Below are 104,262 nucleotides of genomic sequence, written 5' to 3' on the forward strand. Positions count from 1 at the left end.
CTTTGCCTTCCCGCTTACGGCATCGGCCCAAAAATCGGAACCGATTTTTGGAAAGCACGATGCCTAGGCCCAACAGTTAGAGCGTCCTTTGTGCGTCCGGACGGACGCACGGCGCTCTAAGGGGGATAAACAGATGAACTTTTCACGCTTTTTCGTCGACCGCCCGGTCTTCGCTGGCGTTCTGTCGGTCCTGATCTTCGTTGCCGGTCTGATCGGCATGACAGGTTTGCCGATCTCGGAATATCCGGAAGTCGTGCCGCCACAGATTGTGGTTCGCGCACAATATCCGGGCGCCAACCCAGCCGTTATTTCCGAAACCGTCGCCACGCCGCTTGAAGAACAGATCAACGGCGTCGAAGGCATGCTTTATATGCAGAGCCAGGCGACCGCCGACGGCGTCATGACGCTGACCGTCACATTTGCGCTCGGCACCGATCCCGATCAGGCCCAGCAGCTGGTGCAGAACCGTATTTCGCAGGCCGAACCGCGCCTGCCGGAAGAAGTGCGTACCCTTGGCGTCACAACCGCCAAAAGCTCGCCCGACCTGACGCTGGTCGTTCACCTTATCTCGCCCGATGGGCGATATGACGTGAACTATCTGCGCAACTACGCCGTTCTGAAAGTCAAGGACCGTATCGCCCGTATTCCGGGTGTCGGTCAGGTGCAGATATTCGGCGGCGGCGATTATTCGATGCGCGTCTGGATTGACCCGCAGAAAGCAGCCGAACGCGGACTTTCTGCAAGTGACATCGCCACTGCCATCCGCCAGCAGAACGTTCAGGCTGCGGCCGGTGTCATCGGCGCATCACCGTCCGTTTCGGGCCTCGACCTTCAGCTATCCGTCAATGCGCAAGGCCGTCTCCAGTCACCGGAAGAATTTGCCAACATCGTCGTGAAATCGGGCAGCGAAGGTGAAATCACCCGGCTGGGCGACGTTGCCCGTGTCGAAATGGGCGCCGCCGATTATTCCCTGCGCTCGCTGCTCGACAACAAGTCGGCTGTCGGCATGGGTGTATTTCAGGCACCCGGCTCCAATGCGCTTGAAATTTCCGAAAACGTCCATGCCGCCATGGCTGACCTGAAGAAAACCATGCCGGAAGGTGTGGATTTCGACATCGTCTATGACACGACGGCGTTTGTGAAAGCCTCTATCGAGTCTGTCATTCACACCCTGCTCGAAGCCATTGTTCTCGTGGTGATCGTCGTCATCATGTTCCTGCAGACATGGCGCGCCTCCATCATTCCACTGGTTGCCGTTCCCGTCTCCATCGTCGGCACGTTTGCCGTCATGTATGTATTCGGCTTCTCCATCAATGCACTCAGCCTCTTCGGCCTCGTGCTTGCCATCGGCATCGTGGTCGATGACGCCATCGTAGTGGTGGAAAATGTCGAGCGTAACATCGAACAGGGCCTGTCGCCGGTCGAGGCAACCTATCGCGCCATGCAGGAAGTGTCCGGGCCGATCATCGCCATCGCACTGGTGCTGGTTGCGGTCTTCGTGCCGCTTGCCTTCATCACCGGCCTGACCGGTCAGTTCTACCGCCAGTTCGCTCTCACCATCGCGATCTCGACGGTGATTTCCGCCTTCAACTCGCTGACGCTTTCACCTGCTCTTGCAGCTCTGCTGCTACGCGGCCACGATGCGCCGAAGGATCGGCTGACCCGCATCATGGACAGGCTGTTCGGCTGGTTCTTCCGTGGCTTCAACCGTTTCTTTGGTGCAAGTTCAAACGCCTATGGACGCGGCGTTGGCAGCATTCTCTCGCGCAAGTCGCTGGTGATGGGCCTCTATGTCGTGCTGCTCGGCGTCACCTTCGTGCTGTTCCGCGCAGTGCCCGGCGGCTTCGTTCCGGCGCAGGACAAGCAATATCTGATCGGCTTCGCGCAATTGCCGGATGCGGCAACGCTCGACCGTTCGGAAGATGTGATCCGCCGCATGAGCGACATTGCCCTCAAGCATCCGGGCGTGGCCAATGCCATCGCCTTCCCCGGCCTGTCGATCAATGGTTTCACCAACTCGTCGAACTCCGGCATCGTTTTCGTGACGCTGAAGCCGTTCGAAGAACGTAAAACCCCGGAACTTTCGGCCAATGCAATCACGGGAGAACTGAACCAGCAGTTCGGCGCCATTCAGGATGCTTTCATCGCCATGTTCCCGCCGCCGCCCGTTCAGGGTCTCGGCACAACAGGCGGTTTCAAGCTCCAGCTTGAGGATCGCAACGGGCTTGGCTTCAAGGCGCTGGACGATGCGACCAAGGCGTTTCTCGCCAAGGCCTATCAGACACCCGAGCTGGCCGGTCTCTATTCGAGCTACCAGATCAACGTGCCCCAGCTTTATGCCGATCTCGACCGCACGAAGGCACGGCAGCTGGGCGTGGCGGTGACTGACGTGTTCGAAACCCTGCAGATTTATCTGGGTTCGCTCTATGTCAACGACTTCAATGCCTTTGGACGCACCTACAGCGTGCGCATTCAGGCCGATGCGAATTATCGCAGCCACGCCGAGGACATCGGCAAGCTGAAGGTTCGTTCGCAGTCGGGCGAGATGATCCCGCTGTCGGCTCTTCTGAAAGTCGAGCAAACTGTAGGTGCGGAACGCGCCATCCGTTATAACGGCTTCCTTTCCGCCGATATCAACGGCAACCCGGCTCCCGGCTTCTCGTCCGGCCAGGCACAGGCTGCCATCGAACGGATCGCGGAAGAAACCCTGCCTCCGGGCATCGCCTACGAGTGGACCGATCTGACCTACCAGCAGATTCTTGCCGGTAATTCAGGTTTCCTCGTCTTCCCGCTGGCGCTGCTGCTCGTCTATCTGGTGCTGGCTGCGCAATATGAAAGCCTTGCCCTGCCGTTATCGATTATCATGATCGTGCCGATGGGGATCATGGCCGCGCTCACCGGTGTCTGGCTGACAGGAGGTGACAACAACGTCTTCACCCAGATCGGCTTGATAGTCCTTGTGGGGCTATCGGCGAAGAACGCGATCCTGATCGTGGAATTCGCCCGCGAGCTGGAGCTGTCCGGACGAAGCGTCGTGCAGGCGGCGGTCGAGGCAAGCCGGTTGCGTCTGCGCCCGATCCTGATGACCTCGATGGCCTTCATCATGGGCGTGGTGCCTCTGGTGACATCGACAGGTGCGGGTGCGGAAATGCGCTCAGCCATGGGCATCGCGGTCTTTGCAGGCATGATCGGCGTGACGGCCTTCGGCATCTTCATGACGCCGGTGTTCTATGTGCTGATCCGCAAGCTCTCCGGCGAACGCCCGTTGAAACATGCAGGCGCCAAGATCGAAGCCCCGCATCTGGCGCCGGGGGAATAACCCCGGCGTCATTCCTTATGTTTCTAATGAGCGTCTGAATCAAAAAGCGGCAGGCCGAGGCGAAAATGGTAATTTTCGAGTACCGGAGCGCAGCGTACTTAAAGGTACGTGAGCACCGGAACGGAGGCAAATTGCCATTTGCAGACCGGCATGGCGACTTTTGGAACAGACGCTGAGGGCCGGGGCAATCCGGCCCTTCCTTCGTGCAAATTATGGACTGGCATCCGCCGTCGCCCCCAGATCTATCCGTCAATAGATCAAACTCTCTCAACCGCAAGCCCATGCGAAGAGGAGGTTTGCACCTCAGCCGGGCTGGACGGCACGTACCCGCCCGGCCCTCTTTTCCCACGCGACAAGCACAAGGCTGGAGCAAACAATCAACACCGCACCGAATGCGACGTTTGAGGCCGGAACTTCTGCCCAAATCGCATAACCATAGAGGAATGCCCAGATAAGCCCGGTAAATTCAGTTGGTGCGAGCGCCGAGGCTGGTGCATAGCGGAAACCTTCATAAAGAAGATACTGCCCGACCGTTGCGACAAGACCAAGGCCAATCATCAGGATCCACGCTGACACGTCGGGTGTCTTCCACACCCATGGGAAGGAAACCGCGCAAGCGATACCAAACAACAGGCTCGTTGCCCACATCTGGGTCAGGGTTGTTTCAGTTCTGCTGACAAGGCGGATCAGGATGGTGCTCAAAGCCCAACAGAAACCGGCAATCACGCACATGATGGCGGGGATCAGGTTTGGCGAATGGGTTGGGTTGGCGGCGATGAGTACACCCACGAACCCGCCGAAACATGCCACCCAACGTCCAGCTCCGATCTTCTCTTTGAGAATGAAGATCGACAGGAACATCACCATAATCGGCGCTGAGAAGTAGAGCGTCGTCAGTTCCGCAAGGCCGAGATGGCGAGCCGCATTATAAAAGAGCAGCCAGGCAAGCAGCATCAAACCAGCCCGCAGAACAAGCGTATTGCGATATTTGCTTTTAAAGACGGACGGGTGGCCGAGGCGCCAGGCAAGGCTACCGGTGATGATCACAATGACGAGGCTTCGCATGAAAAGAATTTGCGGAACCGCATAATCGGCAACGAGCCATTTGACGATGGCATCTTGCAGAGCGAAGCAGGCATAACCTGCGGAGGCGAGTGCAATCCCGAAGATCGGCTTCGACTCAGCGTTTCCAGAATTCATGATGACCTCACAGTGAAGCGAAGCCGCTATAGCTCACGGCGAGCCACTTGAGAAGGCTTGTTCTGAGGTGCGTCAGGCACAGTCCATCTTGCAAAGGCATAACGCGAGGAGTAAGCAGTTCTCATTCAAACATGCAGCGAGATTATCCGGCAAACTTCAGCGATGGATTTGCGCGCGAGAACGCGTTGAACCAGTGGTCGGAGCACCCCTAGATTATGAATAAAAAAGCGGCTTTAGCCGTGGGCGGCAACGCTGTGCTGGCTGGTATTCTTTTGATGTTGCTCGGCGATTTCATGTTCGCTTTGAACGACGCCATGGGCAAATGGCTTGTAGCCAGTTTCTCGGTCGGTCAGGTTTTGTTGATCCGCTCATTCGGCGCATTCTTTGTGCTCGGCCCGATGTTGTCACGACAACCAGTCAGCGCATTGTTTCAGGTTGAGAAACCTTCGCTGCAACTGGCAAGAGTCGTTTTGGCAACGGCTGACACTGGCCTGTTCTACGCAGCGGTTACATTCCTTCCGCTCGCAGACGTCATGACCTTCTACATGGCCGGACCGATCTATGTGGCAGCCCTCTCCCATTTCCTGCTCGGTGAACGTATCGGTTGGCGACGCTGGCTGGCGGTCTTCATTGGCTTCATCGGTGTCATCATTGCATTGCGCCCGTCTTCGGCAATGCTCTCATGGCCGTCAGTGTTCGGCCTTCTGGGTAGCATTTCTTTCGCTATGACGCTTGTGCTTGGACGCGTGTTGCGTTCCACACCGGACGCGACGCTGGTAACCTGGCAGACTTTGGGCTGTCTCGTCGTTGGCGCGGTCCTTAGCATTGGACATTGGACGCCCTTTACCACAGGCGAGTTGCTGGCTTTGCTCCTGCTCGGAATCGTTGCTTGCCTTGCACATCTGCTGATTACCCGCGCACTCAAACTTGCGCCGGCATCTGTACTGGCACCCTTGCAATATACGCTGTTGCTATGGGCGATCATTTTCGGATGGATGTTCTTCAACGACTTGCCCGATCAGCAAACCCTCTTTGGAGCAGCCATCATCGTGCTGGCCGGACTGTTCATCTTCCACAGAGACAAGGTCAAAAAGGTCACGCCGCTGGTGCCAAATGATGCCAGCCACGGTTAAAGCATTTCCAGCAAAAAGTGCGAAGCGGTTTTGCGTAGGATAATGCACAAAAACAAGTAGTTGCAGCGGCTCCAACGATTCAGTCTTAACTGGAGCTGCTGTCAGTAGACCCATTTGTCAATTCGCAGCTGTATCAACCCGAACCACGACAGACATGCCGGGTGCCAGCAGATCGGCATCCGGTTGGCCGTCATCAATGGCTATACGCACTGACAATCGCTGGGTAATCTTGGTGAAATTACCGGTTGCATTGTCGGATTTGATAACGCTGAATTCCGAACCCGCTGCTGGCGCAAATGCCTCCAAGTGCCCCCTTAATTCGGCATGACGCAGCGCATCAACCGTAAAGGTCACAGGCTGGCCAACCTTCATGCCGTAAAGCTGGGTTTCCTTGAAATTTGCAATGATCCACTTGGTGTTGGGCACGAGCGAGACAAGCTGAGTGCCGGCCGTCACATACTGACCAAGACGAACACCAACTTCGCCCAGCTTGCCATCGCGCGGCGCAATGATCCTGGTGTTCTGAAGATCAATCTTCGCCAGCTCTACCGTGGCTTCCGCACTGGCAATATCCGCATTGAGGCTTTCACGATTAACAATTATGGATTGAAGGTCTTGTTTGGCGACAGCAAGAGTGGCCTCGGCTTCAGCAACTGTTGCCTGCGCCTGAAGCAGCGTGCCATGCGCAGTATCGGCCGAACTTTGTGTCGTTACACCACGGGGCAGCAAGGCTTCAACGCGCTTTGCATTGGCCTGCGCAACTTCCAAAGCAGCGTTAGCGCCTGAAATCTGTGCCTGCCGCGACTGGATTGTCGCTTCTGCAGAACGTTGGCTTTGTTCAGAATTGGCAAGGGCTGCTTTCTTCGTCGCGAGCGATGCCTCTGCCTGATCGAGCTTTTGCTGGTAGCTTCGGCTGTCGATCTCAAACAGAAGCTGTCCCTGCTTCACGACTTCATAGTCGTTCGCATCGACTTTGGTGACATAGCCCGCGACTTGTGGGCTGATGACTGTGACTTGCCCACGAACATAGGCATTATCCGTTGTCTCAACGCTGCGCTTGAATGGTGGCAATTGCCACGCCCACAGAACCATCAGCACGCCAGCAAGACCGATGATAAGCGCTAAGCCACCGCGAGTATATTGCTTCCCGACTGACATTCTCAACAGACCCTAAACTAACTTGCCGTTACTTCTGAGTGGCGGCGGATTTGCATATTTTCAAAAAGCCGATAAGCGATCAGGCATCCGAGCGAGACAATCGCAATGACAGAAATCGCTAGAAATGCATCATTGTAGGAAAGCACCGTTGCCTCGCGTGTGACCTGCTGTCCCAACAGGACCAGCCCTTCGGCCCTGGTCAGTCCCTGATCGGCGAGAACCTTTGAATAGCTGCCTGAAAGCGCCTGAACACGCTGCGCGACGACCGGATTGGACATCACAAGCTGTTCGACCAGATGAGCGGAGTGGTATTTCTCGCGGATCGAAATGAATGTGCTGAACACTGCCGAGCCGATCAGTCCTCCAATATTCTGCGTAAACAGGAAGATGACGATGAAGCTCGTCATGAATGTTGGCCCTTGCTTCATCGCTTTGGTGATGCCAGCCAGCATGGCGGGAGGCAAAAACAGAGCCCCACCAAAAGCAATCAATGCCTGACTGAGATAGGCGTTGTGTGGACGTGTCAGATTGGTCGCGTGACTATCCATGAACGCCCCCACAGCGATGAAGACCAGTGCCAATCCGAAGATGGTCGTGACACGTTCGATATTCATCCACATGCCACAGAACAGGCCTCCCGCAAGTGACGCGGCGAGGATGATGAGATAAAGCCCCTGACTTTGCCCATCCTGTAAGCCAAAAGCTTGAAACAGGCCCACCGCACCTGTCGTCTGTTCAGCAAGCACAATACGAAAGACAAACAGGATCAGCGTGAAGCGCAGAATTTCCGGTGAAAATAGCCAGTGAAGATTCATCAGCGGCTGTTCGCGGTTAATTTCAATCGCGGCAGCGCAGGCAAGTGCGGCGATGGAGATGGCGAGGCAAACGCCGATCCATGGCGCTTCGAACCACCAATAATTTTTGCCCTGAACAAGAATGACGGCCAGAAGGCCGAAGCCGATGGCGATCAATCCATAGGCCACAAAATCCAGCCAATGCAGAACTTTGGCACGCGGAACCTGTGTCATCGGCAACACATATACGACAGCAAAAGCCGCCAGCGACAGGCCTATTTCGACCATATAAAGCTGCTGCCATTGCCCGATATCAAACAGCATCGGCGAAATCACGCGCGCGAATGGCCCAGCAGCCGCTGAGCATGTGAGTGCGAGGCTTAGGCCCCAGGTCATCTTCTTTGCAGGCGGAAAAGCTTCCAGCATATAGAGAAAGCCGATGGTCGAAACGGGCGCTGCGGCAGCACCCGCAATGAAGCGGATCGGAATGGCCGACCAGATATCATAGACCAGCAAATGCAGTAACGATGACACGAGAAAGATTGCGATAGCAATTTCTGCAAAGCGACGAAGCCCAAATTGCGTGCGTATCTTGACCAGCAAAATGGTGAGACTTGCATAGGGCGCCATATAGGCCGCAATAAGCCACGAGGTTTCTGTCAGGGTTGCGCCCAGCGAACCTTGAATCTGCTGCGTATTGGCCGAGATGAAATACATGCTGAGGCCGCGCGTCGACCACATAAGAACAGACGCTGCGATATAAATTGCAGACATATAAACCGGCATATGCGGAACCGCAGGCGTAGGAACCTGCTGTTGGCTCGGCATTGTCGGTTTATCATCACCTCTCTCAGACATAGTGCATCACCTGTCTTTATCAGTGAGCGCCGTTTCAACGGTCTGGCTGATTTCCTGAAAGACAGTGAGCGCTGTTTCGAGGGCTTGCGGGGAGATCCTCTGCAATAATTCTGCACGGATGGCTTGCGTGATGGCCTGAAGCTGTTTGACCTGTGCCTGTGCTTCGTCCGTGAGCTCAATGCGCTTGGCGCGCCGATCCCCTTCTACAGCAGCACGATAGATAAGCCCCTGTTTTTCCAAACCATCGAGAAGCCGAACCACAGATGGATGCTCTATTTCAAGCGCATCTGCCAGTTCGCGCTGGTTCCAGTTTCTTTGCTCCGCAAGAAGCAGAAGCACGCGGGCTCGCGCAAGTGTCAGCCCCCGCTCGCGAACACGGGAGTCAAAAAGATTGCGCATTTTTCGGGCCGCAGTGGAAAGACCCATAGTGAATGCGGCTTCGAGCTCTTGCTTGGTCAGAGACATTGTGTAGCTATCTATAATATGAGTAGCTACATATATAACTCCCAATCAATCAATGATCAATACTGTTCTAATTTTCTGCGCGCTAATGAAAGAACCGTTCGGCCAATCTGATTATTTTTTACGCCTCGGGAATAAAATCGGCTTTCCGATTGTCTTACGTCATATCGCATGTCGCGATTGGAAATTTGTGTGAGGCAAACCATGAAAACCGCAACTTTTATGTCTGTTTTGGCAATTGCAACGGTAGCGGCATCTTCCGTGCTGGCGGCACCCGCAGTCAAGGCAATGGACACCTCCAAAGGACAGGTTCTGGCTGGTTCAAAAGATATGACGCTCTACACTTTTGACAAAGATAGCAAAGGCATGTCCAACTGCTATGATACTTGTGCAACCAATTGGCCGCCCTTCATGGCCGCAAAAGGTGCCAAGGCCTCTGGCGCATATACGCTTGCAAAGCGCAAGGATGGCAGCGAACAATGGGCGAAAGACGGAATGCCGCTTTATTACTTCATAAAGGACAAGAAAGCTGGCGATGTGACTGGAGACGGCGTTAATGGAGTCTGGCACGCCGCAAAGCCATGAGGCTGATTTGAGCCGTCCCGCTCCCGACAGTTTTGAGGGCCAGCTTCTGGCCCTCCTGCCGATCATGCGGCGCTATTCGCGCAGCCTTGCGAAATCGGACGCCGAGGGCGAGGATTTGCTGCAAGACTGCGTGACCAAAGCGCTATCCCGGCGCAACCAATGGCGTGGCCTCAATCTGCGTGGGTGGATACTCACGATCATGACCAATCTTTATCGCAACAGCTACAAAAGCAAAGCGCGCACCCAATACGAAACGCTGGACGCAGCCGAGAACATAAGCGCTGCCACTGCGGACGATGATCCATTCCAGTTGCAGCAGCTTGAAGTGGCAATCAACAGCCTGTCAGAAGATAATCGTGCCGTCTTGATGTTGATTGTTGTCGAGGGATACAGCTATGGCGAGACTGCGGGAATACTCAAAATCCCCGTTGGCACGGTCATGTCGCGCCTGTCACGTGCCCGGCAACGCCTTGGGGAACATATGAACGGCGCGAACGTGGTTACGCTTCGGAGAAACAAATGACAAACCGCAATTCTCCGATAAGTGAAGTCGAACTACATAGCTTCGTGGACGGTCAATTGTCCGATGAAGAAAGAACCCGTATAGCGGCCATCCTTGAGAACGATCCCGAACAGGCAGCACTGGCTGAGGAATGGCGCAAACAGAATGAGGGCATCAGGCAGTTATTTGGCGGTTATGCGCTCGAAAAAAATGGTGATGTTGGGCTGATCCGCTCGTCAACCAGGCAACGCGAACACAAGTATCGCTGGGCTGTCGCAGCGTCCATTCTGGCTGCGTTGGTGATTGGCGGCTTTGGTGGTTTTGCAGGCTCCCGCATTTATGACCAGCCCCGACAAACCGCAACTATTGACGCCCTGCCACAACAGGCCCAAGCCGCATATTTGATTTATGCCAGCGAAGTGCGTCACCCAGTTGAAGTTTTCTCAGAGGAAGAGGCCCATCTGGCAACATGGCTTGGAAAGCGGCTCAATATAGCTGACCTTAAAATCCCCGATCTCAGCACGTTTGGCTTCCAGCTCGTTGGTGGGCGTTTGCTTCCGGTTGATAATAAACCCGGTGCATTCTTCATGTATGAAGATACGGCCGGAAAGCGTCTTTCAGTCATCGTTGGGCGAAACCCGCAAAACCGTGACACGAGCTTTCGCTTTGCATCAAGTGATGGCGTTGAAACCTTCTATTGGATAGACGGCGAACTCGGCTATGCGGTGAGTGGTGAGATATCCCGCGACCAGCTTCGGCAGATCGCAGAGGAGTGTTATCGGCAGTTTCCTGGCTGAAGACATCGCCTAAAGAAGCATTACCAAATATGATGTGATTGCATCCGTCGGGCACCATTCTCAGCAAACAGCTTTGGATTGGTTAAACAATCTAGCCAAATCGATTGATCAGATCATGCTAATCCTGCAACGTCAGGGGGTATTGGGCACGACCTTCTGAATCCCGTCAAATGAGGATTATTCAATGACTGCGAATGCGCTTGTCTGGTTGCGCAACGATCTGCGCCTTGCCGACAATCCTGCCCTTCAAGCCGCTGTTAAACTGGACGGCAAGATCACAGCGCTTTATGTTCATGAAATCAATCCGCATTTGCGTGCGCCCGGCAGCGCTGTACTCTGGTGGCTGGAACAGAGCCTCAGTTCGCTTGAAAAAAGCCTCAATGAACGCAATGTCGAATTGCTTGTGGCACGCGGCGAAGCACTCGATATTATCGAGAAGCTGATTGAGGAAAACAGCTTCGATACTGTTTTCTGGAACCGTCGCTACGCTCCGCAGGAGCGGGATGTCGATGCTATCGTCAAATCCACATTGAAAGACAAGGGACTGACTGTGGAGTCCTTTACAGGCAATCTTCTGACTGAACCCTGGGAAATTAAAACCGGCAGCGGCGGTCCTTATCAGGTCTTTACACCCTATGCCAAAACTCTGCGCCAGCAGGGCGTTAACCGACCGCTATCCTCGTCTGACTGGAAAGCCGAACAATCGACCATCAAGCAAAAGCCCGCACGAGAGGCTTACAAGCAGCCGTTCTGGTCAAAAAAGATGAATGGTTTTTGGGAGATAGGCGAAGCGGCTGCCATCGATCAGTTATATCATTTCTTCGATGAGACTATTCGCAACTATGCTGGTGATCGTGATCGCCCGAATGTCGAAGGCACATCAAAACTTTCGCCGCATCTGCGCTTTGGTGAGATCAGTCCAAGGCAGGCATGGTATGCCACGCTTTCACTGATGGATGAGCATCCAAATACCCAGACCGGCGGTGAGAAGTTTCTCTCCGAACTGATCTGGCGCGATTTTCACTATCACCAGCTCTATTATCGTCCAGACATTGCCGAAAACGATATGCGCGACACTCTGGCCGACATTCAGTGGCAGAGCAATCCGCAAGCGTTTGAAGCCTGGAAAAAGGGCAATACCGGCGTTCCGATGATCGATGCCGGTATGCGTCAGCTCTGGGCTACAGGTTGGATGCACAACCGCGTGCGAATGCTGGTGGCATCGGTCTTGAGCAAAAATATGCAGATCGACTGGCGCGACGGCGAAAAATGGTTCTGGGATACACTGGTGGATGCAGATATCGCCAGCAATCCGGGGAGCTGGCAATGGGTAGCCGGTTGCGGCATGGACGCAGCCCCATATTTCCGCGTTTTCAATCCCGTATTGCAAGGCGACAAGTTCGATACCGGCGGCGGATATGTGCGCGAATGGGTGCCGGAAATCGCCGCATTACCGGATCGTTGGATCCATAAACCCTATGCCGCACCCGTGGACGTATTGCAAAAAGCGGGGATCGTTCTTGGCCAAACCTACCCGCTTCCCGTTTTCAAGGCACCCAAAGCGGGCAAATAAGCCCGCTTAAAATATCTGCATCAACTGACGCGCAGCGAGTTCGCTGCGCTTCAGATCCTTGTAGATATCGCGCTTGGCAGCATGAAACTCGCTGACCAGACCTTTCTGCGGCGCAATCGTTTCAGCAATGGCGCTCATGCTGGCAGCAATCTGAGCGAGGTCCGTTTTCTCGAAGGCGCTCGCACCAGCAATACCCGAACCAAGAAGAACCGGCTCGGCCGAAGACGGCAAGGCTACTTCCAGGCCTGTTGCATCGGCCAATATCCGGCGCATGAGCGGGCTGCGCGCAGCACCGCCACTGACGATTATCGTGCGGATCGGAATGTCTTTGGCTGTCAGTGCATCAAGAATATCCGCTGTGCCATATGCCAGTCCGCAAAGCCCCGCGACGAACAGACGAACCAGATTTTCACGCGATGCATCAAGCTTGATACCCGTTATTGTACCTGTCGCATCGGGATCGGCATCTGGCGCACGATTGCCCAGAAACTCCGGCACGACGTGAAATCCCTTTGCCAGAAGCGCCACCTTTGAAAGCTCGCCCGCGGCATTGATGGCAAGTTGCTCAAGGTAATCGAGGAGCGACAGGCCTTCGGCTGCGGCTTCCTTCTCAGCCTCTGCCTTATAGGGATGCATACCGACCAGATAGTCGGTCGCAGCACCAAATGCCGACTGCCCGCCTTCATTGAGCCAAAGGCCCGGCATCATGGCACCCCAGTAAGGGCCCCAGACACCATCCACAAAGGCTGGATTCTCCGTGACACTCATCGTGCAGGCGGAGGTGCCGATAATCAGTGCCAGCCTTGACCGCATATCGACGGCGCTGTTCTCATTCGCGCTTCCCGCGATTGTGCCAACACCACCCGCATGTGCATCGATAAGCGAAGCACCGACCGCCGTACCAGGAACAAGCCCCAGTTCTTTTGCGGCCTGTTCAGTCAGTCCCTGACCCAACGGGGTGGCGATATCGACAATGTCGGTTCCTATACGGGCAAAACCTTCATCGGCCAGAACACCAAGGCCGATGGTGCGGAAGTAATCTTCATCCCAGCGCTTTTCGTGACCAAGATAGGTCCATTTGCAAACCACAGTGCAAAGCGAGCGTGAATGGCTGCCGGTTGCGCGATAGGTCAGATAATCAGGCAAGTCGAAGAAGAGACCAGCGGCGTTGAAGGTTTCCGGGTTATTTTCCTTCAACCAAAGCAGCTTCGGCGTTTCCATTTCCGGCGAAATGCGCCCACCGACGTATTTCAGTACGGGATGGGCTGTCGCATTGATGCGTTCGGCTTGTTCGCGGGCACGATGATCCATCCAGACGATGATGTTTTGTTCTGCGTCTCCCGCTGGGCTCGCAGATAATGGGTTGCCATTCTTGTCGAGAATGACCAGCGAACAGGTCGCATCAAAGCCGATGCCTTTGACGGATTCCGGGGCAACTTTCGCCTGCTTCATTGCTGCAGCCACTGAGTTGCAAACGGCCTGCCAGATATCCTCCGAGGATTGCTCGACAATATCCGAACCCTGCTTCCACATGCGGATATTTTGCTTGGCACTCGCCAGCAGTTCTCCATCACGTGTAAACAGCCCTGCCCGCGCGCTACCCGTGCCGACATCAACACCCAGAAATACGTCCACCTTATGCCTCCCATGCAGGATCCTGCTTACTGAACTCAGTAAGCGTGAATCATCGTTGGTATAAAGCAGAATTTATCTCAGCGCTTCCAGTTCAGCGATACGGGCCGCACTGTCTTTTTCCAGAATACGTGTCATTTCACGAATGATTGTTTCTGCCAGCACGAAAAGTGCCGTCGATGAGTCCCATGCGGAAGGCACAGTGATGCGACCTGCTAACACATGACGCGCAACGCGCGCGATGGGCGAAAGCCACTGGTCGGTAATCAGGATAACTTCGACGCCCCGCCCCCGAGCTTTCTCAGCAAGCTTCAGCAGACTGTCCTGATAGCGGCGGATATCGAAGACGACCAGAACATCCCTTTTGCCCATATCCAGCAAACGATCCCGCCACACACTTTCCTGTCCGCCAAGATGAAACACATGTGGGCGAATAATCGACATATGCGCCGCCATATATTGCGCGATCGGATCGGTGAACCGTCCGCCAATCAGATAGACATTTCCCCTGGAATTGCTCAGTGCCGAAACCACCTGCCGCAACTGCTTCTCGCCTAAGTGGCGGAAGGTCTCGCGAATATTCTCCAGCGTATGTTCCACTGCCGGATATGCAGCATCCCTGCCCTTTTCGGGATGCTCGTTACGGTGATGCGGCGATTGAAGCTGAGCTGCAAGTTCGTCCTGCAACCGAGCCTGAAAATCGGGGTAATTCTGAAAGCCAAGGCGGTTGACGAACCGCAGGATCGTGGGCGAACTGACACCAGCCTGTGCAGAAAACTCAGCCACAGTTTTAAGCCCCAGCATGGGATAATTCGCGATCAACGTCTGTGCTGCACTGCGCTCACCAGCAGGCATCGTATCAATACGCTCATTTATCAGTTCCGCGACGCTCGTGCTCGTCATTGCGGTATTTTCCATTCTGGCAGCTCTTTTCAAATTCGGGCAAAATTGTGTTTGACAAATTATCATACGGCGTATCAAATAATCCGCAATAGCGCATAATTGTAAAAAACGTAACATAAGTTACAGCGCGGGGAACAAGCAGAATGACGGACGAGCGAGATAATCGCGCGGCTATTGGAGCTATGTCTTTTGAGCCGTATTTTGTCATAAACGAGGGAGGGAAAAGCCCCTATCTCTTCGTTTGCGAGCACGCATCCAATTTCATACCGGACAGCTTCGGCGGACTTGGGCTCGACGGAGAAGCTCTCAACGCGCATATCGCATGGGACCCCGGCGCGGTTGAAGTTGCGAGGCATTTAAGCGCCGCACTCGATGCTCCTCTTGTGGAAGCCGGCCTTTCGCGCCTGCTTATCGATTGCAACCGCCCCCTCGATGCGCGGGATCTTATTCCTGAAATCAGCGAAACAACGGTTGTTCCAGGCAACCACGAACTCGGCTCTGTGGAAAGAACCGCGCGGATTGATCTATCGCACAGACCGTTTCACCGCCGGATCGAAGAGGTCATCAATGCCCGCGCAACGCGCGGTCAGGCATCATGGGTGGTAACCATCCATTCGTTCACCCCGATCTATCGCGGTGTTTCGCGCCCCTGGCAAATTGGCATCATTCACGATCAGGACGACCGGATCGCAACGCCACTGATTGCTGCTTTAAAGCAGGATAAGAACCTTAATGTCGGGGTGAACGAGCCCTATTCACCCGCTGATCGGGTCTATTACACGCTGGAGCGTCATGCACGACCACGCAATACGCCGTGCGCGATGATTGAACTCCGCAACAATGAAATCACAAACAAAGACACGCAGAACGCCTGGGCCGCGCGGCTCGCAACAATCTTTACAGATATTGCGAAGACGCTGGACCCTCAACTTCAACTCACCAGACCGAAGGCCTGAAGGAGCGGGAAATGCCGAAGCCGATCAGACTATTCGTCAAATATGTTGATGCGCTGAATTATTATGTCGGGCGCTTTGCCATGTATCTCTTTTTCGTACTTGGCGCCTGCCTTCTCTATTCAACCTTTTCGCGCGTTGTACTGGGTGTGCCGGTGAACTGGGTACTGGAAATGTCCCAGTTCCTTCTCTCTGCCTATTATCTGCTGGGTGGAGCCTATGCCATGCAGCAGGGGGCGCATGTGCGTATGGATCTGTTCTTTGATCGCCTGAGCCCACGCAGGAAGGCGATCACCGATATGATCACCATTCTCTTCATCATCTTCTATCTGGGAGTGATGGTGATGGGTGGCATCTCATCCACCAATTACGCGATCGTCTATAGCCAGAAGAATTATACGGCCTGGGCACCGGTCTTGTGGCCGATCAAACTCATCATGACAGTGGGCATCTTCCTTCTGCTTCTTCAATGCGTCTCGAATTTCTTCAAGGACTGGGCCTCCTGGCGGGGGAAACCAATCGAAACCATTGCAGGCCCTGCGATTGAGGAAGGCCACCACATATGAGTTCCGAATTCATCACACTTTTCATGTTCGCCACGATGATGGTGCTGCTGATGACAGGTCAGCGCGTCTTCGGTGTGATCGGATTTGTGGGCACAATCGCAGCACTTCTGCTCTGGGGCAAGGGTTCCTTCGAGATGCCCTACAATGCCACATTCGCGGTGTTGAACTGGTATCCGCTCATAACTGTGCCGTTCTTTGTTTTCATGGGCTATATGCTCTCGGAATCCGGCATCGCCAGCAATCTCTACCGCATGTTCCATGTCTGGTTTGGAGGCATTCGCGGTGGCCTGGCCTTGGGAACCATTGGCCTGATGGTCATCATTTCCTGCATGAACGGATTGAGCGTCGCGGGCATGGCAATTGGTGCAACCGTCGCGCTGCCTGAACTTCTCAAGCGCGGCTATAACAAGGTTATGGTGACGGGCGTCATTCAGGCAGGCAGTTCGCTCGGCATTCTGATCCCACCAAGCGTCGTACTGGTGCTTTATGCCATGATTGCACGGCAACCGGTTTTACAGCTCTGGTTGGCGGGTATCGGGCCAGGTCTACTGATGGCTGCCCTCTTTTCTATCTATATTTATATACGCTGTCGCATAAATCCCGAGCTTGGGCCAACCTTGCCCAAGGAAGAACTCGAGCGGATTACATGGGGCGAACGGATCTCGTCGCTTCAGGTCGGGCTGCTTCCGCTTGTCATCTTTGGCACCATGATGGGGCTGTTTCTGACAGGCGTTACAAGCCTCGTTGAAAGCTCGGCTATTGGAGCACTGCTGGCAACTCTGGCAGCGTTGTTCACCAAACGTCTGACGAAAGTTGTTTGGGAAACCACAACGCGTAATACGCTGACGATTACCTGTATGTTCCTCTGGATCATTCTGGCTGCACTTTGCTTCTCGTCGGTCTATGACGGCCTTGGTGCAGTAAAGGCAATCGAGCGTCTCTTGCTTGGCACCTTTGATTTGTCCCCCTGGACAATTCTGGTCCTGATGCTTTTTTCCTTCATCATATTGGGCATGTTCCTTGATGACACCGCCATGCTGGTGATCGTAGCGCCTCTTTATATTCCGTTGGTGAAGAGCCTTGGTTTCAATCCAATTTGGTTTGGCATTCTCTACACCATCACCTGTCAGATCGCGTACATCACACCGCCATTCGGGTACAATCTCTTCATGATGCGGGCGTTGGCACCAAAAGAGGTCACGCTGATGGATATCTACCGATCCATCGTGCCATTCTTCTTCCTCATGGTGCTGACCATCATCATTCTGATGATCTTTCCGCAGATCGCGATGTGGCTGCCCAATTGGTATATGGGCAAATAACGGGTCTAATTACGAGGGTTCAGGGGGAACGCATAAGCATGAACGGTCAAAAGAGCCACTAATGGCCAAACCGTTAAAATAGCAGGGAACTTCAAACACTTAATGGGAGAATGGGCATGAGTGAGAATAACAAGCTTAACAAACGCGACTTTCTCAAAAAGGCCGGACTGACAACGGTGGGGGCCATTGGCGCCACCACACTTGCGACGCCTTATGTACGGGCTCAGAGCCCGATCAAATGGCGTCTGCAGACCTATGCGGGTCCGGCACTCGCAGAACATGTCATCAAGCCGTCTATCGACGCCTTCAACAAGGCTGCAAATGGCGAAATGGTGATCGAACTCTATACCGCCGACCAGCTCGTCCCGCAGGGCGAACTCTTCCGCGCTGTTCAGGCCGGTACAATCGATGCAGCGCAAAGTGACGATGACTCCATGGCCTCGCCAGTCGATGTCGCCGTATTCGGGGCCTATTTCCCGTTTGCGTCGCGCTATAGTCTCGACGTACCTGCACTCTTCAACTGGTACGGTCTCAATGAAATCTGGGAAGAAGCTTATAAGGAAATCCCGGGCGTCACATGGCTCAGCGCCGGTTCATGGGACCCTTGCAACTTTGTGACGACAAAGCCGATCCGCAGCGTTGCGGATCTTAAGGGCCTGCGCGTCTTCACCTTCCCCACCGGCGGTCGCTTCCTGACAAAATTCGGCGTCGTTCCGGTCACATTGCCATGGGAAGATATCGAAGTCGCCATCCAGACCGGCGAGCTTGATGGTGTTGCATGGTGCGGTGCGACGGAGGCATATACGGTTGGTTGGGCAGACATTAACAAATACTACCTCACCAACAACATCAATGGCGCTTGGGCCGGTTCCTATTTCGCGAATACTGAAAAATGGGAAGCCGTGCCGGACCATCTCAAGACGCTGTTCCGCCTTGCTATGGATTCATCGCACTACCATCGCCAGCATTGGTATTGGTGGGGTGAAGCGCATTATCGCACCACCGGCGGCAAGCTCGAACTCACCACCATTCCAGAATCTGAGTGGAAACAGATCGAAGACGCAGCCCTTGAGTTCTGGGACGACGTTGCCAAGCAGAGCGAACGCAATGCCAAGGTGGTCGCGATCCTGAAGAAATATCAGGAAACCATGCGCAATGCGGGCGCGCCTTATCGCTACAGCTAACAATTCAGGGCGTCGCGCAACAATGCGCGGCGCCCATGATTTTTTCCCGTGAGGAGCGAAGCATTAAATGGCCGAACAGTTGACTTTCGATACACTGAAAAAAGCCGTCGCAAATGACGAGATTGATACCGTGCTTGCATGTTTTGTTGACATGCAGGGGCGTCTGATTGGCAAACGCTTCTACGGACCATTCTTTGTGGAATCCGCCCACGATGAAACGCATGGCTGCAACTATCTTCTGGCTGACGACATCGATATGGAACCGGTGCCGGGTTATGAAGCTGCAAGCTGGGACAAGGGCTATGGCGATTTCGTCATAAAGCCCGATCTTTCAACGTTGCGCCTCGCACCATGGCTGGAAAAGACGGCAATTGTTCTCTGCGATGTGCTTGATCATCATGATCACGAAGACCTTGCGCATTCACCGCGCGGCATCCTGAAAAAGCAGCTGGCACGCCTGCATGAGCGTGGTTATCGCGCCTATTTCGCATCAGAACTGGAATTTTACCTCTTTGATGAGACTTACAAAACGGCGCGCGCCAAACACTGGCACGAGATGGAGACCGCCTCTCCCTATGTGCAGGATTATGTGATCCACCTGACCACCAAGGAAGAGCAGGTTCTGCGCGCCATGCGCAATCATCTTGGGGCTGCGGGTATTCCGGTTGAGAACTCCAAGGGCGAATGGGGCCCCGGACAACAGGAACTCAATGTTCGCTATGCCGAAGCGCTGGAAATGGCCGACCGCCATGTCATCATGAAAAATGCCATGAAGGAAATTGCAGAGGCACACGGCAAGTGCATCACTTTCATGGCTAAGTATGATTATTCCAGAGCTGGAAGTTCAAGCCACATCCACAATTCCATCTGGAGCGCCGACGGCAAGGAACCACTATTCTTCGATCCCAAAGCACCCAATACCATGACACCGCTGATGCGCTCCTGGGTGGCGGGGCAGCTCAAATATGCCGTCGATTACACCTATTTTCTGGCACCCTATATCAACTCCTATAAGCGCTTTCAGGCTGGTACATTCGCGCCGACGAAGATTATGTGGAGCCAGGACAACCGCACGGCAGGTTTTAGACTTTGCGGCGAAGGCACCAAAGGCATTCGTATCGAGTGCCGCATCGGCGGTGCTGATCTTAACCCCTATCTGGCTTTTGCCGCGCTTATTGCGGCAGGGCTTAAGGGCATCGACGAAAACCTCGAACTGGAAGATCCCTTCGTGGGTGACGCCTATAGCGCGGTCAAGCTCAAGGAAATTCCTTACACCTTACGCGAAGCAGCAGAGGCTCTCAAAAACTCGGCTTTCCTCAAGGAAGCGCTCGGAGAAAGCGTGGTCAATCACTATGTCCACACCGCTCATTGGGAGCAGATCGAATATGACCGCCGCGTTACCGATTGGGAACTACATCGCGGCTTTGAACGGTATTGACCTGCGGTCACGAAACAGACTGAAATACAGAATGACTTCATACAAAGGAACTGCCCGATGAGCGGCACAGCCAAGATCATCTCCCCAATTGATGGCTCGATTTATGCGGAGCGTCCTTATGCGAGTGACGCCGCGATCAACGCTGCAGTCACTGCAGCACGGCAGGCGCAGGTCAGTTGGGCCGCAACGAGCATCGCAGAACGGGCCAGCTATTGTCGTGCGGCATTAGACGCACTTGCTGCAATGCAGGAGGCAATCATTCCTGAAATTGCCTGGCAGATGGGCCGCCCAACGCGCTATGGCGGTGAAAATGGCGGCGTGCAGGAGCGCGGCCAATATATGATCGACATCGCCGAAGAAGCATTGAAACCTTATGTGCCTGCACAGAAGGATGGTTTCCGCCGTTATGTAAAGCACGTTCCGCTTGGCGTTGTTATGGTCATTGCGCCTTGGAATTATCCTTATCTCACTGCCGTCAACACCATCATCCCTGCATTGATGGCAGGCAATACCGTTCTTCTCAAACACGCCACACAGACATTGCTGACCGGCGAACGTTTTGCGCAGGCTTTTGAGAAGGCGGGGATTCCGAAAGGTGTCTTCCAGAATATTGTTCTGGATCACGCATCGACTGAGAAGCTGCTCGCATCCGGCAGCATCGACCATGTCAATTTCACCGGCTCCGTTGGTGGCGGACGCGCCATCGAGAAAGCTGCGGCAGGCACTTTCATGTCGCTTGGGCTGGAACTTGGCGGAAAAGATCCGGCTTACGTTTTGCCGGACGTCAACCTCGATCATGCCGTCGCCAATCTGGTCGATGGCGCGTTCTTCAATTCCGGCCAGTGCTGCTGCGGCATCGAACGTATTTATGTGCACGAGGCCGTTTATGACCGCTTCGTCGACGGCTTCATCGATCTCACAAAGCAATATGTCGTTGGTAATCCACTGGATAGCGCAACAACGCTTGGGCCGATGGCGCAGGCACGCTTTGCTGATCTCATTCGGGAGCAGAAGGCCGAAGCTTTGCGCAAAGGCGCTAAAGCCCATGTAAACATGACAGTCGGCAATGACGTTTCCGGTTCGCCTTATATTGCGCCGGAAGTGCTCACCCATGTCGATCATCAGATGAGTGTCATGCGTGAAGAAAGCTTCGGCCCCATTGTTGGCATCATGAAAGTGCGCAATGATGAGGAAGCGCTCGCACTGATGAATGACAGTATTTATGGCCTCACCGCTTCACTCTGGACAACCGATACCGATCACGCGGCAGCACTCGGCGACCGTATTGAAACCGGCACTGTATTCATGAACCGTTGCGATTATCTCGACCCCGCACTTGTGTGGACCGGTGTGAAGGATACCGGCAAAGGCGCTGCCCTTTCACCCATTGGTTACGGCAATCTCACGCGGCCAAAATCCTTCCATCTGCGTGAAAAACTCTGACCAATTTGTCTGACGTATTTACCTCACGCAAAACCGCATCACACTTTTGCTGGAAATGCTTTTAATATCTGGAAAGCGATCGACATGACCACTTTGACTGCCAAATGGAATTTTCCGACCACCGTACTTTTCGGGCCGGGCCGTATCAAGGAACTGCCCACTGTCCTGAAAGCAGCGGGTATTGAACGCCCACTCTTTGTTACAGATCCCGGCCTTGCAAAGTTACCAGTCGTCGCTTCCACACTCGCCATTCTTGATGCGGCTGGCGTCAAATATGCGGTTTTTTCCGATGTGAAGCCGAACCCGGTCGAAAGCAATCTTTATGCTGGCGTCAAGGTTTTCAACGAAGGCAAGCATGATGGTGTGATTGCATTTGGCGGAGGTTCGGCGCTTGATCTTGGCAAGCTTATCGCATTTCAGGCAGGCCAGACCCGCGATGTCTGGGATTTTGAAGACATTGGGGACTGGTGGACACGCGCTGACAGCAACGCAATTGCACCGATCATTGCTGTGCCAACAACCGCTGGAACGGGCTCGGACGTTGGTCGCGCTGGCGTTCTGACCAACGAAGCAACGCACACCAAGAAGGTCATTTTCCATCCGAAAATGCTGCCTGTGACCGTCATTGCCGATCCGGAACTCTCAACCGGCATGCCGCCCTTCATCACGGTCGGCACCGGCATGGATGCGCTGGCACATTGTCTGGAAGCTTATTGCGCACCGGGCTTTCATCCGATGGCTGACGGCATTGCTGTTGAAGGCATCCGTCTTGTGTTTGAAAATCTTCCAAAAGCCTATGCCAATGGCGCGGATATCGAAGCACGTGCCAATCTGATGGCTGCGGCCTCCATGGGGGCGACGGCTTTCCAAAAGGGGCTTGGCGCAATCCATTCCCTCTCCCACCCCATCGGCGCGCTTTACGACACACATCATGGTATGACCAATGCCGTCTTCATGCCCTATGTGCTCAAACACAACCGCGCGGCTATCGAAAAGCGCATTGAACGCCTTGCCGATTATCTTGGCATCAAAGGTGGCTTCGACGGCTTTGTCGATGCCATCATGAAGCTGCGCAAAGACCTCGGGGTACCCAATACTTTGCCGGAATTCGTCAAAGGGCTCGAAATGGATGCAGCGCGCAAAGACTTGATCGCCGAAATGGCTATTGTCGATCCAACTGCTGGCGGCAACCCGATTGAGCTTACAAAACAGGGTGCGCTTGATCTGCTGAATGCAGCCCAGACTGGAAAACTCTGACCGGAATCCGGTCAGAGCATTTTCAAATTTATAGCATTTCCAGCAAAAGTGCGAAGCGCCTCCGCAGGGAAATCAGTTCGCCGGACTGATTTCTTTTCCTGCTGCGATGCGTCGGATAATGCGTAAAAACAAACAGTTACAGCGGCTCCAACGATTCAGTCTTAACTGGAACCGCTGTAAGCGTAGTTGCGAATTCGCGGCTACGCTTTTTGTTCGACCAGATCGCGTCGTTCCCTGGCTTCCGCATCAAGCTTTTGCGCTTTCTCAACAGAGAGCACAGATACCGTTGTGATCAGGCAATAAAGCGCAGTAATCACGGCAACTGGCCAGGCGGAATCGTACCAGCTCACCAAAGCTGTTGCGAGCAGCGGCAGCGGGCCAACAAAGAGCGCACCAGTCACTTCTCGTGCAAAAGCAATCGCACTGTAGCGAACTTCTGTTGGGAAAATGTCGCAATAAAACGATGGCTGAACGCCGAACGAAGAACGCGCGCCAATCGCATGGCCGATGATAATCAGCACCACTGCAGTCCAAGGCGTGCCGGCACCCAGAAGCTGGAAATAGACCAGCGAGTAGATTGCGGCAGCAGCAGACCCCATAGCCATGATCGGCACGCGACCAACGCGGTCAGACAGAGCGCCAAATACCACGCACATAACTGCACCGAACGCACTTGAAAGCATCACACCAATAAGGATGATTTCCCGCGGGAAACCGAGCTTCGATGTCGCATAGGCCAATGTGAATGTCTGAAACACATAGGACAGGTTTGGCGCGAAATTTGCACCCATTGCCGCAAGCATTGTTCTTGGATGATCCCGAAGCACTTCGAGCACCGGCAGTTTCGCGTCGCGACGCTCTTCCTTTACCTGCAAAAACTCAGGCGATTCAGGCACTTTCTGGCGAATATAGATGCCGAGGAACAGCACCAGGCCGCTTAACAGGAACGGTACGCGCCAGCCCCAACTCATGAAGGCTTCTTCCGGCAGAAGCGTGAAAAGCGCAAAGACGCCTGCTGCAAGAATTGTCGCCACATCAACAGCTGCGGCAGGAAGACTTGCAAAGAAGCCACGGCGATTACCAGCAATCTCACCCGCCATGACCACAGCGCCCGCATATTCTGCACCAGCACCAAGCCCCTGAACGACGCGAAGAACCAGCAACAGGATCGGTGCCCAGATACCGATTGAATCATAAGTCGGCAGACAACCGATCAATGTGGTGCTGATCCCCATCATCAGAAGGGTAAGCATCAGCACAGGCTTGCGTCCGATGCGGTCGCCCATCCAGCCAAAGACGATGCCGCCCAGCGGACGCACCAGAAAACCGACCGTATAGGTCGCAAAAGACGCAATGATACCGGTTGTCGGATCAAATTGCGGAAAGAACAGATGGTTGAAGATCAGCGCTGCAGCCGTTGCGTAAAGAATGAAGTCATACCATTCAATGACGGTGCCGATGGTGCTGGCAAAAATCGTACTGCCAAGCGCCTTCTGCTTGCTCATAGTTTCGGTTGTCAAAATCCCTCTCCCTCGATTTGACGTATATAAAGCCCCCCGGCCTTTGTTAGCGCCGCTTGAAAACCGGCGCTCTTTTCTCTTTGAACGCCGCTCGCCCCTCCTGCGCATCAGCAGTTGCAAAGCAGATCGTTTGCAGGTCGCGCTCATATTCGATGGCTTTTTCAAGCGGCATCGAGACAGCAGCCTTGAGGTTGAGCTTCGCGGTTTCGGCAGCAATCGGTGCGCGCGATGCGATCACACTCGCGATTTCGCGCGCCCGCGTGAGCAGATCGGCCTGCGGCACGACTTCACTCACTAGCCCCCATCGTTCCGCCTTCTCGGCTGAAATTGGGTCGCCTGTCATAATCATCAATGCTGCATTAGATGCGCCGATGGAGTGCGCCAGATGAGCGGCCATACCACCGCCACCGATCCAGCCAAGCTTGATCTCCGGTGCTGCAAACTGCGCATTATCCGAAGCAATGCGGATATCGCAGGACATCGCCGTTTCCAGCCCACCGCCAAAAGCATAGCCATTGACCGCTGCAATCGACGGTTTGAGAAGCGCGCGGAATGCATCGCAGTAATCCGGGCGATTGCGGAACTGCCACGGCGTCTCATAGGTATCGAGTTCGCGAATATCCGAGCCCGCACAAAATGCGCGCTCTCCCGCACCCGTCAGAATAACGCAACGAATGGTGTTGCTGTCGTTGCATTCAGTAACGGCGGCCACAATCGCATCTGCCATTTCTGGCGTAACGGCGTTGAGTTTTTGCGGACGGTTCAAGGTGATGATGGCAACAGCACCATCCACTTCAAATTTAACGTCTTGGGTCATAGCAATCTACCTTTCACCGGCATTCACGCGCGAAGCGACATAAAGAGACTGAAGCTCATTCAGGACATCGGAGGCCGAGCGCTTTTCATCAAAAGCCGCCCCCAAAAGCGCCGAAGCTTTGCCCTGAAAGGTGATGTAGCCATCATGGCGCGGGCGCACATAAGCCTGCTCGAGCGTATCCGCCGTGTTGCGATAAAAATTGCCCCATCGCCGGTTCACCGGCTCGTCGTGCCAGGCATCACGGCGCGAGGGCTGGCCTTCATGATCCGGAATAAATCCTGATTGCGCTTCACGGCTCATCAGCCACAAAAGATGGGCTTTGAGCGACGAGGTGATATGAGCGCGACGAGAAACACCAATGCCCGTGCCGCCCAGTGTCGAGCCAGGACGTCCATCGGCACGAGCGCGCGGTGCATTGTGAAATGCGATGGCTTGCCCACTCTGCGGGGCCGCATAGTTTACATAGCCATAGACCAGCGGACATAGAGCCACGTCGTCATGCTCGGCCATATGGCCAAGAATGCCGATAGGATTTTTATGTCTAACCGATGCAGGGCTGCGTGCGGCAAGCTCTGCCATCAGATCATAGACCTTCCGTCCGACATTTTCTGAAACGAGAATATCGGGGTCTTTTTCAGCAGGTGGCTCGCCAAAAGCTGCCGCAATGGACAAAAACGACAGGCAAGCATGTGGACCAGCAATGGAAAGCGCTACCTTGCCAGTGTCACGCGACAGACGGGCAACATCATCCCATGTCGTAGGAACATCCTCTACGAGATCAGGTCGCAAAGCCATAACCTGCGTTGCAGCATCAAGCGGCAGTGCCCAGTGCTTGCCCGCAAAGCGGTAGCTCGTCAAAGACGGTCCGATGCTGGCTTTGCCAAGTTCCGCAACGGTCTCAGCGCCAAACACGTCTTCAAGCGAAAGCAGGCAATCGCCAGCAAGCGCTTCGCCGACATGCGGATGATCGAGAACCACGAGATCATAGCGGGCGCAGAGATCAGCAATCGGGTGGGATTCAAAACCTTCAAGCGGTTGTTTTTCCCAATGGATTTCCAGACCCGCATTGATGACATCCGGCAATTTTGATGCCGCCGCCAATGCATTATAGCCGCGCGGATGATCCCAGGTCAGAGCTTTAATCACCTGCATTTCAGATGTGCCCCGACACGATAGCGCCCGATTTCTCAAGTGCTTCAATCTTGTCTGCCGCATATCCGGCTTCAGCCAGCACATCCCGCGTATCCTGCCCGGTTACGGGTGCTCCGCGATCAACCATCGACGGCGTTTTGGAAAAGCGGATCGGGAAGCCCGGCGTCTTTACCTTGCCTTCGGTCGGATGCTCATATTCGACAAAGGTGCCGTTATGCCTGATCTGCTCGTCGTCCACGAGATCGGCATAGCCATAGACAGGCCCGCACCAGATATCGGCTGCGCGCAGAAGCTCCAGCCATTCGGCAGAGGTTTTCGTTTTCAGCTTATCGCGTGTCTTGGCAAAGATTTCATCGCGGCGCGCCCAGGTATCAACCTCATCATTCATGGTGAGGAAACTGTCTTCGCCGATCACTTCACCCAGCGTTTTCAGCTTCGGAAAAGCGACGATGATAAAGCCGTCAGACGTTGCAAAAGCACCGTAAGGCGCACGGATATAGACATGGGCATGTGGCTCTGCCGAACGGGTTTGCGGCTTGCCACCGACGGTGAAAACCGAAAGCTCCTGCATCTGAATGGTGGTGATCGCGTCGAGCATATTGACCTGCACCAACTGCCCCTCACCTGTCCGCTCGCGATGGAGAAGCGCTGCAAGCGCGCCTTCAAAGGCAGTATAAGCTGTGATCGCATCAACGAGATATTGCCCGGCGGCAGTTGGCGGTTCGCCTTCACGGCCTGCGGAAAGCATGGCACCCGACATGCCCTGCAAAACGAGATCCTGTCCCGGACGATGGACATAAGGACCATCTTCGCCATAACCGGAAATCGAAACATAGATCAGCTTCGGATTGATCTTCACCAGCGACTCGTAATCGACGCCAAGGCGCTTTGCGACGCCCGGACGATAGTTTTGCAGAAACACGTCGGCGGTTTTCACAAGGTCAAGAAGCACCTGTTTTCCGTCTGGTGATTTCAGATCGACCGCGAGCGAACGCTTGTTACGGTTTAGCGACAGGAAAGAGACATTAACGCGATTGCCTTCGGCACCGCCCGCCGCCACATGGCGCTGCCATTCGCCTGTCGTCGGCTCAACCTTCACTACGTCGGCGCCAAGATCGCCCAGCCGTTGCGCCGCAAATGGCCCCGCCATCGCAATTGAACAATCCAGCACACGATAGCCTGATAAAACACCCATGGCAGCTCCACTCCCTGCTCAAATCCATTTGGGTCAGAACCTATCCAAAATTTCTGCGTTGTCTATAGTGAGCGCTAACATTTTTATGTTCATATTCTCATAATTCACGCGATAGCTTCACATTATGAATTAGCGCTCACATTTTTCAATTGACGCAATGAAGCATATATGAATAAAGTTTTCGCAAGTGAACGGGAGGTTCACATCGGAGGAGAACACATGATCAGAATTCGCTCAGGCCTTGGTCTGAAGGCACTCACACTCACCATTTTGTCGGCATCTGCGCTGAGTGCGAGTGCGCAAAATCAGGACCGCGCGGCACTACTCGGCACTCTGCCAACCGAAATTCAGGCACTTTATACCGATGTGGTTGAAGTTGGCCCTTCGGCTTATGGTGATTTCAAAGCGCCAGCCAAGCCATGGCGCTGGTGCCATTCGGAATCCTATATGGGCAATCCGTGGCGTGTAACCTTCAATGACGAACTCAAGCGCCTTGTGGATGGTGCTATCGCCGCAGGTGATGTGTCTGAATATGTTGTTTCAGACTCCAATGGCGATGCCACACAGCAGATTTCGCAAATTCGCGCTTTCATCGAGCAGGGTTGCAATGTCATCACGACCATTGCCGGTTCTTCCACCGCGCTCAATGCCGTAATTGACGATGCCTACAAGGCCGGTATTCCGGTCATCACATCCGCCGGTTCAGTCACGACGCCTAATGCCATCAATGTCATGCATAACCAGAACCTCTGGGGCTACCAGATGGGTAAAGGCATTGCAGAAGCGCTGAAAGATGGCGGCACAGTCCTTCAGGTTGAAGGCATTTCCGGTCATCCGCTTGTGCAGCAGGAGAATGCCGGGCTTGAAAAGGCCGTCGAGGAATCCGGCAATATCAAGATTGCCCGTAAAGTGAGCGGTGAATGGACCGGCACGACAACGAAATCCGCAGTGCTTCAGGCACTTGCCACCACGCCGCAGCAGATTGATGCGGTTTGGTCAACAGGCAGTGAGGCACGCTTTATTGCGGAAGCCTTCCAGCAGGCAGGTCGTCCGCTCCCACTGATTGCCGGTTCCATTTCGGGCGATGCGCTCGGCTACTGGAATGCCAATCGGGACACGTTCAAGTTCTATGGCGGCGAAGTATCGCCGCATGTTGCAGCCCAGAACGCTTTCCGCGTCGCATTGCGGGTTCTTGAAGGCCAGAAGCCGCTTGTGAACACGATCATCGCTCCGATGCCGCTTGTGACGCAGGCCGACCTTCCAAATTGGTACAAGGACTGCATGAAGCCGGACTCTGCGGCCATCTTCCCGATCCCACCGCAGGACCCATTCCCGGAAGAACTGCTCAATGGCTATTTCTCGAACGGAAGTGCCACCGCACTTTATGATTTCGCGAAAGTTCCAGCTTCCTGCGCCAAGTAATCACTGCCAGACAAAGCCATTGCCAAAATCAATTGGCAATGGCTTTCGCTTATCGCATGCAGAAAGTCATTTCATTATGCCAGACTCTAAGCATCCCCCGCTGGGCACATCCAGCATACACAGGTTGCTTGCCGAAGCGGGGCTGCCCAACATTACGCACGCTCCGGTCAGGTCATTGCAGGTCGAAAGCCTCGAAAAACGCTATGGTGAAACGGTAGCACTCACAAATGCCAATGTGAATTTCAGCCATGGCGTTCATACGATCCTGGGTGAAAACGGGTCAGGCAAGAGCACCATGCTCAAGATATTGTCAGGCGTGGTCGCGCCCACCCATGGTCGCGTTGTTCTCAACGATAAGCCCGTTACTGCCAAGTCACCTGCCGATATGAAGGCACTGGGCCTTGCCACGGTGTTCCAGGAAGTCCTCATCGCGCCGCATCGTTCGGTGGTTGAGAATATATTTCTCGGATTTGACGGGCTCATTACCCGTAAAGTTAATAAATCGGTGCGCGAGAAGGCCGCAAGTGCAGTTCTGTCAAAAATTGCACGCTTTCCGATCGACCTTCACGCAGCGGCTGGCAGCCTGTCACTCGCGGCACAGCAGCTCGTTGTTATTGCGCGAGCCTTTATCAGTCGCCCTTCGATCCTGCTGCTCGACGAAGCCACGGCAGCGCTCGACTATGCAGACCGCGATCTCGTTTTTGAAACAATCGAAGATTATGCTGCATCCGGCAATATTGTGATCTTCATTTCGCACCGGCTCGAAGAGGTGAACCGTCTTTCCGATGAGGTCACGGTGCTGCGCAGTGGCCATGTTGTCGATACGCTCGACAAGCAGAAAATCAACAGCCAGATCCTTCTGGAACTCATGGCACCGGAGGCTCATCTCCATGTCGAGTGATCAAACGATTCTTACCTATGAAAATCTCGTGCTTGCTCCGGGGCGCAAAGCGCTGTCCGGCACGATCCGCGCAGGCGAGATAACCGGACTTGCAGGTCTTGAAGGCCATGGCCAGGAGCAGTTTCTGCTGGCGCTTGCAGGCTTTAATCAGCCTCGTCATTCGAAGGTGGAAATCGTTACCCGGTCCGGCAAACAGAGTGCCTATAGCAATCATCACAATGCAGCAAAATGCGGCGTGGTTTATTTGCCGCGTGACCGACGCGCGACCGGCATTTTCCCGGTGCTTTCCGTACTCGATAATTTCGGCATGCCTTCCATGCCACGCTTTTCATGGGGTGGCATTCTCAACCGCCGCAAACAGAAGGAAGAGCTGCAGCGCTATACCGATTTTCTGTCGATCCGCTATCCGGCAATGGATGCGCCGATCACGGCACTCAGCGGCGGCAATCAGCAAAAAGTGCTGCTCGCGCGGCTTCTGGCGCTCAAACCGCGTGTGATGCTGCTCAACGATCCGACACGGGGAGTTGATCTCAACACACGCATGAAATTCTATGAAGCCTTCCGTAAACTCGCCCGTGAAGAAGGGATCGCGCTCGTCATCCTGTCGAGCGAAATCGAAGAAATCCTGCAAATCTGCGACAGTGTTTCAGTGTTCCGCGATTTTGAATGCTCGAAAACCATCCGCAAATCCAAAATGTCGATGTCGGGCGTCCTTGCAGCCATGTTCGGGCAGGATGAGGTGGAGCTATGATCTTAACCGACAACAAAAGCGGCTTGCGGCGCATCTTCTGCGGCAATCAGGAAACACGGCTCGCAGCACTTCTGTTCATCATTCTGCTTGTCATCAATATTGTGCTCAACCCGGTGCGCTTTGCGCCGTCAAACTGGGGCTCAGTGCTGGGGCTTGCAGCACCGCTGCTGCTGACCTCGCTTGCAATTACCATACCGTTTCTTGCCGGGCGCGGCTCGATTGACATTTCCGTTGGCCCGCTGGTGGGTTTGATCAATGTCATTCTCGTTCAGATACTAATCACAAAAGGCGGCATATCCTCGCCCTTCATCATTATCCCGGCAGCAATTGCACTCGGAACTCTCGCTGGCGCATTAAATGGCCTTCTGGCAGCGATCATCCGTATTCAGCCAATTGTTGCAACGCTTGGCACCTACTTGATATTTGGCGGGCTGGCACTCACCATCCTGCCTTCCCCATCTGGTTCGGTGCCTGCATGGCTGTCATCTTTGGCGGGTCCATGGTCCATTCTGCCAGTAGGTGCTGCCGTTCTGATATGGATCGGTATCAAACGCCTGCCTTTTTATGAGACGCTTATGGCCGTCGGCAGCGAGGATCGAGCCGCCTACACCGCTGGTGTCAATGTTCCGCTTGTGCGCTTCATCGCCTATGTGCTGGCCGGATTATTCGCAGGACTTGCAGCATTATCACTCACAGCTCTCATTGGCTCGGGTGATCCGATCATCGGCCCCGGCTATACGCTGATTGCCATTGCCGCAGTCGCCCTTGGCGGTGTCAGCCTCGCCGGCGGCGTTGGAGGATTAACCGCAGCATTTCTGGGTGCAGGATGTATTTTCCTGCTGCAAAGCATGTTGACGGCCTTCAACGTCTCGACCTTCGTGCTGCAGGCAGTCTATGGCGCAGTCCTTGTTCTGGCTGTCTGCCTCAACTCCGAAAAAATCAAACTCTATTTCCGACGCAAGGTGGCGCAGTCATGATTAAGGCACTGGCTACAAATCGCGCTCTGGTCGCCTTCATCGGGGTGGTGCTGGTGTTCCTGCTGGGAGCAGCCCTCATCCCGGGCTTTGCCAGCCTTTTCTCCATTCGCGCCATGCTGGTTCTGGCTGCACTGCTTGCGATTGCAGCACTCGGCCAGACACTGGTGATGATCCTTGGTGGCATCGACCTTTCCATTCCGTTTGTCATCGGCTTTGCCAATGTCGTCTTCGCAAGCCTCTACGGCGATGGAATGTCGCCGCTTTTGGCGGGCGTCATCGTGCTGGCATCGGCGGGGCTGATCGGTGCGTTTTCCGGTGCATTATCGGCAGCGCTTTCCATCCATCCACTCATTGTCACGCTCGGTGTCGGAACGATGGTTCAGGCGGGCGTACAAATCTGGACACGCGGATTGCCGACAGGTTCAGCACCCGCTTTCATCAATGATTTCGTGTCACTGGGCGGCAGCATCGGGCCTTTGCCATTCCCTTGGCTGATCCCGTTTACAATTTTGCTGACCCTTGGCACCGTCTTTGTGTTGCGCCGTACGATTTATGGCCGCAAGCTTTATGCGCTGGGTTCAAATATCAAAGCCGCCGAACTGGCACTGATCAGACCGGTTGCAATCTGGGCAATCACCTTTGGTCTTAGTGCCATGTTTGCTGCACTCGCAGGCATTCTTCTGCTCGGCTTCACCGGCTCTTCAAGTGCGACAGTAGGCACGCCCTATCTTTTCCAGACAGTCTCAGCAGTCGTGATCGGCGGAACCGCACTGATCGGCGGGCGCGGCGGTTTTGTCGGAACAGTGGCTGGCGCGATCATGCTGATGGAACTGCGCACGTTTCTCATCGGCATGGGATTTTCGGATGCCATGGTACAGTCGGCGCTCGGCGTACTCATCCTGCTTCTGGTCGCAGCCTATGGCCGTGACCGCCATATCCGCAATCTTATCTGAAGGAGATTCCGTTGGACGAGAGGCTTGCACGGACAATTGACGCTATCAAAGAATCCAGTGCCGATTGGGGCCTGTTCACCAGCCCCGATAGCATCGCCTATGCTTCCGGCCATATCGTTTCCATTGAAGCGGGGCCATCACCCTTTGCGGGTGGACCTGCCATCGCATTCATTGGCAGAAACGGCGAATGCGGCCTTGTCGTCACCAATCTTGAAGCGGAAACGCCAAGCTGGGCAGAAATCGTTCTCACATATGAAGGTTTCTCATACAAAGACCCGACCGACATTTTTGCGAACTATCGCAATGCCGCGCAGGAACTCTTCACTAAATTGGGCTGTAGCGGAACAATTGCGATAGAGCAGAACAGCTTTCCACTATCGTTGCTGCCACTTATCGAAACGCACCGCCATGTGTTGATCGACGATGCCTTCAAGCGCCAGCGCATGGTCAAAACAGCAACCGAGATCGCGCTATTGCGTGAGGCAGCACTGTCCGCTTCCGCCGGGCAACGCGCGTTTATCGAGCACAGCAAGGCAGGCCGCAGCGAACTGGAGATATTCGCCGAAATAAGGCTCGCCATGGAAAGCAGAGCCGGTGAACGCCTGCCGCTTACCGGCGATTTCATATCTGGCAAAACCCGCACATCCGCATTCATGGGCTGGCCAACAAACCGTATTATTGCGACTGGCGACCCGCTCATCTGCGATCTCGCACCGCGCGTCAAAGGCTATTGGGGCGACAGTTGCGCATCGGCAATGCTGGGCAAAACTACTGCCGGATTTGAGAAGCAGTTCAATACTGTCAAGTCAGCGCTTGATCTGACAATTGAAATCATCCGTCCGGGCCTTGGTATCGGCGAACTGGATCAGAAATTGCAGGCGCATATCTCAGCAAATGGCTATGGTTATGCCCACCATTCAGGCCACTCCATTGGTACATCTGTGCATGAATGGCCACGGCTTGTCGGTTACGAAACCGAGAGCTTTAAGAAGGATATGGTGGTGATGGTCGAGCCAACTGCCTTCGATCCGGATATTGGCGGTGTGCGGCTCGAATTCATGCTGCATGTGACTGAAAATGGCTGCGAAGTGCTAACGGACTTCGAGCATCAGATGGCTATTTAGCCACTGGCCCTGATCTTGAGCTCAAAACCAACATCGACAATCGTGTTTGTCGATGTTTCGCCACGCATGGCTTCAAGCAATAGCTCACCCGCCTGCCGTCCGATTTCCGCGGAAGGCACTGCAACGGTCGTCAATGGCGGCAGCAGATGACGCGAAAGTTCAAAGTCACCAAAGCCGGTAATCGCAAGGCGTTGCGGCACCTTGATGCCAATGCGCTGCGTCTCCAAAAGCGCGCCGGAAGCAAGAATATCACTTGAAAACATGACTGCATCGGCTTCCGGATATTGGGCCAGCGCCCGTCGCAGAAGATCGACACCCGAAGCCATGGCAATCGGCATTTCAGTTGCCACCGTGATGCGTGGCTTCTCATCCGGGAACTGTTGCTCCATCGCCGCTTTGAATGCGGCACGGCGTTCGGCAGCACGGCTGTCGCCTTTCCGAACCACACCGGCAAACACGATATAGCGCCGACCCGTGTTGATCAGATGACTGACCATCTCGGTGATCGCCGCCGTATTGGAAAACCCAACCAGCCGGTCGATTGGTTTATCGGTAAAATCCCAGCCCTCAACGACAGGAATTTCCGCACGTTTGAGCAAAGCGACGCTGCGCTTGCTATGGTGTGTGCCTATCAGAAAAACGCCATCCGGTCGCCTACCGAGAAGGCTGCGAATGATTTCTTCCTCGCGCTCCAGTCGGTAATCGGTATTGCCTAAAAATATCTGATAACCGGCCTGATGCAGCACATCGGAAAAATGCTGGATCGTGTCAGCAAAAACAGATGCGGACAGCGTGGGTATGATCGCCGCAACCGTATTGCTTTTATGCGATGCAAGATGGCTTGCCGCGAGATTATGGACGTAGTGCGTCTTCTCGATAGCATCCTGAATGAGCTTCCGCTTCTCAAGCGTTACGGAATCCGGAAAACGCAACGCGCGCGAAACAGTCTGCATGGAAACCCCTGCAGCCGCAGCCACATCTGCCATGGTCACGCCAGAGCCTTTGCGGCGCTGTTTTCGCGGTATTGACACTTCAGCGCTCACAGATAGAACGGCCTGACACAGACGGGAGTGCCAATTTCGATGCGTTTGCCCGTATCGGTCAAATTCCCCGTCTCCTTGTCGATTGCGAAGATCGCAATGCAATCTCCATTCTGGTTTGCGACCAGAAGCCAGTTACCATCCGGTGTCAGCGTAAAATTACGCGGTGTTGCACCACCCGTAAAGCTGTGACCGAGCTCAACCAGGCTGCCATTTTCCTGATCCACACGAAATGCTGTGATCGTGTCATGACCACGGTTCGAACAATAAAGAAAACGACCATCGGGTGAGAGGTGAATATCAGCGCCGTGCGACTCAACATTCGCTGGCACCGTCGGCAGCGTCTGAACAAGGCGCATCTCATCGCCGCGACGCGCAATCAGTGAAACTGTGGAATTCAGTTCATTGGACACATAGACAAACCGGCCATTAGAATGCTGCGCGATATGGCGAGGACCAGCGCCGGGTGCCGTCGCAACACTGCTCAGCCTCTTGAAACTGCCATCACTATCAAGGTGATAGGCAATGACTTCATCAAGGCCAAGATCAGCAGACAGGAACATGCCGCCTTCCGGTGTTTCAACCACGCAATGCGGGTGGCTGCGTTCCTGCCGATCAGCGACAGGTCCAAGTTTACCCTCGTGACGAACGCTATGTGCAACCGGCCCGAGACTACCATCTGGCTTTACCGGCAGCGCAACAAGCGACTCATCCGGCCCGCCTGATCCCATCGCATAATTGGCGACGAGCACAAACTTGCCATCACGTGTCACGGTATTGTGCGCAGTTATGCTGCCTTGGACACTTTGCTTGTTGAGATAAACAAGTTCGCCCTTTTCGGCATCAAAACGATAGGCGCTGACCGTTCCCTCGTGCCAGCTGAACACTTCGGAATTTGCATAGATCACGCCTGTATCTGGCGAGACACTCAGGAATGTCGGATTATCAACGGACGGCGTAGCGCAAATATGCGATGCATCTCCTGTCGTCGTATCGAATGCGTAGATGGAAAGACCTTCGCCACGCGCACCCTGAAAATAAGGGGCCTCGCGGTTAAGCGACCCGACCGCCAGATAAAGCTTCCTCACGCATTCCTCCAATGCAAATTCGTTCCTAATGCATTACCCATCCGCCATCGACATTCAAGGTCTGACCGGTGATAAATCCAGCTTCATCGGAAGCCAGGAACATCAAAGCCGAGGCTATATCCCGCGATGATCCGCGACGCTTAACAGCCTGATGCTCAAGCACGAATTTCGTATAACCTTCCGGGTCGGGATGGATTTTCTCGGCATCTGTTGGAAAAGCACCCGGAGAGATTGCATTGACTGTAATGCCATAGGCACCGAACTCGCGTGCCCAAGCACGCGCAAGCCCGATGAGAGCGCCCTTTGATTGCACATAAGGCGAAAGGAGTGCCCAGCCGCCATAGGCAGTCACGCTGGCGATGTTAATGATGCGACCCCAACCCTTTTCCCGCATATGCGGCAGCGCCACCTGGACGCAAACAATGCCCGCATCGACATTGATGTGCTGCACTTTCTGCATTTCCTCAAGCGTATAGTCTTCAAACGACTTGGATGGATAAATCGCAGCATTGTTGATCACGACATCAAAGCCACCGGCCTCACGACTAATCGCTTTCAATGCGGGGCGGAGTGCCTGCAAATCCGACAGATCGAGCGCGTGGATCGAAAGTCCGCTAAGCCCCTCGTCCTTTGCCTTGCTTTTCAGCTCTTCGATCTTTTTCGGATCATGATCGATAGCCACAACCCGTGCGCCAGCGCGCAGAAAATTGAGCGTAGTTTCAAGACCGAGACCACCGGCAGCACCCGTATAGAGAATGGTTTTCCCTGCAACCGAAAACGGCGATGGTGCGGTCATGAGCGGCCTCCAATAGCAATGTAATTGCCTGACGGCACCGGATATTCCTCAATTGGCTGTTTCGCGATTGCGGCAATGCGTGTTTCTGTTTCCGCGATGCTCGCCGCATCACCCAAAACTCGGAACGTACTGTCGTAACGGCGTTCCTCACCATATTCGAGCCAGATCAATTCACCACGGTCGCGAGCCGCACCATGCCCAAGGACATGATTGGTCGCAGGCTCGATACCAAGTGCATATTGCCCGGCCTGCAGGTTCTGCCACTCATACATGCAGGGGAACTGGTCCTTGCGCGTTGTGACTTCAAAACCGATGCCCAGCTTGTCATTGACCAGCGCGACCGGCACCTCGCCATTGGTGTCTGCACCCATTTCATGCTGCCAGACCTGCTCATGAAACTGCATCTGCGGTGCAGGCAGCGTGCGATAGCCGACGCCCTGTTTTTTGTAGTCTTCTCCGGCATGAGCCGCCCAGACCACATCCCTGACAGGCGCCAGATAACGTGAGCCTTCCGCCAAAACGGGATGCCCGATATTGATGTGATAACAATACATATGCGGCGTGCGATAAAAGCCGCGATTGGTCACGCGATCCGTGAGCTTGATATCGTTTGTACCAGCCTTGATTTCGATGCGGCGCGTCAATTCCAGATGCTCGCCAAAAACGGTTCCCTGCGTGACGACACCCTCGCACCAGAGAAAACATTCGTCGCCTTCCCAGCGCTCACCATAGCCGGTCAGTTTAGCAGGAATGGTGCCGACACGGCCATGAATGGAATGCTTGATCGTCCCTCGCGGCTTGTAATTATAATGGTCCGCCACCTCGTCATACATGAAGAGGATATGGTCGAGACCGCATGTGACCATCAGGCCGGAGAAAGAACGCATCCAGCCAAGGCCGCCTTCCCCCTCATATTCATGCAGTCCCGGATGGCGGAAACCGGACGGTGAGTGCCAGCCGATTGCCATGCCGCGATAGTCGCAATCGGCAATATCCAAAGCACGATCAACCAGAACGGTGAAGCGCAAGCCGGTGCCTGAACGAAACTCCAGCATTCTTATGCCGCGTTCCAATCCATCTTCCAGCACCATCAGGCGAACGCCTGCAAATTGTGCAAACGAACCACTGCAAGCTGCAATATCGCGACGCGATCTCGCCTCACCAAAAAGCTTCACCATTGTCGAACCTTAAATAATCTGGCCTATAGCCAATTCATTCGTAAAGCGGCCAGTGCTCAAACGCTTGTCTACAGCACTGACCGCCCACCCCCACGGTGTTAAAGTCCCTGCGCGCGCAGCTTCCCATCAAGGAACTTCTTCGCGCGCGGCACATCGGCCTCATCGAGATGTTCGATAATCATCGGAATATTCGGATGCTTCTGCGCAAGGCGCTTGAGGTACAGGTCGTAGTTCAGCGAACCAAGACCCGGAGCTGGCAGTTCGATTTCACCAACGCCACGGAAAGTATGGCTTTCAAGCGCATCCGCATCGCCAATGTCGGCGTGCTTTTCTGTCTTGTCATCGCCTGAGCGTTTGACGTCTTTCGCATGACCGATCTTGATCTTGTCGCTCAGTGTATCAAAGACCTGATTGAGGATTTCATCCATCCGGTCGATATTGTGCGTCTCAAAATAATTGGTCGGGTCCATCAGCAGGCCAAGGCCCGGATGATCAACCTGCGCAAACATCTTGACCGTTTCTTCGACCGAACCAACAACGTTGTTCACATAGGTTTCGAGCAGGAACACAGCACCATGATCATAGGCAAACTGTGATAGATCAGCGATGACCTTGCGGCATTCTTCAAAGCCTTCTTCGGTCTTGTTCTTGGGATGATGAACCCAATCAGACTCGGTGTTGTAAGTACCGGTTTCCGAAATCACATAAGGCGTGCCGAGATATTGCGCGTGGCGGATAATCTCTTTGAGATAGCCCACGCGACGCTCGCGCTCTGCCTTGTCCGGATGAATGATGTTCGTATAGCCTGAAATGCATGAAATCGGCAGATTATGATCGCGGAATGTCTCGCGGATTTTGACGCACTTGTCCTTGGTGATCTGACCAGCACTCAGATCGATATCCTTGAAATGCATGTCCAGCTGGACTGTATTGAAATCGAGCGCCCGGATTTTTTTGGCTGTTTCCTCAAGCGAATAAGGAAAATAGCCGCTGAAAATACCCACCTGCATCATGATCGAAACCCTCCCGTTAAGATTATTTGTTAACGCGCATCTTTTCCGAAAACCGCTTCACACTTTTCGGGATGCGCTCGTTTACTTAATTGATATCTCGGACAATCTGACCGTCCGGCCTTCATCAATCGACTTGTAGCCAGCCTCGATGAGCACAACCGTCTTCACATTGTCCGCCACTGACAGTGCTGGCGGTTCACCAGACTGAATGGCGTATTGCAGCTGCTCCATCACACCAATGAAAGCATGCGGGAACCACATGGTTTCCCATTTCGGGCTCACCCATTTGCCGTCTGTCGTCTTTTTGGAGGCATAAGTCAGTGTCGATGGCGAGCCATCGGGCCAGCCAATCGTGCCCTGTGCCACACCATCTGTGCCTTCGACGCGCCACTTGATGTAAATATCGCTGTCAAAGCCCTCTTCGCGCGGTCCGGACCAGACGTCTTCCATCGAAACAGCCATAACGCCGCTTGGGAACATCAGCGTTGAGACAGTGATGCCGTCCTTATGCGCGAATTTCGTGCGTGGGTCAGTGCGTGTCAGCGTGGTGATGGTGTCAGGCTCACCAAACAGAAAGCGCAGCACATCGAGATGATGCACGCTCATGTTAGACAGTGTCAGGCGGTCGTAGTCTTCGAGAAAGCCCTGCCAATGTGGGATCGCGCGCATCTCGATGGTGGCCATGACAGGCGTGCCCAGCTCACCCTTGTCTAGAATTTGCTTCAACACACGCATCGATTGGTCGTAGCGCATGTTCTGATTCACCGAGAGGATTTTGCCAGCCTTTGCGGCCTCATCGCGAAGGGCAATGGCCTCCTCAAGCGTCAGAGCCAGCGGCTTTTGTGCGAGAATGCCTTTGATATGTGGCTGAGCAAGCGCTTTGCGAATAAGCGTGGGCTGTTGATCCGGCGGATAAGCAATATCGAGGATTTCGATTGCTTCATCGGCGATCAGCTCTTCAGGCGTGTCGTGAACCTTGGCGATGCCCCAGCGCCTGGCGACCTCTTCGGCCTTTGCCCTGGTGCGCGAGGCGATTGCCGCGACCGTAAAGCCCGCTTCCTTATAGGCCGCAAGATGGCATTCGGCCATGATCATGCCTGCGCCGATACAGCCGATTTTGAAGTTCCGAACCCGCACCTGCGGATCAGGAACAAAGTCCCGCGCTTCGCTCATTGCATCCTCCCTATATATTTCCAAGCCCACATCCCATCGAAAACCCGACAAGCAGGGCCGTCCTCATCCGAGGAAAATGCCAACCTCCATTGGCAACTTGAGGATTAATGAAGATTCAATGCAGGAGTGTCAACATCATATAAAATCATTTTAAATCATTTAACATCGAAATTGACTAAATTCTTGAACGCTGTCTTAAATTTTGACATTCGTATATAAATTATGATGGTTTTTGATGACATTATATCGCAGTAAAGCCAAATTCATGAGGAAAACACGTATCCGATACACAACAAGCCTTGCATCTTGTGCAAATCGAAATACATCATTTTCCATCATTTTGATGAGGAGTCTGATTTGCGTTCCACGGTGAGCGACATTGCCAGAACAGCAGGCGTTTCCAGCGCCACGGTTGATCGTGTACTGAATAACCGCGAAGGCGTGAAAGAGCGCACACGCGAAATCGTGCTCGAAGCCGCACGCAATCTTGGCTACCTTCCCGGCAGCGCGCCTCGCAACACGCACCTCACCGACCGCATCAAGCTGGATTTCGTTCTACCAGCAGGTACAAACACCTTCATTGCCAATCTGCGCGACCAGATCGTCAGGCAAGCAGCTTTGAGGCCGGAAATAGAGCTTACAATCCATAGCGTCGAAGGTTTCAACCCGGATACGCTTGCGCAGGCTCTGGAAAGCCTCAAGGGAAAGACGCAAGGTATCGGTGTTATTGCACTGGATCACCCAACCGTGCGCGAAGCCATGCGCGCACTCGCCGAATCCGGCGCTCATATCGTCACCATCGCGTCTGACATTCTCCATGTGCCGCGCGTCGGCTATATCGGCATCGATAATCGTGCGGCTGGCCGTCTCGGCGGCTATATTCTCGGTCGTTTTCTTGGCCTGCAGCCCGAAAACAAGATCGCGCTCTTTGCCGGATCGCTTTCCTATCGCGGCCATGAGGAACGCGAAATGGGCTTTCGTCGTGTCATTGCGGAAGAGTTCTCGCACTTGAATATCGTCGAACTCAAAGAGATCGAGGACAGCCGCGAGAAAGCCTACACGGAAACCATGGCTTTGCTGAAGCGCCATCCCAACCTTGCCGGCATCTATAATCTCGGCGCAGGCAATCAGGGTATCGGACAGGCGCTGATGGATTCAGGAAAATCGGATTCGGTTATTTTCATCGGCCATGAACTGACCGAAAGCACCAAACGCCTGCTGCTGAACGGCACGATGGATGCTGTCATTGATCAAAACCCGCGCGTTGAAGCACGCGAAGCACTGGTTACTTTAATGAGCAGCATTAAAGGTGCACCATTCGACCCACAACCACCTCGCGTTCAGGTGATCTTCAGAGAGAACATTCCTGAAAATTAAAGCGCGTCCCGAAAAGTGGAAACCGGTTTTCGGAACACGATGCGCGTAAAAACAAACAGAGCGCATCCCGAAAAAGGTTATTTCGTATAAAGCGCGCGCGAACGCTCAAGATGATGCAGCATCGCAGCTTCCGCACCGTCAGAATTTTTGGCCGCAAGCATGTCGATAATTTCTTCGTGCTCGACCAGCGTGTATTTCTCTTTACCGGTCCAGATCAGCATATGCGTATGATATTCACGCAGCCAGGCAAGCATCGCCTCACTGACGCCAACGAAGATCGGATTGCCTGAAATCTTCGCGATCCGAATATGAAATTCCATATCGGCGGAAATGAATGCATCGGCATCACCCAGCGATTCCCGCTGGCGCTCCACGATGGCGCGAAGGTCCGCAACGTCTTGTTCGCTGGCCTTCTGCGCTGCTTCACGCGCAATCCCGCGTTCGAAAAAAATACGTGCGCTTTTAAGATGCTCCAGCGTATCCAAAGATTGCGCCAGCATGATCTTGGCCGTCGGATCGACCTGCTGGAAAATTGAGCGTGCAGTCAGCTTCAAAACCTTGGCACGCTCACCATGCGAGATGTTGACCAGCCCCATCTTGGCAAGTGACTGCATCGCTTCGCGGATCGCGGGACGTCCAACGCCAAAACGTTCCATCAGAACACGCTCGGATGGCATCTCGTCGCCCGGCGTAAGCTCACCGGAAGTAATCATGTTTTCGAGCCGGTCGAAAACTTCGTCGGATAGTTTGCGGCGAATGATGGGTTCGATTGCTTGGGTCATTGCGTCTCACTGCTCATGAGCTTTTCTCCCTTATGCATCTTCAAACGCGCTGAGGAAAGCCGTTACCCACACTCTCGCGACCGGTTAACAATTTTCCGCTTGCAGATATTGGAATACTCATTATACCAGTTCGCACTCAAACACCATGCGCTTATTCTAGGCGCAACAAAAACCGTGAGTGACGACAATTCCGATGAACATCTGTTTGACCTATCGCATTGAGACCACCGGCAGCATCGAACAGATGGCAGCCAAGATCGCGAGCGATCAGTCGACCGGCACTTTCGTCGCTATTCCAGGAGAAACCGAAGAGTTGAAGGCGCGCGTCGCAGCACGCGTGCTCGAAATTCGCCCGCTTGAAGACGCAACGGTGCCTGCCTGGCCGGAGCTTGAGCCAGGTCACGGGCCGCTCAAGCGCGCCGATGTCGATATTGCTTTTCCGCTTGATGCTATCGGCACCGATTTAGCAGCGCTGATGACAATTGCCGTTGGCGGCGTCTATTCGATCAAGGGCATGACAGGCATCCGCGTTGTCGACATGAAGCTACCGGAAGCCTTCAAAAGCGCGCATCCCGGCCCACAGTTCGGCATCACCGGAAGCCGCCGTCTCACCGGCGTTGAAAAGCGTCCGATCATCGGCACCATCGTCAAGCCAGCACTCGGTCTGCGTCCACATGAGACAGCAGAACTCGTAAGCGAACTCATTGAGTCGGGCGTCGATTTCATCAAGGACGATGAAAAGCTGATGAGCCCGGCCTACTCGCCGCTTAAAGAGCGCATCGCCGCGATCATGCCGCTCATTCTCAATCACGAACAGAAGACCGGCAAAAAGGTGATGTATGCCTTTGGCATCTCCCATGCCGATCCTGACGAGATGATGCGCAATCATGACATGGTGCTAGAGGCTGGCGGCAATTGCGCCGTGGTCAACATCAACTCGGTTGGCTTTGGCGGCATGAGCTTCTTGCGCAAGCGCTCGGGCCTCGTGCTTCACGCCCATCGCAACGGTTGGGACATCCTGACCCGCAACCCGGGCGCCGGCATGGATTTCCGTGTTTATCAGCAGTTCTGGCGGCTGCTCGGCGTCGATCAGTTCCAGATCAACGGTATTCGCGTGAAATATTGGGAGCCGGACGAAAGTTTCGTCAATTCGTTCAAGGCCGTCAGCACGCCCCTGTTTGATCCGTCCGATTGTCCGCTTCCTGTCGCCGGTTCCGGGCAATGGGGTGGACAGGCACCGGAAACCTATGAGCGCACGGGCCGCACGACGGACCTGCTTTATCTGTGCGGCGGCGGCATTGTCAGCCATCCGGGTGGCCCGGCAGCCGGTGTTCGCGCCGTGCAACAGGCATGGGAAGCAGCAGTCGCTGGCATCCCGCTTGAAACCTATGCAACGGACCATCCTGAACTTGCAGCTTCGCTCGCGAAATTCGGGAAAGGTGGCGAGTAATGTCACAGGCTTCCAACGAACTGCTGCTGTCCTACTACGGTGACGATCTCACCGGCTCGACCGATGTTATGGAAGCCATGGCTTCCAACGGCGTCGACACTGTGCTGTTCATGAATGTGCCAGACGAAGCGCTTCTTTCGCGCTTTTCACACTGCAAGGCTATCGGTCTTGCAGGCACCAGCCGCAGCGAAACGCCGGAATGGATGCAGGAAAATCTCACGCCTGCATTCAACTGGCTCAAAAGTCTGAATGCTGCGATTGCGCATTACAAAGTCTGCTCGACATTTGATTCCGCGCCACATGTCGGCAATATCGGCAAGGCCGTGGAAATCGGCAAAGCAACCTTCGATCAGGCCTATGTGCCGTTGATTGTCGGTGCGCCGCAGCTCAAGCGTTACACATCTTTCGGCAATCTCTTTGCCGCCTATCAGGGCGAAACCTATCGTATCGATCGTCATCCGGTCATGAGCTGTCATCCGGTCACACCGATGCATGAAGCCGACCTGCGCGTGCATCTGGCTCAGCAGACCGTGCTTAAAGCTGTTCTTGCTGATCTCGCAACGCTTTCAGCCACAGATGCAGATGATCGCGTAAACGCGATTGTCAAAAATGCGGACGGCATGTTGCTGTTCGACGTCGACAGCCATGAAAGCCAGTTGCAGGCAGGTGAGCAGCTCTGGCGTCTGCGTGCCCGTAAAGGCTGGTTCGTTGCTGGTTCGTCGGGTGTTGAATATGCGCTTCTGGCTGCATGGGCCAAGGCTGGACTGATCGGCGCGAAAAAAGAGTTTCCGCTTCCCGGCAAGGCTGACCGCATCGCGGTCGTTTCAGGAAGCGTCTCACCGACGACAGAACGTCAAATTCGTCACGCGACGGCATCAGGCTTTACCGGCATTGATCTTAACCCGCTCGATCTTCTCGGCGAAAACGGCAATCAGGCAATCGAAGCTGCCATTGCTGACGGCCAGAAGGCGCTCCAGCACGGCAACAGTGTGATCCTCAACACCGCCCTTGGCCCTTCGGCTGACCGAGGCACAGAAATCGACAGAATCGCAGGCAGCCGCCACAAGCTGGCCCGCAGCCTCGGCTTCATCCTCCGCAGCCTTGTCGAGCGCGAAAGGCTTACCCGCGCCGTCATTGCAGGCGGCGACACTTCGAGCCACGCATTGCGTGAATTGCATGTCGATGCACTCACCACGCTTTTGCCGCTTCCACAAACACCGGGGTCGCCGCTTTGCACGGCACACGGCGCTCACGCCGCCACCAACGGCCTCCAGATTGCCCTCAAGGGCGGTCAGGTCGGTTCTGACGGTTATTTCAGTCAGATTCGCGACGGCCTGGCCGCTTGAATCTGGAATACTCATTGACTGGTTATACCAGTTACGCTACCAAAAGTCTGGGAAGGAACTACAATCATGACAGCTATCGCTTTGTTCGGAGCGGGCGGCAAGATGGGCTACCGTCTGGCCAAGAACCTCAAAGGTTCGCGCTTTGACGTACGCCACATCGAAGTCAGCGACGCAGGCAAGGCACGCCTGAAGAACGACCTCGGCATCGACACCATCGATGTTGATGCGGGTCTTGAAGGCGTGGAAGTCGTCATTCTGGCTGTGCCGGATACCATCATCGGTAAAGTTGCTTCATCCATCGTTGACAAGCTGAAGCCGGGCACCATGGTTGTTGCACTCGACGCAGCTGCACCATTTGCCGGCCATCTGCCAGAACGCGCAGATCTCACCTATTTCGTGACCCATCCTTGCCATCCGCCGATCTTCAACGACGAAACGGACATGCAGGCAAAGAAGGATCACTTCGGCGGTCTGTTTGCAAAGCAACACATCGTTTCGGCTCTGATGCAGGGTCCGGAAGAAGCTTATGCACTGGGCGAAGAAATCGCCAAGGTCATCTGGGCACCAGTGATGCGCTCGCATCGCGTAACCGTTGAGCAACTCGCAATTCTCGAGCCCGGTCTTTCGGAAACCGTTGCAGCTTCGCTTCTGGTTGTCATGAAGCAGGCCATGGATGAAACAGTTCGTCGCGGCGTTCCTGAAGAAGCAGCACGCGACTTCCTGCTCGGCCATATGAATGTTCTCGGCGCCGTCATCTTTGGCGAAGTCCAGGGCGTATTCTCCGATGCCTGCAACAAGGCGATCGAATTCGGCATTCCTGCGCTGATGCGCGACGACTGGAAGAACGTTTTCGAACCGGAAGAAATCGCAGAAAGCATCCGTCGCATTACGTGACGTTATCCGGGAGGGCGTAATGCGCCTTCCCCTTTTTACCGCCTCTTGGGAAACGGGGCTTGATTTGGGAGGAAAATATGAAGTTTACACGCAGGACAATTGCGCGCGGTTTTGCGATTGCAGCCGTCTCGGCAACATTGGCGGGCAGCGTAGTCATGCCAGCATGGGCCGCTGATCTGATCGCAATCATCACGCCATCGCACGACAATCCATTCTACAAAGCTGAAGCCGTGGGTGCTGAAGCCAAAGCCAAGGAACTTGGCTACGAAACACTGATCCTTCAGCATGACGACGATCCAACCAAGCAGTCGCAGCTTGTCGATACGGCCATCGGTCGTGGCGCAAAGGCAATCATTCTCGACAATGCTGGCTCGGAAGCATCGATTGCCGCCGTTCAGAAGGCCAAGGATGCCAAAGTCCCTTCATTCCTGATCGACCGTGAAATCAACGCCTCAGGCGTTGCGGTGTCACAGATTGTCTCCAACAATTATCAGGGCGCCCAGCTCGGCGCGGAAGAATTCGTGAAGCTGATGGGCGAAGCTGGCAATTATGTCGAGCTGCTCGGCCGCGAATCCGACCTCAACGCTGGCACCCGCTCCAAGGGTTATCACGACGTCATCGATGAATATCCTGACATGAAGATGGTTGCGCAGCAGTCGGCCAACTGGAGCCAAACCGAAGCCTTCTCCAAAATGCAGAGCATTTTGCAGGCAAATCCTGACATCAAAGGTGTGATTTCCGGCAACGACACCATGGCCATGGGTGCGTGGGCAGCGCTTGAAGCTGCAGGTCGCAAGGACGTCATCGTTGTCGGCTTCGACGGCTCCAACGATGTCCGCGACTCCATCAAGGCCGGTGGCATCAAGGCAACGGTTCTTCAGCCAGCCTATGCTCAGGCACAGATGGCTGTCGTTCAGGCTGACGAATTCATCAAGACCGGTAAGGGCCCTGCTGAAGAAAAGCAGCTGATGGACTGCGTCCTCATCAATCCTGACAACGCAGACAAGCTCGAAACTTTCGCTTTGAAGGACTAACTCCCAAGGCTTGCGACATCGGGAGCGCCGACAAATGTTAGCGCTCCCGAAATGCTCCTAATACCGAGGATAAATTCATGTCAGTGCTGAAGTCAGCTTCCATTATCCTGCTGGCCTGCGGTGTCGCGCTTTCGGGCTGCAAAATCATCAAGACTCCGACAGCAGAAGAAGCCGCAGAAGCACGCGGCGATAATTTCAATCCCGATCGTTCGGTTGCCGACATTTGGGACTCAAAAGTTAAGCCGTTTTTTACCGAGAAAACCGCAACGCTTGATGAAGTGATGCAGGCAGCAAACACAGATGCGGATGCAGCCGGAGCGAAATACGGTCATCGCGAAAAGCAGGGCAATGCCCCCTGGACCTTTGCAGCCAGGCTTGAAGGCACAGTGGTCGCCGCTGAAACAAAGTCACGTGCCGCCTATGTCGATGTCGACAGCAATGGCGATGGCAAGGCCGATGCACGCGTGCAGATCGGGCCGACCGTTCGCGGCAGCGCAATCCGTGACAGCCTGTCCTTTGTGAATTTTAACGAGTTTCGCAATCAGATCGACTGGGCGCAATTTGGCAAGGCGTTCAACACCCGCGTCAACGATGACGTATTGTCCAAGCTGCCACGCGAAGAACTCATTGGCATGAAGGTGAAGGCCGAAGGTGCTTTCCCGTTGCCATCGAAGGGCCAGCTTCCTCTTGTGACGCCTGTTTCCATCTCTCTGGAGAAGTAAGCCATGGAGACGGAATTAAACGAGAAAAACGATATCGTCCTCAAGCTTGAGGATGTTTCGAAGGTCTATTCAGGCATTGTCGCGGTCAAGCGCGCCAATCTTGAATTGCGCCGTGGTTCGGTCAATGTGCTTGTCGGCGAAAACGGTGCGGGTAAATCCACGCTGATGAAAATCATCGCAGGCGTTGAGCGTCCGACCATGGGGAAGATTATTCTCGATGGCGAGGAAGTGTCATTCGACAGCCCTGCCGACGCGCAGAAGCGCGGCATTGCGATGATCTTTCAGGAACTGAACCTGTTTTCAAACATGACGGTGGCCGAGAATATCTTTGCCACACGCGAGATCACACGCGGTTTGCGTGGCATTGATCACAAGGCGCAGGTCGTCAAGGCCAATGAATATCTCGACCGCCTTGACGCAGGCATCAGTGCAACTACGCTCGTCGCCGATCTGCCAATCGGTCAGCAGCAGCTTGTCGAAATCGCCAAGGCTATTTCGCTCGATGCACGCATCGTCATCATGGATGAACCGACATCGGCCCTTTCTGCAGCCGAAGTCGATATTCTGTTCAAGGTGATTGCCGAGTTGAAAAGCCAGGGCGTTGCAATCGTCTATATTTCGCATCGTCTTGAAGAACTGATGCGGATTGGCGATTACATCACGGTTCTGCGCGACGGAAAAATCACCGGCCAGGAAGAGATCAAAAATATCGATACGCAATGGATTGTGCGTTCGATGATCGGCTCCGATGCCAAGGACTTCGCCAAGCCTGTGACCCACAAGATCGGTGCAGAACGGTTTCGCGCTGAAAACATCACCCTGCCGCGTGCGACTGGCGGGCTTGCAGTTGATGACGTCTCCCTGACCGTGCGCGCAGGCGAAGTTCTGGGCATTTACGGCCTTATGGGCGCGGGACGTTCCGAGTTTTTCGAGTGTGTGATGGGCCAGCATGGACACTCCACCGGCCATATCTATATCGATGGCAGGCAAGTGAAGGAACGCGATACGACCCGTCGCATCCGGCGCGGCCTTGCCCTCATACCGGAAGATCGTCAGCGCGAAGGTCTGGTACAGATTTTGTCGATTGCCAGCAATTTGACACTTGCAAGTCTTGATCGTTTGGCTCGCTTCTTCCACATCACGCCCAAGCGTGAAAAGCAGGCCATTCAACAGGCAATCAAAGACCTTTCAATCAAGGCACCAAACCCGGATTTCGAAGTCACTTCAATGTCGGGTGGCAACCAGCAGAAGGTTGTCATCGGCAAGGCGCTGATGACCAATCCGAAAGTTCTTCTGATGGACGAGCCATCGCGCGGCATCGATGTGGGTGCGAAGGCCGATGTCTTCCGCACCATGCGCAGGCTTGCTGCCGAAGGTCTCTCCATTCTTTTTTCAACCTCTGATCTGGAAGAAGTCATGGCGCTCTCCGATCGCATCGCAGTGCTCAGCAATGGGAAGCTGATTGCCATATTCGACCGCGACAAAGCGACGGAAGCCGACATTGTTGCCACATCGGCCAAGGGCCACGGGCACACACATGACAACGACCACAACAAACAAACAAGGGAACTCGCGTCATGACAGCCAACACGACGACGGCCGCCACTGACTCAACCTTTAACAGCGGCTCGGCCCTGCTGACACTGATGAAACTGAGAACCTTCATCGCGCTTTTTGCGGTGTTCATCTTCTTCTCGTTCGCAGCACCGAACTTCCTTTCAGCCGCCAACCTGATCCTGATGTCAAAGCACGTTGCGCTTAACGCATTTCTTGCAATGGGCATGACCTTCGTCATCATCACAGGCGGCATCGACCTTTCGGTCGGCTCCATTGTCGGGCTTTGCGGCATGGTTGCCGGTGGTCTTCTGATCTACGGTATCGATCTAGGCATCGGCTATACGATCTATTTCAACATCATCGAAATCTCGCTGATAACGCTGGCTGTTGGTGTCGCCGTCGGCTTCATAAACGGGCTATTGATAACCAAACTGAATGTTGCGCCCTTCATTGCGACACTCGGCACGCTTTATGTAGCGCGCGGCCTGGCACTTCTGTCCTCGGACGGTCAGACCTTCCCGAACCTCGTGGGCCGCGAAGACTTGGGCACAACCGGCTTCGCATTCCTGGGATCGGGCAGCATTCTCGGTCTTCCGGTATCGATCTGGATTCTGATCGTCGTCGCATTGGCCGCAGCCTATATCGCGCGATACACGCCGCTTGGGCGGCAGATTTTCGCCGTCGGCGGCAACGAACGTGCGGCGCGCATGTCGGGTATCCGCGTCGACCGCGTAAAGATGTTCGTTTACATGTTTTCGGGCTTCTGTGCTGCGATCGCCGGGCTTATCATCTCGTCCGAACTGATGTCGTCGCATCCGGCAACGGGTAACTCGTTCGAGCTGAACGCCATTGCAGCGGCCGTTCTCGGCGGCACTTCAATGTCGGGCGGGCGCGGCACCATTGGCGGCACAATCATCGGTGCATTCGTCATCGGTATTCTCTCCGACGGTCTGGTCATGATGGGCGTATCGTCCTTCTGGCAGATGGTCATCAAGGGCCTTGTCATCATCATTGCCGTGGTGGTTGATCAGGCACAGCGCCGCCTCCAGCAGCGCGTTACACTCATGCAAATGGCAAAAGCGGGTTAAAAATGGCAGAATTGAATGGCGCTCTCATCGGTTGTGGTTTCTTCGCAATCAATCAGATGCATGCATGGAATGATGTTTCAGGTGCCGAGATTGTGGCGATCTGCGACCGCGACCCTGAGCGGCTGAAGATTGTCGGCGATCAGTTCGGCATCGAACGCCGCTACACAGATGCAAATGCGCTATTCGCCAATGGCGGCATCGACTTTGTCGATATCGCCACCACAGTTTCAAGCCATCGTGCTCTGGTGGAACTTGCTGCCGCCCACAAGGTGCCAGCAATCTGCCAGAAGCCCTTTGCCAAGACGCTTGATGATGCAAAGGCCATGGTGAAGGTCTGCGATGAAGCAGGCATCCCGCTCATGGTGCATGAAAACTTCCGCTGGCAGACGCCTATTCAGGCCGTGCGTAAAGCGCTCGATAGCGGCGTCATCGGCACACCATTCTGGGGACGTTTCTCCTTCCGCTCGGGCTTTGACGTTTTTTCCGGCCAGCCTTATCTTGCAGAAGGCGAGCGCTTCATCATCGAAGATTTAGGCATTCATACGCTTGATATTGCGCGCTTCATTCTGGGCGATGTGACCAGCCTTGTTGCTCGCACAAAGCGCGTCAACCCGAAGATCAAAGGTGAAGATGTAGCGACCATTCTCATGGACCATGAAAATGGTGCTGCTTCTATTGTTGACGTAAGCTATGCCACCAAGCTCGAAACCGATCCTTTCCCGGAAACACTCGTTGAAATTGATGGCACCGAAGGCTCTATCCGTCTTTATCAGGGTTATCGCCTTGAAGTGATTACGCCGAACGGCACGACGGTTTCCGATGTTTCGCCAAAACTGCTCTCATGGGCCTCACGTCCATGGCACAATATTCAGGAAAGCGTCTTTGCCATTCAGCAGCATTGGGTGGACAAGCTGGAAACTCGCGAAGAAACCTCGACATCAGGTGCGGATAATCTCAAGACTTTCGCGCTTGTCGAAGCCGCCTATGACAGTGCCGGAAGCGGCAAACGCATCGACATTACGGCGCTGCTCAAATGAGCAGCGTCGATCCCTTCCTGCTCTATGGAACGCGTGAAGCCGAAGCTCGACCGACGCATCTAAAAGCGGGCTTGCTTGGCCTGGATTTAAGCGATGGCAATCTACGAACCATCAAATACGATGGCGTCGAGGTTCTGCGCGCTGTTTCCTATCTGGTGCGGGATCGCGACTGGGGAACCTATAACCCGGAAATCCATAATCTGAATGTCGAGCAAAACGACAGCGGCTTTATCGTCACCTATCAGGCACGTTGCGAAGGCCCGGATGTGACCCAACTCATCATTGATGTTCGCATTCAGGCAGAGATTGGCGGCACGCTCACTTTCGATGCCGTAGCGAATACAACGACAGGCTTTGAAACCAACCGTTGCGGCTTTTGCATCCTGCATCCAATCGTCGGCGTTGCAGGCGCACCTGTGAGCGTCGAGCATGTAGACGGTACACTCAAGAACACCCGCCTGCCCGATCTGATCGAACCGTGGCAGCCTTTCAAGGACATGCGCGCGATCACTCATGAGGCCATGCCCGGCGTTACGGCCGAATGTCGCATGGAAGGCGATACGTTTGAGATGGAAGATCAGCGCAACTGGTCCGATGCATCTTACAAGACCTATGTACGTCCGCTGGCTTTGCCATGGCCTTACCAGATCGAAGCCAAAAAACCCCAGCATCAGCGCATCGTGCTTAATATTCACGACACGCGCAAAGCAGCATCACAAGCGGGCACGATTGCGGAGCCAGTGAGCATCTCGCTTGGTGATGTAAGCGGCAGAATGCCGAGTATCGGCATTATCATCACACCGGAAGAAGCCAAAGCAAGCCTTGCTGCAATTGATCTGTTGCAGGAAATTGGCCCGCAGGATTTGTTGTTTCATTACGATCCGCTGGCAGGGCACAAAGGTTCAGCCTTTGCCGATTTTGCAGCCTTGGCTGCGAAGCATAGTGGGCGCGTTTCGCTCGAAATTGCATTGCCTTGCGAGAAGCCGCTCATTGATGAGACGAAGACCATCGCTTCTGACATGAAGGCGGCTGGTTTTACCCCGGATTCAATCATTGTTTCACCGGCTATAGACCGGCAGTCAACACCGCCCGGCAGCGAATGGCCACCCTGCCCCCCGCTCGAAGATGTCTATGCGGCAGCAAGAGCAGCCTTCCCGAATGCGCGGCTTGGCGGCGGAATGCTGAGCTATTTCACCGAACTTAATCGCAAGCGCGTTCCGGGCGAGCTTATTGATTTCGTCACCCATTGCACCAATCCAATTGTTCATGCCGCTGATGATCTGAGCGTTATGCAAACACTGGAGGCGCTGCCTTTCATTACCCGTTCGGTGCGGGCTATCTACGGCGACAAGCCCTATCGCATCGGGCCGTCGACCATCCCCATGCGCCAGAACCCTTATGGCAGCAGGACGATGGAAAACCCGAATGGCAAGCGGATTGCGATGGCCAATCGCGATCCGCGCCATAATGGGAAGTTCGCGGAAAGCTTCGCATTGGCCTATGCCATATCGGTGCTGAATGCTGGTCTCGACAGCCTTACGCTTTCAGCCCTCACCGGACCTTTCGGACTCATTGCGGGCGATAATGAACCGGTCGCTATCGGTAACAAGCGTCCTTTGTTCAATGCTGTAAAAGTGCTTGCACAGCTTGCCGGGAAAAACTTCAGGCTGTGTCAGTCTTCACGTCCATCGGACGTTTTAGCAATGGCTGTCGAAGAAAAGGTCTGGCTCGTCAATATTACACCACATGAACAGGATGTGGTCATTGCAAGTGGCAAGACAATAACTTTGCCACCTTATGCGTTCAGTTGAGCATGAGCTAAAAAACGGGCCAATGGCCCGTTTTTTCATTTAGACACTCGGATATTGAGCGTCCGTCACATGCTCCATCCAGTCGACGACTTTACCGTCGAGCTGCTCCTGAATGGCAATATGAGTCATCGCATTTTTGGGTGACGCACCATGCCAATGCTTTTCATTTGGCTCAAACCAGACGACATCGCCGGGGCGGATTTCTTCAATCGGGCCACCTTCGCGCTGAACAAGGCCAAGTCCAAAGGTCACAATCAGTGTCTGACCAAGCGGATGTGTATGCCATGCAGTACGAGCACCCGGCTCAAATGTCACTGTTGCAGCTGCAGCACGCCGCGCATCATTGGGCGAAAACAAAGGATCGATGCGAACCTTGCCCGTGAACCAGTCTGCCGGGCCAACACCGGATGGCACAGATCCATTTCTTTTGATTTCCATAGCGTTCTCCTGTCCGAACATAAGATAGCGCCATGACATGGCAAAGAAATAGCAAAACGCCGATCTAGAGCGCATCCCGAAAAGTGTGAAACGGTTTTCGGACAAAGATGCGCGTTAAAACAAATGATTAGAGCGCTAATCTGGTTCAATCAGATCAGCGCTCCAATCACCGGCGTTTATCAATTTGATTTGAATGCGTTAGCGCCGTTTCGCTGGAGTATTTCCGAGCTTCATGCCGTGGCGCTTGCCAAGTTCGGCAATTACCAATTCCAGCTCCTGCGCCTTCCGAGCAGCATCCCAGCCAAACTCCACTGCAAGAATATCGGCAATTGCCACAAGATTGGCACTCGACAGCGCGCCGTCAATCGCCAGCGTCGTGCGCCGCAGAACCACGTCGGAGAGATGCACGACAAGCTCATTGCGCGCAATCCACGCAATTTCCGCTCGACTGACGCTGTCCGTATCGGGCAGAAGTGTAGTACCAACCTTTGCCTCATCCTGAATGATCGGCAAGGCCGTCGTGCCATAACGCTGCAAAAGTGTCTCGACTCGTTCAGCACCAAGCCCGGTTTCTTTGGCGTGTTTCGCCACCCAAGCGGCGCGTGCGCGGTCATCGGCCGGGTAGTCCTTGCCGCCACCGATGGTCAAAGTGCGCGTTGATTTGAGACGCTCGCGGCCAAACCGCTTGAGCACCGTATCTGCCACTTCTTCCGCAAAGCCACGGAACGTGGTCCACTTGCCGCCAACCAGCGAAATGATCGGGAACGGACGGCCTGTATCCGGCTCAATAACCGGTGCGGAATGATCGCGGCTGATCAGCCCCGGTTCCGACGCATTGGACGCAGGCAGCGGACGAATGCCGCTATAGGTGTAAACGATCTGGCTGCGATCGAACTTCAGCTTCGGCAGCAGCGAACGCAGGCTTTCAATGAAATAATCGATTTCCTTGTCTTCCGCGAAAACCTCATCCGGATTGTTTGCCGGAATATCCGTCGAACCGACCAGCGCCAGACCATGATAATCATAGACAAGACAGATACGACCATCATCCGCCTCGAAATAAATCATCCGGCCCTTCAGGCTCTTCACCAGCTCGGGATGATCAATGAGGATATGCGACCCCTTGGTGCCGCCGATCATCTTGGTTTCTTTACCAAGCGCCGCATTGACATGATCGATCCACGGACCAGCCGCATTGATAACGATCTTCGGCTTAACCGAGAAAGTCGCGCCATCCGGCCCTTCAAAGCTTACTGCGCCGTCGTTGGCTGCAACAATTGCCGTGAAATTGGCTGCTGCACTTTTCGGGTTAGCCTTCAGGCCATCACTGATAAGCTCATAAACCAGACGTTCTGGCTTACTCACCCATGCATCATAATAAATGCCACCACCAACGATAGACGGTGTCATATAAGGCATTTCCTTCAAGGCACTCTTCTTGAAGAGAAAATTATGCTTTGGCATCACGCGTTCACGCGCACCAAAATAATCGTAAAGCCCGAGGCCGATTTTGATCAGCACGGCACCACGGCTGCGTGGTGCGGTCGTTGAGCCGAACAGGGTACGAAGCGCTGCGGGAATACCCTTGGTCCACGAGAAAACCGGGATGAAGGTCGGTAGCGGCTGGACATTATGCGGCGCGTTTTTCAGCAGGATATTGCGCTCGACCGTCGATTGCGCCACGAGGCCAAATTCACCGGTTTCGAGATATTTGAGACCGCCGTGAATAAGGCGCGACGGGGCCGCACTCGTGCCGGAGCCAAAATCGCCTTTATCGACGATGAAACAGCTCACGCCCTGCTCACTCAGATCACGATAAAGGCCCGCGCCGTTGATGCCCGCCCCCAGAATGAGCACGTCAACACCATCAGTTTCGAGCTGGCTGATGCGGTTCTTCATATGGGCACTGTTTACGAAATCGTTCATTTCACTGTCTTCGCTGTATTTCAATCTGTAAGCGCGTCAATTTTCGGCCAGATTGGCCCCATCGCAGCGGCAATTTCCCTGAACAGCGCATAACGCTTTTCATATTGCTCGCTGCGTGCGGAATCCGGAACATAAGTTCGGCCAATCGCATCAAGATCGCGCGGGTCGCTGTAAACGTCAGAGAAAACACCTGCACCCTTGCCCGCACAAAGTGCGGCGCCCCATGCTGCCGCTTCATCCGTTTCGGTCACTGTGACCGGCATACCCAAAACATTTGCAAACATCTGCGCGAATGATGGGCTGCGCGAAACGCCACCAGTCAGGCGCGCTGCAGAAATTTCAAAGCCGTCTTTCAGATGGTCGACGTGGATGCGATGATTGAAGGCAATGCCTTCCCAGACTGCGCGCAGCATATCACCACGTTCCTGCCAGCCGCGAAGACCGAAGAACGCACCACTCGCCATGGCACCGTAAGGCGAGCCGAACAGATAAGGATGGAATAGCGCTGTCGAAGGCTTGGCCAGTGCGGCATCAATTTCCGGGCGCAGCATGTCATGGATCGAGCGGCCGGTTTCTTCAGCTTCACGACGTTCCGCCGGGCAGAGCTTATCGAGGAACCAGTCGTAATTTGCGGTGGAAGCAGGCGAAATGGACATGTTGTTCCATTCGCCCGGTGCAATGCCATTGCGGCAGAACCAGCTCTTATCGACGTTGGGCTTGGATGACAGCGTTTCATTGATCGAATAGGTGCCAGCCACGACCGCAACTGTACCAATCTTAAGACCGCCAACACCGAGCGCCGAGGCCGTCACATCATGCAAGCCGCCAACAACGGGCGTTCCAGCAACAAGGCCGGTTCGGCTCGCGCATTCCTGAGAGACCCCTCCAACGATTTCATCCGAGCGCGACATTGGAGGCAACGCATCCCAAAGTGCTTCGAGGCCAAAAAGCTTGAGTGCGTCTTTGGAATAGTCTTGCGTTTTGTAATCAGTGAAAGATGTCGATGCCTCAGTGCGGTCAGTGCCGACTTCGCCCGTCAGGCAGAAGCGCAGCCAGTCCTTGCAGGCAATCACATGACCGATGCGCCCATAGCGTTCCGGCTCGTTTTCCTTGACCCAGGCCAGAATAGCGGAGGGAGCCGAAGCGTGTGGTAACTGACCGGTGATAGCAATCGACTGATCTGCAACAGGGCTGCTCACCCAGCGTTCGGCCACGTCAACGGCACGGCTATCGAGCGACAGAATGCCTTTGCCGAGCGGGTGGCGATCCTTATCGAGCATGTAGATACCGTCGCCGTGCGCGGTTGTGGCAATGGCGAGAATATCAGAGGCAGGGCGTCCGCTTTTTGCGAGTGCTTCGACAATTGCATCCGCAGTCGCATTCCAGAATTCATCCATATCGCGCTCAACATGACGAGCTTTTGGAAAATATTGCGGTACGCGGCGGCGGGCAACGGCAAGCGTCGTTCCATCAACGTCGAATATTACGGCCTTGGTGACGGTCAGTCCGCTATCAATTCCCAACAGAGACGGCATGGATCGTATTTCCTGATATGTATGCGATGAAGTACTGAGGCTTATTCTCTTGTTCCGCCAGAACTGGCGATAACCACATTGATGTTCTGCGACTGCATGCGTTCGATATGTTCATGCGGCGTCTTGTCATCGACAACGACAACATCGAAATCACTCAGCGCGCCGAAATTATGCAGTGCCCGGCGCTCAAACTTTGAGTGATCGACAAGCAGCACGCGCTTTGCAGCGCAATCAAGCATGGCGCGTTTGGTTTCGACCATTTCCGGCGACTGGTGAAACAACAGATCGTCGGTAATGGCAGCAATCGAAATGAACGCCACATCGGCCCGCAGGCGACGGATTTCATGGATCGTCATGCCACCGACAAAGGCATTGCACCAGTTATAAAGCTGTCCACCGAGACCGAGCAGCGTGACATCTTTCATATCGCGCACTTCATTCATCAGGATCAGCGAATTGGTAATGGCAGTCAGCGGCCCCTTGCCCGGAAGATAAGGCACCATCTGGAGAACGGTTGTAGAATCGTCGAAGAAGATGGCCTGGCCCGGCTCTACGAACTGCATTGCCGCTTCGGCAATGCGCTTTTTCTCTTCGGACTGGCGTGCGACGCGATAAAGGTCGCTCGCTTCAATGAGACTTGTCGGTGCTGCGGAAACAACGCCGCGCGCCTTGCGAAACAGACCGCGACTGACGAGTTCGTCAACATCTCTGTGCGCAGTCATCAGGCTGATGCCGAAACGCTCGGTGAGATCCTCGATCCTTACCGATCCTTCGGACATAATCATTTCAGCAATTTGCTGGCGGCGAACCAATTGACGTGCATGCCGACTATCGTTCGGCACCTGCTCCGTCATCAGGTTTTCAATGCTTGCTTTATTGCTTGTAACCATGCCTATCACTCGCCCCCAGCCCGCTCAATTTATTGACCGGTTCCGATTCATAGCATCGGTACGAAAAATTGGATGGGGCACGGAATTGGATCCGCGCCCCATCCACACAGTTCTTACTGTTCGAGAACGAACGGAGCAGTGTACTTGTCAACATTGTCCTTGGTGATCAGGAAGCAATCGAAAAGCTGCTTTTCCTGGTCAACGCCGGTCTTGCCGGTCTTGATGAAGTTGTCGGCCTGCTTGACAGCAGCTTCCGAGAAGATCGCAACTGGCTGCAGAACGGTGTACTGAAGTTCACCAGCCTTGATCGCAGCAACTGCGTCCGGCGAACCGTCGAAACCACCAACCTTGACCTTATCGAGCTTGCCAGCCTTCTTCAGAGCAGCAATTGCACCGAGAGCCATTTCGTCGTTACCGGAGATAACGCCGATGATGTCCGGGTTTGCCTGAAGCAAAGCCTGCATCTTGTCGTGGCCCTGAGTACGGTTCCAGTTGGCAACGTCCTGACCAGCCTTTACGAGGTCTGGGTACTGCGAAAGAACGGTTTCATAGCCGTTCGAACGAGTGGCAGCATTGTTGTCCGATGGCGAACCGAACAGTTCAACATACTTGCCTTCTTCACCAACGCTCTCAACCCACTGCGTTGCACCAAGTGCAGCACCCTGTGCGTTGTTGGAAACGAGCTGCGCCTTGGCAAGGCCTTCCTGGTTGATTTCAGCATTCACGAGGAACACTGGAATGCCGGCTGCGACAGCGCGCTTGACTGCACCGACCGAACCGTCAGCATTTGCCGGGTCGAGAATGATCGCAACCGACTTGTTGGTGATCGCTGTGTCGATCAGGTTGCTTTCGGTGTTGGTGTCGCCCTTGTGACCGCCAACAACAGCCGAATAGCCGAGGCCTTCAGCGGTCTTCTTGGCGATTTCGCCTTCGGTGTACCAGTATGGGTTGGAAGGATCGTTGACCACGATTGAGATCAGACCTTCAGCCCATGCGGTGCTCGCGATAAGCGGCAATGCTGCAGCAGCAGCAAACAGAACGCGCATACCCTTCTTAAACATGTCTCACTCCCGTAAATATTATCGTTGAGTTATGCCGGTTGCCCGGCGTTACCATTTCCAGTGGGCGAGATTTCAAACTGATATCGCCGTCTTGGAACCTTTCGATACCCCCGAAGAACCGGCTCCGCCCGGAACGGTGAGCGGAGCCGTAATTATCAACGCCGGGAATATTGAATGCTGTTGAGCAGAACTGCGAGCACGATAACCGCACCGGTAAATACAGTCTGCCAGTAGGACGATACGCCAATGATCACGAGGCCATCGGAGAGGAAACCGATAACGAAGGCGCCCAGAAGCGTGCCCAGAATTGTACCGCGACCACCCGTCAGTGCTGCACCGCCGATCACAACAGCGGCAATTGCCGTCAGCTCGTAAGTTGTGCCTGCGGTCGGACCAGCCGAAGTCAGCTGCGAGGACAGAACCAGACCAGCGATTGCCGCACAAATGCCCGAAATCACATAGACCGAAATCTGCACGCGCTTGACTGGAACACCGGAAAGTTCGGCTGCACGTTCATTGCCACCCGAAGCATAGAGCCAGCGGCCAAATGCGGTGCGGTTGAGCACGACTGCTACGATGATGGCGAGAACAGCAAGCACGAGAACGCCAATCGGCACACCAAAAAGCGTGTTGAAGCCGAGCCATTCAAAGCCGGTATTGCCGAGTTCCGGACGACCACCGAGATTGTTGTAGGTCAGACCATTGGTCATCAGAAGTGCGACACCACGCGCGCAATAAAGCACACCGAGCGTCGCCACGAAGGCTGGAACACGCAGATAAGCGATCAAAACGCCGTTCACTGCACCAACAAATGCGCCCAGTGCACAGGTGATGAGGACAACCGCCCAAACCGGGAAATAAAGGATGACGCCCAGCTCCGGAATATTGACGCCTTGCATAAGGAAGCCAGCGACAACGCCCGCAAGACCAAGTGTAGAACCGACCGAAAGATCAATACCGCCATTGAGAATAACCAGCAGCATACCAATCGCCAGCAAGCCGAAAATGGCCACATGCGATGACATGATGAGGAAGTTATTGACGGTAAAGTAATAAGGCGAAAGGAACGAGAAGGCTGCGATGATCGCGATCAGCGCAAAAAAAGCACGACCTTCGAGCAGCAAATGCACGATGCTGGTTTTCCGCTTCGCTCCATTCGGAGCCGCTTTTTCTTTTGTAGTCGTGACTGACATTCTATCAGTGCTCCATAACTATTTAATGGCCGACCATAGATTCGCCCGAGGCGGCCATGATCTTTTCCTTGGAGACATCGGAGCCGAATTCGGCCGAGATGCGTCCACGGTGCATAACGATGATACGATGAGCGATGCTGAGGCATTCGCCGACTTCGGATGTCGTATAAACGACTGCAAGCCCGTCCTTGGCCTTTTCGGCCAGTAGCTTGAACACTTCTGCCTTGGCGCCAATATCGATACCGCGGCTTGGTTCATCCAGAAGGATAACCTTCGGCTCAGTCGCCAGCATCTTGCCGATAACGACCTTCTGCTGGTTGCCGCCAGACAGCGAACCGATTGCGGCTTCGCCACCATCCGTCTTGATGTGAACATTCCTGATCGACTGATCGACGATGTTCTTTTCACGCTTCGTCGAGGTGAAAAGGCCTTTCGTCATTTCGCCAATGCTTGCCAGCGAAAGATTGCGGCCAACCGTCATCGTCTGCACAAGACCATCACGCTGACGGTCTTCCGGCACCAGAACCAGACCCTGATCAATGCGCTGAGCAATCGTGAGGCCTGCCACATCCCTGCCTTCAAGCAGAATGCTGCCCGAATTGGCCTTGAGGCGACCTGCAACCGTTTCAAGAAGTTCGGTACGACCTGCACCCATCAGACCGTAAATACAAACGATCTCACCGGCACGCACATTCAGCGACATATTATCGACAAGCGCAAAATCACCGGACTTGTCCTGAACCGTCAGACCTTCCACGGAAAGCGCGACATCTCCCCATTCGTAACCGGTAGGAGGCGAACCAAGATCGAAGTTTTCGCCGACCATGTTGCGAACGATCCATTCCAGATCAATCTCAGCACGCGGTGCATAAGCGGTCATTGCACCATCGCGCAGAACCACGGCATGATCGGTGATCTGCAGGGCTTCTTCGAGATGATGGGAAATGTAAACAATCGCCACGCCACGCGCTGTCAGATCACGGATGACCTTGAACAGCACTTCCACTTCCGAAGCGCTTAGCGCTGAAGTCGGCTCATCCATGATCAGAATACGGGAATTGACCGAAAGCGCACGCGCGATTTCGACAACCTGCTGTTGACCAAGGCGAAGCTCTTCAACCGGGGTCAGCGGATCGATGTCTTCTTCGAGTTCTGCCAGAAGTTCGCGGGTCAGGCGTTCTTCTTCTGCAAAATTGACGCCCGTTGCACCGCGAATTTCGCGTCCCATGAAGATGTTGTCACGCACATTCATATTGGGCGCGAGACTCAGTTCCTGATGGATGATCGAAATACCACGGTCGCGTGCTTCGGTTGAAGAGTTGAACACAACCGGCTCACCATCGAGAACAATCGTGCCAGAAGTCGGCTGGATGACACCCGACAGAACCTTCATCAGTGTCGACTTGCCAGCGCCGTTTTCGCCAAAAAGCGTGGTGACCTGACCGCGACGGATTTCGAAGTTCACGCCCTTGAGCGCATTGATACGCCCATAAGCCTTGGCAACATCATGTGCGGAAAGAACGACTTCGCCGTGCTTGCCTTCAATTGTCTTTCTGTCAGGGCTCATTTTACTTCAAGCCCCACTGGCGTAACCAGCCAGTTCTTCGGATTGACCAGCTTGAAAACGCCAGTCACTGAAACCGTCTTGCCAACGAGATTGTTGACGTCAACACCCTCGAGAACCTGCTTCTTCATCTCATTATTGAGTGCAGAGCCGGCATTCTGGAATTCGATCTGATTCTTGAACTGGCCAAATTCAATTGTGCCGGTCGCATCGCGCAGATCGGTGCCGTTTACCGCCGGACCAGTCTGGACGCGGATTGCCATGCCTTCAGGGAAACCATCGACCTTGATGACATTATAATTCGACTTACGCTCTTCAACAGTGCCAGTGAACTTGACCGGGATAACCGGGTTCACACTACCTACACCATATTTCTTGCCAGCGGCATCCTTGTCGGCAACAAGTGCGGTGCCAACTTCGACCGCTTCCGCGGCGCGCTCTTCAACGCTTGCCTTGACCTTCGGAAACTCAGCAGCACCATAGGCTTCAGGGGAGAAGACCTGCTGGCGCACATCGGCATCAGAACCGATCTTCACGACCTTGGTGTCAAATCCAATCGCACCGACAACCAACACCGCAGCGACCACACTCCAAAGGACTGCACGGTTCAGCCTGGCTGGCTTCTGTGAAACTTGATTAGCTTGTGTACTCATAATCAAACGCCTTCAGCAAATTCTGCCGGATTGTCGTTGTAAAAAAACGGATTACGCGGCTGGATTTACACCGCTACTAGACTGCACCTGCGATAACGCACCGGCTAGCGACGGCTAAACGGATTTTCGCACAGGCGGCCATGGGAGTGAGAAATTTAATCATAACGATCCTCCACATAGTTCCCTGGCTCCGACCCTCCGCGCAGCATGGAAACAGATGCGCCGCGACCATATGCTATGATAGCGGCATGTTATCAACTTCAATAATCATGTTATAAACACCAATATCTGTCAATCAGCTGTTTTTGAAACTCGCCCCGTTTCATACAATTGCGGGCCAAAAACTCACAATACCGCCGGGAAATTCAGTATCAAAAGATAGCCTTCGATGATGGACACTGTGGGACAAGCTTGTTTCCGCAGAACATCGCTCAGGCTAGAAATATCTAAATTATTTCTTTAAAAACAATGATATAATTTCCCAGCACCCTATAGTCAGTGTCATTGTATCGACTAAATCCTATGAGAATGACTGAGGCTGAGGTTCAGGAATCTCGCTACAATCACCTTTTGGTGAAAAAAAATGCTTATCAACGAAAATTTTACAGACAGCTCGATATCGTTATGTTATCTCGATCATACGCAATCGCTCTTTTTCATTAAAACAAGAGCCGCGAGCGACAGAATTATAGTCGCGGGAGGAATCCAAATGTCCCTGAATGAGCACTTTGGGAAAGCGTATTTCAGTCATGCGTGGTAAGGGTGATATAATCATCGGTATCGACGCGGGCACATCCGTCGTCAAGGCAGTGGCGTTCGATCTTAGCGGTCGTCAACTGGAATCGGCGGCTGTCCGCAATACATACGAAACCGGAGAACATGGTGCCGCGACTCAGTCTTTGTCCCAGACATGGGAAGATTGTGTAAGTGCATTGCGCGGCCTGTCAGAAAAAGTCCCTGGCCTGAGCGCTCGCACCGCCGCCATTTCCGTCACCGGTCAGGGTGATGGCACATGGCTTGTCGGACGCGATAATAAGCCGGTCGGCGATGCTTGGATCTGGCTTGATGCCCGCGCTGCCAATACAGTTACGAAGCTTGCTGCAGGCCCGATGAACCGTGCGCGCTTTGAAGCGACCGGCACCGGCCTCAATACCTGCCAGCAAGGTACACAGATGGCGCATATGGACAGTTTCGTACCGGAACTGCTCGATAATGCCGAAGTCGCCCTGCACTGCAAGGACTGGCTTTATCTCAATCTCACCGGCGTCCGCGCCACAGACCCCTCGGAAGCCAGTTTCACATTCGGCAACTTCCGCAACCGTCAGTATGACGATGTGGTTATTGAAGCGCTCGGCCTTAAAAAGCGCCGTGGTCTGTTGCCCGAAATCGTGGACGGCACTCTGACGCAGCATCCGCTATCCCCCGAAGCAGCAACTGCCACAGGTCTTCTGGCTGGAACGCCGGTGAGCCTTGGCTATGTCGATATGGTGATGACGGCGCTTGGCGCTGGCGTTTATTGCGGCACCGCGGATGCGGGCTGCTCGACTATCGGATCGACCGGCGTGCATATGCGCGCAAAGCCTGTTTCCGACATTCACCTGAATGCAGAAGGCACAGGTTACGTTATTGCCCTGCCAATCCCGGGTATCGTCACGCAGGTTCAGACCAATATGGGTGCGACGATCAATATTGACTGGATTTTGCAGATTGCCGCCGATCTCATGTCGACCGCAGACAAAAAAGTCTCGCTGAGCGACCTGATCCCCCGCCTTGATGAATGGTTCAATGCAAGCCGCCCCGGTGCGTTGCTTTATCATCCTTATATCTCCGAGGCTGGAGAACGCGGACCGTTCGTCAACGCTTTTGCGCGTGCAGGCTTTATCGGCCTTTCAAGCCGCGACCGTTTCCCCGAACTGGTGCGCTCGGTCGTTGAAGGGCTCGGCATGGCAACACGCGATTGCTACGCCGCCATGGGCGGAATGCCAGCGGAACTACGCATCACAGGTGGTGCGGCACGTTCGCATGCGCTTCGCAGCACGCTTTCGGCAGCCGTCAATGCGCCGGTTCGTGTTTCCTCGCGTGAAGAAGCAGGTGCTGCAGGTGCTGCAATGATGGCCGCAGTCGCAATTGGCGCTTATCCAAACATGGATGATTGCATCGCCGAATGGGTCGCGCCTTTGCTGGGAGCCGGTGAAGCACCCGACGCCGTGCAGGCACAGCGCTACACGGAACTGTTCGGCGCTTATAAGGACGCCCGACTGGCGCTGGCGCCAATCTGGGACAAACTTGCAGCTGATCGGTAATTCGACAGTCGGCTGAGATGACATATTATTTTGCCGGAATTCCGGCATCCGAAGGAGCATGAAATGGCTGAACCGGAAACCTGCGATCTGTTTGTGATTGGCGGCGGTATCAATGGTGCGGGCGTTGCTCGCGATGCGGCTGGGCGCGGCCTCAAGGTTGTGCTGGCGGAAAAAGACGATCTCGCGGAAGGCACCTCGTCGCGCTCCGGTAAACTTGTGCATGGCGGCTTGCGTTACCTCGAATATTACGAATTCCGTCTTGTGCGCGAAGCTTTGATCGAGCGCGAAGTTCTGTTGAACGCCGCACCGCATATCATCTGGCCGATGCGTTTTGTTCTGCCACACAGCCCGCAGGATCGCCCGGCATGGCTCGTGCGTCTTGGCCTGTTCCTCTACGACCATCTCGGCGGTCGCAAGAAACTACCCGGCACCCGCACGCTTGATCTGAAGCGCGACCCGGAAGGCACGCCGATTCTCGATCAATATACCAAGGGCTTCGAGTATTCCGATTGCTGGGTGGATGACGCTCGCCTCGTCGTTCTGAATGCTGTTGGTGCCGCTGAAAAAGGCGCGACCATTCTGACCCGCACGCCGGTTACATCTGCGCGTCGCGAAAAAGGCGGCTGGATTGTTGAAACCAAAAACCGCGATACCGGCGAAGTGCGCAGCTTCCGCGCGCGTTGCATCGTCAATTGCGCAGGCCCATGGGTGACTGACGTTATCACCAATGTCGCTGGATCAAACTCTTCACGCAATGTGCGTCTGGTCAAGGGCAGCCATATCATCGTGCCAAAGTTCTGGTCGGGTGCGAATGCCTATCTGGTTCAGAACCACGACAAGCGCGTGATCTTCATTAATCCCTATGAAGGCGATAAGGCGCTCATCGGCACCACCGATATCGCTTATGAAGGCCGCGCCGAAGACGTCAGCGCGGATGAGAAAGAAATCGATTACCTGCTCACCGCAGTAAACCGCTATTTCAAAGAAAAGCTGCGTCGCGAAGACGTGCTGCACAGCTTCTCCGGCGTGCGTCCGCTGTTCGATGACGGCAAGGGCAACCCATCGGCTGTTACCCGCGACTATGTTTTCGATCTGGATGAGACCAGCGACGCCCCTCTCCTCAACGTGTTTGGCGGCAAGATCACCACATTCCGCGAGCTCGCAGAACGCGGTATGCATCGTCTCAAGCACATCTTCCCGAGTATGGGCGGAGACTGGACGCATGATGCACCATTGCCGGGCGGCGAAATCGCCAATGCCGACTTTGAGACTTTTGCAAACAGCCTGCGTGACAGCTACCCATGGATGCCACGCAAACTGGCTCTGCATTATGGTCGTCTCTATGGTGCGCGGACCAAAGACGTAGTTGCAGGTGCATCTGATCTTAACGGTCTTGGACAGCATTTCGGCGGCAATCTCTATGAGGCTGAAGTCCGCTATCTCGTGTCGAAAGAATGGGCGAAGACGGCAAATGATATCCTCTATCGCCGCACCAAGCACTATCTGCACCTGACCGAAGCCGAACGGGCCGCATTCATTGCATGGTTCGACAACGCTAAAGTTTCTGCTTGAGGTTATCATGGCCCTTACGCTTTCGCTGAACACCAATCCGCTTGTGAACCGCTTTGCAGAGCCGGATGATCTGATCGAGACCGTTGCGCGCGACCTGCGCCTGCGCGATCTGCAGCTCACGCACGAGTTCATCAATCCGAGCTGGCAGGCTTCCACCATTCGTCGCCTGACGCGCGATATGGACAAGGCTTTGCAGCGTACAGGCGTCCGCGTGACCTCTGGCATGACTGGCCCTTATGGTCGTCTCAACCATTTCGGCCACCCGGATGCGGAAGTGCGCCGCTATTACATCGACTGGTTCAAGACATTTGCCGATATAATCGGCGATCTCGGCGGCAAGTCGGTCGGCACACAGTTTGCGATTTTCACCTATAAGGATTTTGACAATCCTGAACGCCGCGAAGATCTTATCAAGATCGCTATCGACTGCTGGGCAGAAGTTGCCGAACATGCGAGCGGCGCAGGTCTGGAATATGTCTTCTGGGAACCAATGAGCATTGGCCGCGAATTTGGCGACACAATTGCTGAGAGCATCAAGCTTCAGGATCGCCTCACGGCTGCCAATATGGCAATCCCCATGTGGATGATGGCCGACATCGACCATGGCGATGTGACCTCGTCGAACCCGGACGATTTCGATCCGTATGCATGGGCGCGTGCCGTGCCGAAGGTCTCACCGATCATCCACATTAAGCAGAGCCTTATGGATAAGGGTGGTCATCGTCCTTTCACGGCAGCCTTCAATGCAAAAGGCCGTATTCAGCCCGAGCCGCTGCTCAAGGCGTTCGCCGAAGGCGGTGCTGTGGACAATGAAATCTGCCTTGAGCTGTCGTTCAAGGAACGCGAGCCAAACGACCGTGAAGTTATTCCGCAAATTGCGGAAAGTGTGGCCTTCTGGGCACCGCACATTGACACGGGTGCACGCGACTTGAAAATATAACCTCAAGAAAAGAATAAAGAATCGGGAGCAGGCAGCGCGAAAATGGCAGATTCAGACGATTCCTTAGCCCTTCGTGCAGCCTGGCTCCATTTCATTGCTGGTATGACCCAGTCAGCGGTTGCAAAACGGCTCGGAATACCTTCCGTGAAAGCCCACCGCCTCATTGCCAAGGCGGTCGCAGACGGTGCGGTTAAGGTAACAATCGACGGTGATATCACCGAATGCATCAACCTCGAAAACCAGCTCGCCGAACAATATAATCTCGAATATTGCGAGGTAGCACCTGATCTCGGCGAAGAAGCCTTACCGCTCCTATCCCTAGGTAATGCTGGTGCAGAATTTCTGCGCCGCGAAATCGAGCATGGCGATCATGAAGTGATCGGCCTTGGCCATGGCCGCACGCTTTCAGCAGCCGTCAATCACATGCCGCGCGTGGCGGCCAAGGATTTGCAGTTTGTATCGCTGCTCGGTGGTCTGACACGAAATTTCGCTGCCAACCCACATGATGTGATGCATCGCATTGCCGAGAAGACAGGCAGGCCCGCTTATGTGATGCCGGTGCCTTTCTTTGCCAACACGGCTGAAGATCGCGAAGTGCTGCTGGCGCAAAAGGGTGTCACCAGCGTCTTTGAAATGGGGTGCCGCGCGGAGCTGAAAATCGTCGGTATCGGCACAGTCGACGCACACGCGCAGCTCGTCACATCCGGTGTGATCGACCTCTCCGAAATGGAAGAGATCGCGGTGCGCGGTGCCGTCGGTGAAATGCTTGGGCATTTCTTCGATATCAACGGCACGCGGCTTGAAACTGGCCTGACGGCTCGCACCATCGCGGCATCGGTGGAAAATGCCGATATGAGCCGTATCATCGGACTTGCGGGCGGTCTTTCCAAAGCCGACGCTATCCGCGCAGTCCTCAAAAGCGGTCGCCTTTACGGGCTGATCACCGATGAACGCACCGCAAAGGCGCTATTGCAGTAAAAACAGCATCGATCAACAAAATATCACAAAATCACATTTTATATGGATTGTTTTGTGATTTTGTGATTTAAGTTTGTGCAATAAACAAACATGCTCTGGGATCGGAAATTCCGTGAAACGCGACGAACGAAGACAGGCGATCATCAATCTGCTGATTGAAAATCATGCGGTCGATCTCGATGATCTTTCCGAGCGTTTTGCAGTTTCCAAGATGACCATCCATCGCGATCTGGATTCGCTTGAAGAATCCGGTGTGCTGCGCAAAGTGCGTGGTGGCGCGACTATGGATGCGGGTTCTCAGTTTGAAAGCGATTTCCGTTTTCGTGTCCAACAAGACAATGAAGCCAAGATCGAGATGGGCCGCGCAGCTCTCGAGCTCATTGAGCCCGGCATGACCGTGATGATCAATGACGGCTCCACCGCTGCGGTTCTCGGCAGCATGCTGGTTGAAAAGCGTCCGCTGACGGTGATCACCAACAATGCGGTTATCATCGAAAATCTCAAGGGCGAAGGCGGCATCAACCTGATCGCGCTCGGCGGCGTATTCTCGGCAAAGTTCAATGCGTTCTTTGGCTTGCTGACCGAGGAGGCCCTATCAAAACTCAGCGCAGATATTGCCTTCATTTCCGCGCCTGCGGTCAATGGACGTCTCGTCTATCACATGGATGAAAACGTCGTCCGTACCAAGCGCGCCATGACCGCGTCGGCAACCCGCACATGCCTTTTGGTCAACCACCAGCGTTTCCGCCGCACGGCCTTGCATGTAATGGCCGACCTTGGCGACTTTGATGCCATCATCACGGATAAATCACCGGGTGATTCACTTGTGGCCGAACTTGAGCCGGCAGGCATCAAACTGACAATTGCAGAATAGGTTCTGCGCAATCGCATTTACATAACAAGAGAGAACATTCGAGCATGTCGAAATTCTGGGTAGGTACGAGCTGGAAAATGAACAAGACGCTTGCGGAAGCACGCGTTTTCGCGAACGCACTGAAGGACGCCGATGCTGACCGTTCGGCAGACATTCAGCGCTTTGTCATTCCACCCTTTACCTATGTTCGTGAAGTCAAAGATATTCTGGCAGATACGTCCGTGAAGGTCGGCGCGCAGAACATGCACTGGGCTGATCAGGGTGCATGGACCGGCGAAATTTCGCCACTGATGCTCAAAGATTGCAATCTCGATATCGTTGAACTCGGCCATTCCGAGCGTCGCGAACATTTTGGTGAAACCAATGAAACCGTTGGTCTCAAGGTTGAAGCAGCCGTTCGCAACGGCCTGATCCCGCTTATCTGCATTGGCGAAACGCTGGAAGACCGCGAAAGCGGACGCGCAGCAGAAGTGCTGGCAGAAGAAGTCCGTGGTGCACTTTCCAAGCTTTCTGACGAGCAGAAAAAGGCCGAAATCCTGTTTGCCTATGAGCCGGTATGGGCAATTGGTGAAAACGGTATTCCAGCCTCGGCAGATTATGCCGATGACCGTCAGGCCGAAATTATTGCTGTTGCCGAAGGCATTCTTGGCCGTCGCGTGCCTTGCCTCTATGGCGGCTCGGTCAATCCCGGCAACTGTGAAGAACTCATTGCCTGCCCGCATATCGATGGCCTGTTTATCGGTCGTTCGGCATGGAACGTGGAAGGCTATCTCGACATTCTGGCCAAATGCGCCAAGAAAATTCAGGCTAATTAAAGGAGTTACCCCATGAAAGTAGCAGTAGCAGGCGACAGCGCCGGTGAAGGTCTGGCCAAGGTTCTTGCAGATTATCTGAAGGATCGTTTTGAAGTGTCCGAAATCTCCCGCACGGACGCTGGCGCAGATACATTCTACGCAAACCTCTCGGACCGTGTTGCATCCGCCGTTCTCGACGGCACCTATGACCGCGCCATTCTGGTTTGCGGCACTGGCATCGGCGTGTGCATTGCCGCCAACAAGATTCCGGGTATCCGCGCAGCACTGACGCACGACACCTATTCGGCAGAACGTGCAGCACTCTCCAACAACGCGCAGATCATCACCATGGGCGCACGCGTCATCGGTTCGGAAGTTGCAAAGACCATTGCTGATGCGTTCCTCGCACAGACGTTTGACGAAAATGGCCGTTCGGCTGGCAATGTCGACGCGATCAACGAAGTCGACGCCAAGTACAACAAGTGCTGATTGTCTAAGCAGAGCCCCAAAAAGTTGACAGACTTTTTGGACAAGGCGATGCTCCAAAAACACAAAAAGCGGCGGGTTTTCCCGCCGCTTTTTTTGTGTTGAAGCTAGACTATTTTAGCTGAACTTCGGATCCAGCGAACCATCGCGATAACGCTTTGCCATATCCGACAGCGGGATCGGACGGATCGTCGAAGCATGGCCAGCAGTACCGAACTGCTCGAAACGATCCTTGCAAAGCTTGGTCATCGCAGCCATTGCAGGCTTGAGATATTTGCGCGGATCGAACTCGCTTGGATCTTCCTGCAACACGCGGCGGATCTGACCCGTCAGCGCCATACGGTTATCGGTATCGATGTTGATCTTGCGCACGCCATGCTTGATGCCGCGCTGGATTTCTTCAACAGGCACACCCCAGGTTGGCTTCATCTTGCCGCCATACTTGTTGATGATTTCCTGCAAATCTTCCGGCACCGAAGACGACCCATGCATGACAAGATGCGTGTTTGGCAGCTTGCGATGGATTTCTTCGATCACATTCATCGCCAGCACTGAACCATCAGGCTTGCGGCTGAATTTGTAAGCGCCATGCGATGTGCCCATGGCGATTGCCAGCGCATCGACCTTGGTTTCGCGAACGAATTTCACGGCTTCATCCGGGTCTGTCAGAAGCTGGTCATGCGAGAGCTGACCTTCCGCACCATGACCGTCTTCCGCCTCACCCATACCGGTTTCGAGCGAACCGAGAACACCAAGCTCACCTTCAACAGAAATGCCGCCAAGATGAGACATTTCACTGACCTGACGGGTAACCGAGACGTTATAATCCCAGTCAGCAGGGGTTTTTCCGTCAGCCTTGAGCGAACCGTCCATCATGACAGACGTAAAGCCTGCCTGAATTGCGGTCATGCAAGTGGCAGCTTCATTGCCGTGATCAAGATGCACGCAAACAGGAATATGCGGATAGATTTCGGTGACCGCATCCATCATATGGCGCAGCATGATATCGTTCGCATAGGAACGCGCACCGCGCGAAGCCTGCAGGATCACCGGCGCGTTGGTCGCATCAGCCGCTTCCATAATGGCGAGCGCCTGTTCCATATTGTTGATGTTGAATGCCGGAACGCCATAGCTGTGTTCAGCAGCGTGGTCGAGCAATTGCCGCAGCGTAATACGCGCCATCTGAGTTTCCTTCTAATTAGAGCGCATCCCGAAAAGTGCGAAGCGGTTTTCGGAACAAGATGCGCGTAAAAACGATCAGCTAGAGCATTAAATGCTCTAGCTTTGCGAACGCGCGTAATACTCACCGAGAACATCGACCTCTTCCGCGACGCCAAACACCAGCGCGCTGCGCTCGTGATAGGTTTCGGGGACGATATCGAGGATCGGCGTAGAACCGTTGGTTGCCTTGCCGCCAGCCTGCTGGCTGAGGAACGCAATCGGATTGGCTTCATAAACAAGGCGCAGACGGCCCTTTTCGTAGCCCGGACGTGCATCGTCCACGTAGAAGAAGATACCGCCGCGCTGCATGATGCGATGCATGTCGCCGACAGCCGCACCCAACCAGCGCATATTGAAATTGCGTCCGCGCGGGCCGTCTTTGCCGTTGTAGCAATCATCGACATAGGCCTTCATGCCAGCCGAAAGATGACGATAAACGGATGCGTTATAGGCGAGATCGGATGTACGCTCAGGCAGCATAACGTTCTTGCGGGTGATCTGGAAAATGCCGTTCACCGGATCAAGCGTTGCAAAAAGTACGCCTTCGCCGACCGAGAAGGCGAGATCGATCGAGTTGCCGAACGACACATAGCCTGCTGCCAGCTGGCGATTGCCGGGCTGAAGGAATGGCTCTGCCGTATCCGCCGGGAAAATCGAGAAAATGGTGCCAAGCGGCGCGCCGAGGCCCACATTGCCGGAACCATCGAGCGGGTCGATTGCAACGGCAACCAGACCATCAGCCTTACCCGGAACCGGGAGGTCGGCCTCCTCGGAGAGAACCGATGCAGCACCTGCCGCGATCAGCAATTCAACGAAGAGATTGTGCGAACCAACATCAATGCTCTTCTGCTGATCCTGATCACTATTGACGCCTACGAGCTTGCCCGGATCGCCAGGAAGCGAACCGCGCGCGATGCGACCGGCAAGACGACCTGAACCTGCGAGAATGGCCTTAATTACGTTGCTCGTTGCAAGACGCAAGCCATCCTGACCTGCCCAGGCATCAAGATAATCGCCAGCCGCCTGCGTATCTACACGGTCACTATCGCCAGCCAGAACCAGCGGTGCAAAATTTCCTGCCATCGTCATTCGCCCTGCTCCCGAAGAAGAGACAGTTGCAGCACGTTGGAAGTGGGGGAAACGGAATTCATTTACTGGCAATCTCCATGCAGATGTCTTCAAGACACGCCCGATAGCGGGCCGAGACACGGAGGACGTAACACCGTTCTGATATCATCACAATAATGTGGATAACATTATAACGATTTAAATGTGATAATATGTTTTAAAATGATGTTAATTACGGATAAGCTACGTCATCTCCGCACTCGATAAGCATGCGGAAGACCTGAAAGCGAGTCGATGACCCGCTCTATTTCAAATATTGAAGCGAATTTTGGTGTTTCAACGCAAATGTGCGGTAGCAACCTAAATGGCCTACTGCCGGATCAACCCTGCTTTTTCTTGTCGGGATCAAAAGTCACAAAGAAACGAAAAGCCGACCAAAGGCCAAGTGCGCCAAAAAGCATGGCCCAGCCGACACTGCCCATCCAAATCTCGAATGCGGTCCAGGCAAAACAGCTCCCTGAGATTAATACCCGAGTCCATAAAGGTCGAAATCGCGGGTCATCAAACTCAAACATTGGCCAACCTTGTTATGGTTTCACGTCTCCGGAACATCGCTCCGGAGAATATGCGCCATGTTTAACCAGTTTCCGGGCATCTCGTAAGTGCTACATGTTCAATTCGACCGGTATTTTGTGATATCCGTCTCTGCACCCAGATCAGAAAGACACAGCCGCGGCCCGGCACGAAGCTCAGCAGACAATGATCAGGCCGCTTCAGCGCGCGGTGCCATCGCTCCAGTCATTAATGCCACTGCATCCGACATCGAATATTCTTTCGGATCGACCACCGTCAAACGACGGCCAAGACGATGGATATGGATGCGGTCGGCTACTTCAAACACATGCGGCATGTTATGTGAGATCAGCACTATAGGCATACCACGCGCCTTCACGTCCTGAATAAGCTCCAGAACGCGGCGGGATTCCTTCACACCAAGCGCAGCCGTCGGTTCATCCATAATGACAACTTTGGAGCCGAAAGCTGCAGCACGCGCGACCGCAACACCTTGCCGCTGTCCACCCGACAATGTTTCCACGGCCTGGCCGATGTTCTGAATGGTCATCAGCCCCAGTTCCGAGAGTTTCTCACGGGCAATCTTTTCCATTGCACCACGATCAAGCATTCGCAGCCATGAACCGAGCGGCCCTTTGCGGCGAATCTCACGCCCAAGAAAGAGATTGTCCGCAATGGAAAGTGCCGGGGAAAGAGCAAGGTTTTGATAAACCGTCTCAATGCCCGCATTGCGCGCTTCCATTGGAGAATGGAAGCTCACTGGCTTTCCATCCAGCATGATTTCGCCTTCATCGGGGCGAACAGCACCGGACAGTGCCTTGATGAGCGAAGATTTACCCGCGCCGTTATCGCCAATGACGGCAAGGACTTCTCCCGGATAAAGATCAAAATCGGCATGATCGAGGGCTGTAACACGTCCGTAACGCTTAACCAGACCGCGTGCGGAAAGAACAGGCGTAACTGAGGGTTTCATGCGGCAGCCTTTCTGATCCATTGGTCAATCGCAACGGCGGCGATAATAAGAACGCCAATCAGGAGATAGGTCCATTGTGGATCTGTGCCCCAAAGGCGCAATCCGAGCGAGAAAACGCCCACGATCAGCGCACCAAACATTGTGCCAAGGATCGAACCTCGCCCGCCAAAGAGCGATATTCCGCCAATCACCACGGCAGTTATGGATTCAATATTGGCAAACTGACCCGAAGTTGGTGAGACTGAACCAAGCCGCCCGATCATTGCCCAGCCAGCAAGCGCACAGATAAGCCCGGCCAGAACATAAACTGACATCAGGATCGGCTTGACCGACACACCCGCAAGCTGTGCCGCTTCCGGATCATCGCCAATAGCATAGACATGACGTCCCCAAGCAGTGTGGTTCAAGACGAACCAGAGCACCAGCACCAGCAGAACCATGGCGATAACACCATAGGTAAAGACGGCACCGCCGAAACGAATGCTTTCACCAAAGAACTGCAGGATGGGAGCCTCGGCAGTAATTTCCTGTGCCCGGATGGTTTCATTCGACGAATAGAGGAAGTTGGTAGCGAGGATCACCTGCCACATGCCCAAAGTGACGATAAATGGCGGCAATCGAACATATGCGATCAAAAAACCATTGATGAAGCCACACAGCGCACCAGTCGCAAAGCCGAACAAAATTGAGAGTTCAGCGGGCAGACCATAGCGGAATGTAAATTGTCCCATCACGACTGATGACAGCACCATAATGGCGCCAACTGAAAGATCGATACCGGCAGTCAGGATCACCAGAGTTTGTGCCGCCGCCACAATGCCGGTGATCGCAACCTGCTGGAGAATGAGTGTCAGCGCGAAGGCGGAAAAGAATTTCCCACCCAGCGTAATGCCAAATACCAGCAACGAAATCACGAGCACAATCAGTGGCACAGCCGCAGGATTGTGATGCAGAAAATGCCGGAGTCGATAGAGCACCGAGTGATCGCCATCATCAAATGATGCAACATCACTCGCACTTCGCGACAATGCGCTTTCATACTCCTGCATCGATGGCTTTACGGGGGCGGAGGTCGCCTCTGGCTCGCTCATGTCAGTCTCCTGCTGTCTGGTGCAAGAGCATCCGGCAGAAACTGCCGGATGCGAAGGTTCGCTAAAGCATTTCCAGCAAAAGTGCGAAGCGATTTGCATCGGATAATGCGTAGAACAAATAATCCGAGCACTTCTTCTGCTTCATCAAAAACCGAAGAGCTCCGAGCTGTTAGCCCCAGCACTTGCCAAGGGCAGTTTTGGTGTCGATCGACTCCACACCCTCAACAGGCTTGTCAGTGACCAGCGCCACACCGGTATCGACAAAGGTCTTACCTTCGGTCGGCTTTGGTTTTTCGCCGGTGTCAGCGAATTTCTTGATCGCTTCGATGCCAAGGGCAGCCATCTGGAGCGGATATTGCTGCGATGTTGCGCCGATCACACCGGCTTCAACATTCTTGACGCCAGGGCAACCGCCATCAATCGACACGATCAGAACATCTTTTTCACGCCCCACCGCCTTCAATGCTTCATAAGCGCCAGCAGCGGCCGGTTCATTGATTGTGTGGACGACATTGACGGTCGGGTCTTTCTGGAGAAGATTTTCCATGGCGCGACGGCCACCTTCTTCATTACCATCGGTAAGGTCGCGACCTACGATACGTGGATCATCTTCATCGCCGAGCTTAGTCTTGTCCTTCGGGTCAATGCCGAAGCCTACCGCGAAACCCTGATCGCGCAGAACGTCGACGCTTGGCTGTGAAGCGGTGAGATTCAGGAAGGCAACGCGCGCATCCTTGACCTTATCGCCAAGCGTTGCTGCAGCCCACTTGCCTACCAGCTCGCCTGCAAGGAAATTGTCGGTCGCGAAAGTGGCATCAGCCGCATCGGCCGGCTCCAGAGGCGTATCAAGCGCAATGATGAGCGCACCAGCATCGCGCGCTTTTTGCAGCGATGGTACAATACCCTTTGTGTCGGAAGCAGTGATCAGAATACCCTTGGCACCGTCGGCAATACAGGTTTCAATAGCAGCAACCTGACTTTCGGAATCGCCATCGATCTTGCCTGAATAGGTCTTGAGATTGACGCCAAGTTCCTTGGCTTTGGCAATCGCACCTTCCTTCATCTTGACGAAGAAGGGATTGGTATCGGTCTTGGTGATCAGGCACGCGCCGACATCGGCAGCATTGGCCGGGCCGACCGCAGAAGCGGCAACACCAAGCGTGAAGGCAGCAACCGCTGCCGAGAGAACTGTCTTCTTCATGAGCTCCTCCCAGAGTGTAACCGGTTCCTCTTCCCCCGGCGTAATGAAAACAAAACACGGCTTCGTAAGAGAGTCAATTAATAAATCCACTTGATTTATTAATTTGCTGTGTCACTCTTCAGGTGAGAGATTGAGACTAGCCAGTTTGTCAGGCAGATGCAGCTAGCACCTAAGTTAATGTTTTTATTTAACATACTCTACAAATGAGGGCTTTTTCTCCTTCGTCGAATGGAGTAGGCCAGACGGCATTAAGGCATGTCTCCTGAAAGCAGAATCCGAGTTTGGGAGTGACGACATGTATAAAAACCAAAAGCTGAAGCGCGGGATCACGCTCTAGAGTATGCGGGACCTTGGGAGAGGATATGGCCAGACACACTTCAGAACGTAGTTCTGATCAACACGGCGGAACCGCCGTGGCAGGTTCCGCCATGCCGCAATTCACCCAAGCCGGAGCAAGCATCAATCGCGGCTCCAACCAGATCGGTGTGCGTGCTTACAACGAACGCCTCGTTCTTGCTCTGGTGCGCCGACATGGTTCAATGGCGCGTGCCGATATCGCTCGCAAGACCGGGCTGTCCGCACAAACCATTTCAGTGATCATCCGCGAGCTGGAAAAAGACGGCCTGATCACACAAGGCGAACGCGTACGCGGGCGTGTTGGACAACCTTCCATGCCCATGCGGCTTGCTGCAGATGGCGTCTTTTCCTTTGGTCTGAAGATCGGCCGCCGCAGCGTCGAGATCATCTTGATGGATTTTCTTGGCAACATCCGCCAACGCCGCCACATCACCTATCGCTGGCCTGTGCCAGATCAAATCCGCAGGTTCTCGTTCGATAGCATCAAAGCGTTTACTGCCGCTCTGGATGCAAACAAACGCGAACGCATTGCAGGCCTTGGCATTGCGCTTCCTTTCGAACTCTGGAACTGGGTGGAGGAAGTCGGTGCGCCCGCCGCAGATATGAATGCCTGGCTTGATGCCGACCTGATCAACGATTTCGGCTCCGCCTTGCCGTTTCCGGTTTACCTACAGAACGACGGAACAGCGGCCTGTGGTGCGGAACTGACATTCGGACGCGGGCCCGAATTTACAGATTTCGTCTATTTCTCAATTGGGTCATTCATTGGCGGCGGCGTAGTTTTGAACAACACGCTCTACCCTGGACGGACCGGTAATGCTGGCGCTCTGGGTTCGATGCCCATGCGCATGCGTGGAACAGATGACGCGCGCGAAACCATGCAATTAATCGACACCGCGTCGCTCTTCGTGCTCGAACGCATGTTGCAGGAGAACGATATTTCTTCTGATGACCTTTGGCTTTCGCCAGAACATTGGCACGATTTCGGCACTTTGCTCGATGAATGGATCGCATTGGCTGCGCGTGGGCTCGCCCATGCAGCGGTTGCAGCCGCAGCCGTGATTGATTTTCCTGCGGCAATTATTGACGGCTGGCTGCCAGAAAACGTCCGCCACAGGATCGTTGAAGCCACAAAGCTCGAGCTTACGCGCATCGACCTGCAAGGCCTTTCAGCACCCGAGATCATCGAAGGGAAAGTCGGCGTTCATGGAAAAGCGATGGGCGCTGCGAGCCTGCCGCTTTCCCATCGCTATCTTTTCGACCAGAGTGTCCTCTTCAAAGACAGCGTATGATCTTGTCTGCATAATGTCAGCGCCAAATCTCGCTTGCCACTTAGAATGAATACTGGAAGCGCACTTCTGTCCGAGCGCATCTTGGCCAGCATTCGCAGACATCCTAACCACCCCACAAGACTGCTCTTTATCCGGGTAGGTGTTCCAAGAAATACACCTTCTTCGGGCATATAATAGATGACGTAATTCTTCCATCTCCTGCCAGATGCACAATAAAACTATGTCCGTATGGCACTTTGCCCAAAACATACTGCCCCTCTTTGGGGCGAACCAGTCCTTCTGCCAGGCGAAAGCTACCATCTCGCCAAACGATATCCGCTGCCCATGCTCGGCCCAAACACTGATGGGCAACACTTACATCGCCCGCAACCAACGCTTCACGCACGCGGGTGGACGAATATTCTGATTGCAGTGGAACGATATCAACACAGATGCCAACACTCTGTGCCAGCTCTACCAACGCTGCACAATCACCTTTCCGCCCTGCACCGAAGCGAAAATTTTCACCGACAACGATATGGGACACATCCAGCTTTTTATGGAGGATATCTATAACAAAAGCCTGAGGCGTCAGCGCTGCAAACTCTCTGTCGAATGTCGGTTCGAAAATATAATCCAGACCCAGCATTTCGGCTACCCGATGCTTTTGTTCGGGAAGCGCCAGCCTTTCGATAACAGTATCAGGATTAAAGAACTGGCGCGGATGCGGCTCGACCGACATGATTGCAACCGGATATGCTTTACCCGCAATCTGCTGCGCCTTTCTGATCAGAAATTGATGGCCTAAATGAAAGCCATCAAAATTCCCCAACGCAATCACTCCCCGTGCAAGATCAGTTCCCGTCAGGATACCGTCCCGCACAACCTGAATCGGCTTGATGATCGGCTGCAAAGCAAAGCCGCGTTCGATAAACATGCCTCAAACCCAACGCTTAGAGCACAATCCGACCGGAGTGAAACAAGGCTCGATAAGATTATGCTTCAATAAAAGGGGTTAGAGCGCGGTTCGATCTGCTTCAATCAGATCGAACCGCGCTCTAACGTGCACCACGTACAAAGCTTTCACCCAGTGCCTGCGGAAGATTGGCCTTTCTGCCTGCAATCAGAAGTACCAGCATCACCATGACGAATGGCAGCATCTGAATGACGTCCGTTGGCACATTAACACCTGCAACCTGCAAGGCAGTCGCAAGCGACAGGCTCGCACCAAAGAGAAGCGCTCCGCCCAATACCCACAACGGCTTACCCCGCGCCAGCATCGCAAGAACAATAGCAATGAAGCCATTGCCGTGACTCATGAACGGAATAAATACACCGGCAACCGCCACAGACATGAAAGCTCCGCCAAGTCCGGCAAGTGCTCCGGTTATCAATACTGCAGTGCTACGGGTGCGCACGACGTCCACGCCCGTTGCATCCAATGCCGCTGGCTTATCACCCGCCGCCTGCAATGCCGTACCCCAATGCGTCATTCTGTAAATCCAGGCAAAAACAGCCACCAGCGCAACAGCCAGATAGACAATCGGATTGTGGTTAAACAGGATAGGGCCTACCACTGGAATCTCAGACAAGGGCCAGATCGGCCATTTGGCAGCACCATCAAGGCGAGGATAACTGCGTGAAAACTGCACAAAATGCAGAAGTGCAGTCAGGCCTTGCACCGCCAAGGTAAGCGCGATGCCGATAACTATCTGATTGAGACCCAGCCGAACGCAAAGCAGAGCCATGAATGCTGCAACAAAGGCACCGGCCAAAGCCCCACCAATGAAGCCAAGCCCCATATTGCCGGTGCTCCATGCAACGAGAAAGCCTGCATAAGCGCCAGCGAGGATCATGCCCTCAAGGCCAATATTGAGCACACCGGCCTTCTCGGAAAGCTGCTCACCTAACCCCGCCAACAGCAGCGGCGTTCCCGCAGCAATCGCTCCGAGGAACAAGGTGATGATGAAACTTTCGGTAAAAAGTGACACTGTCGTCTCCTCAGATCTTCGCGCGGTATTGGCGATTTTTATCGAAATACTCAGCCAGTGCCAGCGTGATCAGCAGAAGAGCCACGATGACCAGAGAGAAGAAGCTCGGCACTCCAAGACGACGTGCGGCACTCTCGCCGCCAATCGTCAGCGCAGAAAACAAGAAGACATAGGCGATTGATCCAAAGCCGTTAAGCCGGGCAAGAAACACCAGAGGCACGACAGTAAGGCTGTAAGCCGGGTTCCAGTCTGCACGCACATTGCCTTGTGTGCCCAGAATATCGACCGCACCGGAAAGACCGGCCAGCCCCGCCGAAATGGCAAAGACCGCAATCGTCAGCTTAGGCACCGACAAACCCGCATGAACGGCAGCTCGTGGATTAGCACCAACCAGACGCAGTTTCATGCCAAAAGAGGTCTTGGTCATCATCAGGTGCATGGCGATGATGACAACCAAACCAACAATCAGCCCCGAAGAGATAGTCGTATCAAACAGTTTTGGCAGTCGCGCATCCACAGGCAAGGTACGGGTTTGCGGTGTGGTGGTCGAAGGATCGAGAAATGCCAGCTTCACCAGCACATTGGCGAGCGAGACACCAAGAAAGCTCATCATCAATGTTGTGATGATTTCATTGATGCCATGCCAGGCTTTCAGCATTGCGGGGAGCAGCCCCCAAAGCGCGCCGATAATCAATCCTATCAGAAGACCAAGCGCCAGATTAAGCCAGATCGGAACGCCTGCCGCATGCATCAGCGGCGTTGTGGCGGCAACAATAACAGCCGCCAGCAAAAATTGCCCGTCACCGCCCAGATTCCAGATGCCTGCACGGAAAGCGACAATCAGGCTCGCTGCGATCAGGAGAAACGGTCCCATACGAGTCAGCGTTGCCGACAGGCCCGACGGCGACAATATTGCCCGTTCCACAACATAGGCATAGTAGCTCAGGGGATTGACGCCCATGGCAAGAAGGATCAGCCCTCCTAAAACCAGCGCGGCAATCAGTGGGCCAATGCTGACAGTCAGTATTTTGCCCCAGGCCGCAAAGGGCGAACGGATAGTCGGGCCCGCCACTCCCGCCGTACCAGCCTGTTGATCGCTCATTCTTCTTCTCCGGTACTCATAAGGCGGCCGATTGCATCGCGTGCGCCCACACCATTTTGAACCGTGCCTACCAACCTGCCCTGATCAATCACAGCGACCCGATCAGCAAGTTCAAGCAGCTCATCAAGGTCCGTTGAAATCAGCAAAACTGCTTTGCCTGCGTCTGCTGCATCGCTGATACGCTGGCGGGTGGCACGAATATTTTTTACATCAAGACCGTAGGTCGGCTTTGCAAAAATAACCGCCTCCGCCGAGCCGGTCAGCTCACGCGCCAACAAAACTTTCTGAATGTTTCCCCCAGACAATGTTCCTACGGGCGTCTGGACATCCGGCGTGCGAATATCAAAATTCCGCACATGTTCCTGAGCCTGCGAACGAATGGATTGCGGCTTTTCGATACCTTTTTTCCAGAAAGGTGAGGCTCCAATATCCTTGAGCAAAAAGTTAGTCGCGACAGCGAATGCGCCAACAGTACCTTCGCCCAATCGATCGTCGGTCACATAACGCAGCCCTGCCGCGCGGCGTTCTCCCACTGTAAGGGAACCGATTTCGGCACCATGCAGCTTCACACTTCCCGAGGAAGGCGTCTGCCCGGCCAAGGCTTCCGCAAGCTCTTTCTGACCATTGCCATCGATGCCGGCAATGCCGAGCACTTCTTTCGATCTCAGCTCAATTGAAACGTCACGAACTGGAATACGTCCCGCATTTGAATTCAGCTTTGAAACCTCCAACACCACGGGACCCAACTCACGAGTGGCGCGATAGTCGCTGGCGCTATCGTCCGTTGCGGACTGGCCAAACATCAGACGGATGATATTGGCCGTATTCTGCTGATCACTATTGGCATTGAGTTCATCAGGGGTGATAGCACCGGCATTTTTACCAAGGCGTAACACCGAAATCCTGTCACCATATGCAAGTGCTTCGTTGAGCTTGTGCGTGATGAAAATGACCGCAAGCCCCTCGGCAACCAGTCGGCGCATTAACTCTCCTAGAGAAACAGCCTCATTGGGGGTCAGCATGGCGGTCGCCTCATCAAGAATAAGACACCTGCTGCCGCGCATCAAAGCGCGCAAAATTTCGACCTGCTGACGCTCACCAAGGGAAAGGCTGGAGACCAGCGCAAAAGGATCAACACGTAAACCGATGCGGCTTGCAGTTTCATCGATACGCTTTGCAATGCCGCTGCGATCCGGCTTACGCCACCATACCCCACCAAGGGTAAAATTATCGACGACCGTCAGGCTTGGCACCAGCATCGAATGCTGAAACACCGTGCCTATTCCTAATGCGAGGGCATGGCGGGGAGACGTTATATTGACGGCTGAACCATCAATCTCGATACAGCCGTTATCTGGCTGCTGAAGCCCCGACAACATGCCAACCAATGTAGATTTTCCAGCACCGTTTTCGCCAAGCAGAACATGAACTTCGCCCGGCCAAATATCTGTGCTGACATTGTTATTGGCTATAACGCCGGGAAAGCGCTTGGTAATACCACGCAGCCCAACAAATGGCTTTGTACTGGAATTCGGAGGAAAGGCCGCGTTTGTCACTGACGCCTGCATTTCAATATCCTTCATGCAAATCCGCCTCATCACACCGTGTTGGATCAACTAAGAATGCGATCCAACACGGTTTTCGTGAGTTGCGCACGCCATCATTCGACCCATTTTAATGGCAGTATGACGAACGCAATGAGACGAGTTTAAGAGCAGGCTGGCTCACTTGGAGGCGACAGTTTTTACCAGTGCATGAACACTGTCCGCATCAAACTTCGGCTCTACCTTGATGGCTCCGGAAACAACCTCGGCCTGCAAGGCTTCCATTTCTTTCCAGACATCATCCGGTATGTTCTTGGTCTTCAGAAGACGAAGACTGCCATCACTGAGTTTGATGTTATAGTTGTGGCTTCCGTATTTTCCGTCCTTCAGATCCGTGATCATAGCGGCGTAAACCGGCGTCAGATCCCAGATAACGGATGAAAGAAGATTGCCTTTATCAATTGACGTCTTATCGCCGATAACATCGATGAAATAGGCTTTTCCGCCATCGGTGGCCGGCGTCGTTTCAACGGCCTGCAACATGCCGAAACTCGAACCGTTGCCCTGTCCGAAGATAATGTCGGCACCAGAGGCTATAACGGTTTCAGCCACACGCTTACCACCGGCGGCATCAGCATAAGCAGCCGGTCCGATCACGGCATAGCGAACTTCAACGGCTGGGTTCTCTGCCTTCACGCCTTGCGCAAAAGCAACCGACATATTGTTCCACGATGGCGGCTCACCGGATACGACGATGCCAACAACCTTGGTTCTGCTCATCTTGGCGGCCAGTCGTCCTGCGAGATAAGCACCGTCGCTGCCAGCCGCCGTGTAATCAGCGATCTTGCCTTCAGCAAGCTTGTCCGGGCTGTCGACGATAGCGACTGGAATATTCATTTCGGCACCAATTTCTGGTGCGGCTGTGTTGTAACCGGATGCGTGGGCAATCAACAGACCAGCGCCATCTTCAGCAAGTTCGCGCAACGTCGGGCGAACATCGCCATAACCCAGATTTTCGGCAACAACCACCTTTACACCAGCGGCCTCGCCTGCAGCCTTCGCAGCATCGACCCCCTGCTGGTTCCAGCCCATATCGGTTCCCATTTCCGGGGCCAGAATGGCGATGGATGTAATTTCCCCGGCCAAAGCACTGCTTGCCATCCAACCACTAAGGGCAAGAGCCAGCACAGCACCACTGACTGTTCCTGTTATTTTTTTTCTCATTTTATTGTTCCCATTTATAGATTTTTATTGACTATTTACTCAATACCGGATGATTTTTGAAGTATAACCCGGAGCAGAATTTCAAAATGAAAACTCACCTCACCTTTCTTGCTACAGCAATTCTTGGCTTAAACGCAGCATCTGCCGCGGTTAACCACCAGTCGCTTGATATTACGGTCGAAAACAGTGGCAAAACCGCATTGGTATGCTCCGCTTCCATCGCGCATTGGTTTTCAGCCGACCTTGGTGAGGTCAGCCCCGGCGCCAGCCGATCATTCAGCTTTGGCGTCGACGTAAAAACGGGCAATGTCTTCCAGCTGAACGCAGTGGGTAACGAAATGGCAGTGCAGCGCATCTGGTGCGGCCACAAAGGCAATGACTGGGCAACCCGAGCAGAAATTCCTATGGAACGCCGTGCTGGCGTCAGCCCGGATCCAATCCGCTTGCGCTGCGCAGCAGACGCGACGACAACCCGATGCACCGCCTCGTAACGGAACCCATTCAAGCTGACTTTTAATCCACCACAGCCTTGCATCTGACTCCTCAGTTCCGGAAGGGACGGTCTTTGAAGCAGATCACTCACGCGACCCCAGCAATTCAAAAACCGCAACCCCGATTGACAGTGCGAGAATACGATAGCATGATCATACCGTAATACAATAATGAAAAATCAACTCGGGGCGATTTTACGATTATTCTCTTAATTCGTTGTATTTAAATAGAAAAATCTAAGATTGCGTCAGCAGCATCCACGAGAGAGTTAAAAATGCGCACTACAATTGTGACTGGAGCAAGCCGTGGACTGGGTCGGGCCTTTGCCATTGGACTGGCAAAAGACGGATTCGCACTGAGCCTTTGTGCTCGTGATATGGCGGCGTTGGAAGAGACTGCAGCACTCGCCAGCGCGGCAGGTTCGCCTCAGATCATTCTCGTTGCCGCCGACCTGTCAAAGGTGGGAGCTGCTGAAAAAGTCGTATCCGAAACGCTTACTGCAACCGGACAAATTGATGCCCTGATCAACAACGCTGGCGCAACCAAACGAGGTGATTTCTTATCGCTGACCGACGAAGATTTTCATGAGGGATTTGCACTCAAGTTCCATGCGACCGTTCGGTTTTGTCGAGCTGCATGGGATGCCTTGTCTCAGAGCAAAGGTACTATTGTGAACATATCAGGCGTTGGAGCGCATACGCCTGAGCCGGATTTTACCATTGGTGGATCGGTTAATTCGGCGCTCATCAACTTTACAAAGGCGATTTCCAAGCGTGCGCAGGGGACAGGCATGCGGATCAACACGCTCTGTCCCGGTCATATCGTGACTGACCGCCTCGGACGCCGGATAGAAGTATTGGCAAAAGAACGCAATATTTCCATTGAAGCTGCGCGCGAAGAAATTCGCGAAGCCCAAGGCATACAACGTTATGGCGAGGCAGATGAAGTTGCAGACGTTGTGCGCTTCCTGTGCAGCCCGGCCGCTGCCTATGTGCATGGAACGGTCATTAATGTGGACGGTGGCGCAACGCCGGGGATATGACAGCGGCGTTAAACGCCCGAGGAAAATAGGGATCCTAAATCGGACCCCTATTTCATGATGTATTGGGAAATATTAGAGCGCAGATCTGATTCAATCAGATCAAAACACGCTCTAATGCCCAGATAGGACAAGTGTCTGCACTGGCATCATCACGGCTTGTATTCGCAGGATCATGGCGTGAACGAGGCCGGTTGCATCGACGGCGTGCAAGAATATAGACCGCAGCGTACCCGCTTTACCGGATTCCAATTCCTCATGATTGCTTGTGTACGCGTTGGCCACACAACTACTGCCGGGGGGAATGCCTGCAAGTTGCCCTTCATAGAGAGGCTCCAGGGTAACTGTGATTGTTCCCGGTTTTGCCAATTGCTGGATGTCGACCAACTGATCGCTGGCTCGCACCTGTCCACCTGCGATAACGTCCTGCACCTCGGTTACGACCATAGGAATAATCGTGAATGGCTTTCCGATACACGTTGCCTCGGCAATCATGCCGGGCTTCATGACTTGTGCTTCGATCTGTCCAAAGCCTGCTACAAGGGCAGTTCGGCCTGCTGTTTCCGGCACCAGTATGCCGGCCGGGCGGAGCAACGGATTGACGACTTCACCTGCACGCAAGGTGAATTGTTGAACGGTTCCCGAAACGCCCGCCTTCACGATCGTTTTATTCAATTCAACTTCCGCCTCGGTAGCTGCAGCCTCAATGCTTGCCCTCTGCGCTGGAAGCAATGAGTTGATTTTGGTTTCGAGCGTCTGCTTGCTGGCGGTTGCTGCTGCCAGTTCGCTACCTTTGCCATCGGCTATGGATTGCAGACGTTCAATATCCTTACGGGCGACGATGTTTGAGTTGCGGCGCTGCAGCTCGAGTTGCGTGTTTACATCGTTCTGTGCCTGAACGAACGCAATCTCACCTTGCTTAATCAGGGCATCGGCAGCCACAAGATCGGTTTTGGCGACAACCATTTCGGCGTCGATTTCTGCAATGCGTTTACGAGCTGTTTCCAGCGCAGCCTTTTGTTTGCTGTCATCGAGTTTGAAGAGCGGCTCGCCAGCTTTCACCTTCTGGTTTCGCGAGACATACACTTCATCAACACGTCCACCTATTTCCGGAAGGATGGTAACGGTTCGAAATGCAGCCGTTACGTTAGATGTAGACGGATGATAATAGAAGATCATCGTGATCAGGGAAATTGTGAGGATGAGGCACGCAGTGATCCCCCACCTGAGTTCGAACCACATGGAGTAGATCGTGATCTCGTGACCGATCCGTTTTCCCTGACGATACCGGCGGTAAAGATAATCCGGAAAGATAGTGATCATTGAGCAAAGCAGGAATTCAAACATTATTTCTGCTCCTGCTTGTTCTGATCAAGGGACAATTCCGTGTCGGGCACAACTGTTGACGGGGTCACGCTTTGCGAGGACGGCGATATCGTTTGTGGTGCAACATTATCGCTGCCGCCAACAGTTGGCGCTGGATCAGAGGGCGGAATTGTCAGGTGAAGCCCTCGCCGTGCAATGGTACGCAGAGACCTTGCCATGGATGTTACCGGCGACAGAAAATCCGGAAGATCCGTCATTGCCAGCAAAAGCGCTGCAATCCAGAAGAGCTGATTGTGGGTGAAGAGCGCTATCAAACCCAATACAGCAACAAGCTGAAGCTGAATTTTGTTGGTCTGATGAGCGATGTGCTCAGGGAGAGCATGAAGTCTCAGATAGAGAATTCCAGTTAAGAAAACCACGCAGATAAGGAAAATAATGACGATGTTCAAAAGCACATCGGTTTGTCCCGGGGACGTTATAAATACGGGTATGTGTCCGATCGCTGCTTTATGCACGGCATCTGCTGATTGGTCCATGTTGCCTCCAGCCTTTGTTTGTTGGCGTTCCATGCGCTTCACCGGATGGTGGCGATAAGGAGCGCGGCTGTTCACCAACAAATGTGCCCGAAAAATGTCGGGCGGACTTCATTATATCAAATCGCAAGAACGTTGTGGGAATTTCAGCTGAGGATTGGGAAAGTTACCAAATGGAATGAGGAATTATAAAGAAAATAAGCTACTGTTCACGCTGAGAATACCGATTTCCGTCTAGCAATCGAGTCAGAGCGAGACAAAGTCATGGTTCTAGTTTAGGCAGAATTTAACACTCGCCCATCCGTAGATAAGCCCGGCTTCTCCAGATCGCACACATTTTCTGACCGTACAGAGCGCCCCTCATACATATCGATGTGCAGATTGCCGAGCGGACACAAATCCGCGAACGTCCAACCCCCGGTTCATGTGTCCCAAAAAGCAATTCGCCAATGACAATCGGCGACAATAGAAGTTTTTGCAGAATTTGCAGTATAATCACGCCTAGAAATAAGGCCGCATCCCGACAACCATTTTAAACTTGTCGGGATGTGCTCTCAATCAAGCGTCAGCCTCTTCGGCCAGCCGTTCACGTAGAATGGCAATTGCCACCTTACCCGCATTCATCACATGATACGCGGCCGCCTTGCGAGCTTCCTTACCGCGTCTCGCGGCCAGATGACCGACAACTTCTCCAAGTTCAGCCAAGCTGTCACGCGTACGGCCCGGAGCACCCAGCGATGTCGCACGCAAAACCATGACGCGCGCGTTCAGCGATGAGAGCGTATGTCCAAGCGCTTCATTATGTGCACCGAAAATCAGGCAGTCATAAAAAGCATTCTTGGCTTGCAGGCGTTCCAGTGGATCGGTGACTTTGTCGCCTTGCTTCAGCACTTCAAAAGCGGCTTTGAGAGCTTCTATATCCTCATCGGTTGCATTGCGCGCAAACAGCTCACAAGCCAGCCCTTCGAGCTCGACACGGACCTGATAAATACCTTCGGCTTGTTCTGGCTTCAGACGTGCCACAATCGGCCCGCGATGCGGAACGACTTCAACAAGACCTTCACTTTCAAGCTGACGCAGTGCTTCGCGCACAGCCGTACGGCTGACGCCCGTCATTTCACACAGATCGCGCTCAGTAATACGCTGGCCTGCCGTAAAATATCCCACCGCGATCGAATTGCGGATACTTTCCGTAACACTGTGCCGCACAGGAGCAGCAGCTTTTACCACTTTAAAATCAATAGGCGGGGTTCGCCCGTTCATGGATACAGTCATAAGTTTATACCCCTTTTGGTGTATGGGGACCGGTATTACCGTATTACTATACGCTAATTGCTTGTTTTGAAAGCATCAGATTTTCGACCATGCCTGTTTAACGTGCATCCCGAAAAGGGTTAAACGGCTTTCGGAAAAAGACGCTCGTTAAAACAATGAATTAGAGCGCCGATATGTCTTAATGAAATAGGCGCTCTAATGTGCAAAACCTCAGTCTCGTGCTGCTTCTATGACCGCCATAGCTGCTGCAACCCCTGCTCCCACATCAATACCCTTTACACCTGCAGCCTTGAGGCCGCCGGCAATTGCCGCAACGGATATAAGTGAATACGGAGGGCGGGCAGTCGGCCCCATGTGTCCGATCCGGGTCAGTTTTCCAAGTGTTTCACCACGACCCGATGAAAATACAACCCCATAGAGATCACGGATTGAAGCACGCAGCTTCGCTTCATCAATGCCGTCGGGAATTGCAACCGCTGTACAGGTTGCCGAAGCAATCTCCTCCCGCGCAGCCCATAATTTCAACCCTGCTGCCTGCACCCCAGCCCGGCAGGCTTTTGCGGTCAGGGCATGACGCGCCCAAACATTTGCTTCACCTTCATCCAGATAAATATCAAGCGCTGCATCAAGTGCATTGATCTCGGAAACCGAAGGCGTGAAAGGAAATGGCCGGTCTGTCCTGTGCGCCTCTTTCCAGTCAACAATCGAAAGAATTGATGCGCGCGGCGCATCAGGATTAGCCGCCATTTTCTCCCATGCAGCTTCGCTCACATGCAACAGCGTCAATCCGGGTGGACAACCCAGACATTTATTCGGACCAGTTACAAAAATATCGGCAAATGATGTCTCTGGCAGAACATCCATTCCACCAAAGGCCGAAACGGAATCCACAATGAACAGTTTGCCCGCGGCTCTTACAACTGCGCCGATCTCGGCAACCGGATTAACCGTGCCGGACGGCGTATCATGATGACAAATCGAAACCACCGCAACATCAGGTCGTTTCTTTAAAAAGTCCGCGACCGCAGCAGCAGAAAGCACTTCATTATAAGGCACTGCGAGTTCTACGACTTCTTTTGCGTAACGTGCAGCCCAATAGCCAAAGCCCTTGCCATAAACACCGGAAACAAGATTAAGCACCACATCGTTTCTGGTGATCAATGAAGCAGCAGCGGCCTCCAGCCCCAATACAGGCTCCCCCTGAAGGATTACTGGCGGCGTTTTTGTGTGAAAAGCTCGCTGCACTTTTGCATTCACAGATTCGTAGAATGCCAGGAATGCCGGATCATAATCATAGAGAACAGGTCGCGACAGTGCCTGCAGCACTGCCGGATAGGCATCCACCGGGCCTGTGGTCAATGTAAAGATTGGATCGGCAATTTTCCCAAGGCTCGTATGGCTCATGTCGCTCTCCCATTCATGTCCGTAGTGTCTCGTGTCATTGCGAGAAAAGCTGCACCATCGGCAGCATCTTCAATTGCTTCTAGCGAAGTGATCAACTCATCGGCATCCAGATCAATGCCACGCCAGCCAATCTGCGCGCGAAATTTTACGGCAAGATCGGCATCTGTCATTGGATGATCCAACCCGCCTTTGGCAGCATCAATCCTGCGTACAAGCTTGCGCCCGTCATTCAGCGAAAGACAAACCTCAGCAGCTTCAAATGTAAAGGAAAGATCATCTACGAAAGATAGCTTTGAAGCCAAATCCTTCAGTTGCGCATCCTGCACCGCGTGATCGGAAAAAGCCTCAAGATCGGCCCGGCCCCACAACAAACTGACCGCCACGGCATGTTGTGCGCTCACCTGCGAAAGCCTTCCCGTGGTGACATTCGGGCGATCTGTGCGTTGGCGAAGAAGCGGATGCCCCGTCAATCTTATCGATGCAATTGCATCGGCACTGAAATCCCCTTGCGCATGAAGGGCAAGACAGGCTTCGATAACAGGGTTGAGAACAATCCCGCATGGATAAGGCTTGAAGGTGTTTTTCAGAATCTCCCAGCGGCTTCCCAACTCATCTGTCAGGGTTGCGAAATCCGGGGCATCTGAGTGCAGCGCCAGAAAGCCTCTTGGACCCTCAAGCGGCGCCGCGGGACCAGTATAACCTTTGGCGGCAAGAAATGCCGACATCAGGCCAGCACGCGCGGCCTGCCCCACTGAGAGGCTTTTCGACATGGTGCCAAGCGTTTCAACCGAACCCGCACCCTGCGCCAAAGCATGCCCTAAAGCATCAACGAGCTGTGCCGGGGAAAGCCTCAAAAGCCTGCCCGCAGCAAGGGCTGCACCAAAAGCGCCGCAAGTCGATGTAATATGCCAGCCGCGCGCATAATGAACCGGGTGTAAAGCATTGCCCAACCGACAAGTCACTTCCGCCCCAAGAACGAAAGCCTCAATCAGTTCCGATCCGGTTACCGGCTTTCCCTCTGCTGCCAGTGTCTCAGCTAAAGCTAGAACAGCCGGTGCAACAGGGGCAGACGGATGGATAACCGTCGGAACATGGGTATCGTCGAAATCAAAAATATTGGCCGAGGCCGCATTGATGTAGGCCGCCCACAGCATATCAGCGCGTTCTGAACGCCCGATTAGGCTTGCTGTGGCGGGGCCGGAAAAAGCTGGCAGCATTGCCACCAGCTTCCGGATTGCAGCTTCATTTGAACCGCCTATCGCCGTGCCCACCATATTGAGTAGCGAGCGCCGTCCGGCGGCGCGCACGGCATCAGGCATTGCCGGTGGCGAATGAACAAACTCGGCGATTGTGGCACTCAGAGCTATCATGTCAGGCGCCAGCAGCCTTGCCGCGCACCTGCGTATCCGCCCACTGCTCCAGCGGACGGATGATCGCAGTCATATCTGCATCCGGCCCCAGATCAGCTTTGGTAATGGAAAACAGCATACGCACGGCATTGCCCACCAGCATCGGCACACCAAGACGTTCGGCTTCTTCCAGGCAAAGCCGAATATCTTTGAGAGAAAGTGCAATTGCGAAACCGAAATCAAAACTACGCGGCAGAACAAAACGCGGAATTTTATCAACACTTGCCGATGTGCGACCAGAACCGGCATTGAGCACTTCGATCATGACATCAGCATCAAGTCCGGCCTTTGCACCCATGACCATGGCTTCGGAAGTGATTGCGAGTGCAGCCGCAGAGCAAATATTGTTGATGAGTTTCATAACCTGCGCCTTGCCGGGTTCTTCGGCAACCCGGATTACTTTGCCAAGTGCCAGAAGCATCGGCTCAACAACAGTGAAATGCGCGGTTGGACCGGCCGCCATCAAAGCAAGTGTTCCCTTTTTTGCACCTGCGACACCACCCGAAACAGGGCTGTCAATCAAGGCAATACCTGCTTCCGACAGGATCTCGGCCAGATCCATTTCGGCCTTTGGCCCGGTTGTCGAAAGATCGACTACACGCTTTACAATACCAGGATTGGCCGCAATCGTGCGCCCGACAGCAAGCACGACTTCAGGTGTAGGCAAAGACAGGAAAATAGTTTCAACGCGAGAGCCAAGCTCTTCAAGACTGTTAGCAGCATCTGCACCGGCAGCAGTTAGAGCCGCCACCGCCGCCTCTGCACGATCATTGACGACAAGCGTATAGCCTGCACCAATGATGCGCTCTGCCATTGGGCGTCCCATATTGCCAAGCCCAACAAAACCCACTTCAGACATTCCACTCTCCTGTTATCGTGGTCTCGCTGTCAGGCAAAAGACCAGCCATTATCTACCGGTATTGCTGCTCCATTGATCCCCTCACTCGCAGAGCCGCAGAGGAAGAGCGCAAGAGCCGTAACCGTATCCATTGGGATAAATTTTCCGCCCGGCTGGCGGGTTGAAAGAAAAAGACTCGTCGCCTCTTCTTCGCTTAAGCCTTTTTCAGCAGCCAGCACCTTGATGCGACCAAGCGCTGAATCTGTCGCCATCAATCCTGGACAAATGGCATTGCAAGTGATCGCAGACGATGCCAGCTCAAGCGCCACAGTGCGCGTCAGGCCAATCATTGCGTGTTTGGTGGTGACATAATCCGCGCGCTCTGCAAGTGCGATCAGACTATAAACTGAAGCCATATTGATGATCCGTCCCCAGCCACGCTCGCGCATGTCGGGAAGGCAAGCCCGTATCAGCCGAAACGGTGCAGAAAGATTGACCTCCAGCGCTCGATCCCAGTCAGCATCCGCAAGTGATTGCACAGGCGAAATTTTACGAATGACCGCATTGTTGATGAGAATATCGATTGCACCAAGATGCTCTTTGGCATGTACAGCCAGTTGGTCTGCAGCACCCTCTTGCGATAAATCAAGCGCCACCGCACCGACCGGCTGGCCCGTCTCGTGTGCCAAAGCCGCTGCAACATCGATGACTTCCGGTCGAATATCGGTGAGGAAAATGCGGTGTCCCGCTTTTGCAAAAACCCGCGCGAGCTCAAGCCCCAACCCAAGCGCTGAACCTGTGATCAGCACACCGCGACCTGTTGCCGAACTCATCGCGCCAGTTCCTCCCACGTCAAAACCGGCTCAACATCCAGTCGAACAACAATGCCTTCAAGCGCTTCCGATGGCGCGCAATAGGCGCGCATGACCGCCGGATCGTGCCCCGGCACTATATGATCAAGAGTCGGAGCCAGCTCGATTAACCGGGCATAGCCGCGAATGAGTGCTGCCTCGTCAAACAATACGGGAAACGGATTTTCACGCTCCATATTGGCGTAAAAATGCGTCGCATCAGATGCAAGGACCACCCAGCCGCGCTTCGTATAAACGCGAACCGCCTGCAAACCCGCACTATGCCCTGGCACCGAATGCAGCCATATGCCAGGCGAGAGTTCCTTATCGCCGCGATGAAACTCAATCCTGCCCGCATAAAGATTGCGGATATAGGCAACGATGTTTTCCACATCGAATGGCGCACGCGCTTTGGGATCACACATACAGGGCCCTGTCGCATGCCCGGCTTCATCGACCTGAAGATGAAAGCGCGCCGACGGAAAATCTCCCAGAGTTCCGGCATGGTCATAATGCAGATGCGTGAGAATCACCTCACTGACCTGTCGGGCATCAACATCCATGAGTGCAAGCGCATCAACAGGACGACGCAAAAGCGTGCGGCCCCGCCCATCCGCTGCTTGCTGCCCGAACCCCGTATCAATGACATAAATTTCATCATCTCGACGCGCCAGCCAGATGAAGTAATCGAGATTTTCACCCGATTCATGCGGGTCTGCATAAAGAAAATTATCTTTGGCCGTCCGTCCCGTATGTGTGGCGTAACGAAGCGCGTAAAGCTCAAAAGGCGTTGGTTTCTCGTTAAAATCTGCCGCAGGAGCCGTCATCATTTGCCCACTTTACGTTGATGCTTGCCAAAAACTATCGAACTTTGTCTTCAGTATGACCGTAATCTTGTCATACAATCTATTGACAGGTCAAGTCCGGCATGTCTAACCTTGGGACAATCAGAACGGCGCAATCAATCTGAAGCCAGGCGACAAAAACGAAGCAGCCGTCCTGCCCACCTTAACGGAGAGATGCATGACTCGTCCCGAATTTAGCGGTGAACAATTCCAGAAAGGGCTGAAGGTCAGACGCGAGGTGCTTGGCGATGGCTATGTTGCGCCTTCGCTGGCCAATGCAGACGATCTGACGGCGCCATTGCAGAAACTTGTTACGGAATGGTGCTGGGGTGAAATCTGGACCCGCCCGGGGCTGGAGCGCAAGACCCGCAGCTTTCTCAACCTTGCAATGCTGACCGCATTGAACCGTCCACATGAAGTGAAAATCCATGTGCGCGGCGCCCTGAATAACGGTGTCACGGAAGAAGAAATCGTAGAAGTTATTCTTCAGGCCGCGATCTACTGTGGCGTACCAGCCGCCCTCGATTCTATGCGTGTTGCGACGGAAGTCATCCGTCAGATGCGCGACGAAAAGGCCGTAAGCGCCTGATCCCGATACCGGAAACGCTCAATAAAAACGGGGAACACCCGCGATTCCAATTGCAATAGGAGGCCCATTTGACACAGGGAACAGCAGCAAAACTCGCAAGCCAGCCGCATAAGCTGAAAACCGGCGAAGAATACAAAGAGTCGCTCAAGGATAACCGCCAGATCTGGGTTGGCGGTCAGAAACTGAATTCCGTTTATGACGAACCCGCACTTGCGAAAGGTATCGACCTTCTCGCATCGATGTTCGATGATCAGTTCACTGAAGAACATGCAGACGCCACCACCTATTACGATGAAAAGGCAGGCGCAGTACTAAGCCGTTCGTGGCAGATTCCGCGCACCAAGGAAGATCTCGCCGCGCGTCGCCGGATGATCGAGTACACTTCGCTCAAGACAGCAGGCACCTTTGGGCGCCCACCGGATCTTGCACCATCGATCGTTGTTGGTCTTTATGCTTACCTGCCGACCTTCAAGAAGAAGAAATCTCTCATTGAAGGGATCGATCCGGACTTTGCAGAAAACATCGAACGCTACATGGAATACGGTCAGAACAACAATCTGACCGCATCGGAAAGTCTCGCCGGACCGCAGGCCGACCGCTCGTCGCCAAAGGCTTCGGAAGCTTCGCTGCTCAAGGCACGTAAGGTCACAAAAGATGGCGTTTATATCTACGGCGCCAAAACCGTAGGCTCGATTGCGGCTCAGGCTAACGATATTTTCTTCACCAATCTCGGTGGTATTCAGGAAACACCGGCAGATGCCTGCATCTGGGGGTCAGTTCCAATCGACACTCCCGGGATCAAGATGATCTCGCGTGAAATGGTCTCGCAGCCATTGTCGAGCAAGTTCGATCATCCGGTTGCAAGCCTCGGCGAAGAAGCCGACCAGTTCATCGTGTTCGATAATGTTTTCGTTCCGAAAGAACGCCTGTTCAATCTCGGCGACCCAACGGCAATGAGCTATTATGGTCCGGTCTGCGTGTTCGCGCACTGGCATGTCCTGACGCGCCTTGCTGTGAAGGCAGAGTTGTTTGTCGGCGCAGGCCAGATGGTTCTCGATTATCTTGGCACAGGCAAAATTCCTGCCGTCCAGATGATGCTCGGACAGCTTGTTGAATATGCGCAGACGCTTCGCGCATTTGTGACAGCAGCAGAAGCGCTTGCTGTGCCAACCGAAGGCGACGTCATGCGTCCGGATGTCGGCATGTTGACTGCCGGTCGCCTTTATTCGATCGAAAATTACCCGAAGATCATCCATATCCTTCAGGAAATGTGCGGTCAGGGACTTGTTATGCGCTTTGGCAAAAAAGCATTCGACAATCCGGAAGTTGGCCACTTCCTGCATGAACTTCTGCCCGGACATGGCGTTTCTGCCATGGTCAAAGAGCAGTTGATGAACTTCATCTGGGATATGACGTCCGGCTCGCTTGCTGGTCGCGTCGCCCTGTTTGAAAACGTCAACGCAACACCTGCACCAGCTCTTCGCGCAAGACTTTATAACGAAGTCAAACGCGATCGTTATGTTGCTCAGGTGAAGAAAATCGCTGGCATCGAATAGACCCCGCATGCCCCGTCCGGTGAAAATCGGGCGGGGTTCTTTCTTTCGGGAATATTGGAGATTGCGATGGATCACGCCATGCTTGTCGACCGGTTCTATGAGGCCTACGCATCACGCAAAGCGGAAGGTGCCGCATCCCTTTACCATGCCGATGGCTGGCACGAAGAGGTCGCAATGGGGAAGCGCCGTGAAGGTCATTCAGCGCTTGCAGAAGGGCTGACCGGCTTTTGGCGCATGTTGCCGGATGTTGCATGGGAACGCCACGGTTACATTCGCGCAGGCGACCAGATTGCCGTTCCCTACCACATGACCGGAACGTTCACACCGCGCGGAGAGGATGCAACCCCACGCAAGATCTCACTTGATGGTCTGCATCTCTTCGAAATCCGTGACGGGTTGCTGACGGGCACAAAAGATATGTGGGATCTGGATCTCTTTAAAGCGCAGATGAGTTGAGACGATGGACGATCTGGCAACAAAAGACGGCATCGCAATCGGCGAACTGATTTCAAAAGGTGAGATCAGTGCGACCGAAGTGCTTGAAGCGAGCATCGAGCGAATAGAGCGGCTTAACCCGCAACTCAACGCGGTTGTGCACGCGCATTTTGATCTGGCCCGGCAGCAAGTTAAAAACGGACTGGCAAAAAGCCCACTTTCGGGTGTGCCGATGCTTCTCAAGAATACCGGCTTTGAAGCGGAAGGCATGCTTCTGTCGAGCGGCTCCGAGTTGCTGCGCAACGTCGTCAGCAAGCGCGACTCCACGATCACCGCGCGCTATAAATCTGCTGGAATGGTAATCTTAGGCAAATCCAACACACCGGAATTTGCGTTAAGCTTTACCAGTGAGCCAGAAGCTTTCGGCCCAACGCGCAACCCATGGGATTTAAGCCGTACGGCTGGCGGATCGTCTGGTGGCTCCACCGCAGCCGTTGCAAGCGGCATGGTGCCACTTGCCAACAGTTCAGACGGTGCAGGATCGACACGACTTCCCGCAAGCCATTGCGGATTGTTCGGGTTCAAGCCATCACGGTTGGTCAACCCCGTCGGTCCAGTTGCGGCAGAAGCTATTGGCGGCATGTCCACGCCCCATGCAGTTACGTGGTCGGTGCGCGACAATGCAGCGATGCTGGATATTTCGGGTGGCGGCGATTTGGGTGATCCATGGGCTTCACCCACCACCCCCGACTGCTATCTCTCAGCGCTGGATAAGACGCCACCTCGCCTGAAAGTAGCGATGATCCTTGACGCGCCTGACGGCAGCCCGATCGCACCGGAAATGATCGAAAGCATTCGCGAAACTGCGAAACTGCTGGAAAGTCTCGGCCATCACGTCGAGGAAGTTACGGACGCAGGCTATGATGCAGAAGCTATGAAAGCTGCATGGCGGATTGTCGTTGGCGTCAATGTTGCGTTGGGTGTTACGGGTGGCGATGCCACATCCGCCAACATCGCCAAGCTTGAGCCGGTCAATCAGGAGTGGGTACGCGAAGCACTGGCAATTCCCGGCACACGCTATCTCTGGGCAATCAATCAGCTTCACGCATCTTCACGCGCTTTAGCGAAATTCTTTAGCCAATACGACATCATGTTAACCCCTGCCGCTTCAGAACCTGCGCCCCTTCTGGGTAAGCTTGCAGGTAAAGGCAAAAGCCTTGATGAATTTTACGATCAATTCTGGTCTCACTCTCCTTTTACGGCTGTTTTCAACACATCCGGCTGCCCGGCAATGTCAGTCCCGCTCGGTATGAGTCCGTCAGGTTTGCCCATCGGATCACATATCGGAGCTGGCTTCGGAAAAGATGCCTTGCTCTTTTCGCTAGCAGCAGAACTTGAGCGTGCAGCTCCGTGGGCTGATCGGCGTCCACCCATTTTTGGCTAAGGAAAGCTCTATGAACAACACGGAAATCCTTACCCTTACCGCCCGCGAAACTGCCGCAGCTATCGAGGCTAAACAGTTAAGCGTCCGCGCTGTCACAGAAGCATATCTGGAACGGATTGCAGAAACTGACGGACCAATAAAGGCTTGGCAGTATCTCGACGTCGAGCAAGCCCGTGAACAAGCAGATATGTTGGATAGGAACGGACCCAAGGGACCGCTTGCGGGCGTGCCCATCGGCGTCAAAGACGTGATCGATACGAAGGATATGCCGACCGGCTATGGAACACCGATTTATGAAGGATTTCAGCCGCCTTGGGATGCGCCTGCGGTGCAGATCGCCAAAAATTCCGGCGGCCTGATCCTAGGCAAAACAGTCAGCACCGAACTTGCCATGGCAAGCCCCAACAAAACCCGCAATCCGCACAACCCAGCACACACACCCGGCGGCTCGTCGTCCGGTTCCTGTGCCGCCGTCGCAGCCGGCATGGTGCCCCTGGCATTCGGCACACAAACGTCGGGTTCGGTCATTCGTCCGGCAAGTTTTTGTGGCGTAACCGCATTCAAACCAACCTTCGGCGCAATCAACACCGTCGGCATCAAGGCTCTGTGTCATGGGCTTGATACGCTTGGTATCATCGCCCGCAACATAGGCGATGCATCTCATTGTGCAGCCGCGCTCAGCGGGCAGTCTGAACTCACCAGTCTTATACCACCAATTCGCCCCCGCATCGGCGTATTGCTTGGAACGCGCCTCGAAAAAGCTGAAGACTATGCGATTGAAACAGTCAATCGCCTGGTATCCGTGGCCGAAACGGCAGGCGCCGAACTGACCATTATTCCGGCACCAGGTTGGTTTGACGGTATTTTCGATCTCCACGAAGCCGTTATGGGCTGGGAAGTCACGCAATCACTTGCCTCCGAAATCAGTCATAACTGGAATGATCTGACGCCCGTCACGCGCGCAATGTTAGAGGATCAGGGCCGTATTGATGAGCCGCACTATCGTGCAGCAATGGCAGAAATTCCGGGAATCCGTCACATGATGGATGCAATTCTATCCCGCTTTGATGCCGTACTGACACTTGCAGCCCCCGGCGAAGCGCCTGAGGGTATGGCGACTGGCGATCCGATCTTCAACCGACTCTGGAGCGTTCTGCAAGTGCCTCTTGTCTGCTTGCCCGCATCCAAAGGGCCAAAAGGCCTGCCAGTCGGCGTACAACTGGTCGGCGCGCGCGGCGCTGATTATCCCCTCGCCTCGGCAGCCCTTTTTCTGGAAACCGCAATCGCTGCAAAAGGAGGCCTTCTATGAGCCATCCCCCCATTGACCAGCTAACCGATGATTTTCGCACGGCGATGCGGCAACTTGCGGCAACGGTCAACATCATTACAGCCGGAGAAGGCGACACCCGGCGCGGACTGACAGCCACAGCCGTCTGTTCAATGTCCATCACGCCTCCTTCCATGCTCGTTTGCGTCAACCGTTTTGGCGAAGCACACAAGGCGATCACATCTGCTGGGAATTTCTGCGTCAATATTCTCGCTGATGCCCAAAGGGAGATCGCCATGCGATTTGCCGGACAAATCGGTGAAATGGGCGAAGACAAGTTTGCACCTTATGGCTGGACACGCCTTGCCACCGGTGCACCGGCACTTGACCACGCAATGGCGAATCTCGATTGCGAAATTGCATCAGTGTCAGAAACTGAAAGTCATTCGATTTTCATAGGTCAGGTGAAAGCCATTCGCTTTGGCCCGGAGACATCACCACTCCTTCATTACAATCGCAACTTCTTCACGCTGGCCAATCAGACCGCGTTATAAAACATCCAACCAAGGGAACTGGCTGCGACCACAAAAAACCAAAATACGGTTGTCCCACAACCGGAACTCTCGTGGATGCAGTTACCAAACAAACGGGCCACGCCCAACGGAGGTATCTATCATGTCTATCAGTGACGCACAGTTTTTGAAGGGCTGGAGACAGGTGCTCGAAATGTGCAACCTGAAAGCTGGTGAGCAAGTCACAATTCTGACGAGCGACGACAGCAACAAACAGATTGCCTATATCGCCAAGCTTGCCGCTTCTGATCTCGGAGCTGTCGTCACCGAACTTAACCTCGCACCCGTGAACAGCGAAAAGGCGATCTCCCCCGATAAATCCGGTTATATCGGCAAGACCCCGTTGGATGGCAATGAAGCTGCCCTCGCCTGCCTCAAGGCTTCTGATCTCGTCATCGACACATTGCAGCTCTTGTTCTCAAAAGAACAGGAACAAGTGCTTAAAACCGGCACGCGCATGTTGCTCGCAGTCGAGCCTCCGGCAATCATGATGCGCCAGATCCCGCGCCCCGAAGACAAGTTGCGTGTTCTTGCTGCCGCCAAAAAAATTGGCGCCGCAAAAGAAATACATGTCACCTCAAAAGCTGGCACCGATTTCCGTTGTCGTCTTGGCCAATATCCGGTGCTCACTCAATATGGCCTTGCCGACGAGCCGGGCCGCTGGGACCATTGGCCAAGCTGCTTCTCGGCTCGCTGGCCGGATGAAGGCAGCGCCGAAGGAACAATCGTTATCGATGAAGGCGATATTCTGCTGCCATTCAAAAAATATGCCCGCGCTCCAATCACTGTCACCATTGAAAAAGGCTTCATTGTCGACATTAAGGGTGGCTATGATGCAGAATTCATGCGCAAATTCATGGAGAGCTTCAACGATCCACGTGCCTATGCCATGGCACATGTCGGCTGGGGACTAGAGAACCGCGCAAACTGGACGGTGCTGGGCCTCTATAACCCGGAAGCGCAGCTTGGTATGGATGCGCGCTCATTTGCAGGCAACTTCCTGTGGTCATCAGGGCCAAACACAGAAGCTGGCGGTGATCGTGATACGCCATGCCATCTCGATATTCCGCTGCGCAATTGCTCCGTATCGCTGGACGGTGAAGTGATGACGCTGGAAGGCGCAGTTATTCCTGAAGATCAGAAGTAAGACCATGGCACAATATGATGTGGCAATTATTGGTGCTGGCTCTGCCGGCGCCCTGATAGCAGCGCGTCTAAGCGAAGATCCGGCCCGTAATGTTCTGCTAATCGAAGCTGGTGGGAGACCATCAGACCCGGACATTTTAAAGCCCTCTATGTGGCCTGCGATCCAGCATCGCAGCTATGATTGGGATTACAAAACGACACCTCAGGAAGGTGCCGCTGGCAGAAGTTTTGCCTGGGCTCGCGGTAAAGGTCTTGGTGGATCAAGCCTGCTCCACGCTATGGGCTATATGCGTGGGCACCCGGCAGATTTCGCTGCATGGGCAGAAGCCACGGGTGATGAGCGCTGGAGCTGGGAAGGTTTATTGCCATCTTTCATGGCAAATGAAGACCATGAGTCGGGCGGTGATGGTATTCGCGGCAAAGACGGTCCGATGCCTGTCTGGATACCAGAGGACGAAGTCAGTCCACTGACACAGGCATTCATGACAGCAGGCAATGCACTCGGCCTGCCGCGTATCCCGGGCCACAATACCGGCCAAATGATTGGGGTCACACCCAATTCCCTGATGATCCGTGATGGGCGTCGCGTCACCGTTGCTGAAGCATGGCTCACGCCCGAAGTTTGCGCGCGTCCGAACCTGACGATCATGACAGGCACGTTGACCCGCCGCCTTAAACTGGAAAAATCACACGTTTCAGCAATTGAACTCGCAGGCCCGGAAGGACTAGCTACCGTCACGGCAAGCGAAATCATTTTGTCCGCTGGTTCATTGGAAAGCCCCGCACTTTTAATGCGTTCTGGCATAGGGCGCGAAAATGTACTCCGCGAAGCCGGTGTCACTTGCCGGGTCAAAGCGCCAGAACTGGGGCTTAACCTGATGGATCATCTGCTTGGGGCGGGTAATCTTTATGCCACTAAAAAGCATTTGCCTCCGTCCCGTCTGCAACATTCGGAAAGCATGGCGTATATGCGTGCCGGAGATTTCTCAGCCGGTGGCCAGCCGGAAATTGTCGTTGGCTGCGGCGTGGCTCCAATCGTTTCCGAGAGCTTTACTGCACCTGCTCCGGGTAACGCCTATTCCTTCCTTTTTGGTGTTACTCACCCTACAAGTCGAGGCGAAATACGCATAACCGGAGATGCACCGGACAGCCCACTTATAATTGACCCTCGATATCTTCAGACCCAAAATGATAGAAACCTGTTTCGAGCAGCGCTCGGTGCGGCACGTGAAATCGGACATCGCCCTGAATTAGCTGAATGGCGTGACCACGAAATACTCCCCAAGTCGCTTGCAACAAGCCAAGACATCGACACTTTTATTGCGAAGGCAGTGATCACACATCACCACCCTTCCGGGACATGCCGTATGGGTAAGGATGAGATGTCGGTCGTTGATGCCGATCTACGTCTGCGCGGACTGGACAATCTTTATGTTGTCGATGGTTCAGTTTTGCCAAGCCTTACTGCAGGCCCTATCCACGCCGCCGTGCAGGCAATCGCAGAAAATTTCACAGCAGGATTCAAATAATATCATGCAAAGTTAAAGGTACGAAATAATACCAGTTGGGACGCGGAACGCTGACGACGGTTATCCGTCGTGGGGGAGTGCAATCTATCTGTCCCTTAAACGTCAAAACGCCCGTGGTTTTGTCCACGGGCGTTTTTGAATTTGGTTGCGGGGGCAGGATTTGAACCTGCGGCCTTCAGGTTATGAGCCTGACGAGCTACCGGGCTGCTCCACCCCGCGTTAAGGGCTTAATTTGTATGACCGGATTTGGTATTTTTTTGCGCTTATCGCTGATGAAAGCTGTTTTGTATGATTATGAGAAGATGTTGATGATTTGTGTGCTTAGCAGACCTGGCAGCGACCTACTCTCCCGTGTCTTAAGACAAAGTACCATTGGCGCTGGAGCGTTTCACGGCCGAGTTCGGAATGGGATCGGGGTGCAGCCGCTCCGCCATAACCACCAGGTCGGCGAAGAACACAAATATGAGAAGCTGGTTGTCTTTCGTGCAGATAATAAAACGATATCAGTTTAAGCGTTTCGAAGCGAAGCTTCGCAAGGCCGACTGGCCGTCGCCGATGTTTCGGCGTGCTGTCCGCAGGCTAGCCTGACGTTAGTCAGGCGCTCAGCCGTAAGGACATAAACTAAACTAATATCTATCGAACTTGGTTCGATGGATATTGTAAATGAGAATGATCAAGTCGATCGAGCTATTAGTACCGGTAAGCTACATGCGTTGCCGCACTTCCACACCCGGCCTATCAACGTGGTAGTCTTCCACGGCTCTGATAGGGAATACTCGTTTTTAGGTGGGTTTCCCGCTTAGATGCCTTCAGCGGTTATCCCGTCCGTATATAGCTACCCTGCTATGCCGTTGGCACGACAACAGGTCCACCAGAGATACGTCCATCCCGGTCCTCTCGTACTAGGGACAGATCCTATCAATATTCCTACACCCACGGCAGATAGGGACCGAACTGTCTCACGACGTTCTGAACCCAACTCACGTACCGCTTTAAATGGCGAACAGCCATACCCTTGGGACCTGCTCCAGCCCCAGGATGCGATGAGTCGACATCGAGGTGCCAAACAACCCCGTCGATATGGACTCTTGGGGGTCATCAGCCTGTTATCCCCGGCGTACCTTTTATCCGTTGAGCGATGGCCCTTCCACGCGGGACCACCGGATCACTATGACCGACTTTCGTCTCTGCTCGACTTGTCAGTCTTGCAGTCAGGCAGGCTTATGCCATTGCACTCGACGAACGATTTCCGACCGTTCTGAGCCTACCATCGCGCGCCTCCGTTACTCTTTAGGAGGCGACCGCCCCAGTCAAACTACCCACCATACACGGTCCTGGACCCGGATAACGGGCCGCAGTTAGACATCCATATAGATAAGGGTGGTATTTCAAGGATGACTCCACAATGGCTGGCGCCACTGCTTCAAAGTCTACCACCTATCCTACACATGTCGACACGAATGCCAGTGTAAAGCTATAGTAAAGGTGCACGGGGTCTTTCCGTCTAACCGCAGGAACCCCCGCATCTTCACGGGGAATTCAATTTCACTGAGTCTGCGTTGGAGACAGCGGGGAAGTCGTTACGCCATTCGTGCAGGTCGGAACTTACCCG

91 protein-coding genes, 1 tRNA gene and 2 rRNA genes (1 of these 94 running past the window's edge) are annotated in these 104,262 nt (G+C 54.0%); 47 read left to right on the top strand and 47 right to left on the bottom strand.

Features of this window, described 5'->3' with window-relative positions; translation table 11 throughout:
• The first annotated feature begins 133 nt into the window (after positions 1-133).
• Complete coding sequence (locus C9380_RS16430) at positions 134-3,319, top strand: efflux RND transporter permease subunit (protein WP_128094055.1); 3,186 nt, start codon at positions 134-136, stop codon at positions 3,317-3,319.
• A gap of 303 nt (positions 3,320-3,622) precedes the next feature.
• Here C9380_RS16430 and C9380_RS16440 read toward each other — a convergent pair whose 3' ends face one another.
• Complete coding sequence (locus C9380_RS16440) at positions 3,623-4,519, bottom strand: DMT family transporter (RefSeq protein ID WP_128094056.1); 897 nt, start codon at positions 4,517-4,519, stop codon at positions 3,623-3,625.
• 215 nt (positions 4,520-4,734) lie between these two features.
• Here C9380_RS16440 and C9380_RS16445 point away from each other — a divergent pair, with 215 nt between their 5' ends.
• Positions 4,735-5,652 (top strand): DMT family transporter, encoded by a 918-nt coding sequence (locus tag C9380_RS16445; protein WP_024900212.1) that lies wholly within the window; start codon positions 4,735-4,737, stop codon positions 5,650-5,652.
• A gap of 117 nt (positions 5,653-5,769) precedes the next feature.
• Here C9380_RS16445 and C9380_RS16450 read toward each other — a convergent pair whose 3' ends face one another.
• Genes C9380_RS16450 through C9380_RS16460 form a run of 3 tightly spaced genes read right to left on the bottom strand, consistent with a single transcriptional unit; the run spans position 5,770 to position 8,927 of the window.
• Positions 5,770-6,810, bottom strand: a complete 1,041-nt coding sequence (locus tag C9380_RS16450) for an HlyD family secretion protein (RefSeq protein WP_128094057.1) — start codon at positions 6,808-6,810, stop codon at positions 5,770-5,772.
• Between the two features lie 17 nt (positions 6,811-6,827).
• Positions 6,828-8,462: an MFS transporter gene (locus C9380_RS16455; RefSeq protein WP_105707578.1), complete on the bottom strand. Its 1,635-nt coding sequence runs from the start codon at positions 8,460-8,462 to the stop codon at positions 6,828-6,830.
• 6 nt (positions 8,463-8,468) lie between these two features.
• Positions 8,469-8,927: a MarR family winged helix-turn-helix transcriptional regulator gene (locus C9380_RS16460; RefSeq protein WP_036568653.1), complete on the bottom strand. Its 459-nt coding sequence runs from the start codon at positions 8,925-8,927 to the stop codon at positions 8,469-8,471.
• Positions 8,928-9,128: 201 nt separating this feature from the next.
• Between C9380_RS16460 and C9380_RS16465 the strand changes: the two genes are divergently transcribed.
• The 4 genes from C9380_RS16465 (at position 9,129) to C9380_RS16480 (ending at position 12,381) form a co-directional block, all read left to right on the top strand.
• Entirely contained in the window at positions 9,129-9,509 is a 381-nt protein-coding gene (locus C9380_RS16465; protein WP_024900208.1) for a COG4315 family predicted lipoprotein, read from the top strand.
• Positions 9,481-10,032 (top strand): RNA polymerase sigma factor, encoded by a 552-nt coding sequence (locus tag C9380_RS16470; RefSeq protein WP_100557237.1) that lies wholly within the window; start codon positions 9,481-9,483, stop codon positions 10,030-10,032. The genes C9380_RS16465 and C9380_RS16470 overlap by 29 nt, the downstream gene beginning before the upstream one ends.
• On the top strand, positions 10,029-10,808 hold the full coding sequence (locus C9380_RS16475) for an anti-sigma factor family protein (RefSeq protein WP_111786349.1): 780 nt from the start codon (positions 10,029-10,031) through the stop codon (positions 10,806-10,808). The genes C9380_RS16470 and C9380_RS16475 overlap by 4 nt, the downstream gene beginning before the upstream one ends.
• A 184-nt stretch (positions 10,809-10,992) precedes the next feature.
• Positions 10,993-12,381 (top strand): cryptochrome/photolyase family protein, encoded by a 1,389-nt coding sequence (locus C9380_RS16480; protein WP_128094058.1) that lies wholly within the window; start codon positions 10,993-10,995, stop codon positions 12,379-12,381.
• A gap of 6 nt (positions 12,382-12,387) precedes the next feature.
• On the opposite strand, the gene C9380_RS16485 is transcribed toward C9380_RS16480, so the two are convergent.
• A complete protein-coding gene (locus C9380_RS16485; RefSeq protein WP_128094059.1) occupies positions 12,388-14,016 on the bottom strand; it encodes an FGGY-family carbohydrate kinase in 1,629 nt (542 codons plus the stop codon).
• Positions 14,017-14,088: 72 nt separating this feature from the next.
• On the bottom strand, positions 14,089-14,931 hold the full coding sequence (locus tag C9380_RS16490) for a MurR/RpiR family transcriptional regulator (protein ID WP_128094060.1): 843 nt from the start codon (positions 14,929-14,931) through the stop codon (positions 14,089-14,091).
• A 128-nt stretch (positions 14,932-15,059) separates the two neighbouring features.
• Between C9380_RS16490 and C9380_RS16495 the strand changes: the two genes are divergently transcribed.
• The 7 genes from C9380_RS16495 to C9380_RS16525 all read left to right on the top strand — a co-directional run bounded on the left by C9380_RS16495 (position 15,060) and on the right by C9380_RS16525 (position 23,079).
• Positions 15,060-15,872, top strand: a complete 813-nt coding sequence (locus C9380_RS16495; protein ID WP_128094061.1) for an N-formylglutamate amidohydrolase — start codon at positions 15,060-15,062, stop codon at positions 15,870-15,872.
• Between the two features lie 11 nt (positions 15,873-15,883).
• On the top strand, positions 15,884-16,435 hold the full coding sequence (locus tag C9380_RS16500; protein ID WP_024900181.1) for a TRAP transporter small permease subunit: 552 nt from the start codon (positions 15,884-15,886) through the stop codon (positions 16,433-16,435).
• Positions 16,432-17,757 carry a TRAP transporter large permease gene (locus tag C9380_RS16505; RefSeq protein ID WP_024900180.1) on the top strand — a complete coding sequence of 442 codons (1,326 nt, stop codon included), beginning with the start codon at positions 16,432-16,434 and terminating at the stop codon, positions 17,755-17,757. The genes C9380_RS16500 and C9380_RS16505 overlap by 4 nt, the downstream gene beginning before the upstream one ends.
• A gap of 116 nt (positions 17,758-17,873) precedes the next feature.
• Positions 17,874-18,941 (top strand): TRAP transporter substrate-binding protein, encoded by a 1,068-nt coding sequence (locus C9380_RS16510; protein ID WP_024900179.1) that lies wholly within the window; start codon positions 17,874-17,876, stop codon positions 18,939-18,941.
• A gap of 67 nt (positions 18,942-19,008) precedes the next feature.
• The gene (locus C9380_RS16515) at positions 19,009-20,379 is read left to right on the top strand and encodes a glutamine synthetase family protein (RefSeq protein ID WP_024900178.1); all 1,371 of its coding nucleotides are present in this window, start codon (positions 19,009-19,011) and stop codon (positions 20,377-20,379) included.
• Between the two features lie 57 nt (positions 20,380-20,436).
• On the top strand, positions 20,437-21,822 hold the full coding sequence (locus C9380_RS16520) for an aldehyde dehydrogenase family protein (protein ID WP_128094062.1): 1,386 nt from the start codon (positions 20,437-20,439) through the stop codon (positions 21,820-21,822).
• Positions 21,823-21,906: 84 nt separating this feature from the next.
• A complete protein-coding gene (locus C9380_RS16525) occupies positions 21,907-23,079 on the top strand; it encodes an iron-containing alcohol dehydrogenase (protein ID WP_128094063.1) in 1,173 nt (390 codons plus the stop codon).
• 200 nt (positions 23,080-23,279) lie between these two features.
• Here the strand turns inward: C9380_RS16525 and C9380_RS16530 are convergent, their stop codons facing one another.
• From C9380_RS16530 to C9380_RS16545, 4 genes are read right to left on the bottom strand one after another with little or no spacing between them, the layout of a single operon-like run.
• Positions 23,280-24,599, bottom strand: a complete 1,320-nt coding sequence (locus C9380_RS16530; RefSeq protein WP_164844677.1) for an MFS transporter — start codon at positions 24,597-24,599, stop codon at positions 23,280-23,282.
• Positions 24,600-24,645: 46 nt separating this feature from the next.
• Positions 24,646-25,416, bottom strand: a complete 771-nt coding sequence (locus tag C9380_RS16535) for an enoyl-CoA hydratase/isomerase family protein (protein WP_128094065.1) — start codon at positions 25,414-25,416, stop codon at positions 24,646-24,648.
• Between the two features lie 6 nt (positions 25,417-25,422).
• A complete protein-coding gene (locus C9380_RS16540) occupies positions 25,423-26,568 on the bottom strand; it encodes an ABC transporter substrate-binding protein (RefSeq protein WP_100557248.1) in 1,146 nt (381 codons plus the stop codon).
• A gap of 1 nt (position 26,569) precedes the next feature.
• A complete protein-coding gene (locus tag C9380_RS16545; protein ID WP_128094066.1) occupies positions 26,570-27,763 on the bottom strand; it encodes a CaiB/BaiF CoA transferase family protein in 1,194 nt (397 codons plus the stop codon).
• Between the two features lie 219 nt (positions 27,764-27,982).
• Between C9380_RS16545 and C9380_RS16550 the strand changes: the two genes are divergently transcribed.
• From C9380_RS16550 to C9380_RS16575, 6 genes are all read left to right on the top strand, one after another.
• Positions 27,983-29,185, top strand: a complete 1,203-nt coding sequence (locus tag C9380_RS16550) for a substrate-binding domain-containing protein (RefSeq protein ID WP_128094067.1) — start codon at positions 27,983-27,985, stop codon at positions 29,183-29,185.
• Between the two features lie 76 nt (positions 29,186-29,261).
• Positions 29,262-30,086, top strand: coding sequence for an ATP-binding cassette domain-containing protein (locus tag C9380_RS16555; protein ID WP_100558026.1), 825 nt, complete (start codon positions 29,262-29,264; stop codon positions 30,084-30,086).
• Entirely contained in the window at positions 30,076-30,837 is a 762-nt protein-coding gene (locus C9380_RS16560) for an ATP-binding cassette domain-containing protein (protein WP_128094068.1), read from the top strand. Before C9380_RS16555 ends, C9380_RS16560 begins: the two co-directional genes overlap by 11 nt.
• Positions 30,834-31,814, top strand: a complete 981-nt coding sequence (locus C9380_RS16565) for an ABC transporter permease (protein ID WP_100557252.1) — start codon at positions 30,834-30,836, stop codon at positions 31,812-31,814. Before C9380_RS16560 ends, C9380_RS16565 begins: the two co-directional genes overlap by 4 nt.
• A complete protein-coding gene (locus tag C9380_RS16570) occupies positions 31,811-32,767 on the top strand; it encodes an ABC transporter permease (RefSeq protein ID WP_100557253.1) in 957 nt (318 codons plus the stop codon). Before C9380_RS16565 ends, C9380_RS16570 begins: the two co-directional genes overlap by 4 nt.
• A gap of 11 nt (positions 32,768-32,778) precedes the next feature.
• Complete coding sequence (locus tag C9380_RS16575; protein ID WP_128094069.1) at positions 32,779-33,891, top strand: M24 family metallopeptidase; 1,113 nt, start codon at positions 32,779-32,781, stop codon at positions 33,889-33,891.
• Here C9380_RS16575 and C9380_RS16580 read toward each other — a convergent pair.
• From C9380_RS16580 to C9380_RS16605, 6 genes are all read right to left on the bottom strand, one after another.
• On the bottom strand, positions 33,888-34,922 hold the full coding sequence (locus tag C9380_RS16580; RefSeq protein WP_247877617.1) for a LacI family DNA-binding transcriptional regulator: 1,035 nt from the start codon (positions 34,920-34,922) through the stop codon (positions 33,888-33,890). The genes C9380_RS16575 and C9380_RS16580 overlap by 4 nt on opposite strands.
• An 8-nt stretch (positions 34,923-34,930) precedes the next feature.
• Positions 34,931-36,019: a lactonase family protein gene (locus C9380_RS16585; protein ID WP_128094071.1), complete on the bottom strand. Its 1,089-nt coding sequence runs from the start codon at positions 36,017-36,019 to the stop codon at positions 34,931-34,933.
• 25 nt (positions 36,020-36,044) lie between these two features.
• Positions 36,045-36,815 carry an SDR family NAD(P)-dependent oxidoreductase gene (locus C9380_RS16590; protein WP_128094072.1) on the bottom strand — a complete coding sequence of 257 codons (771 nt, stop codon included), beginning with the start codon at positions 36,813-36,815 and terminating at the stop codon, positions 36,045-36,047.
• Entirely contained in the window at positions 36,812-37,993 is a 1,182-nt protein-coding gene (locus tag C9380_RS16595) for an aldose 1-epimerase family protein (RefSeq protein WP_128094073.1), read from the bottom strand. Before C9380_RS16595 ends, C9380_RS16590 begins: the two co-directional genes overlap by 4 nt.
• Before the next feature lie 98 nt (positions 37,994-38,091).
• The gene (locus C9380_RS16600) at positions 38,092-39,006 is read right to left on the bottom strand and encodes a sugar phosphate isomerase/epimerase family protein (RefSeq protein ID WP_100557258.1); all 915 of its coding nucleotides are present in this window, start codon (positions 39,004-39,006) and stop codon (positions 38,092-38,094) included.
• A gap of 81 nt (positions 39,007-39,087) precedes the next feature.
• Positions 39,088-40,179 carry a Gfo/Idh/MocA family protein gene (locus tag C9380_RS16605; protein WP_128094074.1) on the bottom strand — a complete coding sequence of 364 codons (1,092 nt, stop codon included), beginning with the start codon at positions 40,177-40,179 and terminating at the stop codon, positions 39,088-39,090.
• A 357-nt stretch (positions 40,180-40,536) separates the two neighbouring features.
• On the opposite strand from C9380_RS16605, the gene C9380_RS16610 reads away from it, so the two are divergent.
• Entirely contained in the window at positions 40,537-41,556 is a 1,020-nt protein-coding gene (locus tag C9380_RS16610) for a LacI family DNA-binding transcriptional regulator (RefSeq protein WP_128094075.1), read from the top strand.
• Positions 41,557-41,633: 77 nt separating this feature from the next.
• Here C9380_RS16610 and C9380_RS16615 read toward each other — a convergent pair whose 3' ends face one another.
• Positions 41,634-42,338: a transcriptional regulator NanR gene (locus C9380_RS16615; RefSeq protein WP_100557260.1), complete on the bottom strand. Its 705-nt coding sequence runs from the start codon at positions 42,336-42,338 to the stop codon at positions 41,634-41,636.
• A gap of 193 nt (positions 42,339-42,531) precedes the next feature.
• Here C9380_RS16615 and oiaX point away from each other — a divergent pair, with 193 nt between their 5' ends.
• The 9 genes from oiaX to apnL all read left to right on the top strand — a co-directional run bounded on the left by oiaX (position 42,532) and on the right by apnL (position 53,277).
• Entirely contained in the window at positions 42,532-43,788 is a 1,257-nt protein-coding gene (oiaX, locus tag C9380_RS16620) for a 3-oxo-isoapionate-4-phosphate decarboxylase OiaX (protein WP_128094076.1), read from the top strand.
• Positions 43,788-45,134: a four-carbon acid sugar kinase family protein gene (locus C9380_RS16625; protein WP_128094077.1), complete on the top strand. Its 1,347-nt coding sequence runs from the start codon at positions 43,788-43,790 to the stop codon at positions 45,132-45,134. The genes oiaX and C9380_RS16625 overlap by 1 nt, the downstream gene beginning before the upstream one ends.
• Before the next feature lie 66 nt (positions 45,135-45,200).
• Positions 45,201-46,028, top strand: coding sequence for a phosphogluconate dehydrogenase C-terminal domain-containing protein (locus C9380_RS16630; RefSeq protein ID WP_128094078.1), 828 nt, complete (start codon positions 45,201-45,203; stop codon positions 46,026-46,028).
• A 77-nt stretch (positions 46,029-46,105) separates the two neighbouring features.
• Positions 46,106-47,062 (top strand): D-ribose ABC transporter substrate-binding protein, encoded by a 957-nt coding sequence (locus C9380_RS16635; RefSeq protein WP_024900161.1) that lies wholly within the window; start codon positions 46,106-46,108, stop codon positions 47,060-47,062.
• Positions 47,063-47,139: 77 nt separating this feature from the next.
• Positions 47,140-47,784, top strand: a complete 645-nt coding sequence (locus C9380_RS16640; RefSeq protein WP_128094079.1) for a DUF2291 family protein — start codon at positions 47,140-47,142, stop codon at positions 47,782-47,784.
• A 3-nt stretch (positions 47,785-47,787) separates the two neighbouring features.
• The gene (locus C9380_RS16645) at positions 47,788-49,365 is read left to right on the top strand and encodes a sugar ABC transporter ATP-binding protein (protein WP_128094080.1); all 1,578 of its coding nucleotides are present in this window, start codon (positions 47,788-47,790) and stop codon (positions 49,363-49,365) included.
• Positions 49,362-50,429 carry an ABC transporter permease gene (locus C9380_RS16650; RefSeq protein WP_010661025.1) on the top strand — a complete coding sequence of 356 codons (1,068 nt, stop codon included), beginning with the start codon at positions 49,362-49,364 and terminating at the stop codon, positions 50,427-50,429. The genes C9380_RS16645 and C9380_RS16650 overlap by 4 nt, the downstream gene beginning before the upstream one ends.
• A 2-nt stretch (positions 50,430-50,431) precedes the next feature.
• A complete protein-coding gene (locus C9380_RS16655; protein WP_128094081.1) occupies positions 50,432-51,466 on the top strand; it encodes a Gfo/Idh/MocA family protein in 1,035 nt (344 codons plus the stop codon).
• Positions 51,463-53,277, top strand: coding sequence for a D-apionate lactonase (apnL, locus tag C9380_RS16660; protein WP_128094082.1), 1,815 nt, complete (start codon positions 51,463-51,465; stop codon positions 53,275-53,277). The genes C9380_RS16655 and apnL overlap by 4 nt, the downstream gene beginning before the upstream one ends.
• A gap of 39 nt (positions 53,278-53,316) precedes the next feature.
• On the opposite strand, the gene C9380_RS16665 is transcribed toward apnL, so the two are convergent.
• The 8 genes from C9380_RS16665 to C9380_RS16700 form a co-directional block, all read right to left on the bottom strand.
• Complete coding sequence (locus C9380_RS16665) at positions 53,317-53,715, bottom strand: (R)-mandelonitrile lyase (RefSeq protein WP_024900156.1); 399 nt, start codon at positions 53,713-53,715, stop codon at positions 53,317-53,319.
• A 198-nt stretch (positions 53,716-53,913) separates the two neighbouring features.
• Positions 53,914-55,641 (bottom strand): glycerol-3-phosphate dehydrogenase/oxidase, encoded by a 1,728-nt coding sequence (locus C9380_RS16670; RefSeq protein ID WP_128094083.1) that lies wholly within the window; start codon positions 55,639-55,641, stop codon positions 53,914-53,916.
• Between the two features lie 20 nt (positions 55,642-55,661).
• Complete coding sequence (locus C9380_RS16675; protein WP_128094084.1) at positions 55,662-57,176, bottom strand: FGGY-family carbohydrate kinase; 1,515 nt, start codon at positions 57,174-57,176, stop codon at positions 55,662-55,664.
• 41 nt (positions 57,177-57,217) lie between these two features.
• Complete coding sequence (locus tag C9380_RS16680; RefSeq protein WP_128094085.1) at positions 57,218-58,066, bottom strand: DeoR/GlpR family DNA-binding transcription regulator; 849 nt, start codon at positions 58,064-58,066, stop codon at positions 57,218-57,220.
• A 113-nt stretch (positions 58,067-58,179) separates the two neighbouring features.
• Positions 58,180-59,127, bottom strand: a complete 948-nt coding sequence (locus C9380_RS16685; RefSeq protein WP_100557271.1) for a D-ribose ABC transporter substrate-binding protein — start codon at positions 59,125-59,127, stop codon at positions 58,180-58,182.
• A 155-nt stretch (positions 59,128-59,282) separates the two neighbouring features.
• Positions 59,283-60,320, bottom strand: coding sequence for an ABC transporter permease (locus C9380_RS16690; RefSeq protein ID WP_128094086.1), 1,038 nt, complete (start codon positions 60,318-60,320; stop codon positions 59,283-59,285).
• A 22-nt stretch (positions 60,321-60,342) separates the two neighbouring features.
• Entirely contained in the window at positions 60,343-61,887 is a 1,545-nt protein-coding gene (locus C9380_RS16695; protein ID WP_024900151.1) for a sugar ABC transporter ATP-binding protein, read from the bottom strand.
• Positions 61,884-62,537: a DUF2291 family protein gene (locus tag C9380_RS16700; RefSeq protein WP_128094087.1), complete on the bottom strand. Its 654-nt coding sequence runs from the start codon at positions 62,535-62,537 to the stop codon at positions 61,884-61,886. The genes C9380_RS16695 and C9380_RS16700 overlap by 4 nt, the downstream gene beginning before the upstream one ends.
• A gap of 749 nt (positions 62,538-63,286) precedes the next feature.
• Here C9380_RS16700 and C9380_RS16705 point away from each other — a divergent pair.
• From C9380_RS16705 to derI, 7 genes are all read left to right on the top strand, one after another.
• Positions 63,287-64,840: an FGGY-family carbohydrate kinase gene (locus C9380_RS16705; protein ID WP_128094457.1), complete on the top strand. Its 1,554-nt coding sequence runs from the start codon at positions 63,287-63,289 to the stop codon at positions 64,838-64,840.
• A 63-nt stretch (positions 64,841-64,903) separates the two neighbouring features.
• Positions 64,904-66,412: a glycerol-3-phosphate dehydrogenase gene (locus C9380_RS16710; protein ID WP_128094088.1), complete on the top strand. Its 1,509-nt coding sequence runs from the start codon at positions 64,904-64,906 to the stop codon at positions 66,410-66,412.
• A gap of 7 nt (positions 66,413-66,419) precedes the next feature.
• Positions 66,420-67,352: a TIM barrel protein gene (locus C9380_RS16715; RefSeq protein ID WP_128094089.1), complete on the top strand. Its 933-nt coding sequence runs from the start codon at positions 66,420-66,422 to the stop codon at positions 67,350-67,352.
• A 42-nt stretch (positions 67,353-67,394) separates the two neighbouring features.
• Entirely contained in the window at positions 67,395-68,330 is a 936-nt protein-coding gene (locus C9380_RS16720; RefSeq protein ID WP_024900146.1) for a sugar-binding transcriptional regulator, read from the top strand.
• Positions 68,331-68,442: 112 nt separating this feature from the next.
• Positions 68,443-69,204, top strand: a complete 762-nt coding sequence (locus C9380_RS16725) for a DeoR/GlpR family DNA-binding transcription regulator (protein ID WP_024900145.1) — start codon at positions 68,443-68,445, stop codon at positions 69,202-69,204.
• A gap of 44 nt (positions 69,205-69,248) precedes the next feature.
• Positions 69,249-70,019 (top strand): triose-phosphate isomerase, encoded by a 771-nt coding sequence (locus C9380_RS16730; RefSeq protein WP_128094090.1) that lies wholly within the window; start codon positions 69,249-69,251, stop codon positions 70,017-70,019.
• 12 nt (positions 70,020-70,031) lie between these two features.
• Complete coding sequence (gene derI / locus C9380_RS16735; protein WP_128094091.1) at positions 70,032-70,487, top strand: D-erythrulose-4-phosphate isomerase; 456 nt, start codon at positions 70,032-70,034, stop codon at positions 70,485-70,487.
• 114 nt (positions 70,488-70,601) lie between these two features.
• On the opposite strand, the gene fba is transcribed toward derI, so the two are convergent.
• The 6 genes from fba to C9380_RS16765 all read right to left on the bottom strand — a co-directional run bounded on the left by fba (position 70,602) and on the right by C9380_RS16765 (position 76,611).
• On the bottom strand, positions 70,602-71,666 hold the full coding sequence (gene fba / locus C9380_RS16740; RefSeq protein WP_024900142.1) for a class II fructose-bisphosphate aldolase: 1,065 nt from the start codon (positions 71,664-71,666) through the stop codon (positions 70,602-70,604).
• A gap of 96 nt (positions 71,667-71,762) precedes the next feature.
• Positions 71,763-72,794, bottom strand: coding sequence for a class 1 fructose-bisphosphatase (locus C9380_RS16745; RefSeq protein ID WP_111786323.1), 1,032 nt, complete (start codon positions 72,792-72,794; stop codon positions 71,763-71,765).
• 359 nt (positions 72,795-73,153) lie between these two features.
• The gene (locus C9380_RS16750; RefSeq protein ID WP_024900140.1) at positions 73,154-73,348 is read right to left on the bottom strand and encodes a hypothetical protein; all 195 of its coding nucleotides are present in this window, start codon (positions 73,346-73,348) and stop codon (positions 73,154-73,156) included.
• Between the two features lie 188 nt (positions 73,349-73,536).
• Positions 73,537-74,319 carry an ATP-binding cassette domain-containing protein gene (locus C9380_RS16755; protein ID WP_024900139.1) on the bottom strand — a complete coding sequence of 261 codons (783 nt, stop codon included), beginning with the start codon at positions 74,317-74,319 and terminating at the stop codon, positions 73,537-73,539.
• Positions 74,316-75,410: an ABC transporter permease gene (locus tag C9380_RS16760; protein ID WP_024900138.1), complete on the bottom strand. Its 1,095-nt coding sequence runs from the start codon at positions 75,408-75,410 to the stop codon at positions 74,316-74,318. Before C9380_RS16760 ends, C9380_RS16755 begins: the two co-directional genes overlap by 4 nt.
• 169 nt (positions 75,411-75,579) lie before the next feature.
• Complete coding sequence (locus C9380_RS16765) at positions 75,580-76,611, bottom strand: substrate-binding domain-containing protein (RefSeq protein WP_024900137.1); 1,032 nt, start codon at positions 76,609-76,611, stop codon at positions 75,580-75,582.
• A gap of 428 nt (positions 76,612-77,039) precedes the next feature.
• Between C9380_RS16765 and C9380_RS16770 the strand changes: the two genes are divergently transcribed.
• Positions 77,040-78,260 carry an ROK family transcriptional regulator gene (locus C9380_RS16770; RefSeq protein WP_164844690.1) on the top strand — a complete coding sequence of 407 codons (1,221 nt, stop codon included), beginning with the start codon at positions 77,040-77,042 and terminating at the stop codon, positions 78,258-78,260.
• 127 nt (positions 78,261-78,387) lie between these two features.
• Here the strand turns inward: C9380_RS16770 and C9380_RS16775 are convergent, their stop codons facing one another.
• The 5 genes from C9380_RS16775 to C9380_RS16795 form a co-directional block, all read right to left on the bottom strand.
• Positions 78,388-79,176, bottom strand: coding sequence for an FAD synthetase family protein (locus C9380_RS16775; RefSeq protein WP_100557277.1), 789 nt, complete (start codon positions 79,174-79,176; stop codon positions 78,388-78,390).
• A 121-nt stretch (positions 79,177-79,297) separates the two neighbouring features.
• Positions 79,298-80,230: a putative B6 ABC transporter permease subunit 1 gene (locus C9380_RS16780; protein WP_024900134.1), complete on the bottom strand. Its 933-nt coding sequence runs from the start codon at positions 80,228-80,230 to the stop codon at positions 79,298-79,300.
• Positions 80,231-80,240: 10 nt separating this feature from the next.
• On the bottom strand, positions 80,241-81,332 hold the full coding sequence (locus tag C9380_RS16785) for a putative B6 ABC transporter permease subunit 2 (protein WP_100557278.1): 1,092 nt from the start codon (positions 81,330-81,332) through the stop codon (positions 80,241-80,243).
• Entirely contained in the window at positions 81,329-82,915 is a 1,587-nt protein-coding gene (locus C9380_RS16790; RefSeq protein ID WP_235822366.1) for a putative B6 ABC transporter ATP-binding protein, read from the bottom strand. The genes C9380_RS16785 and C9380_RS16790 overlap by 4 nt, the downstream gene beginning before the upstream one ends.
• Positions 82,916-83,056: 141 nt before the next feature.
• Positions 83,057-84,100: a putative B6 ABC transporter substrate-binding protein gene (locus C9380_RS16795; protein WP_128094093.1), complete on the bottom strand. Its 1,044-nt coding sequence runs from the start codon at positions 84,098-84,100 to the stop codon at positions 83,057-83,059.
• Between the two features lie 86 nt (positions 84,101-84,186).
• On the opposite strand from C9380_RS16795, the gene C9380_RS16800 reads away from it, so the two are divergent.
• Together C9380_RS16800 and C9380_RS16805 are read left to right on the top strand one after the other, a co-directional pair.
• On the top strand, positions 84,187-84,591 hold the full coding sequence (locus C9380_RS16800; RefSeq protein WP_024900130.1) for a hypothetical protein: 405 nt from the start codon (positions 84,187-84,189) through the stop codon (positions 84,589-84,591).
• A 275-nt stretch (positions 84,592-84,866) separates the two neighbouring features.
• On the top strand, positions 84,867-85,634 hold the full coding sequence (locus C9380_RS16805; protein ID WP_100557280.1) for an SDR family oxidoreductase: 768 nt from the start codon (positions 84,867-84,869) through the stop codon (positions 85,632-85,634).
• Between the two features lie 111 nt (positions 85,635-85,745).
• Here the strand turns inward: C9380_RS16805 and C9380_RS16810 are convergent, their stop codons facing one another.
• The 8 genes from C9380_RS16810 to C9380_RS16845 all read right to left on the bottom strand — a co-directional run bounded on the left by C9380_RS16810 (position 85,746) and on the right by C9380_RS16845 (position 94,097).
• Positions 85,746-86,978 carry an HlyD family secretion protein gene (locus tag C9380_RS16810; RefSeq protein ID WP_100557281.1) on the bottom strand — a complete coding sequence of 411 codons (1,233 nt, stop codon included), beginning with the start codon at positions 86,976-86,978 and terminating at the stop codon, positions 85,746-85,748.
• Positions 86,978-87,526 carry a hypothetical protein gene (locus tag C9380_RS16815; RefSeq protein WP_100557282.1) on the bottom strand — a complete coding sequence of 183 codons (549 nt, stop codon included), beginning with the start codon at positions 87,524-87,526 and terminating at the stop codon, positions 86,978-86,980. The genes C9380_RS16810 and C9380_RS16815 overlap by 1 nt, the downstream gene beginning before the upstream one ends.
• A 522-nt stretch (positions 87,527-88,048) precedes the next feature.
• On the bottom strand, positions 88,049-88,765 hold the full coding sequence (locus tag C9380_RS16820; RefSeq protein ID WP_100557283.1) for a GntR family transcriptional regulator: 717 nt from the start codon (positions 88,763-88,765) through the stop codon (positions 88,049-88,051).
• 210 nt (positions 88,766-88,975) lie between these two features.
• Positions 88,976-90,169, bottom strand: a complete 1,194-nt coding sequence (gene ppaT, locus C9380_RS16825; protein WP_128094094.1) for a pyridoxamine--pyruvate transaminase — start codon at positions 90,167-90,169, stop codon at positions 88,976-88,978.
• Positions 90,166-91,539: an MmgE/PrpD family protein gene (locus C9380_RS16830; RefSeq protein WP_128094095.1), complete on the bottom strand. Its 1,374-nt coding sequence runs from the start codon at positions 91,537-91,539 to the stop codon at positions 90,166-90,168. Before C9380_RS16830 ends, ppaT begins: the two co-directional genes overlap by 4 nt.
• A gap of 1 nt (position 91,540) precedes the next feature.
• On the bottom strand, positions 91,541-92,437 hold the full coding sequence (locus C9380_RS16835) for an NAD(P)-dependent oxidoreductase (protein ID WP_128094096.1): 897 nt from the start codon (positions 92,435-92,437) through the stop codon (positions 91,541-91,543).
• 29 nt (positions 92,438-92,466) lie between these two features.
• Positions 92,467-93,249: an SDR family NAD(P)-dependent oxidoreductase gene (locus C9380_RS16840; RefSeq protein WP_128094097.1), complete on the bottom strand. Its 783-nt coding sequence runs from the start codon at positions 93,247-93,249 to the stop codon at positions 92,467-92,469.
• Entirely contained in the window at positions 93,246-94,097 is an 852-nt protein-coding gene (locus C9380_RS16845; RefSeq protein WP_247877619.1) for an N-acyl homoserine lactonase family protein, read from the bottom strand. Before C9380_RS16845 ends, C9380_RS16840 begins: the two co-directional genes overlap by 4 nt.
• Positions 94,098-94,290: 193 nt before the next feature.
• On the opposite strand from C9380_RS16845, the gene C9380_RS16850 reads away from it, so the two are divergent.
• The 8 genes from C9380_RS16850 to C9380_RS16885 all read left to right on the top strand — a co-directional run bounded on the left by C9380_RS16850 (position 94,291) and on the right by C9380_RS16885 (position 102,650).
• Positions 94,291-94,701, top strand: coding sequence for a carboxymuconolactone decarboxylase family protein (locus C9380_RS16850; protein ID WP_024900120.1), 411 nt, complete (start codon positions 94,291-94,293; stop codon positions 94,699-94,701).
• 68 nt (positions 94,702-94,769) lie between these two features.
• Positions 94,770-96,257 carry a 4-hydroxyphenylacetate 3-hydroxylase N-terminal domain-containing protein gene (locus tag C9380_RS16855; protein WP_128094098.1) on the top strand — a complete coding sequence of 496 codons (1,488 nt, stop codon included), beginning with the start codon at positions 94,770-94,772 and terminating at the stop codon, positions 96,255-96,257.
• A gap of 66 nt (positions 96,258-96,323) precedes the next feature.
• Positions 96,324-96,713 carry a nuclear transport factor 2 family protein gene (locus tag C9380_RS16860; protein WP_128094099.1) on the top strand — a complete coding sequence of 130 codons (390 nt, stop codon included), beginning with the start codon at positions 96,324-96,326 and terminating at the stop codon, positions 96,711-96,713.
• A 4-nt stretch (positions 96,714-96,717) separates the two neighbouring features.
• Positions 96,718-98,136 (top strand): amidase, encoded by a 1,419-nt coding sequence (locus tag C9380_RS16865; protein WP_128094100.1) that lies wholly within the window; start codon positions 96,718-96,720, stop codon positions 98,134-98,136.
• A gap of 10 nt (positions 98,137-98,146) precedes the next feature.
• Entirely contained in the window at positions 98,147-99,445 is a 1,299-nt protein-coding gene (locus C9380_RS16870; RefSeq protein WP_128094101.1) for an amidase, read from the top strand.
• Positions 99,442-99,957 carry a flavin reductase family protein gene (locus C9380_RS16875; RefSeq protein WP_024900115.1) on the top strand — a complete coding sequence of 172 codons (516 nt, stop codon included), beginning with the start codon at positions 99,442-99,444 and terminating at the stop codon, positions 99,955-99,957. The genes C9380_RS16870 and C9380_RS16875 overlap by 4 nt, the downstream gene beginning before the upstream one ends.
• Before the next feature lie 121 nt (positions 99,958-100,078).
• Positions 100,079-101,122: a 2,5-dihydroxypyridine 5,6-dioxygenase NicX family protein gene (locus C9380_RS16880; protein ID WP_128094102.1), complete on the top strand. Its 1,044-nt coding sequence runs from the start codon at positions 100,079-100,081 to the stop codon at positions 101,120-101,122.
• Between the two features lie 4 nt (positions 101,123-101,126).
• Complete coding sequence (locus C9380_RS16885) at positions 101,127-102,650, top strand: GMC family oxidoreductase (protein WP_128094103.1); 1,524 nt, start codon at positions 101,127-101,129, stop codon at positions 102,648-102,650.
• 142 nt (positions 102,651-102,792) lie between these two features.
• Here the strand turns inward: C9380_RS16885 and C9380_RS16890 are convergent.
• The 3 genes from C9380_RS16890 to C9380_RS16900 form a co-directional block, all read right to left on the bottom strand.
• Positions 102,793-102,869 (bottom strand) — tRNA-Met (locus tag C9380_RS16890).
• A gap of 109 nt (positions 102,870-102,978) precedes the next feature.
• A 5S ribosomal RNA gene (rrf, locus tag C9380_RS16895) occupies positions 102,979-103,094 on the bottom strand.
• A gap of 225 nt (positions 103,095-103,319) precedes the next feature.
• Positions 103,320-104,262: ribosomal RNA gene (locus tag C9380_RS16900) — 23S ribosomal RNA — on the bottom strand (it continues 1,969 nt past the right edge of the window).

It is taken from the genome of Brucella pituitosa, from assembly GCF_003049685.1.
GTDB classification, from domain to species: domain Bacteria; phylum Pseudomonadota; class Alphaproteobacteria; order Rhizobiales; family Rhizobiaceae; genus Brucella; species Brucella pituitosa.

What these genes read in the sequence shown, in the direction of transcription:
- derI (WP_128094091.1), top strand. Translation starts at nt 70,032, where the DNA reads ATGAAAGTAGCAGTAGCAGGCGACAGCGCCGGTGAAGGTCTGGCCAAG.
- C9380_RS16865 (WP_128094100.1), top strand. Translation starts at nt 96,718, where the DNA reads ATGGACGATCTGGCAACAAAAGACGGCATCGCAATCGGCGAACTGATT.
- C9380_RS16590 (WP_128094072.1), bottom strand. Translation starts at nt 36,815, where the DNA reads ATGACCGCACCATCGCCGTTTTCGGTTGCAGGGAAAACCATTCTCTAT.
- C9380_RS16830 (WP_128094095.1), bottom strand. Translation starts at nt 91,539, where the DNA reads ATGATAGCTCTGAGTGCCACAATCGCCGAGTTTGTTCATTCGCCACCG.
- C9380_RS16645 (WP_128094080.1), top strand. Translation starts at nt 47,788, where the DNA reads ATGGAGACGGAATTAAACGAGAAAAACGATATCGTCCTCAAGCTTGAG.
- C9380_RS16470 (WP_100557237.1), top strand. Translation starts at nt 9,481, where the DNA reads ATGGAGTCTGGCACGCCGCAAAGCCATGAGGCTGATTTGAGCCGTCCC.
- C9380_RS16525 (WP_128094063.1), top strand. Translation starts at nt 21,907, where the DNA reads ATGACCACTTTGACTGCCAAATGGAATTTTCCGACCACCGTACTTTTC.
- C9380_RS16690 (WP_128094086.1), bottom strand. Translation starts at nt 60,320, where the DNA reads ATGTCAGTCACGACTACAAAAGAAAAAGCGGCTCCGAATGGAGCGAAG.
- C9380_RS16495 (WP_128094061.1), top strand. Translation starts at nt 15,060, where the DNA reads ATGACGGACGAGCGAGATAATCGCGCGGCTATTGGAGCTATGTCTTTT.
- C9380_RS16875 (WP_024900115.1), top strand. Translation starts at nt 99,442, where the DNA reads ATGAGCCATCCCCCCATTGACCAGCTAACCGATGATTTTCGCACGGCG.
- C9380_RS16795 (WP_128094093.1), bottom strand. Translation starts at nt 84,100, where the DNA reads ATGAGAAAAAAAATAACAGGAACAGTCAGTGGTGCTGTGCTGGCTCTT.
- C9380_RS16805 (WP_100557280.1), top strand. Translation starts at nt 84,867, where the DNA reads ATGCGCACTACAATTGTGACTGGAGCAAGCCGTGGACTGGGTCGGGCC.
- C9380_RS16475 (WP_111786349.1), top strand. Translation starts at nt 10,029, where the DNA reads ATGACAAACCGCAATTCTCCGATAAGTGAAGTCGAACTACATAGCTTC.
- C9380_RS16595 (WP_128094073.1), bottom strand. Translation starts at nt 37,993, where the DNA reads ATGGTGAAGCTTTTTGGTGAGGCGAGATCGCGTCGCGATATTGCAGCT.
- C9380_RS16720 (WP_024900146.1), top strand. Translation starts at nt 67,395, where the DNA reads ATGGCAGATTCAGACGATTCCTTAGCCCTTCGTGCAGCCTGGCTCCAT.
- C9380_RS16810 (WP_100557281.1), bottom strand. Translation starts at nt 86,978, where the DNA reads ATGTTTGAATTCCTGCTTTGCTCAATGATCACTATCTTTCCGGATTAT.
- C9380_RS16695 (WP_024900151.1), bottom strand. Translation starts at nt 61,887, where the DNA reads ATGAGCCCTGACAGAAAGACAATTGAAGGCAAGCACGGCGAAGTCGTT.
- C9380_RS16460 (WP_036568653.1), bottom strand. Translation starts at nt 8,927, where the DNA reads ATGTCTCTGACCAAGCAAGAGCTCGAAGCCGCATTCACTATGGGTCTT.
- C9380_RS16450 (WP_128094057.1), bottom strand. Translation starts at nt 6,810, where the DNA reads ATGTCAGTCGGGAAGCAATATACTCGCGGTGGCTTAGCGCTTATCATC.
- C9380_RS16845 (WP_247877619.1), bottom strand. Translation starts at nt 94,097, where the DNA reads ATGATGACGGCTCCTGCGGCAGATTTTAACGAGAAACCAACGCCTTTT.
- C9380_RS16785 (WP_100557278.1), bottom strand. Translation starts at nt 81,332, where the DNA reads ATGAGCGATCAACAGGCTGGTACGGCGGGAGTGGCGGGCCCGACTATC.
- C9380_RS16750 (WP_024900140.1), bottom strand. Translation starts at nt 73,348, where the DNA reads ATGTTTGAGTTTGATGACCCGCGATTTCGACCTTTATGGACTCGGGTA.
- C9380_RS16520 (WP_128094062.1), top strand. Translation starts at nt 20,437, where the DNA reads ATGAGCGGCACAGCCAAGATCATCTCCCCAATTGATGGCTCGATTTAT.
- C9380_RS16565 (WP_100557252.1), top strand. Translation starts at nt 30,834, where the DNA reads ATGATCTTAACCGACAACAAAAGCGGCTTGCGGCGCATCTTCTGCGGC.
- C9380_RS16545 (WP_128094066.1), bottom strand. Translation starts at nt 27,763, where the DNA reads ATGGGTGTTTTATCAGGCTATCGTGTGCTGGATTGTTCAATTGCGATG.
- C9380_RS16630 (WP_128094078.1), top strand. Translation starts at nt 45,201, where the DNA reads ATGACAGCTATCGCTTTGTTCGGAGCGGGCGGCAAGATGGGCTACCGT.
- C9380_RS16440 (WP_128094056.1), bottom strand. Translation starts at nt 4,519, where the DNA reads ATGAATTCTGGAAACGCTGAGTCGAAGCCGATCTTCGGGATTGCACTC.
- C9380_RS16775 (WP_100557277.1), bottom strand. Translation starts at nt 79,176, where the DNA reads ATGTTTATCGAACGCGGCTTTGCTTTGCAGCCGATCATCAAGCCGATT.
- C9380_RS16600 (WP_100557258.1), bottom strand. Translation starts at nt 39,006, where the DNA reads ATGATGCAGGTGGGTATTTTCAGCGGCTATTTTCCTTATTCGCTTGAG.
- C9380_RS16670 (WP_128094083.1), bottom strand. Translation starts at nt 55,641, where the DNA reads ATGAACGATTTCGTAAACAGTGCCCATATGAAGAACCGCATCAGCCAG.
- C9380_RS16680 (WP_128094085.1), bottom strand. Translation starts at nt 58,066, where the DNA reads ATGGTTACAAGCAATAAAGCAAGCATTGAAAACCTGATGACGGAGCAG.
- C9380_RS16515 (WP_024900178.1), top strand. Translation starts at nt 19,009, where the DNA reads ATGGCCGAACAGTTGACTTTCGATACACTGAAAAAAGCCGTCGCAAAT.
- C9380_RS16445 (WP_024900212.1), top strand. Translation starts at nt 4,735, where the DNA reads ATGAATAAAAAAGCGGCTTTAGCCGTGGGCGGCAACGCTGTGCTGGCT.
- C9380_RS16755 (WP_024900139.1), bottom strand. Translation starts at nt 74,319, where the DNA reads ATGAAACCCTCAGTTACGCCTGTTCTTTCCGCACGCGGTCTGGTTAAG.
- C9380_RS16560 (WP_128094068.1), top strand. Translation starts at nt 30,076, where the DNA reads ATGTCGAGTGATCAAACGATTCTTACCTATGAAAATCTCGTGCTTGCT.
- C9380_RS16540 (WP_100557248.1), bottom strand. Translation starts at nt 26,568, where the DNA reads ATGCAGGTGATTAAAGCTCTGACCTGGGATCATCCGCGCGGCTATAAT.
- C9380_RS16860 (WP_128094099.1), top strand. Translation starts at nt 96,324, where the DNA reads ATGGATCACGCCATGCTTGTCGACCGGTTCTATGAGGCCTACGCATCA.
- C9380_RS16615 (WP_100557260.1), bottom strand. Translation starts at nt 42,338, where the DNA reads ATGACCCAAGCAATCGAACCCATCATTCGCCGCAAACTATCCGACGAA.
- C9380_RS16555 (WP_100558026.1), top strand. Translation starts at nt 29,262, where the DNA reads ATGCCAGACTCTAAGCATCCCCCGCTGGGCACATCCAGCATACACAGG.
- C9380_RS16760 (WP_024900138.1), bottom strand. Translation starts at nt 75,410, where the DNA reads ATGAGCGAGCCAGAGGCGACCTCCGCCCCCGTAAAGCCATCGATGCAG.
- fba (WP_024900142.1), bottom strand. Translation starts at nt 71,666, where the DNA reads ATGGCGCGTATTACGCTGCGGCAATTGCTCGACCACGCTGCTGAACAC.
- C9380_RS16820 (WP_100557283.1), bottom strand. Translation starts at nt 88,765, where the DNA reads ATGACTGTATCCATGAACGGGCGAACCCCGCCTATTGATTTTAAAGTG.
- C9380_RS16765 (WP_024900137.1), bottom strand. Translation starts at nt 76,611, where the DNA reads ATGAAGAAGACAGTTCTCTCGGCAGCGGTTGCTGCCTTCACGCTTGGT.
- C9380_RS16490 (WP_128094060.1), bottom strand. Translation starts at nt 14,931, where the DNA reads ATGGAAAATACCGCAATGACGAGCACGAGCGTCGCGGAACTGATAAAT.
- C9380_RS16605 (WP_128094074.1), bottom strand. Translation starts at nt 40,179, where the DNA reads ATGAGCGAAGCGCGGGACTTTGTTCCTGATCCGCAGGTGCGGGTTCGG.
- C9380_RS16835 (WP_128094096.1), bottom strand. Translation starts at nt 92,437, where the DNA reads ATGTCTGAAGTGGGTTTTGTTGGGCTTGGCAATATGGGACGCCCAATG.
- C9380_RS16480 (WP_128094058.1), top strand. Translation starts at nt 10,993, where the DNA reads ATGACTGCGAATGCGCTTGTCTGGTTGCGCAACGATCTGCGCCTTGCC.
- C9380_RS16850 (WP_024900120.1), top strand. Translation starts at nt 94,291, where the DNA reads ATGACTCGTCCCGAATTTAGCGGTGAACAATTCCAGAAAGGGCTGAAG.
- C9380_RS16455 (WP_105707578.1), bottom strand. Translation starts at nt 8,462, where the DNA reads ATGTCTGAGAGAGGTGATGATAAACCGACAATGCCGAGCCAACAGCAG.
- C9380_RS16870 (WP_128094101.1), top strand. Translation starts at nt 98,147, where the DNA reads ATGAACAACACGGAAATCCTTACCCTTACCGCCCGCGAAACTGCCGCA.
- C9380_RS16500 (WP_024900181.1), top strand. Translation starts at nt 15,884, where the DNA reads ATGCCGAAGCCGATCAGACTATTCGTCAAATATGTTGATGCGCTGAAT.
- ppaT (WP_128094094.1), bottom strand. Translation starts at nt 90,169, where the DNA reads ATGAGCCATACGAGCCTTGGGAAAATTGCCGATCCAATCTTTACATTG.
- C9380_RS16570 (WP_100557253.1), top strand. Translation starts at nt 31,811, where the DNA reads ATGATTAAGGCACTGGCTACAAATCGCGCTCTGGTCGCCTTCATCGGG.
- C9380_RS16815 (WP_100557282.1), bottom strand. Translation starts at nt 87,526, where the DNA reads ATGGAACGCCAACAAACAAAGGCTGGAGGCAACATGGACCAATCAGCA.
- C9380_RS16535 (WP_128094065.1), bottom strand. Translation starts at nt 25,416, where the DNA reads ATGACCCAAGACGTTAAATTTGAAGTGGATGGTGCTGTTGCCATCATC.
- C9380_RS16685 (WP_100557271.1), bottom strand. Translation starts at nt 59,127, where the DNA reads ATGTTTAAGAAGGGTATGCGCGTTCTGTTTGCTGCTGCTGCAGCATTG.
- C9380_RS16840 (WP_128094097.1), bottom strand. Translation starts at nt 93,249, where the DNA reads ATGAGTTCGGCAACAGGTCGCGGTGTGCTGATCACAGGTTCAGCGCTT.
- C9380_RS16700 (WP_128094087.1), bottom strand. Translation starts at nt 62,537, where the DNA reads ATGAGTACACAAGCTAATCAAGTTTCACAGAAGCCAGCCAGGCTGAAC.
- C9380_RS16710 (WP_128094088.1), top strand. Translation starts at nt 64,904, where the DNA reads ATGGCTGAACCGGAAACCTGCGATCTGTTTGTGATTGGCGGCGGTATC.
- C9380_RS16550 (WP_128094067.1), top strand. Translation starts at nt 27,983, where the DNA reads ATGATCAGAATTCGCTCAGGCCTTGGTCTGAAGGCACTCACACTCACC.
- apnL (WP_128094082.1), top strand. Translation starts at nt 51,463, where the DNA reads ATGAGCAGCGTCGATCCCTTCCTGCTCTATGGAACGCGTGAAGCCGAA.
- C9380_RS16745 (WP_111786323.1), bottom strand. Translation starts at nt 72,794, where the DNA reads ATGACGATGGCAGGAAATTTTGCACCGCTGGTTCTGGCTGGCGATAGT.
- C9380_RS16650 (WP_010661025.1), top strand. Translation starts at nt 49,362, where the DNA reads ATGACAGCCAACACGACGACGGCCGCCACTGACTCAACCTTTAACAGC.
- C9380_RS16715 (WP_128094089.1), top strand. Translation starts at nt 66,420, where the DNA reads ATGGCCCTTACGCTTTCGCTGAACACCAATCCGCTTGTGAACCGCTTT.
- C9380_RS16730 (WP_128094090.1), top strand. Translation starts at nt 69,249, where the DNA reads ATGTCGAAATTCTGGGTAGGTACGAGCTGGAAAATGAACAAGACGCTT.
- oiaX (WP_128094076.1), top strand. Translation starts at nt 42,532, where the DNA reads ATGAACATCTGTTTGACCTATCGCATTGAGACCACCGGCAGCATCGAA.
- C9380_RS16665 (WP_024900156.1), bottom strand. Translation starts at nt 53,715, where the DNA reads ATGGAAATCAAAAGAAATGGATCTGTGCCATCCGGTGTTGGCCCGGCA.
- C9380_RS16465 (WP_024900208.1), top strand. Translation starts at nt 9,129, where the DNA reads ATGAAAACCGCAACTTTTATGTCTGTTTTGGCAATTGCAACGGTAGCG.
- C9380_RS16790 (WP_235822366.1), bottom strand. Translation starts at nt 82,915, where the DNA reads ATGAAGGATATTGAAATGCAGGCGTCAGTGACAAACGCGGCCTTTCCT.
- C9380_RS16800 (WP_024900130.1), top strand. Translation starts at nt 84,187, where the DNA reads ATGAAAACTCACCTCACCTTTCTTGCTACAGCAATTCTTGGCTTAAAC.
- C9380_RS16635 (WP_024900161.1), top strand. Translation starts at nt 46,106, where the DNA reads ATGAAGTTTACACGCAGGACAATTGCGCGCGGTTTTGCGATTGCAGCC.
- C9380_RS16885 (WP_128094103.1), top strand. Translation starts at nt 101,127, where the DNA reads ATGGCACAATATGATGTGGCAATTATTGGTGCTGGCTCTGCCGGCGCC.
- C9380_RS16770 (WP_164844690.1), top strand. Translation starts at nt 77,040, where the DNA reads ATGCCGCAATTCACCCAAGCCGGAGCAAGCATCAATCGCGGCTCCAAC.
- C9380_RS16430 (WP_128094055.1), top strand. Translation starts at nt 134, where the DNA reads ATGAACTTTTCACGCTTTTTCGTCGACCGCCCGGTCTTCGCTGGCGTT.
- C9380_RS16510 (WP_024900179.1), top strand. Translation starts at nt 17,874, where the DNA reads ATGAGTGAGAATAACAAGCTTAACAAACGCGACTTTCTCAAAAAGGCC.
- C9380_RS16625 (WP_128094077.1), top strand. Translation starts at nt 43,788, where the DNA reads ATGTCACAGGCTTCCAACGAACTGCTGCTGTCCTACTACGGTGACGAT.
- C9380_RS16675 (WP_128094084.1), bottom strand. Translation starts at nt 57,176, where the DNA reads ATGCCGTCTCTGTTGGGAATTGATAGCGGACTGACCGTCACCAAGGCC.
- C9380_RS16505 (WP_024900180.1), top strand. Translation starts at nt 16,432, where the DNA reads ATGAGTTCCGAATTCATCACACTTTTCATGTTCGCCACGATGATGGTG.
- C9380_RS16705 (WP_128094457.1), top strand. Translation starts at nt 63,287, where the DNA reads ATGCGTGGTAAGGGTGATATAATCATCGGTATCGACGCGGGCACATCC.
- C9380_RS16655 (WP_128094081.1), top strand. Translation starts at nt 50,432, where the DNA reads ATGGCAGAATTGAATGGCGCTCTCATCGGTTGTGGTTTCTTCGCAATC.
- C9380_RS16880 (WP_128094102.1), top strand. Translation starts at nt 100,079, where the DNA reads ATGTCTATCAGTGACGCACAGTTTTTGAAGGGCTGGAGACAGGTGCTC.
- C9380_RS16640 (WP_128094079.1), top strand. Translation starts at nt 47,140, where the DNA reads ATGTCAGTGCTGAAGTCAGCTTCCATTATCCTGCTGGCCTGCGGTGTC.